Origin of the sequence: Candidimonas sp. SYP-B2681, from assembly GCF_003971065.1 — a bacterium.
In the GTDB taxonomy this organism is placed as follows: domain Bacteria; phylum Pseudomonadota; class Gammaproteobacteria; order Burkholderiales; family Burkholderiaceae_B; genus Pollutimonas.
The window spans coordinates 57,672-173,014 of sequence record NZ_RYDV01000003.1 but is presented as its reverse complement, the minus strand read 5'-3'; the positions used below and the strand labels follow the sequence as shown (position 1 = coordinate 173,014).

The window sequence follows — 115,343 nt, the reverse complement described above, 5'->3', positions numbered from 1 at the left end:
CTAACCAGGTGCCTGATCTGGTTGACTACAACCTGTATGCCACTGATATCGCTTTACAGGAGGGCGTCAAGCGCGAAGGTGGCGAATGGCACGATGAGTCGCTACTTCACTACGGTGGGCGTCTGGGTTCTGCCGAGACGATCGAGGTCGCGCACGCGGTGAATCAGCACCCTCCCGAACTTCAGGCCTTCGATCGGCAGGGTCTACGCGTTGATCGAGTCGTTTTTCACCCTGGCTGGCATCGCCTGTTGCGCCTCGAATTCCTGCAGGGAATGCATTGCAGTGGTTGGGCAGCGCCTCGTCCGGGATCCCAGGTGGCCCGCGCTGCCGCCTATCTTATGCATGGCCAGATTGAGGCAGGATCCCTGTGTCCGGTGACAATGACCTCGGCGGCTATACCTGTGCTACAGAAAGAGACCTGGTTCGATACGGTCAAGAAGCTGCTTTATTCCCAGCAATACGACGAGCGCGATGCGCCCTTAGCGCGAAAATCGTCAATGATGGTGGGCATGGGCATGACAGAGAAACAGGGTGGCTCGGACCTGCGTAGCAATACTACGCAGGCGATGCCTGTGGACGCCGGCGGGCGCGGCGCCATTTATCGGCTGGTCGGCCACAAATGGTTCTTTTCCTCACCTATGTCCGACGCCCATTTGGTGCTCGCCAGGCATGATGATGCATTTTCGTGTTTCTATCTACCGCGCTGGCTTGATGATGGCAGCAAGAATCCAATTCGCATACAGCGCATCAAAAACAAGATGGGCAATCGTTCCAATGCCAGCGTCGAGGTCGAATTTCAGGATGCGATCGGTGTTCTGGTCGGTGAAGAAGGCCGCGGGGTCGCAACTTTAGTCGAAATGGCGTCGTATACACGTCTCGATTGCGTATTGGGCAGTGCAGCGTTGCTGCGCCAGTCACTGGTACAGGCACTGCATCATGCGCGGCATCGCATCGCTTTTGGGCAAGCTCTGATCCGGCACGGTTTGATGCAAAGCGTGCTAATGGACCTTGCCCTGGAAAGCGAAGCCGCTACAGCCCTTGCTTTGCGCTTGGCGCGCGCATTTGACCCCGCCGGTGAGCTCCTGGATCAGGCGTATCGGCGGATTCTCGTTCCCGCGGCGAAGTTCTGGGTGTGCAAACGCACCATCGAGGCGGCGGCCGAATGCATGGAGGTTTGGGGGGGCAATGGCTATATTGAAGAGGCTCCCATGGCGCGGCTTCTGCGCGAGGCTCCGGTCAATTCGATATGGGAAGGTTCCGGTAACGTAATGTGCCTTGACGTTCTGCGCGCATTGAAACGTCACCCTGAGCTGGCGCAGGTCTTGAGCGACTCGATCGAACAAGATTGTGCCGACGAGCCCCGTCTGCGGCAGCGTGCGCAAGGTTTGCAGGCCTTGCTCACGTCCGCCGGACCAACCCTGGAATCTTCCGCGCGCTTAGTGGCGCAGGAGCTGGTGTTATTAATCCAGGCAAGTTTGCTGCGGCGTCATGCACCAGAGGTCTTGGCCGATGCCTTCGTGCAAAGCCGTTTCGGGGATATCGGCGGGCGAGTCTATGGCATTACCACGAGCCCATTAGCACTGTATAGTGTGCTCGAACGGGCGTGGCCGGAATGAAGCGGGGCCATTTGTTGATGCCTCATCAGGGATTAACCGTCTGTTGCAATTGACGGTGGGCTCATATAATTCAGCAGCCTGTCCCCGATGGAACGGCATGAATGATCACTGCGGCATTCTCGCCGTACTTTTTCCAGGGATCTCGTGAGTAGTGTGTTGAAGATGTTGATTCGCAATGCAGCGAACAGGTTAATTCCCCGACAACGGGGAAGAATATTGGCCCTGATCGGTACAGCCGTAATGGCTGCCTTCGGCTTGTTTGCCGCGGTGAAACCTGACGTGGCTGCAAAACAGACCCAGTATGGTTCCTCTGTCGATACGCCCTATAACTTGACGGGGCGTGTCGTGCGCATTGCCGATGGCGATACGTTCACCCTGCTGGTCGACGGCAAACAGCTGCGAGTTCGGATGGCCAGCATTGATGCGCCCGAGGTTACCAAAGACAGTGAACGGCCCGGGCAGGCCCAGTCACAAGCTTCAAAGAATGCCCTGGCTGCATTGATAGCGGGCAAGACTCTCACCCTTACCTGTCATGAACGCGATCGCTATGATCGCAATGTGTGCGAAGTTCCGTTGGGCGACGGCACGACAGCCAACCAGGTGCAGGTGGCATCTGGCATGGCGTGGGCCAATATGGAAGGACGCGGCAAGTTCATGCGCGATCCAAAAATTCCCGAACTCGAAAAGCAGGCAAGGCGTGCCGGTATCGGGATCTGGCAGCAGGGCGCTGCGGTGAGCCCATGGGTATGGCGGTATCAATGCTGGCAGCAGCAACGGTGCTAAGGAGACGCGTTGTGCCCGTTGTACTCCTGCTGCTTACTTTCTTTTTGGCCGCCTGTACGCCGGCTCCTGTCAATAGTCCGTATGCGCAAGGCGATGAAGCTGACAACGTCTTGTACACCGCTTTCGCACAGCGGTCACCCAAATATCTCGACCCCGCGAATTCATATTCAACGGACGAAACGCCGTTCACCTATTCTATCTACGAGCCCTTGTATAGCTATGACTACTTGGCTCGTCCTTACAGACTGATACCGAGAACTGCGGTCTCTATTGCGACACCGGCTTATTTCGACCAAAACGGGGGGCAGCTTCCCGAGGACGCTCCTGGCGACCAGGTTGCCGTCAGTGTTTACGATATCCAGATTAAGCCGGGCATAAAATTCCAGCCTCATCCCGCGCTAGCGATCGATGCTTCGGGCAAGCCTGCGTATTGGCCGCTTGCTGCCAACGAACTTGAAAACAAGTTCGGCGTCGATGATTTTTCTCAAACCGGCACGCGCGAGCTAAACGCAAACGATTACGTGTATGCATTCCGACGTTTGGCCAGCCCTCGAATCGCGTCGCCAATCTACGGCGTAATGGCCGAGCATATCGTAGGCCTGCGCGAATATGGCGAGCAGCTGAAAAACCAGGACCAGGCAGAACGGTCGACATTGGCACCGGGCGCGGTCCGCCCATGGCTGGACCTTCGCACGACCGGATTCGACGGCGTGCAAGCGCTGGGTTCCCATACGCTGCGTATCAAAGTAAAGGGTAAGTATCCGCAGTTTAAGTACTGGCTTGCCATGACCTTTACCGCGCCAGTACCCTGGGAAGCAGATCGCTTTTACCAGCAAGCCGGTATGGCGGAACATAATCTGTCGCTCAATACCTGGCCCTTAGGCACCGGCCCGTACATGTTAAGTGAGTCCATCCCGAATAGGCGGCACGTATTGTCACGCAATCCTAACTTTCGCGGCGAACCGTATCCATGCGAGGGCGAGGCCGGCGATGCTCAGGCAGGGTTGTTGCATGACTGCGGAAAGCTCACACCGTTCGTCGATAAGGTGGTGTTCACGCTCGAGAAGGAAAGTGTCCCCTTGATGGGTAAATTCCTTCAGGGCTATTACGACATTCCGCAAGTGGACCGCGGTGATTATGGCGTCGCCATGCGGGTGGCAGCAGGCGATTCTGCCGAAAAGGCTTCCTTGTACAAGGACCATGGAATACAGCTGCGCAGCTCGACCGAAGCGCAGGTGTCATACCTGGGTTTCAATTGGCGTGATCCCATCGTCGGCCAGGGCGATACCCCCGAACAGCAGGAAAAGAATCGCAAGCTGCGTCAGGCAATTGGTATTGCCTTCAATTGGGAACAATATGTATCCATTTTCCAGAATGACGAAGCGCAGGTTGCCTACGGCCCCGTTCCGCCTGGCATCCCGGGGTATCAAGCACTTCCGGAAGGGCTTAATCGTCAGATCTATACGCTGGACTCGGGTCGCGCAGTCCGACGGCCGATCGAGCATGCACGCCAGCTATTGAAAGATGCTGGCTATCCCGATGGTCGCGACGCCATGACAGGCCGGCCCTTGATACTGCATTTTGACTCAGCGGGTGGTATGGGCTCCAGCGCCATGCTCGACTGGATGCGTCGTCAATTGGCTTCCATCAACATCCAGTTGGAAATTCGGGCGACCGATTACAACCGTTTCCAGGACAAGATGCGTAGCGGCAGCGCGCAGATGTTCATGTGGGGATGGGTCGCCGATTACCCCGATGCCGAAAATTTTCTCTTCTTGCTTTATGGCCCTAATGCCAAAGTCGGCACTGGCGGGGAAAACGCATCGAACTATCAAAACCCTGAATTCGATCGCCTATTCGAGCAAATGCGTTTTCTGGACGATGGGCCGCAAAAAGAAGCCTTGGTTCACAAGATGGTGGCCATCGTCCAGCACGACGCTCCGTGGTTGTTCGGCTATTTTCCCAAGTCGGGTGGCGCCTACCAGGCTTGGGTAGGTAATGCCAAACCTACGCAAATGGTCCGTAATACGTTGCAGTTCTATCGCATCGACCCGATCTTGCGAGCGAAAAAAATAAAGGAGTGGAACCCGCCATACTGGTGGCCTTTATGGTTGTTGGCGGCGTTTTGTTTGGCGGGCGCCGGTTTGGCCTGGCGTACTGCCAAACGTAAGGACCGCGCAACCGCGCTGGCTCATCACGATTCGGCGAGACGCCCATGACCCGCTATGTAATCCGCCGCCTCATGTACGGAGTATTGATACTGATTGGCGTAAATTTGCTCACGTTCGTGCTGTTCTTCGCTGTCAATACGCCAGACGATATGGCGCGCCTGTCGATTGGCGGCCAGCGCGTAAGCCAGTCCGCCATCGAGAAATGGAAGACTGAACGGGGTTACGACAAGCCTCTTTTCTTTAACCAACAGGCTGCTGGTGCCGAACAATGGACCGACACCATTTTTTTTACACGCTCAGTCCCGCTATTGCGCTTTGATTTCGGTTTTTCCGACGAAGGCCGCGACATCGGTTATGAGATAAGCCAACGCATGGGTCCGAGCCTAGCGCTGGCGCTGCCTACGTTTTTTCTCGGCCTGTTCGCGTGCGTGTCGTTTGCCCTGTTGCTGGTTTTTTTCAAGGGAACGCGGCTTGATTTTGCCGGAGTCGTGGTATGCGTTGTACTGCTTTCGATTTCAGGCTTGTTCTACATAATTGCCGGACAATGGATGTTCGCCAAGGTTTTGCGCTGGATGCCGTACTCAGGATACGTCGACGGATGGGGCAGCCTGCGCTTTCTGATCATGCCTGTGCTGGTTGCCGTATTTTCACGGCTGGGTGCGGAATCCCGTTTTTACCGTACGTTGTTTCTGGAAGAAGCCGGCAAAGACTATGTTCGCACGGCGCGTGCCAAGGGCCTGTCCGAACGTGTGGTGCTGTTTCGCCATATCTTGCGCAACGCCATGTTGCCTATCCTGACCGGAACGGTTTCGGCAATACCGTTGCTTTTCATGGGCAGTCTGATTTCCGAGTCCTTTTTCGGGATCCCGGGCTTAGGCAGCTACACCATCGATGCCATCAACGCGCAAGACTTCTCCATTGTGCGGGCCATGGTGTTTCTAGGCGCTGCCCTGTATATCGTGGGACTGATCCTGGCCGATATTTCTTATACCCTGGCTGATCCCCGGGTTCGGTTCGAGTAGCCTATGCCAAAATTTGTCTTCCTATGGACCGATATTTTCGTCTTCGGCTTGGTACTGGTCGTCCTCTTCTATGCGTTTCGGGTCAGGCGCAGTGCATCATTGCAGTCGGCGTGGAAAAGTGTTGCCAGGACACCGTCGGCGATGTGCGCGGCGGTCGTTTTGGCCGGCTTCGTATTGGTCGGCGTACTCGACTCCATACACTATCGTCCCTTATTGCCACCGGTCAAGACCGCTGCGGCGAACCTTGTTGCGACGCCGCTGTATTCGCCAATACTGCGCTCGGCACTGGACGATCTGCTGTCTCTGACCCAGTTGGCCAAGCGCGAGAATACCTATTCGGCGCCGATGGCTGTGCGGCAGTTCACCAAGGAAACCGAGCTGATCGATGGCCAGCCTGTTCGCGACTATCCACGTTTGAAACATGCCGGCGTGCGTTTGCAGGCCGAGGCGGAACGGCCTCGCGATATTTACCGTCGCCTTTCATGGGGGCTTTTTATCGGAATGGCAGGGTCGTTGGCCGGCGCCATGGCCCTGACGCTATTGCATAGGCGCCGAACCGCTGGATTCGGGCAAGCATGGCGCGCCTGGTGGCAGGGGCAGTCGGGTATTCCGTGGCGTGCTATGTGGATCACCTTCAGTATCGGCTTGATTCTGGCTGCGACGGCCCTCACACTGGGCGGCAACTACCATGTGCTTGGGACCGACCGTACCGGTAACGATGTGCTGTGGCAGTGCCTGAAAAGCATACGGACGGCCCTGGTCATTGGCACGCTCACCACAGTTGCCATGCTTCCCCCAGCCCTGGCCTTTGGCATCGCGGCAGGCTATTTCAAAGGCCGTGTAGACGACGTCATACAGTACATTTATACGACGCTGACTTCCATTCCCGGCGTCCTGCTCATTGCCGCCTGCGTTCTGATGATGCAGGTGTATATCGACAATAATCCAAATATGTTCGATACGGTCGCCGCTCGCGCCGACCTGCGCTTGTTCCTGCTCTGTCTGATATTGGGTCTGACTGGCTGGGCGGGGCTTTGCCGCCTGTTGCGGGCCGAAACCCTGAAGCTGCGTGAGCTGGAATACGTGCAGGCAGCGCGCGCTTTTGGTGTAGGCCACTGGCGTATCATGCGCCGCCACTTGCTGCCTAACCTGATGCATATCGTACTCATCACTATGGTGCTGGAATTCTCCGGACTGGTCCTCTACGAGGCAATCCTATCGTATCTGGGTATTGGAGTGGACCCCAGCACTCCGTCATTTGGCACCATGATCGATATGGCGCGTCTGGAAATGTCGCGCGATCCCATGATCTGGTGGAACCTGATGGGGGCATTTGTCTTCTTGCTGGCGTTGGTGTTGTCGGCCAATATTTTCGCCGATGCGATCCAGGACGCGTTTGATCCTCGCACTCGCCGTTTTAAGCCGCGCAGGCTTGCGGTCAAGGGCACAGCATCATGACAGATCTTTCGGTACAGCAGCATTCCCCTCATTCCGAAGCCGTATTGTCCATACGTAATCTGTCAGTGCATATTGCCAGTGATGCCGGTGTTCAAGAGGCAGTAAAGTCGTTGGGGCTGGCTATTTCGCGCGGCGAGACTTTCGCACTGGTGGGTGAATCTGGCTGCGGTAAAAGCATGACTGCGCTCGCCTTGCTCAGGCTGCTGCCGGACGCCGGCTGGATCGCTTCGGGACAGATCTTTCTCGGTCAGACCGAACTCAATGGCCTTGCCGAAGAGGGAATGCGGGGCGTAAGAGGTGGGCAGGTCGGCATTATTTTTCAGGAGCCATCCACGAGTCTGAACCCGGTGATGAATATCGGCGATCAGCTTATCGAAACCTTGCGCGCACACACCTCTTACAGGGGCAAAGCCTTGAAGCAGCGGGCTGCGTGGTGGCTCAAACGTGTTGGCATTCCAGACGCCGAAAAAAGGCTTTCCGACTATCCCTTCCAATTTTCTGGCGGACAGAAACAGCGCATCATGATTGCTATTGCGCTGGCGGCCGAGCCGAGGCTTCTCATCGCAGATGAACCCACAACGGCTTTGGACGTCACGGTTCAGGCGCAAATCCTGGATCTGCTGGCCGACATCCAGAAGGAAATGGGCTTGGCGATCATGCTGATTACGCATGACCTCGCCGTGGTGAAAAACGTGGCCGACTACGTGGCGCTGATGCGCGCCGGCGAGATCGTGGAAACGCTCGACGCCGCAACCTTCTTCGCCGCCGCGAAGCATCCGTACGCCCGGCAATTGTTGGCGGCCATCCCTACTTTCGCTAAGCGAGGCAAGCCTTTGTCCGCTTTCGATCCGAATTCGGCCGTGCATGAATCGGCTGCCGGAATAACTGTTCAGACGACGGCCAGCAATTCAATGCATAAGGGCCATTCAAAGCCGGTCGATGGCCCAGTCCTGGTCGTAAAGAACCTTTCGGTTTCCTACTCCAGGAAGAGCGCTCTGTTTATGCCAACTCCAGAGCCTCTTAAGATAATCGAAGACGTATCTTTCGACTTGCGAGCGGGTGAAACGCTGGCGTTGCTCGGGGAGTCCGGCTGCGGCAAGACTACAACGGCCAAGGCCTTGTTGCGCCTGTTGGATAAACAGGCCAGGGTGGCAGGGCAAGCACACCTTCTGGGCGAAAACTTGCTGACGGCGCGAGGCGCTCAGCTCAGAAGCATGCGTCAGACCATACAGATCGTATTCCAGGATCCTTACGCTTCACTGGATCCGCGCATGTTGGTGGGTGAAATCCTGGATGAAGGGATTGCCGCCTTACGACCCGATCGGTCCCGTTCCGATCGGGCGGCGCAGGTACGCAGCCTGCTGGATCGGGTGGGCCTGCCGGTAAATACGTCCGAACGGTATCCTCACGAGTTTTCTGGGGGTCAACGCCAACGTATTGCGATTGCACGGGCACTGGCAGTCGAGCCTACTGTACTGATCTGCGACGAACCCACTTCAGCGCTGGATGTTTCCGTTCAGGCTCAAATTATTGACTTGCTACGCGCGCTTCAACTTGAGTTTGAAATTGCCTATCTGTTCATCACACATAATTTTGGCGTTGTGGAATATTTATCGGATCGGATCGCCATCATGCACCAGGGGAAAATCGTCGAGACAGGATCGACTGAAAATGTTCTCTCTTCGCCTGCCCATAGCGAAACGCAGCGATTGCTCGCTGCCGTGCCGCGCCTCTGAGGGTCAGCCCGCCTATAATGTAGCTGGCTTTTGCTTCCCATCATGGCGGCCTTCGCCTTGCATTTTGCGTAAACGCCCACATATTGCTTCTATGTCATTAAAAGTGTTCGATCTCCAATGCGACCAGGGCCATGTGTTCGAGGGCTGGTTTGCGTCCGCTGACAACTACGAGTCTCAGCAAGCCAAAGGGCTTCTAGGTTGTCCGGTCTGTAATAGTCATCGGGTTAACAAGAAGCTGTCCGCTCCGCGGCTTAATTTAGGTCATGCCAAACGTTCCGATGCTGCGATTGCGGGGTCCGCTTCCGGTGCGGCGTCGGGATCCGCGGTGGCGGCTCCTGCGGCGGGGCAGATGGCTCAGCTACAGGCAGAGGTACTGCGGCACATCCGTCAAATTGTGCGTAGTACCGAGAATGTGGGGGCGAAGTTCGCCGAGGAAGCGCGCCGTATGCACGACGGCGAGACTGAGGAGCGTGCGATTCGGGGGACGGCCACGCCGCAAGAGCGCGAACAGCTGGCAGAGGAGGGAATAGCCGTTATGCCTATACCTGATTTTCTCGACGACGACCGCTTGCAATAAGTGTGTCGTTCCAGCAAGGCGGCGCCAGGCCGCCTGCTGAATTTACATCACCCGGCTGCGGTATTCGCCAGTACGTGTGTCAATTTCGATCTTGTCGCCAATATTGCAGAACAATGGAACGTTGATCGTTAAGTCAGTGTTGGTCTTGGCTGGCTTCAGGACTTTGCCTGATGTGTCGCCTTTGACCGCAGGTTCGGTGTACATGATTTCGCGTACGACGATAGTGGGCAGTTCAACCGAAATTGCACGGCCGTCGTAAAATACGACGCCGACCGTCATGCCTTCTTCAAGATAGTTAAGGGCGTCGCCCATGCTTTCTTCTTCGACTTCATGCTGATTGTATTCTTCGTCCATAAAGACATACATGGGTTCGGCATAGTACGAATACGTGCATTCTTTGTTTTCAAGCTGGACGACTTCAAATTTTTCGTCGGCCTTCGATACCGATTCGCTGCCCGAACCGGTGAGCAGATTCTTGAATTTAAGCTTGACGACAGCCGAGTTGCGACCTGATTTGTTGTATTCTGCTTTCTGGACAACCAGGGCGTCGTTACCGACCTTGACCACGTTGCCAACGCGCAATTCCTGTGCGGTTTTCATATATTTAAAGTACTCCGGGGTGTGATTGCTCCGCCAGATGTCGCTGCCGGGCCGGAGCATGTCTTAAAAAACCAGTCATTTTAACCTGATCGCTGTTGCTGCGTGCAAAAGCTGACCAGCGACGTGGCTAAATCAGGTAGATTCGTCAGCGTCCGGCTCCATTGCGCACTATCCGACTGCCATTGCGTCCAATTTATTCCTTGTAGCGCGTCATGTATCTGCGAGGTGAAGGCTTCCTGATCGCCCGTGTTCCAGCTTTTCATCAGTTGATGGATCTGGGGCTTGTAGGGCGACCGGTCCAGCCATGCCTGCAGCTTTATCATGTGGGAATTCGCTTCTTGGGCATATATCTGCCAGACCAGTGGCTTTCCCGCCCAAAGCGCTCGCACCAGCGAATCTTCACCACGTACGAAGTTTAAGTCGCTGCTCCAAAGCAGGCGATCAAACGCTGCCTGGCTGACAAAGGGCATCTCGTGAATATGCACAATATCGCTCTGATGAGATGACAGAGAAGGATACACGCCAGACGGGACGATCAGCACGGTGGGGGTCACTTGTTGGTTCAGGCTTCGGACAAGTGCCTGGGCGGGGGCGTCTGGATAACAAAACAAGAAAATTTGCCGTCCGCCATTTTGCAGGCGCTCGACCTGGGGCGGCGGCACGCCAATAGCGCGTAACAGCTCCCATCGCAGCGCTGGATCCGCAAGCCAATTGTCGCGGGCCGGCACCACGTCCGGTTCGCGCAGCAGGCCGCCGGTTGCAGGGGTAAATCCCGGAAAGAAAAAGTATTTGCGTAAACCCGTTGCCTGGGTTGAGGGCATGGCGTGGCAGGTCTCTATCCAGCTTTCAGCACTAAGGTATTCAAGATTGATCCATAAGCTGTTGCTTGTGACCATCGCGTCGATGAAGGCTGCCGGAGGTTCACAGGCAAAGGCTTCGATGACGATATCATGGGCTTGCACCGGGTTCGGTTGTTCAGTCCAGTGCCGGATCTCTATTGCATCCACCCACTGCTGTCCGGCGCTTGTGTCAATGCGCCGTTCAATTCGCATGAAACTGTGCAGATCATCGACCCACAAGCGCACATTGTGGGTTTCGGGCATGGCGATCAGTTGCTTGGCCAACCGCCAGCAAACGCCTATGTCCCCAAAATTGTCGACGACACGGCAAAAAATATCAAAAGACAGCCTTGCCATCAATGAAAATGAACGGGCGCCATGTCGGTTTCTTCTGGCAGTTCCGGGTGCATCATTTCGCCCAGCAGATTGGGGAAATACGGAGCGCCGCAATCATCGCAGAACTCGGCGGGATGGATGCCGGGTAGCCGCCGAACGTCGGCAATGCCCTGTTCTTTGAGCAAGGCCGTAATCTCGTCTGGTACGTCGACGACTTCACCTTCAGAACTGTCTGCGGCGGCTTCTTCTTTGCTCAAAACCGGCCAAATGCAGCCGTAGACGACTTCATTGCTTTGGCGGGTGCTGAAGCCGACTCGGTATTCTTCGATCGCCGTGGCGCCGCAAGCGGCGATGACAGCGCGTAAATCGTCGCCAGGCAGGTGTGCAGCTGTCTGTAGCCAAGTAACGGCAGCTTTCAGGGCCAGAGGACGAATACGGCGATCGGCCTCGCGGCTATTCATGTAATAGGCGTCAGGCTGCAGATACTCGATATGGCAGCCTGTAAACATGGGCGTGAATACCTCGGAACTGCTGTCTTCCCATGCCTGCTGGCACGCCTGGCGGATAACGATAGCGTCGTCTTGCGGTTTCTGCCAACGAAAGACCGCCTGTCCCCTGGGTACGACGATCGTGCCCACGATAAAGCGTGCGTCGGCGAGCATGCCATCGGCATCCTCTGGCTGATTGATCTGGCAAGGTTCGGTAGCGGCCCCGAGGGCAAGCTGGGCCAGGCGTTGCGTCCAGGTGTGGGTTTCCTGAAAGGTTTGAGGCATTTGGTCGAAGTTGACCAGCGCTGGGATGAGCGCCATATTTGCGCCTTCGGCGACAATATGCTCTTGCAGATGACGAGCCAGTGTCTTTCCCTGTTCAGCCGTAAGCTGGCCGTCGGGCAACTGATAACGGGTCCATGCAACGACAGGGGCCGAAAACAGTAAGGCATCGTATTCCGTTCCCTGGTAACTGATCGTCGTAGATTCGCACAGCGTTTCCGCTTGCTCGACCAGGATCTCGTAGGCGTTTAAATCATTGGCCAGCAAGTATTCCAGTACCGACTCGATCGTCTTGTTTTTTTTGCCTCTGAGCAGCTTGTTTAGCTGAATCGCGAGCAGGTTTTCCCAGTAATTATCTTCTAGCCGGCTTCCGGAGCGCGCTAAGGCTTGTGTCAACGTAACTAAGCGTTGGGCATCACGGGATAAACGGGAAGGGGGGGTGGCAGGCATACGGGACATAAGACAGTACAAGTTGGTTAGAAGACTAGTGTAACGCTCTACCCATCTTTATGGGCTGGATCTCGCGTCAGTCGCCAGGCGTTTGCGTAGTATGTAAGGCTGGGGCGATAAAAAAACTCCCGGCGTACCACGCCGGGAGTTTCTTATGCGGACAAGACCAAGCGTTATACGCTGACGGAGTCGGCGATTTCCTGGAAGTCTTCGATTTGATCGAAGTTCATATAGCGGTAGATCTCATCGCCGTTCTGGCTCAGGACACCCATGTCGGCCATGTACTCTTCCTTGGTCGGGATGCGACCCAGGCGAGAACAAATGGCAGCCAGTTCGGCCGAACCCAGGAACACGTTCGAATTCTTTCCGAGACGGTTCGGGAAGTTTCGCGTACTGGTCGACATGACAGTGGCCCCTTCGCGTACCTGCGCCTGGTTCCCCATGCACAACGAACATCCGGGCATTTCCATACGGGCACCGGCACTGCCGAGTACGCCGTAATGGCCTTCTTCAGTAAGCTGCTTCTGGTCCATTTTGGTCGGAGGCGCTACCCACAACTTGGTGGGTATATCGCGCTTGCCTTCCAGCAATTTTGAAGCGGCGCGGAAATGACCGATATTGGTCATGCAACTGCCGATAAATACCTCGTCGATAACGGTGCCGGACACATCGGACAATGTTTTCACATCGTCAGGGTCGTTCGGGCATGCGACGATAGGTTCGTGGACATCAGCCAGATCGATCTCGATAACGGCTGCGTATTCCGCGTCGGCATCAGGGGCCAGCAACTGGGGGTTTTCCAGCCATGCTTGCATGGCCTTGATGCGCCGCCCGAGGGTGCGTTCGTCTTCGTAGCCGTTGGCGATCATCCATTTCAGTAGCGTGATATTGCTAGTGATGTATTCGATGATGGGGTCTTTGCTAAGGTGCACTGTGCAGCCAGCGGCGGAGCGTTCGGCGGAAGCGTCCGACAGTTCAAACGCCTGCTCGATTTTCAGATTGGGCAGGCCTTCGATCTCGAGGATGCGGCCCGAGAAGATATTCTTCTTGCCTTGCGTTTCGACAGTCAGCAAGCCTTGCTTGATGGCGTACAGCGGAATCGCGTTGACCAGATCTCGGAGGGTAACGCCAGGCTGCAGCGATCCTTTGAAGCGAACCAGCACCGATTCCGGCATGTCTAGCGGCATGACGCCAGTGGCTGCGGCAAAAGCTACCAGGCCAGAGCCGGCCGGAAAGCTAATACCGATAGGGAAGCGTGTATGGGAGTCGCCGCCGGTGCCGACGGTGTCGGGCAACAACATGCGGTTAAGCCACGAGTGGATGATGCCATCGCCGGGTCGCAGCGAAATGCCGCCACGAGTGCTGATGAAGGCTGGCAATTCGTGATGCGTCTTGACGTCGACTGGCTTGGGATACGCTGCAGTGTGGCAGAACGATTGCATGACCAGGTCTGCCGAGAATCCGAGGCAGGCCAGGTCTTTCAGTTCGTCGCGTGTCATCGGGCCGGTGGTGTCCTGGCTGCCGACCGACGTCATCTTCGGTTCGCAATAGGTACCGGGGCGCATGCCCTGGCCTTCCGGAAGGCCGCATGCGCGACCGACCATTTTTTGTGCCAGGGTAAAGCCCTTGCCCGTATCCGCAGGCACTTGGGGTAGACGGAACAATGTCGATACCGGCAGGCCCAGCGCTTCACGAGCTTTGGCGGTCAGGCCGCGGCCGATGATCAGGGGGATACGGCCACCCGCGCGTGCCTCGTCAAACAGTACGTCGGACTTTACTTTGAATTCTGCGATGACTTCGCCGTTCTTCAGGGCTAGTCCTTCGTATGGGCGCAGTTCAATGACGTCGCCCATATTCATTTGGGACACGTCCAGCTCGATGGGCAGGGCGCCCGCATCTTCCATGGTGTTGTAGAAAATAGGCGCAATCTTTCCGCCCAGGCACACGCCGCCAAATCGCTTGTTTGGGACGAAAGGAATGTCTTCGCCGGTATGCCACAGCACGGAATTGGTGGCGGACTTGCGCGAAGAACCGGTGCCGACCACGTCGCCTACATAAGCAATCAGGTGGCCTTTTTGCTTGAGGGTTTCGATAAACCGGATCGGACCGATTTTGCCGGCCTCTTGGGGCTCGATGCCTGGCCGGGGATTCTTGAGCATGGCAAGGGCATGCAAGGGGATGTCGGGGCGGCTCCATGCATCGGGCGCAGGCGACAGGTCGTCGGTATTGGTTTCGCCCGTTACCTTGAAAACGGTAATCGTCAGGCTTTCGGGAACTTCAGGACGGCTGGTGAACCATTCGGCGTCGGCCCAGCTTTGCAGGATGGCTTTGGCATATTGGTTGCCCTTGTCGGCCTTTTCCTTGATGTCGTGGAATGCATCGAACACCAGCAAGGTTTTCTTCAGGCCTTCGGCGGCAACCGGAGCAAGCTCAGCGCTGTCCAGCAGATCGACCAAGGGGCTAATGTTATAGCCGCCAAGCATGGTGCCCAGAAGTTCAGTGGCATGCTTGCGATCAATAAGGGTACAGGTTTCCTTGCCCAGCGCAACGGCAGCCAGGTAAGACGCTTTAACTTTAGCGGCATCATCGACACCGGCAGGGACACGGTGCGTGATTAGGTCGACCAAAAATGCTTCTTCGCCAGCGGGCGGATTCTTGAGCAGTTCGATCAAGTCGGCGGTTTGTTGTGTGGAAAGCGGAAGAGGAGGGATGCCCGACACGGCGCGTTCGGCTACGTGTTGGCGATATAAATCCAGCATTATGCGTGCCCTTTGTTCGAGAATGGTTGGGATGTGCTTCTTCGTAATTGTAGAAGGAAGCCGTGACGGAAGCAAATGTCTTATATCTTATATAAGACCTAAGACAGGTGAATGTTGCGTATTGACCGCTGGGAGCGGATGGCGCATTTTTTGCGGAGCATGGGCAGTGTGCCCGATCGCGGAACTAGGTGCGCAGGTCGGCGTATTCGTGGTGGCGGTGCAAAAACGCAGCTGCATACGAGCACACGGGCCGCACCAACCAACCATTCTCGCGCGCAGTGTCCATGGCGAATGTAGTCAGGTCTGCAGCGATGCCGCGCCCGCCTACGGCTTCCGGGACCCCGGTGTGCATGATCGTCATTACCCCATTTTGCAGCTCGTAGTCCAGCACGCTAAGAATATTGTCTTCAGTCCATTCGAAACGTTGTTGAATGGCGTTGTGGATAATGCTGCGGCTCATCGAGGCTCCTGGGGCAAGTAAGTATCACGAATTCATTGTAAGCAAGATCAGGCTCCATAGCATGAGCATCGCGATAATGCCCAGGAAGCATCCTCCCCACAAGCCGATCAGAGGCCACTTCACCCGTGACGATACGTCGGCAGGCTGTATATGAGCCAACAAGCGATTGGCGGTGCCCGCCACCCAGAATTTGCTGTTTGGAAAGCTCAGTCGCAGGAAATAGTCCAGCAGGATGGCGGCCCGGATCGAGATCGGGAGGCGTTCCCAGGGAAGCTGTTTCAGGTAGGGGTGCTGCATTACTTCATTGGTTCTTCGCAATCTGAACAGTAGCAGGACCAGGCCTGATACCAGCGCGGTCAGGGCGCAGGCCGCCAGCAGGGTGAAGGTGAAGGGCAAGGCATAAAGCACAAAGGTTTCTAGCATGATAGAGGCGGATGTACAGCGCAAAAAAAGTGGAAATAAAAGGCCCCTGCGCGTCATAGCCAGGGGCGCTTGTATTGTGGGGCAACACTCCCCTATTAAATCACACTGCTGGCACCGGCCAGGCAGGGCGGTTTTTCGCTGGCAGCCATCAGATTACATAGAGGTCTACGTATTCATGAACGGCTAGTGCTTCCAGCGATTTCTGATTCAGTGATACTTCCAGAATGCTGTTTTGTTGTTTGGGTGGAAACCGTCGCGCCAGGTTGCTGCGAAACTTTGCTTCAAGAAGAGGAAGGCCATCGGCACGCCGGCGTTTGTGCCCAATCGGGTATTCACAGACTATTTCGTCGAGTTTGCTTCCGTCGTGGAATTCAACGGTCAGGGCATTGGCAATAGAGCGTTTTTCGGGGTCGTAGTAGTCTGCCGTAAAGGCCGGATCTTCGACGCATATGATCCTGTCGCGCAGCGCGTCGATTCGCGGATCTGCCGCAATCGCATCTTCGTAATCGGCGGCGGTGAGGCGGCCGAAGATTATCGGAACCGCGACCATGTACTGTATGCAATGGTCGCGGTCCGCCGGATTAGTCAGAGGGCCTTTCTTATCGATGATACGTATGCATGCTTCGTGGGTCCGGATAGTGATTCGCCGTATATCGCTGTAAGACTTACCAACAGCTTTCAGTCGTTGATGGATATCCATCGCGCACTCGACCGCCGTCTGCGAATGAAATTCCGCCGGAAAAGCGATCTTGAATAGCACGTTTTCCATGACGTAGCTGCCGTAGGGGCGTTGAAACTTGAAGGCCTGGCCCTTAAAGAGTACGTCATAAAACCCCCAGGTTTTGGCCGACAACACCGTGGGGTAACCCATTTCTCCGGTTTTCGCCATTAGGGCGAGGCGAACCGCGCGACTGGTGGCGTCACCGGCCGCCCAGCTTTTACGGCTTCCGGTATTGGGCGCATGACGATAGGTGCGCAGGCTCTGGCCGTCGACCCAGGCAAGCGAGATCGCGTTCAAGATTTCTTCGCGGTTCAAGCCCAATAACTTTGACACCACCGCTGTAGACGCTACTTTGACCAACACGACGTGATCCAGGCCAACTCTGTTGAACGAGTTTTCCAGGGCAATGCAACCCTGGATCTCGTGCGCCTTGATCATCGCGGTGAGTACGTCTTGCATGGTCAAGGGCGCTTTGCCGCCGGCAACAGCAGTGCGTGAAAGCCAATCGGCGCAGGCCAGAATGCCACCCAGATTGTCCGATGGGTGGCCCCATTCTGCCGCAAGCCAAGTGTCGTTGAAGTCCAGCCAGCGTATCATCGCGCCGATATTGAAGGCGGCCTGAACTGGATCCAGCTGGAACTGGGTGCCTGGCACCCTGGCGCCATTGGGCACAACCGTACCGGCAACGATAGGTCCCAGTAGCTTGGTGCAGGCGGGATATTCCAGGGCCTCAAGGCCGCAGCCCAGAGTATCAATCAGGCACAGACGCGCAGTTTCATACGCGAGTTCAGACGAGATCTCGTAATTTTGGACGTAATCGACGATATCGACCAGGACGGGGTCCCACGTGGCATGCGTAACGGTTTGAGTGTGCATAGAGACTCCCCGAGCGGTCGATGACGATCTTTAGAACGCGTCGCCAGGAACGCGAACCCATCCCTCCATCAGTACACGGGCGCTACGGCTCATGATGGCCTTGGTGACTGCCCAGTCGCTGCCTTCTTGACGCGCCTCGGCGCCTACCCGCAACGTCCCGGAGGGATGGCCAAAGCGTACTGCATTGCGCTCGCCACCGCCAGCCGCCAGATTCACGAGCGTGCCGGGGATGGCCGCCGCGGCTCCGATGGCGACGGCAGCCGTTCCCATCATGGCGTGGTGCAGCTTGCCCATGGATAGGGCGCGAACGAGCAAGTCAATGTCTGTGGGTCCAACCCGCTTTCCGCTTGAGGCGATATAAGAGGCGGGCTTCGCGACGAATGCCACTTTAGGCGTGTGCTGGCGCTGTACGGCTTCATCGACATGTTTGATCAGGCCCATGCGCAGTGCACCATAAGCGCGTATCGTCTCGAACATCGCTAGCGCTTTGACGTCGCCATTAATGGCTTCCTGTAGCTCGGTGCCGGTGTAACCGAGGTCTTCAGCGTTGATGAAAATGGTCGGGATGCCGGCATTGATCATGGTCGCTTTCAGGCTGCCGAGGCCAGGCACATCAAGGTCGTCGACCAGTTTCCCCGTGGGGAACATGGATCCGCCCGCGCCTTCTTCATCGGCGGCCGGGTCCATGAATTCGAGTTGGACTTCCGCCGCGGGAAATGTGACGCCGTCCAGTTCGAAGTCGCCAGTTTCCTGCACGGCGCCATCGGTTACAGGAACATGTGCAACGATGGTCTTGCCGATATTGGCCTGCCAGATCCGCACTGTCGCCATGCCGTTTTGTGGGATTCGGTCGGCATCGATCAGCTCATTGGCAACGGCGAAAGGACCGACCGCGGCTGACAGATTGCCGCAATTTCCGCTCCAGTCGATAAACGCCTTGTCAATCGAGACCTGGCCAAATAGATAGTCGACGTCGTGATCGGGCTTACTGCTTTTAGACAGGATGACAGTCTTGCTCGTACTGGACGTGGCGCCGCCCATGCCATCCGTCTGTTTGCCATAGGGATCGGGGCTGCCGATCACACGCATCAAGAGGGCATCGCGAGCCGCGCCAGGCTTTTGAGCGGTTTCGGGCAAATCTTGCAGGCGAAAGAACACGCCTTTGCTGGTGCCGCCGCGCATATACGTCGCGGGAATTTTGATCTGAGGTGTATGAGCCATGGGATAGTTCCTGTTTCCTTAAGCGACCGCGGTTGATTCCAGGAAATCCTGGGCAAACCGCTGCAATACCCCGCCCGCCTCGTAGATCGACACTTCTTCCGCGGTATCGAGACGACAGGTGACGCGCACTTCAGTGCGCTGTCCGTTCTGGCGATTGATTACGAGAGTCAATGTGGCCAGCGGTGTGCACTCGCCGATGACATCGAAGGTTTCCGTGCCGTCGATCTCGAGTGTGTTGCGGTTTTCGCCGGGCATGAATTCAAGTGGCAATACACCCATTCCAACAAGGTTTGTGCGGTGGATGCGTTCAAATCCCTCGGCAACGATGGCCTCGACGCCGGCCAGGCGCACACCCTTGGCGGCCCAGTCGCGCGAAGATCCCTGGCCATAATCGGCGCCGGCAATAATGATCAGCGGCTGCTTGCGTTCCATGTAGGTTTCGATCGCTTCCCACATGCGGGTCACGGTGCCTTCCGGTTCGATGCGAGCCAGCGAACCCTGTTTGACTTTGCCGTTTTCCCGGACCATTTCATTCAACAGTTTCGGGTTGGCGAAAGTGGCCCTTTGGGCGGTAAGGTGATCGCCGCGGTGGGTCGCGTAAGAGTTGAAATCCTCTTCCGGCAAGCCCATTTTCGTCAGGTATTCGCCGGCGGCGCTGCTGGCCATGATGGCGTTGGAAGGCGACAGGTGGTCAGTGGTGATATTGTCGCCCAATACCGCAAGCGGACGCATGCCCTTGAGCCCGCGTTCGCCGGCCAGTGCGCCTTCCCAATACGGCGGGCGGCGGATATAGGTGCTTTCTGGCCGCCATTCGTATAGCGGACTGAGCTGCTCTTTACTACTTACGCCGATGGCAAACATTGGCTCGTAGACTTGGCGGAATTGTTCGGGCTTCACGCTGCGCGCCACGATGGCGTCAATTTCCTCGTCGGATGGCCAGATGTCCTTCAGGGTGACGGGTATGCCGTCGTTGTCGATGCCGAGTACATCTTTCTCGATATCGAAACGAATGGTGCCGGCGATGGCATAGGCGACCACCAGCGGAGGCGACGCCAGGAAGGCCTGTTTTGCGTATGGATGGATGCGCCCGTCGAAGTTGCGGTTCCCGGAAAGCACAGCCGTCGCGTAGAGGTCGCGGTCGATGATTTCTTGCTGGATTACGGGATCCAGGGCGCCGCTCATGCCGTTACAGGTGGTGCATGCAAAGCCGACGATGCCGAAGCCCAGGGTCTCGAGTTCGCCCAGCAGTTGGGCATCTTCCAGGTAAAGCTGCACTGTCTTGGAGCCGGGCGCGAGCGAGCTTTTGACCCAGGGCTTGCGCGTCAAGCCCCGTGCATTGGCGTTGCGTGCCAGCAGGCCCGCTGCAATCACGTTACGCGGGTTGCTGGTATTGGTACAGCTGGTGATCGCTGCAATGATGACCGCGCCGTCCGGCATCAGGCCCGGTTCGTTTTCCAGCTTGCCTGATATGCCGCGCGATGCCAGTTCCGAAGTCGGAACGCGGCGATGCGGGTTTGATGGCCCGGCGATATTGCGTACAACGGCCGATAGGTCGAAACTGAGAACGCGCTCGTATTCGGCATGCTCCAGGCTGTCGGCCCACAGTCCTGCCTGCCTGGCATAGGTCTCTACCAGCTTGACCTGGTCGTCGTCGCGTCCGGTGAGCTTCAGGTATTCGATGGTCTGCTGATCGATATAGAACATCGCAGCGGTGGCGCCGTATTCCGGCGTCATGTTCGAGATGGTCGCGCGGTCCCCCAGGGTCAAGCGAGATGCGCCTTCACCGTAAAACTCCAAGTACGATGAGACGACTTTCTCGTTGCGCAGAAATTCTGTCAGAGCCAGCACCAGGTCCGTCGCGGTGATCCCCGGTTGAAGCCGCCCCGTCAGTTCGACGCCGATGATGTCGGGCAGGCGCATCCAGGATGCGCGTCCAAGCATCACGCTTTCGGCTTCCAGTCCGCCCACGCCTATGGCGATTACGCCCAAAGCGTCAACGTGAGGCGTATGGCTGTCGGTCCCTACCAGGGTGTCCGGGTAGGCAACGCCGTCGCGCGCATGCACGACCGGCGACATTCGTTCCAGGTTGATCTGGTGCATGATGCCGTTGCCAGGTGGGATCACTTCAACGTTCTTGAACGTTTTTTTAGTCCAGTTGATAAAGTGAAAGCGGTCATCATTGCGCCGATCTTCAATGGCGCGGTTCTTTGCGAAAGCATCTTTCTCGAAACCGCCATGCTCGACCGCCAGCGAATGGTCGACAATTAGCTGCGTCGGCACCACCGGGTTTACTTGCGACGGATCGCCGCCTTTCGCGGCAATGGCGTCGCGCAGTCCGGCCAAGTCGACCAAGGCAGTCTGGCCCAGGATGTCATGGCAAACCACACGTGCCGGAAACCAGGGAAAGTCTAGGTCCCGTTTGCGCTCGATGAGTTGCTTAAGCGAAGCAGTAAGCGAGGCGGGGTCGCAGCGTCGCACCAGATTCTCGGCGAATACGCGCGACGTATAGGGCAGTTTGTCATAGGCGCCGGGCTGGATGGCATCGATTGCCGCTCGTGCGTCAAAGTAGTCCAGTTTGGTGCCGGGCAGCGGCTTGCGGTGTGCAGTGTTCATGGCAGCTCGAAGAAGGGGCAGGGCAGATGATGTTCAGAGGGCAGATGTTGATGCGGGAAGCGACCGAGCCTTTTTCGGATGCTTCCCATTTCGCTATCTGCGCTCGGCAAGCGGAACAAAAACTTGATCGTCAGGGCCAATGTAATTGGCGGTGGGCCTGATGATCTTGTTGTCGGCGCGCTGTTCCAGAACGTGGGCAGACCAGCCGGCAGTACGTGCGATGACAAACAGCGGAGTAAACATCGCGGTGGGTACCCCCATCATGTGGTATGACACGGCCGAAAACCAGTCCAGGTTCGGAAACATCTTCTTGGCGTCCCACATGGCTGTTTCGAGGCGCTCGGCAATGTCGAACATTTTCGTGTTGTCCTGCGCCTTGGACAAATTGCGGGCCACTTCCTTGATGACCTTATTGCGCGGATCAGACACGGTGTACACCGGGTGACCGAATCCGATGATGACCTCTTTGTTTTCGACGCGGCGGCGAATGTCAGCCTCGGCTTCATCGGGCGAGTCATAGCGTTTCTGAACTTCGAAGGCGACTTCGTTGGCGCCGCCGTGTTTCGGACCGCGCAGAGCTCCGATGCCCCCTGCGATTGCCGAGTACATGTCAGAGCCTGTTCCGGCGATCACACGGGCGGTAAAAGTGGAGGCATTGAATTCGTGCTCGGCATACAGGTTCAAAGAGATGTGCATGGCGCGTATCCATTCTTCGCTTGGCTTGGTACCGTGCAGCAAATGGAGAAAATGACCGCCTATGCTGTCATCATCGGTCTGTACATCGATGATGCGGCCGTTATGGCTGTAGTGATACCAGTATAGAAGTGCAGAGCCCAGATTCGCCATCAGGCGATCAGCAATATCGCGTGCATCGGGGACATTGTGGTCATCTTTTTCGGGAAGGAGACAGCCCAGTACCGAAACTGCCGTACGCATGACGTCCATGGGATGGCTTGCGGCGGGCAGCGTTTCGAGAGCGCTCTGCAATTGTGCGGGGAGGCCGCGCAAGCTGCGCAGTTTTTCTTTATATGCCTTCAGTTCCGGCTGTGTAGGCAGCTTGCCATGCACAAGCAGATGAGCCACTTCTTCGAATTCGCAGGTTTCCGCAATATCAAGAATATCGTAGCCACGATAGTGGAGGTCGTTGCCGCTGCGTCCTACCGTGCACAGGGCGGTGTTACCCGCGACTACGCCCGATAGGGCAACGGATTTCTTGGGCTTGGGGCCTGTTTTGTTATCTATTGCTTCGGTACTAGCCATGTCTCAACTCCTGGAAGGTTATTTCGATTTGCCTTGCTGAAAAAGCGCATCTAGGCGGGATTCAAATTCGTGATAGCCAATCCGGTCGTATAGTTCTTCGCGTGTCTGCATCGTGTCGATGACATTCTTCTGGTGCCCATCACGACGGATTGCGGTGTATACCGTTTCAGCTGCCTTATTCATGGCTCGGAATGCGGATAAGGGATACAACACCATACCGACTCCGGCGCCGGCCAGCTCGGTCACACTGAACAAAGGGGTTTGGCCGAACTCGGTAATATTGGCGAGCACGGGTACATTCAGGGCCTTGGTGAAGCGTTCGTAAGTTGCAAGGTCGTAGGAGGCTTCTGCGAAAATAGCGTCTGCGCCGGCTTCCACACATGCAACCGCCCGCTCAAGAGCGGCGTCAACCCCATCGACGGCAATTGCGTCGGTTCTTGCAATGATGAAGAAGTCGCTGTCGGTACGGGCATCGACTGCCGCTTTGACGCGGTCGGCCATTTCCTGCGTGGTGACGATTTCCTTGCCGGGGCGATGGCCGCAGCGCTTGGCGCCAACTTGGTCTTCAATGTGGCAGGCAGCAGCGCCGAATTTGATGAGGCTTTTTACACTGCGCGCAATATTGAAGGCGGATGGTCCGAATCCGGTGTCGATATCGACCAGAAGAGGCACATCGCAGACGTCGGTGATGCGACGTATGTCAGTCAGAACGTCATCAAGGTTATTGATGCCCAGATCTGGCAAGCCGAGTGACCCAGCGGCGACACCGCCACCTGAGAGGTATATGGCGCGGTAGCCAGCACGTTTGGCCAGCAAAGCATGATTGGCATTGATGGCGCCTATGATTTGCAGCGGCTGTTCTTCTTTCAAGGCCTGGCGAAAAAGAGCGCCTGGCGAGGCTGGTCGGGTCATGAAGGTCTCCGAAAATGGCTACATTGGCCGGTGTGGCGTGGATTGATGCCGAACACTGACGACGCCGCATAGGTTCTTGGCGCGAGGTGTTGGCGTGGCCAAAGTCCCGTCCGATTCTAAGGCACTGAGTGTCGTTAGAATATCTCTTTAGGGACAATGCGCCTGCTTTTATGGGTCATAAAAACAAGGCCCGCATTATCGGGCCTTGCTTAAGAGCAGTGGTTACTTCAGGAGTTCCTGTACCCCGTCGCGCTCTTCAAGAAGCTCGTTCAAGGTGAAGTCCATGCGTTCGCGCGAGAAGGCGTCAATCTCCAGTCCTTCTACGCGAGTGTATTCGCCACCGGCCGTCGTTACGGGCACGCCGTAAATGATGCCTTCGGGAATGCCATACGAGCCGTCCGAAGGAATGCCCATGGTGACCCATTTGCCGTTCGAGCCAAGTAGCCAGTCATGAATGTGATCGATGGCGGCATTGGCTGCAGAAGCGGCAGAAGATAAGCCGCGCGCTTCGATGATGGCACCGCCGCGCTTGCCAACGGTGGGAATGAATGTGTCGCGATTCCAGGCGTCGTCGTTGATCAAAGCGGGAAGGCTTTGGCCGCCTACCGTGGCAAAGCGGATGTCGGGATACATCGTGGGCGAGTGGTTGCCCCAGACAACCAGTTTTTCGATTTCTGCAACGGGCTTGCCGGATTTGGCGGCCAACTGCGACAGAGCACGGTTATGGTCCAGACGCAGCATGGCGGTGAAGTTCTTCGCTGGTAGGTCGGGTGCGGACTTCATTGCAATGTACGCGTTAGTGTTGGCCGGGTTGCCAACAACCAGAACCTTGACATCACGGCTGGCCACGTCGTTAAGCGCTTTGCCCTGCGCGGTGAAGATTTGGGCATTGACGTGCAGCAGATCTTTACGTTCCATGCCGGGGCCGCGGGGGCGTGCGCCTACCAGAAGAGCGACATCGACGTCCTTGAATGCTTCACGCGCGTCGCTGTGGGCGGTCATTCCGGCCAGTAAAGGGAATGCGCAATCGTCAAGTTCCATCATGACGCCTTTCAGCGCCTTTTGGGCTTTCTCGTCTGGGATTTCCAGCAACTGCAGGATGACGGGCTGATCTTTTCCTAGCATCTCGCCAGAGGCGATACGAAATAGCAAGGCGTAACCGATCTGGCCGGCAGCACCGGTGACGGCGACACGCATGGCGGGTTTGGACATGAAGGATCTCCCGTAGATATTAACAATGAGTGAATAGTGACAAATGACAGTGTAATTCTTTTGGCCGTCGATATACGCTGTGCACAGTGCCGAAATTCAGGCCCTCGGGCGACGTGCGCGCATGCAGCTATAGGCCGGTAGATTATCGAAAATCAACGGGCGCGTCAAACGTCTTATATCTTATATAAGACACAAGAGTGTTAGACATAAAGCCTCAGGCGTGCGAAAATGGAGGGCGTTCAACAATGCTCTTCAATACGCTTGACCCACACCGAATTCACTTTGCCCCATGTCCAATAATCCGTCTCCCGATCGGGCCTCCGACTCCGACCGCTCTGCTAGCAGTGCGGCGTTCAGTCCGCTGTATCAGCAGATCAAAAGTCTGCTGCTGCAAAGCCTTGATCGTGGTGAGTGGAAGCCGGGTGAAGCTATCCCTAGCGAGCTCGAGCTGGCCGCTCGCTTTCAAGTAAGCCAGGGTACGGTGCGCAAGGCCATCGACGAACTGGCAGCTGAAAACCTGTTGCTAAGGCGGCAGGGCAAGGGCACCTTTGTGGCAACCCACCACGAGGCCAAAGTACGGTTCCGCTTCTTGCGCCTTACGCCCGACGACGGCAAGTCGTCGATTTCCAGTAGTAAGGTTCTGGAATGTCGGCGCGTGAAAGCACCTGCCGATATCGCGGCCCTTCTCGAATTGCGCACAGGAGATACGGTGGTCAACATGCGCCGTCTGCTCTCATTCGACCAAACTCCCACTATTCTCGACGACATCTGGTTGCCTGGAGCCGTATTTAAAGGCCTCACTGCCGAATCGCTGGCACGGTACCGCGGTCCACTGTACGGGCTTTTCGAATCTGAGTTCGGCGTTAGTATGGTGCGGGCCGACGAAAAAATACGCGCTGTTTCAGCCACACCAGACCAAGCCGACACACTCCAGATTGCCAGTGGCAGTCCTTTGCTCCAGGTCGAGCGGGTCTCGTATACCTACGGAGACAGGCCCATGGAGGTTCGGCGGGGGCTGTATGTCACCGAGCGATTCTTCTACAAGAACAGCTTGAATTAGTTAGGGTTTTTAGTCCATTTGATACTCCATGCCTAAATAGGCGAAAATACTAGTCGCCCTTCGCAATACTTTTGTTATAACTCGAGGCCATCATGTCCGATTCAGCTTCAAAGCCACGTCCGCAGTTTCGCAATCTCAGCATTCCGCAGATAATGAGCTATCGCCTGCCATTGGCAGGTAAAACGTCAATTTTGCACCGCATCAGCGGCGCCTTGTTGTTTGTCTTTTTGCCGCTGGTTATTCTGCCGCTGTTTGCGCTTAGCGTGACTTCGCCGGAAAGCTATGCAAGTATTCAGGCCTGGGTCGCCAATCCTCTGTGCAAGCTGATTCTCCTGGCCCTCATCTGGGGCTACTTGCACCATTTCTGTGCGGGAATTCGTTACCTTCTTCTCGACTTGCACATCGCTAACGATAAGCATTCTGCTCAAAAAACGGCGGGTGTGGTGTTGGGTGTCAGCCTGGCGCTAACCGCGGTATTCGGTCTTAAATTATTTGGGGTGTGGTAATGGCGACTCAAGAACGTCTTGGCACGAAACGCCTGGTGGTCGGTGCCCATTACGGCACGATGGATTTCATCGTTCAACGCGTTACTGCAGTCATCATGGCTGTGTACACGCTGGTGCTTTTTTTCGGAATCATTTTTACCTCTGAAATGAACTTCGAAAACTGGCGTCGCCTGTTTACCTTTACATTCTTTGGACTGCCCGTCGGGTCATTGCTGGCAACGCTCGCATTCCTGTCGCTCGCCTGGCATGCCTGGATCGGCGTGCGCGACATCTGGATGGACTATGTCCGTTCCGCGGGCCTGCGCCTTTTCTTGCAGGTGCTGACCATCTTATGGTTGGTGGGCGCCGTCGTCTATTTTGCAAAAATTCTCTGGAGTTTATAAGCCGTGGCTGCTGTCAAAAATTCCTTACCGCGCCGCCAGTTTGATGTGGTGGTCGTAGGCGCCGGCGGTGCCGGCATGCGTTGCTCATTGCAACTGGCGCAGGCGGGCTTATCCGTCGCAGTATTAACGAAAGTATTTCCGACTCGCTCGCATACGGTCGCCGCTCAGGGCGGCGTCAGTGCATCGCTGGGCAACATGAGCGAAGACGATTGGTATTGGCATATGTACGATACCGTCAAGGGTTCCGACTGGCTCGGTGACCAGGACGCCATCGAGTTCATGTGCCGCGAAGCGCCTAATGCCGTTTACGAGCTCGAGCATTTCGGCATGCCCTTCGATCGTAATCCCGATGGCACGATCTATCAGCGTCCGTTTGGCGGCCACACGGCCAACTTCGGCGAGAAACCAGTGCAGCGCGCCTGTGCTGCGGCCGACCGCACCGGGCACGCCATGCTGCATACGCTATATCAGCGTAACGTAGCCGCACGCACGCAGTTTTTCGTCGAATGGATGGCGCTCGACCTCTTGCGTAACGACGCGGGCGATGTGCTCGGTGTTACTGCGCTCGAAATGGAAACCGGCGAAATATACGTTCTTGAAGCCAAGCAAACCGTGCTGGCTACGGGTGGAGCAGGGCGCATCTGGGCAGCTTCGACCAACGCCTTCATCAATACGGGCGACGGCCTCGGAATGGCGGCTCGGGCGGGCTTTCCTCTGCAAGACATGGAGTTCTGGCAATTCCATCCCACCGGTGTCGCCGGTGCGGGCGTACTAATTACCGAAGGTGTTCGCGGCGAAGGCGGTATTTTGCTGAACAAGGACGGCGAGCGCTTTATGGAGCGTTACGCGCCTACCCTGAAAGATCTGGCTCCGCGCGACTTTGTCTCGCGTTCCATGGACCAGGAAATCAAGGAAGGCCGAGGTTGTGGCGACGGCAGTTATGTTGTCCTGAAGCTCGACCACCTGGGTGCCGAGACTATCCAGAAACGCCTGCCATCGATCCGTGAAATCGCAATCAAATTTGCAAACGTAGATCCGATCAAGGATCCAATCCCGGTGGTACCGACCATTCACTATCAAATGGGCGGCATCCCCACCAATATCTACGGCCAGGTTGTCAGCGTTGCCGACGGCGTAACCACGCCGGTCAACGGGCTGTACGCTATTGGCGAATGTGCCGCAACGTCAGTACACGGCGCTAACCGGCTGGGCACGAACTCCTTGCTCGACTTGATCGTCTTTGGCCGTTCGGCTGGCAATCATATTGTCCAGACGCATCCCGAACGCCAGCATGCTCATCAACCGATTCCAGAATCGGCCATCGATTTCTCGCTCGACCGCATCAATAAGCTTGAATCCCGCAGCAGTGGCGAAAAAACGCAAGATGTCGGCAATGCCATCCGCGTAGCCATGCAGCATCACTGTGGTGTGTTCCGTACGATCGACCTGCTAAGCAAAGGCGTCGATGTTATTGAAAGCCTGGTGCCTCAAGTAGAAAACATCTACTTCAAAGACAAGTCTCAGGTCTTTAACACAGCTCGCATCGAAGCTCTCGAAGTGACCAACATGATCGAAGTTGCCCGCGCAACGACCAAATCGGCAGCAGCCCGCACAGAAAGCCGCGGTGCGCATGCCTTGAACGATTTTCCAGAGCGCGACGACGTGAACTGGTTGCGTCACACAATGTGGTTCTCCGAAGGCAGCCGTCTCGACTACAAGCCGGTGCAAATGAAGCCGCTAACCGTAGATAGCTTCCCGCCCAAAGCGCGGACGTTCTAAGCAGGATATCGAAATGAGTCAAAAACGCATCTTTAAATTTGAAATCTATCGCTACGATCCTGACAAGGACGAGCGCCCCTACATGCAAAAGCTCGAGGTTGAGCTTCAGCCCACTGACAAGATGCTGCTTGATGCCATCATCCGCATCAAAAACGACGTCGACGATAGCTTGGCTATCCGCCGCTCCTGCCGGGAAGGCGTATGCGGGTCCGACGCCATGAACATCAATGGCAAGAATGGTCTGGCATGCACCACGAATATGCTCGAACTGAAAGAGCCTATCGTCCTCAAGCCGCTGCCTGGCTTGCCGGTGGTGCGCGACCTGATCGTCGACATGACCCACTTTTTCAATCAGTATCATTCAATCAAGCCGTTCTTAATCAACGATCAGCCGCCGCCTGAAAAAGAACGTCTGCAAACGCCTGAAGCGCGTGACGAGCTTAACGGTCTTTACGAATGCATTCTATGTGCGTGCTGTTCCACAGCATGTCCTTCTTTCTGGTGGAATCCCGATAAGTTTGTCGGGCCTGCCGGGTTGCTGCAGGCCTACCGCTTTATTGCGGACAGCCGCGATGAAGCTACCGGCGAACGGCTCGATAACCTCGAAGATCCGTATCGTTTGTTCCGCTGCCATACCATCATGAACTGTGCCGACGTCTGTCCAAAGGGGCTGAATCCATCAGCCGCGATCGGCAAGATTAAGGAACTTCTGGTGCGCCGGACTATATAGGGTTTGGATAACCGATGAGAACGTTGTCAGAACTAGAGCGCGCCCGCCTTCGGTGGCGGGCGCGTCGGGGTTTGCTGGAAAATGATCTGATCATTACGAAATTTTTAGATCAATATGAAGCTGAACTAACCGATATCGATGTAACCGCCTTGACCTTACTGTTCGAGATGGACGACAACGAATTGCTTGATGTATTGCTTGGTCGCGAAGAATTGGGTGGCGTATATGACACGTCCGATATTCGTCGTCTGGTCACGCAAATGCAGAAGCTCTAAATTTTAAGGAAAAATGTGATGCAATTGTCAGATAAGAAAGCCACACTGTCATTTTCCGATGGCAGTGCACCGATCGAATTCCCGGTCTATGAGGGAACCGTCGGTCCTGAAGTAATCGATATTCGCAAGCTGTACGGTCAGACAGGTATGTTTACCTATGATCCGGGCTTCATGGCCACTGCTTCGTGCGAATCCGCTATTACTTACATCGATGGCGATAAAGGCGAATTGTTGTATCGCGGCTATCCTATAGACCAGCTCGCACAAAAGTGCGATTTCATGGATATCTGCTACCTGATTCTGAATGGCGATCTGCCTACCGGTACGGAAAAATCCGAATTCGATTCGCTCGTTACGCATCACACGATGGTCAACGAGCAGTTGCACTTCTTTTTACGCGGGTTCCGTCGTGATGCACATCCCATGGCGGTACTGACCGGCCTGGTCGGCGCATTGTCGGCGTTTTATCACGATTCCACTGACATCACTAACCCGTACCACCGCCATGTGTCGGCAATTCGCCTGATCGCAAAAATGCCAACCCTGGTTGCCATGGCGTACAAGTATTCGCAGGGCCAGCCGTATATTTATCCGCAGAACGACTTGTCCTACACGGGCAACTTCCTGCGCATGATGTTTGCCACGCCTTGCGAAGAGTACAAGGTCAACGAAGTGGTTGAACGCGCCCTTGATCGCATCTTCATCTTGCATGCAGATCACGAACAAAATGCGTCGACCTCTACGGTGCGTCTCTGCGGATCGTCGGGAACTAACCCTTTTGCTGCGATTGCCGCCGGTGTTGCGTGCTTGTGGGGGCCTGCTCATGGCGGTGCCAACGAAGCTTGCCTGCAAATGCTCGAAGAACTCCAGGCCAACGGCGGCATCGAGAAAGTCGGCGAGTTCATGGAGAAGGTCAAGGACAAGAATTCGGGCGTGCGCCTGATGGGTTTTGGTCACCGCGTCTACAAGAACTACGACCCGCGCGCCAAGCTCATGCAAGAAACCTGCAAAGAAGTTCTTTCAGCTTTGGGTCTGGAAAACGACCCCTTGTTCAAGCTTGCAATGGAACTGGAGCGCATCGCTCTTGAAGATCCGTATTTCGTAGAGCGCAAGCTTTACCCGAATGTCGACTTCTACTCCGGCATCGTGCAGCGCGCCATCGGCATTCCCACTTCCTTGTTTACCGCCATTTTTGCATTGGCTCGTACCGTCGGTTGGATCGCTCAATGGAATGAAATGCTTTCCGATCCTGACTACAAAATCGGCCGCCCACGCCAGTTGTACACGGGTTCGGTCACGCGTGACCTACCGGCAGATCGGGTCTAGCCTGACGGGTACAAGAAAGTAGTCGAGTAAAAAAAATGGGGCATCCAGATATCTGGATGCCCCTTTTTACTGCCCGTATGTTCTTTTAAAGCTGCTTACGTTATAGCTGTACCTGTCCTGCTTCTTGCTGGGCGTCGACAACAGCCAAGGCGGTCATGTTCACAATGCGACGCACCGTCGAGCTGGTGGTCAAAATGTGTACCGGACGTGCCGCGCCCAGCAGAACAGGGCCCATGGTCACGCCATTGCTGCCCGTCATTTTCAGCATGTTGTAGGTAATGTTCCCCGTGTCCAGGTTGGGGGTTATCAACAAGTTGGCGGGCCCCCGCAGTGTGGAGTCGGGAAATGCCTTAAGGCGTATCGTTTCCGATAAGGCAGAGTCGGCATGCATTTCGCCGTCGACTTCCAACGCAGGCGCGCGTTCGGAAATAAGTCGGCGCGCTTCGGCCATTTTGCGTGCCGATTCGGAAGGGCGGCTACCGAAATTGGAGTGCGACAACAAAGCCACCTTCGGAATCACGCCAAAACGCAGGATTTCCTCGGCAGCCTGGATGGTCATGTCGGCGATTTGCTCGGCGGTCGGATTCTCGTTTACGTGGGTATCGCAGATAAACAGGGTCTGGGTCGGAAGCATCAGGACGTTCATGGCGGCATAAGTTTCAACGCCCGGTTTCATGCCTATCACTTCTTGCACGTACTTTAGCTGGTTATCAAAACGGCTTGCAACACCGCACAGCATGGCGTCCGCATCGCCGCGCTGAAGCAATAGTGCAGCAATTAGCGAGTTATGTTTGCGAACCATTGCCTTGGCAATATCGGGAGTGACGCCGTCGCGGCCCTTCAGCTTGTAATAAGCGTTCCAGGTTTCATTGAAACGGTGGTCTTCTTCGGGATTAACGATCTCGAAATCCTGGTCGACAGTAAGGCGCAGACCGAATTTATTGATGCGCATTTCGATGACAGAAGGGCGGCCGACAAGTATGGGATACGCCAGCTTTTCGTCGACCACGGTTTGCACGGCACGCAGTACGCGTTCGTCTTCGCCATCGGCATAAATGACCCGCTTCGGGGCGCTCTTTGCCTGCATGAAAAGAGGGCGCATCAACTGGCCAGTGTGATACACCAGGCTCATCAGCTTTTGCCGGTAGGCTTCAATGTCCTCGATCGGGCGCCTTGCCACGCCCGAGTCCATCGCCGCCTGGGCCACCGCTGGCGCGATTTTGACGATCAAGCGGGGGTCGAACGGTTTCGGGATAATGTAATTGGGGCCGAAAGTGAGTTCTTGGCCCGCATAAGCCATGGCCACTTCATCGTTTTGTTCAGCCTCAGCCAGTTCCGCTATTGCCTTGACGCAGGCCAGTTTCATTTCTTCATTGATGACCGTAGCGCCGACATCCATCGCGCCGCGGAAAATGAAGGGAAAGCACAAAACGTTATTGACCTGGTTAGGATAGTCGGAACGTCCGGTGGCAACGATGCAGTCGGGGCGGGCGGCCTTCGCTACCTCAGGGCGGATTTCCGGCTCGGGGTTCGCCAGCGCCAGGATAAGCGGCTGCGGACCCATGGTTTTCATCATGTCAGGCGTCAATACACCCGGAGCCGAACAACCCAGGAAAACGTCGGCGTCGACACAGGCGTCTGCCAATGTTCGCGCATCGGTCTCTTGAGCGTAGCGCGCTTTATTGGGCTCCATGTTCTCTTCGCGGCCCTTCCAGATCACGCCACGCGAATCCACCACATAAATATTGGATAAGCGTACGCCCAGGTTAACGAGTAGATTCAGACAGGCAATTGCGGCTGCGCCTGCACCCGAGCACACCAGCTTAACGTCCTCGATTTTTTTGTTAACCACCTTCAGGCCGTTGATGATTGCTGCCGAAGAAATGATCGCGGTACCGTGCTGATCATCGTGAAACACGGGGATCTTCATGCGTTCGCGCAGTTTACGTTCGATATAAAAGCACTCAGGCGCTTTGATATCCTCGAGATTGACGCCTCCGAGGGTGGGCTCAAGCGCTGCGATAATGTCTACCAGCTTATCGGGGTCCGTTTCATCAAGTTCAATATCGAATACGTCGATTCCGGCAAATTTCTTGAACAAGCAACCTTTGCCTTCCATCACGGGCTTGGCGGCCAGGGGGCCGATATTGCCTAACCCAAGTACGGCCGTACCGTTAGTGATGACTCCGACCAGGTTGGAACGAGACGTGTATTTCGCTGCGGCGTCTTCACCTTCGGCATGGATGCTCATGCAAGCGAATGCCACACCGGGCGAATAGGCAAGCGACAGGTCGTCCTGGTTGGCCAGGGGCTTCGTGGGCATAACGGAAATCTTTCCTGGAACCGGATAAGCATGGTAGTCCAGGGCAAGCTTGGCGAGATCGTTGTTGGAATCCATTAAGGAAACTCCTGAATAGCTGAAAGAATAAAATTACGTTAATTCTGTGGTTGTGATGTCTACTTATTGTATAGACGAACGCCGTTTTTTTTGCTTGGGCAATCTCGAAGCGCTAGTGTAGTACGACTCGAAATCCCTCATGCACCCTATCTTCATAACGCAAGAAAGAAAAAGCTGCGAGAAAATTTTGTCATAAGAGCCGCTCAGACGTCGTATAAGAATTAGCTAAGTGTAAATTGTTTGTTAATGCCAACGCTTTCCGGCTTTTGGCCTGCATTTGTCCAGCTTGAGTTTGCCCCCCCTTGCTTCACGGGTATACTAGTAACAATACGGCTTATCAAGGCGTCGTACGTTGCCTTCTGCCCCGCTATCCGCTAACCGGTCTGGCCGTGTCGCGGAAGGTTGTTCCCTGCATCATAACGAGTGAGACACTCGGATAGGTGAAGCGCATATATGTCATCGGAAATAGAACTTTTAACCAATTCTTACCTGTTTGGTAGCAACGCCCCTTATGTCGAGGATTTATATGAATCCTATCTCGACAATCCAGGGTCCGTTTCAGATCAGTGGCGCGATTATTTCGATCAGCTGCAGCATCTGCCTGCCACAGACGGCCGCGAAGTAACTCGCGACCAGGCTCACGCCCCCATCATAGAATCCTTCGCACAGCGGGCAAAATCAAACGAATTTGTAGCCCGCGCACAGCAGCCCGACCTTACTGTCGCTGGCAAGCAAGTCTATGTTCAGTCGATTATTGCCGCATATCGGTCGCTAGGGTCGCGCTTCGCCGAACTCGATCCCTTGAAGCGCCAGGATCGCCCGGTCATCCCCGAGCTCGATCCCAGCTTCTATGGCTTGACCGAAGCCGATCTCGATCAGGTCTATTCGGCTACCAATACGTATTTCACCAAAGCCGACACCATGACCATGCGCGACATGCTCAAGGCCTTGCGCGATACGTATTGCCGCAGCGTCGGTGCCGAATTCATGCACATTTCCGACCCGACGGCCAAGCGTTGGATTCAGGAACGCCTGGAATCCACGCTCGGTGTGCCTTCATTTTCCACCGATCGCAAACGTCACATTCTTCAGCAAGTTACCGAGGCCGAAGGCCTAGAGCGCTTCCTGCATACCAAGTATGTGGGCCAAAAGCGCTTCTCGCTTGAAGGCGGCGAAAGTTTTATTGCATCCATGGATGAAGTCGTCGGCCATGCCGGCGACAACGGGGTCCAGGAAATCGTAGTGGGCATGGCTCACCGCGGCCGCCTGAACATGCTCGTAAACATCATGGGTAAGATGCCGGGCGATTTGTTCGCTGAATTCGAAGGTAAGCACGCTGAAGGCCTGACCGACGGGGACGTTAAATACCACAATGGCTTTTCAAGCGACTTGTCCACTCGTGGCGGTCCTGTGCATTTGTCCTTGGCATTCAATCCGTCGCACCTCGAAATCGTCAACCCGGTGGTTGAAGGCAGTGTGCGCGCTCGCCAGGACCGCCGCGGCGATAGCGTTGGTGCCCAAGTGTTACCGGTGCTGGTTCACGGCGACGCCGCCTTTGCAGGCCAGGGCGTCGTCATGGAAACCCTGAACCTTGCGCAAACGCGTGGCTATGGTACAGGCGGTACGCTGCACATCGTTATCAACAATCAGATCGGCTTTACGACTTCCGATCCGCGCGATACACGCTCCACGTTGTATTGCACCGACGTCGTCAAAATGATCGAAGCACCTGTTTTTCACGTTAACGGCGACGATCCGGAAGCTGTCGTCTACGTTACGCAGCTTGCACTCGACTATCGCATGCAGTTCCATCACGACGTTGTGGTCGATATCGTCTGCTTTCGCAAACTCGGGCACAACGAACAAGACACCCCTTCGCTTACCCAGCCGCTTATGTACAAAAGCATCGGCAAGCACCCCGGCACACGTAAAGTTTACGCCGACAAGCTGGTAACTCAGGGCGTCCTTACGGAAGCTGAATGCGACCAATTGGTAAAAGACTACCGTCAGCTCATGGAAGACGGTCAACGCACCGTTGAGCCGGTACTGACCGATTACAAGAACAAATACGCAACTGACTGGTCGTCGTTCCTGGGGGCCAAATGGACCGATCAGGCCGACACTGGCGTTCCAATCGCCGACCTTACCCGCATCGGCGAAAAGCTCACTACGGTTCCCGAAAGCTTCACCGTCCATTCGCTGGTCAACAAACTGTTGAATGACCGCCGTAATATGGCAAGGGGCGAGCAGAATGTCGATTGGGGCATGGGCGAGCATCTTGCCTTTGCTACCCTGGTCGCCAGCGGCTATGCCATTCGTATTACCGGCCAGGATTCCGGGCGCGGCACGTTTACCCACCGTCACGCCGTTCTTCATGACCAGAAACGCGAACGTTGGAACGACGGTACGTATATTCCCCTGCAGAATGTGTCGGAAAACCAAGCGCCCTTTACCGTCATCGACTCAGTCTTATCTGAAGAAGCGGTGCTGGCATTTGAATATGGCTATGCTTCGGCAGAACCTAACACCCTCACGATCTGGGAAGCGCAGTTTGGCGACTTCGTAAACGGTGCGCAGGTCGTCATCGACCAGTTCATTACCTCCGGCGAAGCCAAGTGGGGCCGTCAATGCGGCCTGACAATGATGCTTCCCCACGGTTACGAAGGTCAGGGCCCTGAGCACTCTTCCGCCCGAATCGAACGCTTCCTGCAGCTTTGCGCCGACAACAATATTCAGGTTGTCCAGCCTACCAATGGCGCGCAAATCTTCCATGTGTTGCGTCGCCAGATGATTCGTCCGTTCCGCAAGCCTCTGATTATTCTTACGCCTAAATCACTGCTGCGCAACAAAGACGCAACGTCGCCGCTGTCAGACCTTGCCAATAGTCAATTCCTACCCGTTATCGGCGAGCAAGACCAAAGCATCGATCCCGCTGCAGTCACCCGGGTTCTGGTCTGCTCGGGCAAGGTGTATTACGATATTGTGCATGCTCGCAAAGACGCGGGCCGGTCCGATGTCGCCATCCTGCGCGTTGAGCAGCTGTATCCATTCGCGCATAAGTCGTTCCAATCGGAATTGCAAAAATATACGAATGCCAAGGAAATTGTCTGGGTTCAAGACGAACCGCAGAATCAAGGCCCCTGGTTCTATATTCAGCATCATCTGTACGAGAACATGGCCGACGGTCAGCGCCTGGGCTACGCCGGACGTGCTGCTTCTGCTTCTCCGGCGGTTGGCTATCTGGCCAAGCACCAAGAGCAGCAACGAGCTCTGCTCGAGCAGGCTCTGGCGCCGAAATTCAAAAGCTTCATGCTGACCAAATAACGAATACTTTTCAAAAACGGAATACATACTATGGCTATTACTGATGTTCTCGTTCCACAGCTTTCAGAATCGATTTCCGAAGCTACTCTCCTTACCTGGAAGAAGCAGCCCGGTGAAGCGGTCGAGGCCGACGAGATTCTGATCGAAGTGGAAACAGACAAAGTGGTCCTGGAAGTTCCTGCGCCGTCGTCCGGCGTACTGAAGGAAATAGTCAAAGGCGATGGCAGTACAGTAGTCGCTGGTGAAGTTCTCGCGCGTATCGATAGCGAAGGCAAGGCAGCTGCAGCGGCGGCGCCTGCTGCCGCTGCAGCTGCGCCGGCCGCTACATCGGTCGCAGCCGCTCCTGCTGCAACGGTCGGTTCGGCGGTTACGTCTCCTGCCGCAGGCAAGATACTGGCCGAAAAAGGCGTTGATCCTGCTTCCGTCGAAGGCTCCGGACGTGCTGGCCGTATCACCAAAGGTGATGCGCTGGCCGCAAATATCGCTCCTGCCAAGAAGGCGGCTGCTCCAGTCGCTCCTGCCACCTTGTCGCTCGATGGCCGTCCTGAACAGCGCGTACCCATGAGCCGTTTGCGTGCCCGCGTTGCTGAACGTCTTCTGCAGTCGCAAGCCGACAATGCCATTCTTACGACGTTCAATGAAGTGAATATGCAGGGCATTCTCGATCTGCGCAAAAAATACAAAGACCAGTTCGAGAAAGAGCACGGCGTGAAGCTTGGATTCACATCGTTCTTTGTCAAGGCAGCTGTTGCAGCCCTGAAGAAGTACCCGGTGGTCAATGCTTCAGTAGATGGCAAGGACGTCATTTACCATGGTTACTTCGATATCGGTATTGCGGTGGGCAGCCCGCGCGGTCTCGTTGTTCCTATCTTGCGTAATGCCGACCAAATGTCGATTGCCGACATCGAGAAACAAATCGCCGATTTCGGCAACCGTGCACGCGATGGCAAGCTGACGCTTGAAGAACTCACCGGCGGCACGTTCTCGATTTCGAATGGTGGTGTGTTCGGCTCGATGTTGTCCACGCCTATCATCAATCCTCCTCAGTCGGCTATCCTGGGTATTCATGCCACCAAAGATCGCGCAGTCGTCGAAAACGGCCAGATCGTGATTCGTCCCATGAATTATCTGGCGATGTCTTACGACCATCGCATTATCGATGGCCGTGAAGCAGTATTGGCCTTGGTGGCTATCAAAGAAGCGCTCGAAGATCCACAACGCCTGCTGCTGGACGTCTAAGCATGCAGGTGACGGCGTAGAAAAACTCCCGGCAAGCGTATCTTTCAACGGGACACGCTAGCCGGGGTTTTTTTTGAGTGTCTCCTTTCGTCGTGGAAGCGGGCCTGCACCGCGCCGTCGCTTCCCCTGAGTCGCGAGCTCGTTTGCCGGGCTTGCACCAACACTATCTAGATCGAGAAAAACATGGCTAAACAATTTGACGTTGTCGTCATCGGGGCAGGTCCCGGTGGATACATTGCAGCAATCCGCGCTGCACAGCTTGGCATGAACGTGGCATGTATTGATGCCTGGAGCAATGACCAGGGCAAGCCAGCGCCCGGCGGCACCTGCACGAATGTAGGGTGCATTCCTTCCAAGGCGTTGTTGCAATCCTCGGAACACTACGACCAGGCCAACCATCACTTTGCCGAGCACGGCATCCAGATCAAAGGCATCGAGCTCAAGCTTGATACCTTGGTCGGCCGCAAGGATACCGTCGTTAAACAAAACAACGATGGCATTCTTTATCTGTTCAAGAAGAACAAAGTCACTTTCTTCCACGGCACTGGCTCTTTCGCAGCTTATGTAGACGGCGGCTGGTCCATCAAAGTATCCGGCACATCCGACGAAGACCTCGTTGCCAAACACGTGATCATCGCTACTGGGTCGTCGCCACGCGCACTGCCCGGATTGCCCTTCGATGAAACGCAGGTTCTCTCTAATGATGGTGCGCTTCGCATCCCCGCTGTGCCGAAGAAGCTTGCCGTCATCGGCGCAGGCGTTATTGGCCTTGAACTGGGCAGCGTATGGCGCCGTTTGGGCGCAGAAGTTACCATCCTGGAAGCTATGCCAGAATTCCTGGCTGTAGCGGATCAGCAAGTCGCCAAAGAGGCACAGAAGGCCTTCGCTAAACAAGGGCTGGTCATTCATACCGGCGTAAAAATCGGCGAAGTGAAGTCAACTGCCAAATCGGTGACCGTACCTTATACAGACGCTTCCGGAGCTGAGCAAAAGCTTGTGGCTGACAAGATTATTGTTTCCATTGGTCGGGTTCCGCACGTCGAAGGACTGGGCGTCGAAACGGTTGGCCTGAAGCTCGACGAACGTGGTTTCATTGCGGTCGACGACGACTGCATGACCAACCTGCCCAACGTATGGGCCGTAGGCGACGTAGTACGGGGCCCCATGCTTGCACACAAGGCTGAAGAAGAAGGGGTGGCGGTTGCCGAGCGTATTTCGGGGCAGCACAGCCATGTGAACTTCGGCACCATCCCTTCCGTCATCTACACCTCGCCGGAAATTGCCTGGGTCGGCAAGAACGAACAGCAACTTAAAACTGAAGGCCGCGACTATAAGGCGGGAAGCTTTCCCTTCATGGCGAATGGCCGGGCGCGTGCTTTGGGCGACACAACGGGTTTCGTGAAGATACTAGCCGATGCGAAAACCGACGAAGTTCTGGGGGTGCACATTATCGGACCGATGGCTTCCGAGCTCATTTCCGAAGCAGTGACCATCATGGAGTTCCGTGGTGCAGCTGAAGACATCGCACGGATCTGCCATGCACATCCCACCTTGTCCGAGGCCATGAAAGAAGCCGCCCTGGCGGTTGACAAACGCACGCTTAATTTCTAATTGTCTATTTTGCGCATAGCGTGACCTGATGAAGGGCGGGCAATGACTCGCCCTTCATCGTTATACGAGTCGGTTTATGAATGTCCTTAAGTATTACCACCATGCCTTGCAGGAACGCGGATATGAATGCGATGAAGCGCAATTGGCCGCTATCGAGCGCTTGCAAGTGTATTTTGATGAATGGATGGACTTCAAGAAGGCTCGGTCTTCGTCGCTGAAGAAGATATTCAGACGACCTGATGTCCCACGCGGCGTCTATCTTTGGGGCGGAGTCGGCCGCGGAAAAAGCTTTCTGATGGATGCTTTTTACCTGACCGTCCCCGTCAGGCGCAAGACACGCCTGCATTTTCATGAATTCATGCGCGGTGTCCACCGCGAGCTCGGCGAAGTGCGCGGACAGCAAGATCCTCTGGACGAAGTGGCTCGACGTATCTCCAAGCGCTATCGCCTGATTTGCTTCGACGAATTCCATGTCTCGGACGTTGCCGACGCCATGATACTTTACCGGCTTTTGCTCAAGTTGTTCGAGTATGGCACTTCATTTGTCATGACATCAAATTACGAACCCTCTACCTTGTATCCTGACGGACTGCACCGTGACCGTATCCTTCCGGCGATCAAGCTGATTCAGGAAAGAATGGACATACTGAACGTGGATGTCGGTGTGGATTATCGCCGGCGAGCCCTCGAACAAGTGCGTATGTACCTTACGCCCATTACTGCGGAAACCACCAAGCAACTGCAGGAGGATTTCGATCGCTTATCGGATACGGCGCCCATCAAGCCTGTATTGCTTGTCGAACACCGGGAACTAAAGGCGATTGCCCTGGCGGGCAATATTGTATGGTTCGATTTTGCGACGCTATGTGGCGGCCCGCGTTCCCAGAACGACTATCTTGATCTGGCCAGTCGCTTCCACACCGTGATACTTTCTGACGTCCCGCGCATGGGCGCTCGAGACGCATCCGAGGCGCGCCGTTTCACCTGGCTGATCGATGTGTTCTACGACCATAAGGTCAAGCTCATCATGTCGGCTGAATGCGAAGCCGATGAGCTTTATACTGAAGGCCCTATGTCCAACGAGTTTCACCGTACGGTATCCCGCATCACCGAGATGCAGTCGCGTGAATACCTCGAGTCCGAACGGCGCGAGGCGGTTACTTTGTAAGCGCCAATGCGCTCGGCAAGAGCAGTGCCTATTTTGCAACCCGTTTATTTTGGCGATCTATGAATACCCGCGTATTAACTGGTATTACCACCTCAGGAACTCCTCATTTAGGTAACTACGCCGGGGCGATCAGGCCGTCGATCCAGGCCAGCAAATTGCCTGGGGTCGATGCGTTTTATTTTATGGCCGATTATCATGCGCTGATCAAATGCGATGATCCACAGCGGATTGCCCGTTCGCGTCTGGAAATAGCCGCCACCTGGCTCGCTGCGGGCCTTGATCCCGACAAGGTGACTTTCTATCGGCAGTCTGACATTCCCGAGATTCCAGAATTGTGCTGGATGCTGACCTGTGTGACGGCCAAAGGACTGATGAATCGCGCTCATGCCTATAAGGCATCCGTCGATCAGAACGTCGCCAGGCAGGTCGATCCCGACGACGGTATCAACATGGGTTTATTTTCGTATCCCATATTGATGGCAGCCGACATCTTGATGTTCAATGCCAACAAAGTGCCAGTAGGCCGCGACCAGATTCAGCATCTGGAAATGACGCGCGACATTGCACAGCGCTTCAATCATTTATATGGCCAGGGTACGGATTTTTTTGTCTTGCCGGAAGTGCAGATCGATGACGACGTCGCGACATTGCCTGGCCTGGACGGTCGGAAAATGTCCAAGAGTTACGACAACACTATTCCTTTATTTGAAGGCGGGGCAAAGGCACTACGCTCGGCAGTCAAGCGGATTGTGACCGATTCCCGAGAGCCCGGTGAGGCCAAAGACGCTGAAGGATCGCATCTGTATACCATTTACCGCGCATTTGCTACGCCCGCCGAATCCGCAGCATTTCGTCAACGGCTGGAAGCCGGACTGGCTTGGGGCGAAGCCAAAGACGTGCTCTCGGAGCGAATCGAGCGAGATCTTGCGCCTATGCGCGAGCAGTATTCGAGCCTTATTGCGCAGCCTGACCGAATCGAAGACATCCTGCAAGCAGGTGCCGCCAAGGCGCGCAGCCTCTCACAACCATTTATAGCGCGCCTACGAGAAGCGGTCGGTCTGCGAACCGTGGTAAGTTCAGCGGCAAGCAAACATGCAGGCGCGGCTGAGCCTAAAGCGGCGGGCAAGCGTGCCCGGTTCGTCAGCTTCCGAGACGAGGCCGGCAAGTTCCGTTTCCGCCTCCTGAGCGCAGAGGGAGCCGAACTTTTATTATCGGAAGCCTTTGATAACCCCAAAGAAATCGGGGCGGTTACCAAAGCGTTGCAGGATCCACCTTTCACCAGCCTGGTTACCGAGGAAAACGGAATGGTGCTCGTCAGTGTTTCCGGCGCAACGGTAGCCCGTTTTCCATCTTCCCGGTTCGCATGCATACAGGACGCCATTGGGGAGCTGGGCCAGGCCTAAGCCTTTTTGACCAGACTCGCTACTGCTTAGGCGCGACTACCGGCAGGGTGGCGGTGGCGCCTGCTGCCGGGCTACTCGCTTGTCTTGCGCGAGACCATTCTATTGGCAGCGCTCGGCATGCAGGTCCAGTTCTTTGCACAAGGAAAGAATTTCGGCGGTTTTCTCTCGATGCACCAGGATCACCTGGAAGTCATGTGTATAGCTCTCGCCAAAGCTGATCAAGCAATATTTGGCATGATGCATCTGCAACTGCCGGTCGACCCATTCATAGTAGTCAGAAATGGTCTCGAAACTGTTGTTGTCGTACGGATACTCTGGCAGTGCGGGATGCTCGAATGCATCGATGATTTGTTCATACAGTTCGTCAACGGTATCTGCAACGGCGAAATAGTCCTCTAGCTCGACAAAAATGATGAAGGCGGTCGCGCCCTTCGGGTCGTATTGTGCGACCTTGGCAGCATCCGGGCCATAATTGTCTTTCAGTGCTTTGGCAGGATCGCTTCGTGCCTGAAGGCAGATGTTCACGATTCGGCTTGTTTCGTGCTCGTCAAGGTCGCCGCAGGAAAGCAGCCCGATAAGCGTCGCAAGCTTCAAGGAATAGGACGGTTCAGGTTCGGTAGTCATACGGCCCTATTTTCGTAGTTTGGCAAAGGCGGCGGCCATTGCACCTGGCGCTGAAGTGGCAGATTCGGCGGGACGTTTTGAAGAATTGTGACGTGACACGGCGGGACCTGAAGGGCGCCGGTCCGACGTCGAGCGACGAACAGGCGCCGCATCGTCGTTCAGGCGCAGGGTTAGACCGATACGCTTGCGCGCTGCATCGACCTCCTGAACTTTCACCTTGACAGTCTGGCCGACGCGCACGACGTCGCGCGGATCTTTAATGAAGGTGTCCGATAGGGCCGAAATATGCACGAGTCCATCCTGGTGTACGCCAATGTCTACAAAAGCTCCGAAATTCGCCACGTTAGTCACTACGCCTTCCAGAATCATTCCCGCATGCAAATCGTTAATGGTATTGACGCCTTCTTTGAATTGCGCCGTCTTGAATTCCGGACGAGGATCGCGTCCCGGCTTTTCAAGCTCGGAAAAAATGTCCTTAACTGTGGGCAGGCCGAAACGGTCGTCAGTGAATTCTGATGGGGAAATTCCTTTAAGGGCTCCTTGCTGTCCCATGATCTGGCGCGCATCTGCCTTGATTTTCGCCAGAATGCGTTCGACGACTGGATAGGCCTCGGGGTGAACCGATGAGGCATCGAGGGGATTATCGCCGTCTCGAACGCGCAGGAATCCGGCGGCCTGCTCGAATGCCTTGTCGCCGAAGCGCGGCACCTTGAGTAAGGATTTCCGGTTAGGGAAGGCGCCGTTTTCGTCACGCCAACTTACAATGTTTTTGGCCAACAACGAGCTAAGCCCCGACACGCGGGTCAGCAGTGGCGCGGATGCGGTATTTACGTCGACCCCTACGGCATTAACGCAGTCTTCGATTACGGCGTCTAGCGATCGGGCTAGTTCGCGTTGGTTAACGTCGTGTTGATATTGGCCTACACCAATCGCCTTGGGCTCGATTTTGACCAGTTCGGCGAGCGGGTCCTGAAGGCGGCGAGCAATGGAGACCGCTCCTCTCAGACTTACATCCAGGTCCGGGAATTCGTGTGCGGCAAGTTCGGAAGCCGAATACACAGATGCGCCGGCTTCCGAGACGATTACTTTAGTAAGGCTGATTCCAGGATGCTTTTCCAGCATGTCGGTGACGAGCTTTTCTGTTTCACGCGAGGCCGTACCGTTTCCAATGGCGACGAGTTCAATCTGATGCTTCACGACCATTGCGGCGAGGCTGCGGATGCTTCCATCGCGGTCCCGGCGTGGTTCGAACGGATAAATAGTTGCCGTGTCCAGCAGTTTGCCGGTCGCGTCAATCGCAGCAGCTTTGACGCCGGTGCGTATGCCCGGATCGAGCCCCAGTACCGACTTCGGGCCGGCCGGTGCTGCCAACAGCAAGTCCTTCAAATTGGCTGCAAAAACCCGGATAGCCTCTTGTTCTGCGGTTTCACGCAGGCGTCCGATAAGCTCGGATTCGAATGCAGTCAATAACTTGACTCGCCAGGTCCAGCGGCAGACTTCTCCAAGCCAGCGCGAACGAGGGGGGGCATCTGCTGAAAAAGCTGCGCCAATTTTTAGAAAATCCGCAACGCGCACCACGCAAGGATGCGGCACTTGAGCTTCCAATTCCGTTTCCAGGCCTATGCGGATGTCCAGAGAACCTTGTTGCCGGCCCCGCAATAAGGCCAGAATTCGATGAGAGGGAAGTGAGCGTAAGGGTTCGTTAAAGTCGAACCAGTCGCGGAAATTGTCACCTTCGTTTTCTTTACCTTCAACGACTTTGGAATAAAGCAGTGCGGTCTTCCAAAGGTGATCGCGCATATTCGCCAGCAAGTCGGCGTTTTCTGCATACCGCTCTGCAAGTATGTCTCGTGCTCCGTCCAAAGCGGCCTTCACGTCAGGGACGGCCGCCTCTGGATTCAGGTAGGCCTCGGCCAGGACAGCGGGGTCGCAAGCCGAATCGGCGATAATGGCGTCAGCGAGAGGCTCTAGGCCCGCTTCACGTGCAATCTGGGCACGGGTGCGCCGTTTGGGTTTATAAGGGGCGTATAAGTCTTCCAGCCGTTGCTTGGTATCGGCCGCATTGATTTCGTGGTGCAGCTCGGGGCTGAGCTTTCGCTGTTGCTCAATCGATTCAAGAATGGCGGTCCGCCTGGATTCCAGTTCGCGAATGTATAGCAAACGCACTTCGAGGTTGCGCAATACGGTATCGTCAAGGCCGCCTGTGGCCTCTTTGCGATATCGAGCAATGAATGGAACAGTTGCGCCTCCGTCCAGCAAATCTACTGTGGCAGCGACCTGCGTGGCACGTACATTAAGCTCGTTAGCCAGCAAGGCGACAATGCGGGCGGGATCCGCTCCGTGAATAGCGGAGACGGTTTTTGCTTGAACAGAGGTATCAGTCATGGGTCCATCATAAAAACGTAAATCACGCGGCGAATTTTGCCACAAGCAGACGCCGCTCTGGAATTACCCGAGTATCATCCCGTGTAGCTTCTTAATCGATTGTAAGACTCTACACCAATAGATCTATCATAATTGATCGCGCTGTAGCATCCCGCTTGCTGACCTTACTATTTTTTCTATCCCTCCTTCGGGCGGGCAACCCCGTATCCTCGTCCAATGCTTTTGCAAGAACTTTCCGATATCTTTGCCGCCGATGGTCCCATTGCGAAGGCCATGCCCGACTATCGCCCACGCCAGGCTCAACTCGAACTGGCGCAGGCCATCGAAGAAACTCTGCGCGACCATTCAACTTTGATTGCCGAGGCGGGTACCGGCACGGGCAAAACATGGGCCTATCTGGTGCCAGCATTTTTGAGTGGCAGCAAAGTATTGGTATCTACCGGAACGCGGACTCTACAGGACCAGCTCTTTCGGCGCGATCTTCCTCGCTTGCGCAAAGCCTTGGCGCTACCCATCAGCGTCGCCCTGCTGAAAGGAAGGGGCAATTACGTATGTCCTTATCACCTTGAGCGCCTGTCGGGAGATGACCGGGCTTTGAAGTCGCGCGCCGAAATCAGTCAGTTGAGGCATATTCAGATTTTTGCACAGCAATCCAAAACCGGTGACAAAAGCGATCTTGCGCAGGTTCCCGAAGATGCCGATATCTGGAACCGGGTCACTTCGACCCGGGAAAATTGCCTGGGTCAGGAATGTCCTCATGTGCGTGACTGTTTTGTACTGAAGGCACGACGCCAGGCCCAGGAGGCGGATCTGGTTGTCGTGAACCATGCCTTGTTCATGGCCGATCTGGCCCTGCGCGAAGAGGGTATTACCGATCTTTTACCGACCGTCGAATTGGTCGTTTTCGACGAGGCTCATCAGCTCCCCGACATTGCGACCCGGTTTCTTGGGTCCAGCGTGTCTTCGCACCAGTTGCTCGACCTTGCCCGCACTGCAGAAGCCGCGGGGCTAGCGTATGCCCGCGAATCGACCAACTGGAGCGAGGTCGGTAAAAAAATCGAACACGCAGCGCGCGAACTGCGCCTGACCGCGGCACCTATCGATAAATTGCCGGGGCGCAAGGCGACCTTTCAGGCTATACCGAACGCCGCGGAGTTCGATGCGGCACTGTCGGCTTTGCTGGACGTGCTTGACACCAGTTCTGCATTATTGGGCATTGTCAGCGAAAAACACCCCGACCTGGCGGCTGTGTCGAAAACGTGCCTGGATATCCGGGCCAAACTGTACCAATGGAGTCAGCCCGACAGGCAAGGCAACAATGCCCTGAAGCCGACAAAGGAAAATGCGCCATCGGCCGACAACGATGCGAGTGCCGCCGTTCGGTGGGTCGAACACAGCCTGCACCATATGCGCCTGCACAGTGCTCCGTTGTCGGTGGCTCAGATATTTTCCCGATACCGGGGCAAGGATCAGGCCTGGGTGCTTACCTCGGCCACTTTGTCAGTCCATGGCGATTTTGGACATTTCTTGCGCCAGCTCGGCCTATGGGACGCTAGGACTGAAACCTGGAGTTCGCCTTTCGATTACGCCGGGCAGGGGGTGTTATACGTACCCAAGAATATGCCCTTACCAAGCGAGCGGAACTTCAACGAGAAGTTTGTTGGAACCCTCCTGCCCTTGATCAGGGTGTCCTCCGGAGGAGTGCTGGTTCTGTGCACAACCTTACGAGCAGTCGACCGCATCGCTGAACTGTTGCAGGAACACTTTGAAGACGAGGACATTGATCGCGTACTGTTGCGGCAAGGCGAAAGTTCGCGCGGCGCGTTGCTGGAGCGCTTTCGTGCTTCGAAGAACGCCGTGCTGGTCGGCAGCGCCAGCTTCTGGGAGGGTATCGATGTCCCGGGCGATGCATTGACTCTGGTTGCTATCGACAAACTTCCTTTTGCACCGCCCGACGATCCGGTCCTCGAGGCGCGCTTGAACCTTTGCCGTAACCAAGGGGGTAATCCCTTCATGGAATACCAGGTCCCCGAGGCCGCAATCGCACTGAAGCAAGGTGCGGGACGTCTGATCCGTTCCGAACGTGACTGGGGGGTGCTGATGGTGGCCGACATGCGTATTGTCGAGAAACCCTATGGCAAGCTGTTATGGCGTGGCTTGCCACCTTTCGCCCGCACCCGGGAGCCCGAGCAGATATTGGCGTTCATTAAAAGAAAACAGGTCCCGCAGGACCTGTGTAATACCGATGCTTCAGATGGGTGACGAGGCCTGTTGCCCCGACCGATCTGTGGAGCAGCGCCTACGCCAGATTCGGGCAATGGCTTATTAGAACCAGTTGATCGGATTCCAAGGATTAACCTTCTCGGCGAGCCCCTCTTCGTAATACTTGGTATTGGGAAAATTCGTATCCAGTACGCGCTTGGTATCATCTCGAAGCTCTGTCATGCCTAGCTTGTCGTACGATAAGTAAACGATATACAGCGCCCGCTCGGCTACCGGTACTCCCTGGAAATCGGTAATAACCGTTTGGGCGCGATTGACCGCTGCAACATAGGCGCCACGCGTGAAATAGTATTCGGCCACGTGTACTTCGTTGCGGGAGATCGTGTCGACCAGCCAGGTGACGCGTTTCTTGGCATCAGCGGTGTAACGGCTGTCGGGATAGCGTTTGATCAGCTCGTTGAACGATTCGTACGATTCGCGCAGGCCCTTGGGGTCGCGTTCGCTGGGATCCTGTCGCGTAAACTTCGTAAAGGCTGCACTGGGCGGCGTGAAAGTAATCAAGCCCTTCAAGTACAGCATGTAATCGGTTCCGGGATGATTGGGATACTGCTGCTGGAATCGGTCGATAGCTGCCAGGGCCTGTTCCGGTTCTTCATCTTTCCAGTTGATATAGGCCTGATCGATCAGCGACTGCTGGGCATAGCCCCCAAAGGGGTAGCGGGCTTCAACCGCTTCAAGGCGGGTGCGGGCATCTTTCCAGTTGCCGGCGCTAATTTCGGAGCGTGCATCCTGATAAAGCCGCTCAGCGGTCCAGCCAGCGGTTGGGTCCTGTTCACCCTTCATTGTGCCGCAGCCGGCTATCAGCGCGACAGCGACGAGGGCGAGAACGGCGTGACTTAACCGCTTCACGCTGGAAAATCGAAATAGATTGAGGTCAAGACGAGTCACAAAAGCATCCTTGGTGTTAGCATTGCAGGCTGATTATATGATTTGTCGCCATGCCTGACACAGATATCGCCAAAGAAAGTTTAACGCCCATCGAACCGCTGGAATTTCAACTGCCATTCAAGGCGCTCTCCGAGCGACTTGACAAGGTGTTGGCCAGACTTATTCCGGAACACTCACGCAGCAGGTTGCAGGGCTGGATCGAAGGGGGAAATGTTCTCGTCAATGGCCAGCCTGCCCGCATCAAGCAAATGGTCAACGCCGGCGACAAGCTTACCGTCTTTGAGCAATTGCCTCCGGAATCGCTCGCCTTTACGGCAGAACCCATAGACTTCACCGTGATTGCGGAAAGTCCTGACTGGATTGTCGTCAATAAGCCGGCTGGTCTCGTGACGCATCCCGGAGCAGGGAACTGGCAGGGTACGCTACTGAATGGCTTGCTTTATCGCTTTCCGGAGCTTCATCAAGTGGCTCGAGCAGGGATTGTTCACCGCTTGGACAAGGATACTTCAGGCTTGCTTGTCGTGGCTCGTCACGAGAAGGCCCAGACTCATCTGATACGTCAGTTGCAGGCACGAACCGTGAAGCGCGAATATTCGGCCCTTGTACACGGCCGTCTGACTCGTGCGGGCACGGTCAAGGCGGAAATTGGGCGCGACCCCCGCGTGCCAGTACGGATGGCTGTTGAGAATCCTATTGCGCCTAAGGCCGCACTGACGCATTACGCCCCAGTCCGTGCGGGCCAGCTCGACGACGACCTTTCAGTTACCGAAGTCCTCTGTACGCTAGAAACGGGTCGAACTCACCAGATTCGCGTTCACATGATGAGTCTACGGCACCCGCTGGTTGGCGATGTCTTATATGGCGGCAAGCTTGCCGGCGCAGCCGCACGTCAAATGCTCCATGCGCGGGCGCTGAGCTTCGACGATTTTTCCACGGGCGAACGAGTGCATTTCGAAGCGCCGTTGCCTGACGATTTCCAACGGGTACTGGAAAAGGTTTTATGGGAAAGCTAGGCGAGTTGGCGAACTTGCCGCGCGTTTCAGGCCTGCCTTGGCATGGCGTCAATTATTTTTGCACTACCCGTAGAGGCGGTATCAGCCAAGGACCATGGTCGACCCTCAACCTCGGACTTCACACGGGCGATGAGCCCGATCACGTCCTTGAAAATCGCCGCCTTCTACAGAACCATTTGCCCGGCGAGCCTTTATGGCTGGAACAGGTTCATGGTGCAGAGGTCTTCGACGCCGACCAAGGGCCTGAATTTTTTCTTACCCACCATTCGATCGCGCCCCGGGCCGATGCCGCGATCACGACGCAAGCGAACAAAGTGCTGGCAATCATGACTGCCGATTGCTTGCCGATCGTACTGGCCTCTGCTGACGGCCTTGGGTTGGGCCTGGTTCATGCCGGGTGGCGCGGCCTCGCTGCTGGAGTACTAGAGCGAACTCTGGATGCCTTACGGACGCGGGCCGGTGTCGGCGTATCGTGGCGCGCATGGATAGGGCCGGGGATCAGCCAGCGCCATTTTGAAGTAGGTTCAGATGTGTTCGCTGCATTCGTCGACGAAGACCCGCTGGCCTCCGTTTTTTTTGTCGAGAAGGTTGCGGGCAGCAAGTGGATGGCCGATCTACCCGGCCTGGCTCGTTTCCGCCTGCATAAGGCTGGCGTCAGAAATATTGAATTAAGCGGTTACTGCACCTTTTCCGAGCCCGAAACGTTCTACTCATACCGACGGGAACCGCAAACCGGGCGCATGGTGACGCTTGCTTGGCTAAACGGTATTTCATAGGGTCCTGGAAGCGGGCAAACAGCGTAGCGAATTACCCTGATTGACAGCTTTTTAAATGGGATCCACCATTGCTCAAGGCTTTATCATCTATGTAGGTGTGGAAAACATGAGTGCTTCGTACCCAGCCCAGCTACCCGCTCCAGTAACGTTAGCACCAGACAAACTCGCCCGGATCCAGGCAGAGTTCTCGCAAGAATGGCTGCGGATTGCCAGCGGCGCTCAACTCGGCACACTCGAGAAACCGGCCGACCGTCGCTTTAGTGGAAAAGCATGGGAATCTAACACCGGCTGCTTGCTGGCAGCCCACGCTTATCTGTTGTCCGGCAAGGTCATTAATCAAATGATCGACGCGGCGCAAGCCTCCGAGCCAGTCCGTCAACGGCTTCGTTTCACCGCGATGCAGTGGCTCGAAGCTGTGTCGCCGTCTAATTTCCTGGCCACCAACCCCGACGTCCAGCGCACGCTGCTTGAAAGCAATGGCGAGTCCCTGCGTCTTGGGCTGCAGAATCTGCTGGTTGATTTCCGGAAAGGGCGAGTCTCGCAAACCGACGAAAGCCACTTCGAAATTGGGAAAAACGTAGCCAACACGGAAGGCGCCGTGGTGTTCCAGAACCCGATCATGCAATTGATCCAGTACACACCCCTTACCGACAACGTCCACCGGAAGCCGCTGCTCATCGTTCCTCCTTGCATCAACAAATATTACATCCTCGACCTCCAGCCCGAAAATTCCTTTGTACGCCACGCAATAGAGCAAGGCTTCACCGTTTTTCTGATTTCCTGGCGTAACCCCCAAGCTTCGGATGCCGACCCCATCGATACTGCCACTTGGGGCGATTACCTGCAACATGGGGTATTGCAAGCCATTGACGTCGCGGCGGATATCTCCGGCCAAGACCAAATCAATGCGCTGGGTTTTTGCGTAGGTGGCACCTTGCTCGCTTCGGCTCTGGCGCTGGCTCGCGCGCAAGGCAAAGAGCCGGTGTCAGCACTTACGCTGCTCACCACCTTACTCGACTTCGAAGATACGGGAGTGCTTGAAGTTTTCGTTGACGAACTTCATGCGCAGGTGCGCGACCGACAACTGGGCAAGGGGGGGCTGATGGCAGCTCGCGAGTTGGGTACAACCTTCTCTTTCTTGCGCCCTAACGAGCTCGTATGGAACTATGTCGTCAATAATTACCTCAAGGGCGAGGCGCCGCCGGCGTTTGATTTGTTGTTCTGGAATGCAGATGGCACCAATCTGCCGGGGCCATTCTTTACCTGGTATTTTCGAAATACCTATCTCGAAAACAATCTGAAAGTTCCCGGGCGAATAACGGTCGACGGTTACCCCTTGGACCTCGGCACCCTAGCCATGCCCACGTACATTTTCGGTTCCCGTGAAGACCACATCGTGCCTTGGCAAGCCGCCTATGCTTCCACCAAACTTTTGCGGGGGCCGATTCGCTTTTTGTTAGGCGCTTCCGGACATATTGCGGGGGTAATCAACCATCCCGCCAAAAAGAGGCGCAGCTACTGGGTACACGACGCCAATGACTCGCATAGTGCTACTCCAGCCGATCCCCAAGACTGGCTCGATGCGGCTGCCGAGCACCCTGGAAGCTGGTGGCCCGACTGGTCTGCGTGGTTGGCTTCGCATTCGGGCAATATGGTTGCCGCTCGCCGTAAACTGGGAAATGACGATTACGCTGTTTTGCAGCCGGCACCCGGAGACTACGTGAAGGTAAGAACTGTATAAGCGAATACCGGTAAGTAGAAAAGCGCAGTATATAAATCTAACCAGGAGCTAAAAAATGAGTGGCAAAGTCGCTTACGTAACAGGGGGAATGGGGGGCATAGGTACTTCAATATGCCAGCGTTTGGCTAAAGAGGGGTTTACGGTGGTTGCGGGTTGTGGGCCTAGCCGTAATTTCAATCAATGGATCGATGAGCAATCCGCACTCGGATATAAATTTCACGTTTCGGTCGGCAATGTATCTGACTGGGACTCAACGGTGGACGCTTTTCAGAAGGTCCGCGATGAAGTTGGGCCTATCGCTGTCCTGGTGAACAATGCCGGCATCACTCGCGATGGTCTTTTTCGAAAAATGAGCCAGGAAGATTGGCGTGCTGTCATCGACACCAATTTGAACAGCCTTTTCAATGTGACAAAACAAGTCATAGAAGGTATGGTTGATCAGCAATGGGGCCGTATCATTAATATCAGTTCCGTAAATGGCCAGAAAGGGCAGTTCGGGCAAACAAACTACTCAACGGCGAAGGCGGGCATTCACGGCTTTACCATGGCACTGGCCCAGGAGGTCGCTAACAAGGGTGTAACGGTCAATACGATTTCCCCCGGTTACATCGGTACCGACATGGTCCGCGCGATACGCCCCGACGTGCTTGAAAAGATCGTAGCGACGATTCCCGTAAAGCGTTTGGGAAAGCCAGAGGAAATTGGTTCGATGGTGGCATGGCTAGCGTCTGACGACTCTGGTTTCGCCACGGGCGCAGATTTCTCCCTGAACGGTGGTTTGCATATGGGTTGAGGCTAGCGCCACAATCGAAAAAAAACAGTGTTTGTCGGCTGGTCCGGCAAGCACTGTTATGTTTTTCTTTTTTCTGGTTTACTTGGTGAATCTTGTTACACGTACGGCTTGTTTCGACAGACTGGTTTGGGTGCTCTCTGGCCGCTACCATCTTCCTGCTTTATCACGTATTTGGCTACTGTTATGACGCAATCTCAAACTACTCCTTCGGCGCGGCTGATAAAAAAATATCCGAATAGGCGGTTGTACGACACGAAAACCAGCACCTACATAACGCTTTCCGATGTCAAACAGCTGGTGCTTGATAACGAACCGTTTCAGGTCATCGACGCCAAGTCGAATCAGGACCTCACGCGCGCCATCCTGTTGCAAATTATCCTCGAGGAAGAAAGCGGCGGCGTCCCCATGTTTTCCCCTGTGGCCTTGTCGCAAATCATCCGTTTCTACGGTAATGCCATGCAAGGGGTCATGGGGTCGTTTCTCGAGAAAAACATACAGGCCTTCATGGACATTCAAGACCGCATGGCTGAACAGTCCAAGGGCGTATACGGGAATCAGTTCGGGCCCGAAGCCTGGGCGCAGTTCATGAATGTACAGACTCCCGTTCTGCAAAACATGATGAGCAACTACATAGATCAAAGTAAGAATCTTTTCGTGCAAATGCAAGATCAGATGCAGGATCGGACGCGCAATATATTCACCGTATTTCCATTTGTCCCTCCGCCTCCGCCGGACGACGACAAAGAAAAATAACGCGCAGTCGACGGCCGCTCAGGCCGCCTTCATCGCCCGATGGATCAGGTTTGGGATTTTTTATACGGACTATGCTCGTGCAGCTCATTGATATAAGCGGCCACAGCAGGGGTTTCATGGGCCAGGAACTCGGTAATTGCTTGGGCATAGCGTTCGTCACGGATCCAATGCGCTGAACACGTCTGCACGGGTAGCATGCCGCGCGAAAGTTTATGCTCACCTTGTGCGCCGCCCTCGAAGGTTTGCACGTTATTCGCAATACAAAATTCAATGGCCTGCATATAGCAGGTCTCGAAATGGAGCCCTGGCACGTATTGGATGCTCCCCCAATACCTGCCATATAGCGTGTTTTTGCTGCGTATGTTCAGTGCAGAAGCAATGGGAGTGCCATGTTGTTCAGCCAAGACTACGACCATGTTTTCACACATGGTTCTTCGTAGCTGGATAAAAAACTCAAGGCTAAGATATGGCGCGTTTCCGTGTTCGATATACGTTTGGTGATAGCACCGGTAAAAAAACTGCAGGGTATCGTCGTCTATTTCCTGGCCCTCAAGCCATCGAAAGCTGATGTCAGCCTGCGTTGACTTTTTGCGATCCTGTTTGATTTTCTTCCTTTTCTGCTGGCTCAGGCTGGCAAGGAAATGATCGACATTTTCGTAATTCTGATTGAACCAGTGAAACTGGACATTTTCCCGGAACAGGAAGCCGGCTTCCTTTAACGCCTTTTGGTCGGCCTCGGATGGAAATAAAATATGCAACGATGAGACGCCGTTTTCTTGGGTGATTTCTATCGCTTTTCGCGCCAGAAGCACGCGATCTTCATGTGTGGCGGCCAGCAGGCGCGGCCCCGGAACCGGTGTGAAGGGAACCGCGGAAAGAAGCTTAGGGTAATACGCTAGACCATGACGCTCGAAAGCCTGGGCCCAGGAGTAATCGAATACGTACTCGCCGCGCGAATGAGACTTCAGATATAAGGGCATGGCGCCTTGTAAGGCGTTATGGCGATATAGCGCCAGATAATGCGGCGCCCATCCGGTTTGAGCTACGGCGCAGCCGCACTGATCCAGTGCCAGCAGGAATTCATGGCGGACCAGGGGATGATCGCCGGCTAGTTCGTTCCATTGTTCGGCGTTAATATCTTCCAGGTGCCGCACAAGCTTAAACGTTAATGACAAGGCTATGGCTTTATTGAAAATGAAACATCCGGGGGTGGACTCCAGCAGCGTGCCGGGACCCAATTGCCTTATTGTAGTAGGGCGTACGCAGCCAGATGGCCAATAGAATACCCGTCACTGTGATTTCCGGCTTTTTGGGCAGCGGAAAAACGACGTTGCTCAACCGTTTGTTGGAAGCATCTCGGCGAAGTCCAACGGATGGCGAAGCCGCTGCCGGTATCCTATTTATTGTCAATGAGCTGGGCGCAATCAGTCTGAACCATGCTCTGGTCAGGCATATCAGTGAGAGCGTCGTATTGCTGGATACTGGCTGCATTTGCTGCACAGTCCGTGGGCAACTGGTCGACACATTGCGAACGCTGTTCATGGAAGCTTTGCATCGAAAGATACCCCGCTTTTCTCGGGTAATGATAGAGACCACCGGTATCGCCGATCCAGCCCCTATTATTTTCACCTTGAAGTACGAACGTTTCTTAAGCGATCGCTATGTCTACGACGGATGTATTTCAGTGATCGACGCGGTGCACGGCACCGAGGAGCTGCAAAGGTATCCGGTGGCCATTCAGCAGGCGGTGCTTGCCGATGTGCTGGTGGTAAGTAAAACCGACCTGGCTTCAGCCGACAGAGTCCTAGAGCTTAAGCAAACGTTGCTTGCACTGAATGCAGAAGCTATCCAGTATGCGGCGCAAAACACACCTGGTCTCGATGATTTGTTGCGGCTTGGCTCTGTGCGCTCAAATATAAACAGGACGGTTCCCCAGGCTGGCTTATGGGGCCAGACGGCTAAACGTCTTTCGCCGCCTTTGCACGGCAATGTCGCGGTCCTTACTTTGGCGTGGTCGTTGCCCCTGGGGCGTTCTGTGTTCACTAGTGCGCCCGGTACTCTCCTGGAGGAGCCCCAGCTGGATCTATTGCGCGTCAAGGGCATCTTGTGGTTCGAGGGCGAAAAAACGGCAACAGCAATACACGCTGTGCACCGGCAGATTTATCCTCTGGAAGCTCTTGACTGCGGTTTTCCCGACAAAGACTCGGTGCTGGTGCTAATTTTTCGCGGCATGGAAAGGGATACGGTCCTGCAAAGGGTCGAACAGCTGTTACCGGGCGCGCGGGAAGCACTGTCGTCTGGCCGCAACTTTATCCAGTGAAGTATTGCATTGGCTCGTCTGCGGTGGTGTAATGAGTGCGTTACTGCCACACCAGGTTGGCTGCGCTGCTCATAAACATCGCTGTCTGCTGTCTGCAAAGGTTTTTAACTAGACAAGACGCAGTCCGACAAGCACCTGCTGGGCCACGGTCCGTGATGATCTATTCTCCGGCCACCGCAATATAACTTGAATAATTTTTAGCAGGCACCTGTATGCACGTCAGGTAGTCGCCCAAGTGTCGGCGAACTTACCCCTAATGCATAGCAGGTGCTTGAACCACAATATTTCACAGTAGCCTGTTGTAGTCCCTTGGGGAAATCCGTGCCACGTTCGCAGAACGGGGGCGGGCGGGGCGCAATCGCTACGTTATGAAATAGGAACGATGGCTACTATTCCGCATTACCGTTGTCAATCAGACTCTGTTGTAAAACCGAGTTGCGCTCCCGCGCCCATAGCCGGCCGGGGCATAGCGGTGTTTGTTGCTATTTTTATGACTTTCGCAGTTTTCACGCTGACTGTCGTGTCGGCCGCCGTAGTCGGAACGCTACGTTTTCGTACTGGCGCCGCTGCGGCCATCTGCTATGCAAGCCGTGAAACGCATGTCGCGCATATTGTTGCTGTACTTCGTACTGCGATATGGTCGCATCCAACAAAAAATGGCCAATTGCTTGTTAGCAATCGGCCATTTCAGAATCTGGTTGCGGGGACAGGATTTGAACCTGTGACCTTCGGGTTATGAGCCCGACGAGCTGCCAGACTGCTCCACCCCGCGTCTGGAAATAGAATATTAACCCATACCCTGATTTAATGCAAACGAATAGGCAAAAGCCCCTTAATTGATGACTGAGACTGACATCATCCGCGTATTGGAAACTGCACTTTTATGTGCCGAGCAGCCCATGTCTGTCGCGGAATTGCGTAAACTGTTTGCCACGGAAGATTTTTCCAACGACGATTTGCGTCGTTATCTGGCAATATTGCAGCTCGACTGGAATGAAAAAGGCCTGGAGCTGGTCAATTTGGCCAGTGGCTGGCGCTTCCAGAGCCGACCTGAAATGCAGCGTTTTCTTGCTCGCCTCGACCCGGAAAAACCACCTAAATATTCTCGTGCGGTTCTAGAAACGCTGGCGATCATTGCCTGGCGCCAGCCGGTCACCCGCGGCGATATTGAAGATATTCGCGGTGTCTCAGTTTCGTCCCAGATCGTGCGCACGCTTGAGGACCGCGGCTGGATCGAAGTGCTGGGTCACAGAGACGCGCCCGGGCGTCCCGCTTTGCTGGGAACGACGCGCCAGTTTCTTGATGATTTGGGCTTGCGTGCCCTTGACGAGCTTCCCGAGCTGGAATCGCAGGAAGCCGTTGTGGCGCTGGCGGGGCTCGAGCTCGAGGTCGTGCCCGAAGGCCGGAGCGACGGCCAGACGCTTATGGTCGCCGAATCACAGCTCGCAAATATAGATCAACCGATTACTGAAGAAATTAACAACACTGGCGGCGATGAAATATCGTCAGACGAACAAATACATATGGAGTACCTAAAACAAAATGACTGATACCAATGAAAATGGATCGTCTGTAGATAGTGCAGCCAGTGCGACGCCGGACGGCGCAGGCTCAGACGAGAAGTTGGCGGCGCCGCGCGGTCGTGGACGCAAATTACGAACACCTTTTCGCCGCCGGCGGGGCGACGCGCAAGTCGATACCACCGAAACTGGCGCAACGGCTGAGCCGGTCCCGGTAGCGGCAGCAACGGAAGCCAATGTTGCGCCAGTGGCGGTCAAGCCACCCAGGGCGCCACGCCGCAGCAAAACGGTTGACGCGGAAACGGCTGACGCTCCCGCAGCGCGCGCTCCGCGACGCAGCAAGGCGATGGCTGCCGAGGTCGTTTCCGCTGCTGAGCCTGCGGTGGCTGCTGACCCTCCTGCACCTGCGGCCAAGCGTGCTCCGCGCCGCAGCAAAACGGTTGCCCCGGAAGCGTCGACTGCGGCACCCGCAGCCCGGGCGCCACGTCGTACCAAGCCTTCTGCCGCCGTTCTGGCTGCGGCAGTAGAAATCGGCACCGAGGTTCCGGTTTCGAAATCTAAGCCTCCCGCTGGCAACCCGCCAACGCGAGGCGCTCGCCACGGTAGTAACGCAGAAAGCGAAAAGGAAGCCGATCAGGCCTTGTCCTACCTGGATAACGCAGCAAAAATCAATCAGCGTTTGGGCAAATACCTAAGCAGCGATGCATTGATGCCCAAGCTGCACAAAGTGCTTGCTGATGCGGGTGTAGGGTCGCGTCGCGAGATGGAAGAGCTGATAATTGCCGGCCGTGTGTCGGTCAATGGAGAACCGGCCCATATAGGGCAGCGGGTCGCAGCAAATGATCAGGTGCGCGTCAATGGTCGGCCGGTTACAAGGCCCAACGCCTTGAAACCGCCCCGGGTCATCCTGTATCACAAGCCGGCTGGCGAAATTGTCAGCCACGACGATCCGGAAGGCCGGGCGACCGTTTTCGCTCGTCTGCCGAAAATGAAAGTGGGAAAGTGGTTGTCGGTGGGCCGGCTCGATCTCAATACCGAAGGGTTGCTGATTCTGACCACTTCTGGCGACCTGGCCAATCGTTTGACACATCCGCGCTATGGCGCAGAGCGTGAATACGCCGTCAGGGTCCTGGGTGAGCTTGGTGAAGAGCAGCAGGCCAGCCTTTTGAAGGGTATTCAGCTCGAAGACGGCATTGCCCAATTCGGTATGCTCGAATACCTTGGCGGCGAAGGTAGCAATCGCTGGTATCGGGTTACCTTGAAAGAGGGACGCAATCGCGAAGTGCGCCGAATGTTCGAGGCCGCAGGTGTGACAGTCAGCCGGCTCATCCGCACGCGTTTCGGCGAAGTCGTTCTGCCGCGCAATTTACGTCGGGGTCGCTGGGAAGAGCTCGACGCTTCTATTGTTACCGCTTTGATGTTGCAATTGGGCTTGCTGCGTGACGACGACTCCGAGAGCCGGCCCGGCGCTGGAGGACGTGGCGAACGGCAGCCTGTATCGCACGACAGCGCTTTGCCTCCTGGGTATGGCACGATGGAGCGCAATGGCATGAATGGTGCGAAAGTGGGCAGAGGCGGAAAGCTTTCCGGCGGCCGCCCGCAGCGGGCCTCTACCAATCAAGCGTATCCTTCCGACCCTTACGGAACGGGCCTTTCATTCAGTGGTGGCTTAGCCAACGGACACCCCAGTGCCGGTGGCGGTCGTGCCAAAAGTGGCGGCAGGGGCAAAAAGCCGGCCGGCCCGGGCCGTGCACCGCGAGCCGAGAGTCCGGCTGGCGCCGCGGATACCCGCCGGCGTGGGCCCGGAGCACGAGCGGGCTCTGCGGCAGGTCCTCGTCCTGCTCGCGGCGATGCCAACAAGCCCAAATCGGCGCCGGCGGAAAAAGGGTCCCGTGGTGCAGGCAAGCCGTCCGGCGGACGTGCACGCCCAGCGGCGACATCGCGGGGTGATGATTGGCAACCGCGCGGTGCTTCCGCGCATGAGTCACACTTGGGCAAAGTGGGCGGGCGGGGCCGTTAGTATCATCGGCCTGCCTTATTTATCCACGGCCTTTGGCCTGCAGGGCCCGTATTCCCTTGATGCGCGGGAGAGTGCGGGCGAAAGTGTTGCTTTTTCAGTGTAAGTTCTAGTGATAGCAGGAAAAATTCTTATTTTCTGTTAGAATATAGGGCTTTACAGCTACATTGTTTTTGTCCGGCGGGCGGCTCGTGTTACAGCAGCGCCCGTGGCAAGTGAATGTTTCGCGCGGCCTTCAGTGTTACCGGTCGCTGCCAACATCGGCATTGTGGCGGCACATTTTCAAATGCGTTCATGGGTAGTTTCGGTCTTGTATGAGCCAAATGCGATCTAAAATGCGGTTGTAGCAGCGCTTTGAAATTAATTTTTAAGCCGCTTTTTCTGCCGCTGGCATTGGGGCTTTACAGATCACGGGGCCGGCTTGGGGCGTGGTAACAGTGGGCTTGTGCAGACAGCCCATTTTTTTTGGATTTTATGGCAGATATATTCGCTTTATCACAAGAGGCTCTGGCCGGTATGGATATCGAGCTTGTCGATGTGGAACGCGCCCCTCTGGGGCTTTTGCGCGTTACTATCGATCGCCCTGAAGGTGTGCGAATCGAAGACTGCGAGCAGGTTTCAAAGCAGTTGTCGCGTGTGTTTGAAGTGGAAAACATCGACTACGCGCGTCTTGAAGTTGGCTCGCCTGGCATTGATCGTCCGTTAAAACGGGTTGCTGACTTTGTTCGGTTTGCCAATGAGCGGGTCGAAATCAAATTGCGCACCCCGATTGACAACCGCAAGGTCTTCGCAGGTGTACTGCGCGTACCTGAAGATACCGTTATCGACGCGTCTGCTGCTCCTGTGTTCGGTCTCGAACTCGAGACCAAGTCCGGTGAGGCTCAAGTTCTAAGCTTCACTTTCGACGACGTTGACCGAGCCAAGCTGGATCCCATTATTGATTTCAAGGGTAAAAAGCGATGAGTCGCGAAATTCTTTTATTGGTCGACGCCTTAGCGCGTGAAAAAAATGTAGCGCGTGAAGTGGTTTTTGAAGCGCTCGAGAACGCTCTGGCGTCCGCCATGAAAAAGCGCTTCAAGGAAGACGCGGACATCCGTGTGTCTATCGACCGTGCAACGGGCGAACACGAAGGCTTTCGCCGCTGGCTTGTTGTGCCCGACGACGCCGGCCTTCAAGAGCCGGATCAGCAAGAGCTTTATTCCGAAGCCCAGGAGATCGTTCCGGGAATCGACGTTGGCGACTATATTGAAGATGCCCTCGAACCGATCGAATTCGGCCGCATTGGTGCTCAGGCTGCCAAGCAGGCTATCTTGCAAAAAATCCGGGATGCCGAGCGCGAACAGGTTCTGAACGATTTCCTCGAGCGCGGTGAGAACATCGTCTCAGGCACCGTCAAGCGCATGGACAAGGGCGACGCCATCATCGAAACGGGCAAGATAGAAGCCCGCTTGCCGCGCGTCGAGATGATTCCGAAAGAAAATATCCGGGTTGGCGATCGGATCCGTGCCTGGGTACTTAAGGTAGACCATACCGCCCGTGGCCAACAAGTTATTCTGTCACGAACGGCAGCGGAATTTATCCGTCAACTGTTTGAGAACGAAGTTCCTGAAATCGAACAGGGTCTTCTGGAAATCAAGGCGGCCGCCCGCGATGCCGGCGTACGCGCTAAAATTGCAGTTGTCGCTTACGACAAGCGTATCGATCCCATTGGTACATGCGTGGGCATGCGCGGTTCGCGTGTCACAGCAGTGCGCAACGAACTGGGCGGCGAGCAGGTTGATATTGTGTTGTGGGCCGAAGATCCTGCCGAATTTGTTATTGGTGCGCTGGCGCCTGCGCATGTCGAATCGATCGTCGTTGACGAAGATAAACACGCGATGGACGTCGTCGTCGATGCCGAGAATCTTCCGAAGGCGATCGGAGCACGCGGCCAGAACGTTCGTCTGGCATCCGAGCTCACTGGCTGGCAGATCAACATCATGACGCCGGAAGAAAACCAGAACCGCCAGGAAGAAGAACGTAGCGGCCTGCGCGAAACATTTACCCGCCGCCTGGATGTCGACGAAGAAGTTGCCGACATCCTGATCGACGAGGGCTTTACCGGTCTTGAAGAGATCGCCTACGTACCTTTGCAGGAATTGCTCGAAATCGAAGCATTTGACGAAGATACGATTAACGAACTTCGTACCCGTGCCCGTAATGCGCTACTGACTGAGGCGATTGCCCAGGAAGAACGTGTACAAACGGCGCAAAATCTGTTGGAAGTACAAGGGATTACCCCCGAACTGGTTGCCAAGCTGGCCGAAAAAGAGGTTCTCACCCTCGACGATCTGGCTGAATTGTCCACCGATGAGCTGTCCGATATTACCGGTATGACCGACGAAGAAGCTAGTCAGATGATTATGCGCGCTCGGGCTCACTGGTTTGACGACGAAGCCTGATACCCAGGCTGAATGAGTCAGGGTGTATTTATTGAAAAATAGTTGTAGTAAAGCAAGAGAGAGTCGAATGCTGAGTAACACCGTCGCCCAGTTCGCTGTTGAACTGAAAATGCCTGCTAACATACTGCTGGATCAGTTGCGTTCGGCAGGTGTTGAACTCAAGTCGGTTGACGATGCCGTCACCGACGCGGATAAGGCGAAACTTCTCGAGTCGTTGCGCCGCGCCCATGGTGGATCCGAGGGTAAGAAGATTACGCTGACTCGCCGTCAAACCTCCGAAATCCGCCAGGCTGACGGGTCCGGTCGTTCGCGCACCATTCAGGTCGAGGTGCGCAAGAAACGTGTATTCGTCAAACGCGATCCATCCGAAGCCGCCGTCGAAGGCATCAAGGCCGAAGACGTCGAACTGCCTATCGAGTCCGTAACTGACGCCGATATCTCTCTGGCCGCCCCGGCAACTGTCGAGACGCCTGCTGCAACGCCAGCCGATGATGCCGCCGTTATAGATAGCCCGCGGGCCGACGTGCAGGAAGCTTCGATAACGCCCGAAACGGCGCCAGCGGAAGTTGCCGCGGCCGAGCCTGCTCCTGTAGAGTCCGAGACTGTGGCTAAAGAGACAGCGCCTGTAGCAGAGCCGGTCACGGCCGACGCCGTTCAATCCGAGCCTGCAATCGCCGAGCCATCCGCGAGCAAGCCGCCTGTTGCGGAAGCGTTAGCAGATAAGGCTCCCGCAGCGCAGGAAAGGTCCGCAACGCCTGAAGAAACGCAACCCGAGCAAGCGACGGCCGACGCCGACGCATCTGCCAAGGCGCCAATGGTTGACGCCAAGGCCGAAAAGTCGAGCGAATCGAAAGCCGCTGAGCAGCCTGTTCCAGCTGCCGCCGACAAGGCCGCCGTTAAAACCGGTGCTCCTGTCGCGGCACGTCCCGGCAAGACCGCGTTCAAGCGTGTTCCGCCACCCGCGCCCGTCGTTGACGAAGATCGTGAACGAGCTCGCCGTGCCTCCGAGGCCGAAGCCGCCGCCCTGCGCGAGATGCTTAGTCGTCCACGCAAGGTATTGAAGGCGCCCGAGCCCGAAGCCGGCACTATTTCCGGTACTTTGCACAAACCAGCGGGTGCCAAAGGCGCCAAGAAAGACGGCAAGCCGGTACCAGGCGAAGTCAAGAAAGTCGTCAAGGCTACTGAAGTTTCCACGTCGTGGACCGACGATAGCGGCCGCAAGAAGCCTGCCGCCAAAGTCGATGCACCACCAGCAAGCCCAAGCCGCGATGGTTGGCGTGCGGGCGGGAAGGCCGGCAAGGGCGGGAACGCCCGTGGTGGCCGTAACCGCAACGCTCAGCCAGAACGGAAAGAGCCTCAAGCCATTGAATTCATCGCTCGTGAAGTGCACGTGCCTGAAACCATCTCGGTCGCAGACCTCGCACATAAGATGTCTGTGAAGGCCGCCGAGGTCATCAAGCATCTGATGAAGCTTGGCCAGATGGTCACCATCAACCAGGTGCTGGATCAGGAAACGGCAATGATTGTGGTCGAGGAACTCGGTCACGTTGCGATCGCTGCCAAGCTCGACGATCCTGAAGCCTTCCTGGAAATCAGTGAAGTGGCTGAAGGCGACGCCGTGCCGCGCGCTCCGGTGGTTACCGTCATGGGGCACGTCGATCATGGCAAGACCTCGCTGCTCGATCATATTCGCCGCGCCAAGGTGGCAACGGGCGAGGCCGGCGGCATTACGCAACATATCGGTGCCTACAACGTCAAGACCGATCGCGGTATGGTCACCTTCCTTGATACTCCGGGACACGAGGCCTTTACGGCCATGCGTGCTCGTGGCGCCAAGGCTACCGATATCGTAATCCTTGTCGTTGCGGCCGACGATGGCGTTATGCCACAAACGAAGGAAGCAATCCACCATGCCCGAGCGGCTGGTGTTCCATTGGTCGTGGCGATCACCAAAATCGATAAGCCTGACGGCAATCCGGAACGCGTCAAGCAAGAACTCGTGGCCGAACAGGTTGTGCCTGAAGAATATGGTGGCGACGTTCCCTTTATCGGTGTTTCGGCCAAGACCGGCCAGGGCATCGACGAATTATTGGAAAACGTATTGCTGCAAGCGGAAATCCTTGAGCTCAAGGCGCCAGTCGACGCGCCAGCCAAGGGTATCGTTATTGAAGCGCGCCTCGACAAGGGCCGCGGTCCGGTTGCAACCATTTTGGTATTAAGCGGTACCCTGAATCGGGGCGACGCGGTGCTGGCTGGCGCAAGCTTTGGCCGCGTACGCGCCATGCTGAACGAGAACGGCAAGCCAGTTACCAGTGCCGGTCCGTCGGTTCCCGTAGAAGTCCAGGGTCTGACAGAAGTGCCTGCTGCGGGTGACGAGGTCATTGCAATGGGCGACGAGCGCAAGGCGCGCGAAATCGCGCTATTCCGGCAAGGTAAGTTCCGCGACGTCAAGCTTGCTCGCCAACAGGCATCCAAGCTCGAATCAATGTTTGACAATATTGGCGAAGGCACGCAAACGCTGGCCCTTATCGTCAAGACTGATGTACAGGGATCGCAAGAAGCGCTGGTCTCGTCCCTTACCAAGCTTTCTACAGACGAAGTCCGTGTCCAGGTCGTGCATGCGGCGGTCGGCGGTATTTCCGAAAGCGACGTCAACTTGGCGATCGCATCGCGGGCAGTGGTCATCGGCTTCAACGTGCGGGCCGAGGCCAGCGCCAAAAAGCTTGCTGAGCACAACGGCATCGACTTGCGTTACTACAACATCATTTATGATGCGATCGACGACGTACGTAACGCCATGTCGGGCATGTTGACTCCCGAGAAACGCGAAGAAGTCATTGGTATGGTCGAAATCCGCGAGGTCTACAGTATTTCGCGTATTGGCAATATTGCCGGCTGTATGGTCACCGATGGCATTGTTCGTCGCGACTCCCAGGTTCGCTTGCTGCGCAACCACGTGGTTCACTGGACTGGCTGGCTCGAATCATTGCGTCGCTTCAAAGACGATGTCAAGGAAGTCAAGTCAGGCTTCGATTGCGGTATTACCCTGAAGGGCAATAACGATATCGAAGTCGGCGACCAACTTGAAATCTTCGAAATCAAAGAAGTGGCCCGGACCCTATAATGAGTCGTCATAAGTCTAAACCTAACCCGGGTCGCAATACCCGGTTGGCGGACCAGATCCAGCAGGATCTGGCCGGCCTGATTCAGCGCGAATTCGAAGTGTCGCGCGTGGGTCTGATTACGCTCACCGGTGTCGATCTTTCAGCTGACTACGCTCATGCAAAAGTTTGGTTCAGCGTCCTGGGCGCCGAGGCCGATGTGGCCACCGCTGCCCTGAACGAAAAGGCTGGCTGGCTGCATTCGCTGCTGTTCAAGTTACTGCATATCCACACCGTTCCCACCTTACATTTTGTCCACGACGACCAGCTTGCTCGTGGTCTTGAACTATCTCTGCTTATCGACGAGGCCAACCGGCCACGCACCGAATCTGCCAATTCCTCGGAACCCGAGGACCCCGACGAGCAGCCCTGAGGGGGCTGTCGTTTTTGCATGGAAATATAAACGATGGCTTCCCGACGCGGGCAGTTGCTCGACGGTGTCCTGTTGCTGGACAAACCAGAAGGTTTGTCCAGTAATCACGCCCTGCAACGCGCCAAGCGGGCGCTAGATGCTCGCAAAGCCGGACACACCGGAACGCTGGATCCTTTCGCAACAGGACTGCTTGTATGTTGCCTGGGGCGTGCCACTAAAATTGCCGGAAGTATGCTCAATGCCGACAAGGGCTATGTGGCGACGGTGCGATTCGGAGAAGAAACCGATTCCGGCGATCTTACCGGCAATATTGTTTTTACCGCCGAGTCCGGTTTTAATGGGACGACGCAAAGTCAGCTAGAAGACGTGCTTAAGGATTTTCGTGGCGAAATCCAGCAGATCCCGCCTATGTACTCGGCACTTAAGCGCGACGGAAAGCCGTTGTATGAATACGCCCGTCAGGGTATAGAACTCGACAGGCCCCCCAGGCCTGTCACGATTTACAAACTGGAACTCTTGAGCTTTACCGGGCTTGAGGCGCAAATTGTGGTTCAGTGCAGCAAAGGCACCTATATCCGTACTCTTGCGCAAGACATAGGTCGCCAGCTTGGCTGTGGCGCCCATCTGACGGCTTTGCGCCGCATCAGCGTGGGGCCTTTCAATCTCGACGATGCTGTCGAACTGGAAGCCCTGCAAGCTATGTCTGCACCTCAAACTACCTTAATCGCACTAGATGCCTTGCCCGCTGGCTTATTGCCAGCACCCCTTAAACAGAAGGATGAATTATGAATCGTGCTTTGCGAAATGTGGCGATTATCGCCCACGTCGATCATGGCAAAACCACACTCGTAGACCAATTGCTGCGTCAGTCCGGAACGTTCCGTGACAACGAGCACTTGACGGAACGAGTCATGGACTCTGGCGACATCGAGAAAGAGCGCGGAATCACTATTTTGGCCAAGAACTGCTCGGCCGAGTATGAAGGTACGCATATCAATATTATTGATACCCCGGGACACGCCGACTTCGGCGGTGAAGTAGAACGGGTGCTGTCGATGGTTGACGGTGTTTTGCTATTGGTGGACGCAGTCGAAGGTCCAATGCCTCAAACGCGTTTCGTGACGCGCAAGGCTTTGGCTTTAGGCCTGAAACCTATCGTCGTTGTCAATAAAGTCGACCGGCATGGTGCGCGCCCCGATTTTGTCATCAATGCGACGTTCGATCTTTTCGACAAGCTGGGTGCAACCGAAGCCCAGCTCGACTTTCCAGTTATTTATGCATCGGGATTGGCCGGCTATGCGGGTCTTACAGAAGACGTCCGCGAAGGCGACATGCGCCCGTTGTTTGATGCCATCCTGAAATATGTGCCCCAGCGTGAAGATGACGCTGAAGGTCCATTGCAAATGCAGATCATCACTCTGGATTACAGCACTTACGTCGGTAAAATTGGTGTTGGCCGTATTAATCGCGGGCGTATTCGCGCAGGCCAAGAGGTGGTTGTTAAGTTCGGCCCCGATGGCGCGGCGATGAAAGGCCGTATCAACCAGGTTCTAAAGTTCAAGGGTCTTGAGCGGGTGCTGGTTGACGAAGGCGAAGCTGGCGACATTGTGATGATCAACGGTATCGATGAAATCGGTATTGGTTGCACTATCACTGATCCGGCGAATCCCGAAGCCTTGCCTATGCTGCGCATCGACGAGCCGACCCTAACGATGAATTTCATGGTTAACACGTCGCCTCTGGCAGGTCGCGAGGGAAAATTTGTTACCAGCCGCCAGTTGCGCGAGCGCCTGGATCGTGAACTCAAGTCCAATGTGGCCTTGCGTGTTAATGAGACCGACGACGATACCGTTTTCGAAGTCTGTGGCCGTGGTGAACTTCACCTGACCATCTTGCTCGAGAATATGCGCCGGGAAGGCTACGAGCTGGCCGTGTCGCGGCCACGAGTCGTGTACAAAGAAATCGACGGCGTGCGCTGCGAGCCATACGAGCTGCTGACCGTAGATATCGAGGATCCGCATCAAGGCGGGGTCATGGAAGAGCTGGGCCGTCGCAAGGGCGATCTGCTTGATATGGTAGCTGATGGTCGTGGCCGTACGCGTCTGGAATACCGTATTCCTGCTCGCGGCCTGATCGGACTGCAGGGCGAGTTCCTTACCCTTACCCGCGGCACCGGCTTGATGAGCCACATTTTTGACGACTACGGTCCTCTGCGTGAAGGTGGTGTCGGCGAGCGTCGCAATGGTGTGCTGATCAGTCAAGATGATGGCACAGCGGTTGCCTATGCCATATGGAAACTGCAAGAGCGCGGCCGCATGTTCGTCTCACCGCAGGATCCCGTCTACGAAGGCATGGTTATCGGTATCCACAGTCGCGATAATGACTTGGTGGTTAATCCAATCAAGGAAAAGAAGCTGACCAACGTACGCTCTTCGGGTAAGGACGAGCATATCGATCTGGTTCCGCCCATTCAAATGTCACTGGAATATGCGGTGGAATTCATTACAGACGACGAACTCGTTGAAGTGACGCCAAAATCCATACGTTTGCGCAAGCGCTTCTTGCTAGAACACGAACGTCGTCGCAGTTCGCGCGATAGTGCTTAATCGCACTTAGCAAGAAACCGCTACATCATTGCAAGATGAGTAGCGGTTTTTTTTATGTTTTTTTACAGCACCAGGGTTTCGGACAAGTGCCTGAATACCGTGGACACTCGCCGAAGGTGCCGCGACTCGGGATGGGTAAGAAGCCAAAGTTCGGTTTGGCATTCTTCAATGATGTCGGTCAGCTGAATCAAATCGGTACGCGCTTGCGCCAGGAAGATGGGCAGCACGCCAACGCCCAGCCCAGCCGCCACCAGTTCCATCACCGTCAGGATGCTGCCCACGCGGTAGCGCACAGAGGCTTTGGGAAAGCGCCGCCCTCGCCACACCACGGAGGGATGCTCCGGCAGCGCATCGTCGGGTGCAATCCACGGAGCATTACCGGCCTCCACATCCTGGTAGCAATGCACCGGGCCACTTGTTGCGGCGAATAACGCCACCCGAATCGGACCGACATGTTTGCCCACGAGATGCGGAGGAGGGCGTTTGGTGGCGCGCACCGCGATGTCGGCGTCACGCCGGGTCAGGCTGGTGAGTTCATTGCCAGTATGGAGCTCGTACGTTAGCAGAGGGTGGAGCGCTTCCAGTTCCTTGAGGGCAGGTGCGATCAGGCCGTGCAGAATCGTATCCGTGGTGGTGATGCGCACCGTGCCGGATACCAGCTCCGGGGCGACTTGTGCCGCCGACCGTGCTCTTTCCAATTGTGTTTCCATTTTTTCAGCGTGCTCGGCGAGGAATTGCCCGAGTTCCGAGGCCGCATAGCCCGCACGCGATCGTGTGAACAGCCGCTGCCCTAGGCCGCGCTCTACACGTCGGATCGAGCGGAAAACCGTCGAGGCATCGATCCCTAGGCGTTCCGCGGCACCGGCCAAGTGTCTCGAGCGTAGCACCGCCAGGATGACATCAAGATCTGCCGCGCTGAGCTTAAATTGCGTTTTTGCAATCATTCGATGTACTGATGCCTATTTCTATTGCGTAGTTGCAATATTACATTATTGGTACTTCAACTGAATCTTGGAAATGCAATGAATCAGCCACACACCTATGTCGCCGCAACTGACAACGACGCACGCCTTATCAACCCCAGTGGCCGCCTCGCGCGTGCAGCTTCAGGAGACGGGGTGACCGTACAACTGACTACGCCAATCACGCTGATCAGTCATATCCTGTGCCCCTACGTGCAGCGCGCCGCCATCGTACTTAGCGAAAAAGGAGTTCCGTTCGAGCGCCGGGATGTAGATCTGGCTCACAAGCCGGAGTGGTTCCTTGACTATTCGCCGCTGGGGAAGACGCCGGTGCTATTGGTGCATGGCGAAGCGATTTTCGAATCGGCGGTCATCTGCGAGTATCTCGATGAGACCTTTGGTCCCCGTTTGCACCCAGACGCGCCCATGGCGCGTGCAAAGCATCGTGCATGGATGGAGTTCAGTTCGTCTCTGCTCAACACCATTGGTTCCTTCTACAACGCCAAAGAGGCTGACGGCATGGCGATTCAGGGACGGCAGATCCGGCATCGCCTAGAACAACTTGAAGCGGCGCTTGGCACAGGCCCCTTCTTCGATGGAAGCAACTTCAGCTTGGTCGACGCCGTATTTGGCCCGGTATTCCGGTATTTCGATGTGTTCGATGCGGTCAAAGACTTTCGGTTTTTCGATGCGCTACCTAAGGTCGGTGCATGGCGCGCGCAACTCGCCAAGCGCCCGTCCGTGCGCGAGGCAGTCCATGAACAGTACCCGGAGCAATTACGTGATTTCTTGCGTGCCCGAAATTCGGCGTTGTCGCGGCTTGTTTAGACTGAGGTTGTCGTGAAGGGCACCCGATTGTAGTAAGCCGGAACGCTTATTCACTGACTTATTCCGGAAGAGCCGGGGCATACGTAAGTTGGTCCGCAAACTGAACGCAAAACGCTTCAATGTGCTGCATGACGACATCGGGATCGTCGGTGATCGTAAGCAATTCAAGGTCGTGTGGTCCGATCAGTTTGTTGGCCAGTAAGTTGTGCTCGACCCATTCAATAAGCCCTGCCCAGAATGATTTTCCGATAAGGATAATCGGAGCCGGGGGAACTTTACGTGTCTGGACCAGGGTAAGCACTTCAAACAATTCGTCCAACGTGCCGAACCCGCCGGGTAAAGCAATGTAAGCAGCGCTATGCATGAAAAAAGTCGCCTTTCGAGAATAGAAATAATCGAAGGCCAAGCTGTGAGTCTGGTATTGATTGTTCGAGGTTTCGTGGGGTAGATTGATATTAAGTCCCACGCTTTTGCCGCCGGCCTCGAATGCCCCTTTGTTCGCGGCCTCCATGATGCCCGGGCCGCCGCCGGCAATCACCGTCAGCCCGGCTTTCGCCAAACGCGCGCCCACTGCTTCGCTTAATGCATAATAGGGTGAATCCGGCTTAATGCGGGCGCTGCCGAAAATGCTTACGCCCCAACCAATTTCTTCCAGAGTATCAGCAGCTTTCTGCATCTCTGACATAATCCCGGGAATCTGCTGTGCAGCCGGCATACGTACTACTTTATTGTTTAACATGAAAAAAACCTTGTTACTCGTTGATGGGTCCAGTTATTTGTATCGAGCCTATCACGCAATGCCAGACCTTAGGAATGCCAAGGGTGAACCCACTGGCGCGCTCTATGGCGTCATCTCCATGTTAAGGAGACTCGTGCTTGATTACAAGGCCGACTACGCAGCCTGCGTGTTCGACGCAAAAGGCAAAACGTTCCGGGACGACATTTATCCCCTATACAAAGGGCATAGGCCCTCTATGCCTGACGAGCTAGCAGCACAAATCGAGCCTATCCATCAGGCTGTAATCGCGCTGGGATGGCCTGTGCTGGCCGTGCCCGGGGTCGAAGCCGACGATATCATCGGCACACTGGCCTTGCGTGCGACCCTGGAAGGCGTCCACACTATTATCTCCACAGGCGACAAAGATCTGGCGCAGCTAGTGAACGACGATGTTGAACTTGTCAACACCATGACCAATGAACGGCAGGATGTCGCCGGTGTTATTGCCAAATTCGGGGTAGGCCCCGATCAAATCGTCGATCTGCTTATGCTGACTGGCGATGCGGTCGATAACATCCCCGGGGTACCGAAAGTGGGTCCGAAGACTGCCGTCAAATGGCTTACTGAATATAAAACGATCGACGCACTGGTACAGAATGCGGCGGCCATTAAGGGGGTGGTTGGCGATAACTTGCGTACAGCGTTGCCAAATTTCGACATGACCCGGCGGTTACTTACCGTTAAGACAGACTGTGAAATCCCCACGCTGGCGCATGGGCTTGCCGATCTTATGCCCAAACCTCTGGACCGTGATGTCCTGCTTAAGCTGTACGACAATTATGGCTTTCGCAATTGGCTCCGCGAACTTAGCGGCGAGAGCGACCGCATCCCGACTCAAGACAGCCGGCAGGCCGCCCATGTGCCAGAGGCTCCGCTAGAGACGCGTTATGAAACCATTCTGGACTGGGATCACTTTGATCGCTGGATGGCACAGATCGAAGCGGCTGACCTGGTAGCGCTTGATACCGAAACGACTTCGATCGACCCAATGTTGGCCAGGCTCGTTGGCGTTTCACTTTCTATTGTACCGGGTTTGGCCTGCTATATCCCGGTGGGCCACCGCGGGCCCGATCGGGTTCTGCAACTGCCTAAGCTCGAAGTCCTCGCCCGGCTGCGGCCTTGGCTGGAAAATTCTTCGGCTGCCAAACTGCTGCACAACGCTAAATATGACAGCCATGTTTTTGCCAACGAGGGCATCATTCTGGCCGGCATCACTGAAGACACCATGCTTCAGGCGTATGTGCTCGAATCGCATAAACGGGTCAATATGCAGGAATTGGGCCAGCGCTGGCTGGGCCGTACCGGCACTACGTTCGAAGACCTATGTGGTAAAGGCGCCAAGCAGATTTGTTTTGACGAGGTCGACGTTGACAAGGCGTCTTACTATGCCAGCGAGGACGCTGATTTCACGCTGCAACTGCATCACGTGTTGCGTCCACAGGTCGCTAAAGACCCCGGTCTTGAATCGATATACCAGTTGGAAATCAAGGCATCTCGAGTACTTACCGTCATAGAGCGGAACGGGGTGGGTATCGATGCCCATGTGCTTGCCATGCAAAGCCACGAAATAGGCCAGCAACTTATTGCTCTCGAGAACAAAGCGTATGAACTCGCCGGTCAGCCCTTTAACTTGAATTCACCCAAGCAGCTGGGGGAAATCCTGTTTCAGCAAATGAAGTTGCCGGTGATTCGTAAAACCGCCAGTGGCGCACCGTCGACTGACGAAGATGTATTAAGCAAACTGGCGCGTGACTATCCTCTGCCCGAATTGCTGCTGGAATATCGCGGCTTGGCCAAGCTCAAGTCGACGTACACCGATAAACTCCCCAAGATGATCAATCCGGCCACAGGTCGTGTTCATACTCGGTATTCCCAGGCCGCTGTCATTACGGGGCGCCTGGCATCTTCGGATCCGAACCTGCAGAACATACCGGTCCGCAATCCCGAAGGGCGACGAGTACGCACCGCCTTCGTTGCGACCAAGGGGCAAATTATCTCGGCCGATTATTCGCAAATCGAACTGCGCGTCATGGCGCACGTTTCCGATGACGAGAATCTATGCCGCGCGTTCGAGCTTGGAGAAGATATCCATCGGGCGACGGCTGCAGAGGTTTTTGGGGTAGCGCTGGCCGATGTCGCGCCAGAGCAGCGCAGGGCGGCCAAGGCGATTAATTTTGGCTTGATCTATGGCATGGGGGAATTCGGCCTGGCGTCTAGCCTGGGCATAACGCGCGATGCTGCCAAAGCCTATATTGATCGGTATTTCACTCGCTACCCCGGGGTCGCCGCTTACATGGAACAAACGCGGCGCATGGCTCGGGAACTGGGCTATGTGGAAACCGTATTCGGGCGGCGCTTGTGGTTGCCAGAAATACGTGGGGCCAAGGGGCCGAGGCTGGCTGCCGCGGAACGTGCGGCGATCAATGCTCCCATGCAGGGGACCGCAGCTGATCTGATAAAAATGGCCATGGTCGCCTCACAGGAATGGATCGAGGCTCAAGGGCTGGGCACGCTTATGGTTATGCAGGTACACGATGAACTGGTATTCGATGTGCCGACCGACGAAGTTGAAATCGTAGTGCAGCACCTGCCCGACCTGATGTGCAAGGTCGCTACCCTTAGCGTTCCACTGGTGGCCGAAGTCGGTGTCGGCCCCAATTGGGAACAGGCCCACTAATTGGTATCCAAAGCCGCCCAATAATTAAGGAGATTTCATGTCCTATTCTTCGATCACCGGAAGTGCCGAAACTGCGATACATACCACCACCGAGGGGTTGCGCCACGGGGTGGTCGATATGCCTACCTTCGATGGCACCATCCCCGCGTATTTTGCCGCGCCTGCCGACAAGGCGCGGCCTGCGCTCATCCTGGTTATCCAAGAGATATTTGGTCTGCACGAGCACATTCGGGATGTCTGCAGGCGCTTTGCCCGGCAAGGATATATGGCCGTTGCGGTTGATTTGTATCACCGTCAGGGCGATGCCGCTCAGTACAGTGACATGTCAATGCTGATCAATGACATCGTATCGAAGGTGCCGGACGAACAGGTGCTCGCCGATTTGGATGCGAGCGTCAAGTGGGCCGAAACACAGGGCGCCGACAGCGCCCGCATCGGGGTCACGGGATTTTGTTGGGGTGGCCGACTAACGTGGATGTATGCGGCTCATAATGCTGACTGCAAAGCAGGCGTCGCATGGTACGGAAAACTGGCGGTGGGTCATGGGCCCCTACAGCGTAGAAACCCAATTGATATCGCCAACGAGCTAAAGGCGCCGGTACTTGGCTTGTACGGCGGCCAGGATGCCAGTATTCCGCTTACCGACGTCCGGCGCATGCAAGACGCACTCAAGACGGGAAGTGCCGCCGCTCGGGCTTCAGAAGTCGTTGTCTATCCAGAATCGGGTCACGCATTCTATGCTGATTACCGTCCTAGCTATAACGCTGGCGATGCGCAGGATGCGTGGTTAAAGGCCCTTTCCTGGTTCAAGAAGTATTTGGTCTGATCGAGGGTAAGGCGATCTCGCGCTTTGGTTTACGCCAATTCCGGGGCATCGCCATTATCGCGCAGGCGATTGGGCAGTAGTTCGTTGTTTTTCGCGAGGATAGGATACGCTGAGGCTTCCACCATGTACGAATTGATGGTTTTTACATCGCGCAAAATGTCCAGATAAAACGAGCCGACTTCTGCCTGGTCGAGACGTCCGGACTTTATGTCTCGAAGGTGCTGATCTGCGGCACTGCTTTCCAGCTCCCGGAAGTGGTCCTTTTCAAACGCAAGGTATCTTGCGCTTTTGATGTCTTCAGATACGAACAGTGCGGCTGTCTGGCGCTGGTTGCGTATTAGTCTGTCAAGCACCTCGGTAAGTTCTTCCCGTTGTTGATTCGTGAACGACCACCCCTTTTTGTAAAGTGCGGCAGCGTGCCCGAGCAGACCGCTCGTGGTCATGCTGGCAGCGTGAGCGATATTGGCAGAGAATGCCAGAATTTCATCGCGCCGACGATGATCTTCTTTATTCATGGCATCCTGATCCAGCGTTGCCAAGTAGGTCGTGATCAGTCGGTCGAGTCGATCGATGGCGCTGTTAAGGTAGCGCGCCTGGGCCAGCCGATGGCGATTATCGCGTAAGAAGGCGGCGCGTGCCATGCCAAGCAGGCCCTGCAGCATATCGGCCAGGCGTAACGCTTCCCTCGCGGCGTTGCCCAGCGCTATGCCCGGCACCTCGTGTGCCAGCTCATCGAGGTACAAAGGACGCGATTGATCGTTCGGGTCGGCCCGCTTTGGCAGCAGCCGTATCATCAGCCGCGAATAGGGGGTGAGCAACGGCAGGAAGATCAGCGCGATGACAATATTGAAAAGGGTATGGAAATTTGCCACTGCACGCGCCGAATCGTGTGTCAGCATGCTCATCATGGAAGGCAGCCACGGTAATATCATCAAGGCCAGCACGCAGCCGGCCACCCGGGTGCCTAGATTGCCCAGTGGTAATCGGCGCGTAGCAGGATCTTCGGCACTGCCGCCCTCAAGAATGGGATTGATCGCTGTGCCCAGATTTGCGCCCAATACCAGGGCAAACGCCAAGGGCGCATCTACCAGATGGTGGGTGCTAAGGGACATGATCAGCACCACGACTGCCACGCTGGAATGCGCCGCCCACGTCAGCACAGCAGCCAATAGCAATGCGATAACGGGTTGATCGCTTAACGCGTCAAGCAGAATCTTAAGCAGCTCGGCATCTTTTAAGGGGCTAAATAGCAGAACGAGTTCATGCAGGGCCAGCAGCAGCAGGCCCAGTCCGATGAAGACGCGCCCTAAATCGCGTCGGCGGCTTGGTTGATGTCGGCGAAACAACCATACACCCACCAGTATGAAGGCCGGGGCCAACGCTGTGAGGTTGAATGACAATAACTGGACAATGATGGTGGTTCCGACATTGGCGCCCAGCATGGCGGCCAGTGCTGGTGCCAAGGCAACCATGCCGCCCGCAGCAAAGCTCGTGATCATCAGGCCTGTAGCCGTGCTGCTTTGTATAGCCGAAGTAATGGCCAAACCAGTGAATAAGGCACGCATGCGCGTGCCTAATGCCCGTCCCATCCATACGCCCAGTGCCGTACCAAATGCTCGCTGAACTCCGGTTTGTACCATGTGCACGCCCCATAGCAATAATGCTATGTAGCCGCCGAAGTTCAGGATAGCAAATAGTTCTTTCATGGCTGCATCATAAACCAGCCATTAGAACTTAAACGTGCGGTGCTACTTGCAAGGCATGAATTCGTGCTTCGATGGGTGGATGCGAAGCAAACATTGCGCTGATCGAGCGATTTCCCGAGATGCCTGATGCCTGAAAGGCCTTTGGCAATTCACCGGCTTGGACGCCGCCCAAGCGAGCTAGAGCACGGATCATGGGTTCTCGCGAACCAAGCAAGCTGGCCGATCCGGCATCCGCGCGGTATTCACGATGGCGCGAAAACCAGGCAACGATGATCGAAGCCAGCACCCCAAATACTATTTCACAGACGATTACCGTGATGTAGTACCCGGCGCCAACACCTCGGTCGTTTTTGAAAATTGCCCGGTCCACGAAGTAACCGACGATGCGCGCGAAGAAAACGACAAAGGTATTGACCACACCCTGGATCAAGGTAAGCGTAATCATGTCGCCATTGGCGACGTGAGCGATCTCATGGCCCAGTACGGCGGCGACTTCCTCTTCAGTCATGCTGCTGAGCAAGCCAGTAGAGACGGCGACAAGCGCATCGTTCTTGAAGGCGCCGGTGGCGAACGCGTTGGGGGCTCCGTCGTAAATCGCTACCTCGGGGCGGCCTATGCCGGCGCGGTCGGCTAATTGGTGTACTGTGTCAACGAGCCAGGCTTCCTGAGGGGTGGCGGGTGCCTGGGGGTCGATGACCCGTGCGCCCGTACTTTGTTTTGCCATCCATTTGCTGATCAACAGCGAGATGATGGAGCCGGTGAATCCAATGAGTGCTGAAAAAATCAGCAATTGGGTGAGGTCCAGGCCGTTGGCAGTAAGGTAGCGGCCTACGCCAAGTACATTCATGGACGCACTAAGTACCACCATGACGGCGACGTTGGTAAGCAAGAATAAGAAGATTCGTTTCATATATATATGGTTTCCGCGAGCAAGCAATGGGCTTTGACTATCTATATGGAGGCCAGTTCCCATATTTAAAGCATACCCAACCGTAAATTTGGAAAAGTGCAGAGTATAGTATCGACTTTGGTTTAAAACTCAACTTCGGTCGATTGCATGCAGTCTCTGTGGATGTTACTGGCGAGTATCATGTTTGCTGGCATGGGGGCCTGCGTGAAAGTCGCCTCTGATTATGGGGCCACTCTGCCGCATGTGGTGTTGTTTCGTGGCATACCTTCGGTGCTGCTTATTGTTTTCTGGGCCCGGGTCACTCGCCGAAGCCTAAGGCCCCCCAGCTGGAAGTTGCATTTTTGGCGTAACGCTTCTGGCGTTACATCCATGTGGCTCAGCTTCTATGCCATCGCTCATTTGCCGCTGTCGACGGCGATTAGTCTTAATTACACGGCTCCCTTATTCATTGCGGGTTGGATGCTGGCGCGTGGCGGATCGCAACGCGACCCTGTCCGTATTATCGCCGTATTGCTTGGCTTTCTAGGTGTCGTTGCCGTACTGCGCCCCAGCATAGGGGCGGATCACTGGGTGGCAGCGGGCGTTGGCCTCGCAGCGGGAGCCTTATCGGCCATTGCCATGATGCAGATACGCGAATTGGGGCGCGTTGGCGAACCAGAGTGGCGCACCGTATTGATTTTTTCGTGCTGTGTGTGCTTGTCCAGTGTGATCGGCCTGGCTGCCGAAGGTTGGCATAACATTGATATCGCCGCCTGGCTGGCCTTGGGCGGGGTCGGTGTCTTGGGGCTGGTTGGACAGCTCGCCATGACGCGTGCTTTCGGACTGGGTTCCGCCTTACTGACCGCGGCACTCCAATATACAACCATTATTTTTGCCGCCATGCTGGGACTGGTATTTTGGGACGATTTGCCAGATGTGATCGCCTGGAGCGGAATGGCATTAATCATCGCATCCGGAATATTATCCATCTGGCGAACTTATAGTGAAGATCGCGTCATGCGCGGTCAAAATACGGCAGCTGTTCAGGCCGCCACCCTGCAAACCGAAGAACCGGAGGTCAGACGTGTCTGATTTATTGATTGAAGCCCACGAACTACGCGAAAAAATATCCTGCCCAGGCTGGCTGATTTTCGACGTAAGACATGATCTGATCAACCATCAGGCCGGTCGGCAAGCCTACGAGCAAGGGCATATCCCTGGGGCTCTTTACCTCGATCACGAACGTCAATTATCGGCGCCTAAAACAGGCAGGAATGGTCGCCATCCCTTGCCGGCTCGCACCGACTTTGCTGCATTCATGCGTACGCAAGGGCTCAGCCCCCAATCCCAGGTCGTTATTTACGATGGGGGAAATAGTATGTTCGCGGCACATCTTTGGTGGATGCTACGCTGGCTCGGACATGAAAAAATTCTGGTCCTTGATGGCGGCTGGTCAGCATGGGTCGGGGCGGCTGGCCCCATTGAAAAAGGTATCAACCTGCCCAAAGCGTTCGAGGCGCAGGCACTGCCCGACGCCTCTTACCCCGATCAGGCTGCCATGCCGACGGTTGATGCCCAGGCAGTGCTCGAGAACATCGATAAGCCGCGGTTCACGGTGATCGATGCCCGTGCCACCGAACGATTCAGGGGTGAAGTCGAACCCATGGACCCGGTAGCGGGGCACATACCAGCAGCGCTGAATTACCCCAGTAGTCTCAATTTACAAGAAAATGGGCGTTTCAGATCGCCCATGGAACTGCGCCGCCATTTCGAGACCTTGCTGCATGGCGTTGCGCCTGAACGTGTCGTGCATCAGTGCGGCTCTGGTATTACAGCGTGCCACAATCTTTTCGCTATGGAGCTTGCAGGTTTGTCAGGCTCGGCGTTGTATCCGGGTTCCTGGAGCGAGTGGTGCAGCGACCCAGCGCGCCCGGTGGCGCGCTCTTAGGGGTGGCCGCCGCCCATTTGGCGTCGGTACCATTCGTGGAAGTGCTGCATGCCGTCTTCCATTGGTGACTGATAGGGTCCGACTTCGTTGGTGCCGCGCTGTAATAAAGCCTTTCGGCCGGCATCCATCCGTTCGGCGATTTCGTCATCTTCGATAGCGGTTTCCATATATGCCGCGCGCTGAGCCTGTACGAATTCGCGCTCGAAGGCCACGATGTCTTCGGGATAATAAAACTCGACGATATTGACCGTTTCCTGCGGCCCAACCGGGTGCAAGGTAGACAACACAAGCACATGCGGATAAAGCTCTATCATGTGCGTTGGGAAATAAGTTACCCATACCGCCCCGAAATTTGGCGATTCGCCGCCGCGATAGTCCATGAGGCGATCGTGCCATTCGCGATAGGTTTCGGTGCCGGGCTGGCTCAATGATTTATGCACCCCGACCTTTTGCAAACTGTACCAGTCGGAAAATTTCCAGCTTAAATCATCACAGGTAACGAATTTCCCGAGCCCCGGGTGAAAAGGACCTACATGGTAATCTTCAAGATAAACCTCGATGAAGGTCTTCCAGTTGTAATGACACCGATGAATTTCTATGTGGTCCAGCACGTAATCCGAAAAATCGAATTCAGGCTGGTTGAACAACGCCGCCATGTCGTGGGCAGGGTCGCGAGGCCCTTCGAATAGCAGTCCGTGACAATTTTTCAGTGTGAATTTTTGCAGGTTCATGCAGGGTGTTTCGGGAAACTGTGGAGCCCCTAAAAGTTGTCCCTGCTTGCTGTAAGTCCAGCGATGAACCGGACACACGATATTTCCACCCGTGTCGCGCAGATTTCCGCTAGATATCGTGTTCTTCGAGGCGTCGCCCGCCAGGTCTCCCAGCATTATGGCCTGCCGGTGACGACATACATTTGAAAGTAGTTCGACACCCTGTGGGCCGCGTACCAGTGCTCGACCGGCATTTTCATGTAAAAGTGTGCGCCAGTCACCCACCTCGGGTACGAGTTTCTCATGTCCTATATATAGGGCAGAGTTCTTGAAAATGAGTTCTTTTTCCCGGGCAAATATGGTGTCGTCAAAATAGCTGCTAACTGACAATTGCGTTTGCGCCGGCGCGATATGTGCTTCTCGACCGATGTCGGTCATAGTTCCCCCCCCGCGGTGATGAAACCAGGAGGAGTGATCCTGGTGCGAAGAAAAAAAAGGCCTGGCCGATGAAATTCGAGCAGCAGAAATTGTACCCGACTTGAATGTTGCAAAACAATGGCAAGGGTCCCGCCTCAGCAATTTTCCGCGCTTCTCGTACAATTTGACGTGGATTCAAAGAAAAGTGCGGCATTACGGCACGCTTATATTCTGGAACAAGATCATGGTTGAAAAGAATTTGGACGAAACGCCTTCAACGGGTATGCCTTCCGTCGGCAACGCGGCATTACCCCAAGATTTCGAAACTGCCCTGGCGCAGCTCGAGGCATTGGTAGCTCAAATGGAAAATGGTTCATTGGCCCTGGACCAGTCCTTGGCTGCTTATGAGAAGGGGGTCGAACTGGCCAAAATTTGTCAGAAGCGGCTGGATCAGGCAGAGCAGCAAGTGAAGGTGTTGCAAGGCAATTTGCTGAAACCCTTGGCCGACACTCCTGCAGGCGACGAGGAATAAGGATGCCGCAACACTCGCTTGATTTTTCTATCTGGCTTCCAGAGCGCGCCCAGCATATCGAAAGCGTACTCGAGCAGTTTTTACCGCCTGCCTCGATCGTGCCGGAAAGATTGCACGAGGCGATGCGTTATGCTGTCTTAGGCGGCGGAAAACGAGTCCGTGCTCTGCTGGTTTATGCAGCCGGCGAGGCATCGCTGCAACCGGGCTCTGAAACTTCAGCGCAACGCATTGCACTCGACCATGCTGCCGCGGCGGTTGAGCTGATCCATGCCTATTCTCTTGTGCACGACGACCTACCCTGCATGGACGATGACTCCTTACGTCGCGGACGGCCAACGGTGCATGTGCAGTTCGATGAAGCGACCGCTATGCTGGCCGGAGACGCTTTGCAGCCTTTGGCTTTTGAATTGCTTGGAATGATGCCTATCGCGCCCGCGTTGATTGTTCAGGCTACCCAATTGATGGCACGTTCTACCGGTAGTCTCGGGATGGTAGGGGGGCAGGCTATCGACTGCGATAGCGTCGGCCAGATTCTTGTCAGTGAGCAACTGCAGCAGATGCACAGGATGAAAACCGGAGCCCTGCTCGAGGCGAGCGTTTTGCTGGGGGGCATCGTTGCTGGAGCTGGATCCGCGACGCGCACGGGGCTGGAAAGTTACGCTGCAGCCATGGGTTTGGCTTTTCAGGTCGTCGATGATATTTTGGACGTGACCTCTGACACGGTTACTCTGGGCAAAACCGCCGGAAAAGACGCGGCGGAAAACAAGCCGACTTATGTTTCCATCATGGGGCTTGATGGTTCGCGCCAATTGCTTCAATCGCTGCGCGACCAGGCACACGCTGCCTTGCTGCCGTTAGGCCCTTCCGCAGGGCGTTTGGCAGGCATCGCCGACTATATTGTGGGGCGCGACCGCTGATCCCGGTATCGTCCTGCTCCGCTTGCTGTTATTGTTGACAGTCTAAACTGCTCTTTGCACACGACTCTATAACTTGTATGACCAACGTCTCTCTTGAAAAAATTCAATTTCCGGCCGATCTGCGCCAGCTTGATCGACGCGAGCTCAAAGAGATCGCTACACAATTGCGCGAGTTCGTTCTGCAGTCCGTCTCGAAAACCGGTGGTCATCTTTCATCGAATCTTGGTACGGTAGAGTTGACTATTGCCTTGCATTATGTATTTGATACTCCAGATGATCGCATCGTCTGGGATGTCGGGCATCAATCATATCCCCACAAAATACTGACTGGCAGGCGCGATCAAATGGCGCACTTGCGCCAAAAAGAAGGCATCTCCGGCTTTCCAAAACGTAGCGAATCCGAATACGACGCTTTCGGAACGGCACATTCGTCGACGTCAATTTCGGCCGTACTGGGTATGGCAGTGGCGTCGCGCAATGCTGGTCTGGACCGGCGTCAGCATATTGCGGTGATCGGCGATGGCGCCATGACAGCAGGTATGGCCTTTGAGGCCTTGAATAATGCGGGCGTCATGCCGGACGTCAATGTGCTGGTAGTGCTGAACGATAACGATATGTCGATATCGCCGCCCGTCGGCGCGCTAAATCATTATCTGGCCCGGTTACTGTCGGGTAAGTTCTATGCTGCCGCCAAGAATGTCGGGCGCGCGGTACTTCAGCATGTGCCTCCGGTGCTCGAACTGGCACGACGTTTCGAGGGACATGCGAAAGGCATGGTCTCGTCGGCGACCTTATTCGAAGAGCTTGGCTTCAATTACGTTGGCCCCATCGATGGTCACGATCTTGATGCCTTGGTACCCACGCTGGAAAACTTGCGTGAACTGGGGGGCTTGCAGTTTATTCATGTGGTCACCAAAAAGGGGCAGGGCTATAAGTTGGCGGAAGCCGATCCCGTTCTGTATCACGGCCCCGGTAAGTTCGATCCCAGCATCGGTATTCAGAAGTCGAAGGCGCCTGCGCGGCAAACGTTTACGCAAGTGTTCGGGCGCTGGCTGTGCGATATGGCGCAAGCCGATACCCGCCTGTTCGGTATTACTCCGGCCATGCGCGAAGGCAGCGGCATGGTCGAGTTCGAGCAACGCTTTCCAATGCGTTATGTTGATGCAGGCATCGCCGAGCAGCATGCGGTAACGTTCGCCGCCGGCTTGGCGTGCGAAGGCCAGAAGCCTGTGGTCGCCATCTATTCGACATTTTTGCAACGGGGCTACGACCAGTTGATTCACGACGTGGCATTGCAGAATCTCGACGTAACGTTTGCCCTCGACAGAGCGGGCATCGTGGGCGCCGATGGCGCTACACATGCCGGCAACTACGACATTGCATTTCTGCGCTGCGTTCCCAATATGGTGGTCGCAACGCCGTCTGACGAAAACGAAGCCCGTTTATTGCTCAGCACTTGTTATCAGCACCCGGGCCCGGCGTCGGTCCGATATCCTCGTGGCGCTGGCTGTGGCGCCGAAGTGCACTCCGGCCTTGATACGATAGAGATCGGCAAGGCCATCGTAAGGCGTCAAGGCAAGAGCATCGCCATTTTGGCGTTCGGCACATTGTTGGGTGCGGCTTTGCAAGCGGGCGCCGAACTTGATGCCACCGTTGTCGACATGCGCTTCGTCAAGCCGCTCGACCAAGCTCTTTTGGCAAGCCTGGCAGAAACTCACCAGGGCTTTGTCACGATCGAGGAGGCCGCTATCATGGGCGGGGCAGGCAGCGCAGTGCTGGAATTCTTCAGTTCCCAAGGAATCGACCGGCCAGTTCAGCTGCTAGGCCTTCCGGACCAGTTTATTGATCATGGCGAGCAAGCGGTCATTCTTAGCGAACTGGGGCTAGATGGGCCAGGCGTGATGCGTTCGATCCGGCAACGGTTTTCATCTCTGCTTCCACCGCGCCTAACGTCGGTCGCCAGTTAAAATACCTAATATCATTAGGGTTAATAGGGTTATGCGGCCGTTATGTGTCGCATAATGCAGTGTTAACCGCAAACGCGTGTTCGTCGTCCGACGACCGCCATACAGGCTTTTATAATGAATATTCTGATTGATTCTGCTGTTGCCATGCCCGACGTGCAGAGCAGCGTCGATACCCGTCACATTGCCATCGAGCGCGTGGGGGTCCGTGGCGTGCGCCACCCTATGATGATCGCCGCAGCCGCTGGCGATGCGCTCCCGACCGTTGCAACTTGGGAGCTTACGGTCGCTTTGCCGGCGCACGAGAAGGGGACGCATATGTCGCGTTTTGTCGCCTTGCTGGAACGCTACCGGCAAACGCCCATGACGCCCGCGCTATTTTGCGAGATGGGCGATGCAATGCTTACGCTTTTGAATGCCGAGAAAGGCGACATGGCTGCATCGTTTCCTTATTTCATGATGAAAGTCGCTCCGGTGTCAGGCGTTGCCAGCCTGATGGACTATGAAGTCAAATGGACAGCACGGGTGCAGAACGGCGACGCTACCCAGCCGGACGTTGGCAGTCTGGTTTCGGACGGACTGATGTCCCCCGAAATGGGCCAGCCTGCTGTCGAGTTCCAGCTTTCCGTACTGGTGCCCGTTACCAGTTTATGCCCATGTTCCAAAGCGATTTCCGAATACGGCGCGCATAATCAGCGTTCGCATATTACCGTCGACGTGGTCTTTAACGACCCCTCGTGTGTGGACGTCGATTCCTTGATACGCTCAATTGAACAGCAGGCCTCGTGCGAGCTATGGGGCTTGCTAAAGCGCGGTGACGAAAAGTTCGTAACGGAACGGGCTTATGAAAACCCCAAATTTGTTGAAGATCTCGTGCGCGACGTCGCAGTGCAGCTAAAAAAGCTGCCTGGTATGCAGCGCTTCAAGATCGAGGCTGAAAACTTTGAATCCATACATAACCATTCTGCGTATGCAGTGGTTGAAGGCTGATTCAGACATTTCCAGCGGTCAGCGTAATGATATTGCGGCGCATGGGGCCGCGTGCTAAAATGCTTGGTTGTTTCTTGCTCGACTCTCTTTGTCGCGGTTATAACGACATAAGGGCGGGCTGTTCCTTTTGGCTGATCCCCGTTATTTGGGTCTTGGTTAAAAGATATCCACAAGGAGTGTAGTTTATGCGTCACTACGAAGTAGTGTTTATCGTGCATCCCGATCAAAGCGAGCAAGTGCCTGCCATGATCGAACGCTATTCGGCTGTGGTCACCAGCAATGGTGGCCAGATTCATCGTCTCGAAGACTGGGGTCGCCGCCAGTTGGCTTATCCCATTCAGAAGCTTGTAAAAGCGCATTACGTTTGCTTCAACATCGAATGCGGCCAGACAGTGCTCGACGAACTCGATCACTCGTTCCGGTACAACGACGCCATTTTGCGCCACCTGCTTATCAAGACCAAGAAAGCGCATACAGCGCCTTCGTTGATGATGAAGTCGGTCGAGCGCGAAGAGGCCCGTAAGGCAAGCACAGAAGCCGCACCGGCAACACAATCGGAATAAGGGCCTGTGTCTCGAGCTACAGCGTGAATCAGATTTTTTTGACTGCTACAGCCCTGGAGGTCAAGCCGTTACGGTATACCCCAGCGGGCTTGCCCGCAGTTGAAATGATGCTCACTCACGAATCAGAAGTCCAGGAAGCCGGTCATATGCGCCGGATCGAATTGGTACTTTCTGCCGTTGCTCTGGGAGACATCGCTTTGTTGTTGGCCGATACCCCCTTGGGTGCGTCCATGTCGATAGAGGGTTTTTTAGCCCCCGTTCGCAAGGGCTCAAATAAGTTGGTGTTGCATATACAACAGGCGAATCGGGTTTTTGCCGGCGGCGCAAGCGCCGTTGTGTAGCAGGAATTCATGGCAAATTACTGCGCGAGCGAATAAACGCTCGATGCATGGACCATACAGCTTGGGCTAAGCCCAAACATTAAAGAGGCACATTATGGCTTTCTTCAAAAAAGGCAAAGAAAAACGCAAGTTCACGCAACAAAACCCGCTGTTCAAACGTCGCAAATTCTGCCGTTTCACAGCCGCCAATGTTGACGAAATCGATTACAAAGATCTCGATACCTTGCGTGATTTCATCCAGGAAAATGGCAAGATCATTCCTGCCCGCTTAACCGGTACCAAGGCACATTACCAACGTCAGTTGGACACAGCTATCAAGCGTTCGCGCTTCCTGGCTCTGTTGCCTTACACCGATAACCACAACTAATCCGGGGCCTATCGTCATGCAAGTTATTCTGCTCGAAAAAGTCGTTAATCTGGGTAACCTCGGTGAGGTTGTCCGTGTACGCGACGGTTACGCTCGCAACTTTCTGATTCCCCAGAGAATTGCCCGCCGTGCTACCGAAACCGCATTGAAAGAATTCGAAGCCCGCCGTGCGGAACTCGAAAAGATCCAGGCTGACAAGCTTGCTGTTGCACAGGCTACTGGTGAAAAGCTGGCTAACCTGGTGCTTACTGTTTCCCAGAAGGCCGGTGTTGATGGCCGCCTGTTCGGTTCGGTAACCAGCATGGACATCACTGCGGCCCTGAGCCGTGAAGGTTTCACTACCGTCGAAAAATCGCAAGTGCGTTTGCCCGACGGCGCGCTCAAAGCAGTTGGCGAATTCCCCGTCTCCATTGCTTTACACGCCGATGTCGTAGTGGATATCACGGTACGTGTACAAGGCGAAATGGCCTGATTCACATCAGCCACGTGGTACATTCCTTGGTTCTGGAATGTACACCTCGCCCGCATGAAACAGAAAGCCGGTGTATACCGGCTTTCTGCATTTTTTGATCAGGTTTGTTCCGGAGTATGGATTTGGACAGCAAGAAGAAAAGCAGCGACGCGCAGTTAGACTATTTGCGCGTTCCCCCACATTCGGTCGAGGCCGAACAATCCGTGTTGGGCGGTCTGTTGCTGGATAATGCTGCCTGGGACCGTATCACCGATGTGCTCAACGAAGACGATTTCTATCGCTTCGACCATAAAATCATATGGCAACATATTACCCGCCTGATCGGATTGGCGCGGCCAGCCGATGTGGTGACGGTCAACGAATCCCTGGCTAGTGCTGGAAAATCGGACGAAGTAGGCGGGCTGGCCTATTTGAATGCCCTGGCGCATAACACGCCATCGGCCGCAAACATCCGACGCTATGCCGAAATTGTTCGCGAACGGTCCATGTTGCGTAAACTGGTGTCGGTGGCCGACGAAATTTCCGCTGCGGCCTTCAACCCGCAAGGCAAGGAAGCTCGTCAGTTGCTTGACGAAGCCGAGTCCCGCGTTTTTCAGATTTCTCAAGAAGGGTCACGCGGCACGACAGGGTTCCAGGATATCCAGCCCTTGCTCACCCAGGTCGTCGAGAAAATCGACGAGCTTTATCATCGCGAGGGTGATTCCGATATCACAGGTGTGCCCACTGGCTTTACCGATCTCGATCGCATGACTTCTGGTCTGCAAGCGGGTGATCTGGTTATTGTGGCCGGGCGGCCTTCCATGGGCAAAACCTCGTTTTCGATGAATATCGGCGAGCACGTTGCGATCGAGCAGGGCTTGCCCGTGGCGGTGTTCTCGATGGAAATGGGTGCAGTGCAATTGGCAATGCGTATGGTCGGTTCGGTCGGAATGCTGGACCAGCACCGCATGCGCACCGGCAAGCTAACGGCCGATGACTGGCCTAAGTTAACCCATGCCGTCCAGCAAGTACAAGAAGCACAGATATACATTGACGAGACGCCGGCTTTAACTTCGATGGAAGTGCGGGCCCGGTCTCGGCGGCTGGCGCGCCAATGCGGCCAGCTGGGCCTGATCATTATTGATTACATGCAATTGATGTCGGCCAATTCCTCTGGGGAAAACCGTGCGACCGAAATATCGGAAATCAGTCGTTCGCTTAAGGGGCTCGCAAAGGAACTTCAGTGTCCGCTAATCGCCTTGTCGCAGCTGAACCGCAGTCTTGAACAACGTCCTAACAAGCGCCCCGTAATGAGCGACTTGCGGGAATCTGGTGCTATCGAGCAGGATGCCGACCTGATTCTGTTTATCTACCGGGACGAGGTCTATAACCCCGATTCTCCGGATAAAGGTACGGCCGAGATCATCGTAGGCAAGCAACGTAACGGTCCAATCGGAAGCGTGCGCCTTACCTTCCAGGGCGCCAGCACCAGGTTCTTGAACTTCACCTCAGGAATGGGATAAGCGCCGTGCAAACGCCCCGGCAATCATTGCGCAGACAATAAGCTGTATCTGGTGAAAAATCATCACCGGCAACACCACGGCACCCACTGCACTGCTGGCAAACAAAATGTTGGCAATCGGGATGCCGCTAGTCAGGCTTTTCTTGGATCCGCAAAAGATCAGGGTGATACGGTCTTCAAGGGCAAACTTGAACAGGCGCCCGAGTATCAAAGCCATCGCCAGCACCAGTCCCAGCAAGATCAAAGAAATAATAACCAGCGCTATCAGTGACGACAAGGGCGTATTTGACCAGAGTCCGCCGATAACGGCTGCGGAAAATGCGGTGTACACCACCAGTAGAATGGATCCCTGGTCGACGACTTTGAGCATCCGATTGCGTTTGATGACCCATGCGCCTATCCATGGTCTGGCAAGCTGCCCCAGCACGAAAGGCAGGAGCAATTGCAGCATGACCTTACCGATCGAGTTGAAAGAAAAGGGCAGATTCGCCGCATTGCTTCCCGCCAGAACAAGTCCAACTAATATCGGGGTGATGAATACGCCAAGAAGACTTGATGCCGAAGCACTGCAAACGGCAGCGGGAACATTGCCGCGCGCGATCGACGTGAAGGCGATGGCTGATTGCACCGTTGCGGGCAGGCAGCACAGGAACAAAATGCCGGTGTAAAGATCGGCGGTGACATAGGGCCTGAATAGCGGTCCTGCCAGAAGGCCCAATGCCGGAAAAACGAGAAAGGTCACCGCAAATATCGTACTGTGCAGGCGCCAATGTGAGGCCCCGGCAATGATGGCCTCTCGCGACAGGCGTGCGCCATGAAGGAAAAACAACAATGCAATCGCCAGGTTCGTCGCCCAGCCGAAAATAGGTTTTCCTATGCCGTGGGCAGGAATAAAACTGGCCAACAGGATGGCGAGAAATAATTTTACAAGGAAGGGGTCAATTGAAAAGCGTGGCTTCATTCGATCAAATTCGGGTTGTTAGGGGGCTTAGAGCTGAAGAACTGCAGTCTTCGTTCACAGGCAAGCGCCTTTGTCAGGCGTCATGACTAGCGCCAAGTCGTACGCCGTGCGTAAGGAAGTGGCATCTGCGATGCCTTGGCCGGCAATGTCGAAAGCGGTGCCGTGATCGACACTGGTACGTACGAACGGCAACCCAACGGTCACGTTGACCCCATGATCCACTCCCAGGTATTTGACCGGTATCAGCCCCTGATCATGGTATTGAGCCACCACGATATCAAACTCGTTGTTACGGGCGCGCATAAATATGGTGTCGCCCGGCCACGGCCCACTTGCATTGATTCCTTCGGAGCGGGCCTGGTCGATGGCGGGAGTGATCACGTGCAATTCCTCTTTCCCAAAACGTCCGTCTTCGCCAGCGTGAGGATTAAGGCCCGCTACGGCTACGCGCGGGCTCGCGATCCCGGCTTGCTGACAAGCCTGATGTGCCAAGCGTATGGTATTGAGTTCAGTCTCGAAAGTAATGAGCGACGAGACATTGGCAAGCGGTTCGTGAATGGTGGCCAGAATGACTCGCAGTTCGGGATTGGCCAGCATCATGGCATAGTGCGACGTTCCGGTGCGTTCAGCCAGAATCTCAGTGTGGCCTGGGTAATCGGCGCCGCCAGCCTGCATGGCTTTCTTGTTGAGCGGAGCAGTCACGATGGCGCGTAATCGGCCGGCCTGGGCGTCATCAATGGCGTGGCACAGGTATTCGTAGGCGGCCCGGCCTGCCGCCGCGCTTAGCTGGCCTGGTGGTAAATCGGCAGGCAAGGCTTGCCAGCGATTCAGTACCGGAATGACCCCGGCCCGATTCACGGTCAGTTCGGCGTCACTTACCGTCTCGACCCGCATCGTCTCAGACCAGCCTAATTTTCTGATTGCCGCGTCCAGAATAGCGGCATCGCCATAGACCAGGGCAGGATGGGGCAAGCCGGCAGCGAAGACTTTCACGATGATCTCGGGTCCAATGCCGGCCGCATCGCCCATGGTGAATCCTATCGGTAATGACGTAGTAAGGCTCATGCTGGCAGTGTAAAGAAAACCCGGGCGTTTTGCCCGGGCTGTTGAAGCGGATGAACGAATGCCTTGGCCTTTAGAGGGCTTCGCTGGCGTAGTCGGCCAGCCGTGAACGCTCGCCGCGCTGCAGTGTAATGTGACCGGCATGCGGCCAACCCTTGAAACGATCGACGACGTAAGTCAGCCCGGAGCTGCCTTCGGTGAGATACGGAGTGTCAATCTGGGCAATATTGCCCAGGCAGACGATCTTTGTTCCAGGCCCAGCACGCGTGACCAAGGTTTTCATCTGTTTGGGTGTGAGGTTTTGTGCCTCGTCAATAATCAGCATCTTGTTCAAGAACGTGCGCCCGCGCATGAAATTCAAGGACTTTACCTTGATTCGCGACCGGATGAGTTCCATGGTCGAGCTTTTAGTCCAGTCTTGGCCGCCAGTGTTAGGAGCAAATTCGCCCGTGCCGGCACCCAGGTGCAGGACTTCGAGGTTGTCTTCCAGGGCCCCCATCCAGGGCAGCATCTTTTCTTCTTCGGTGCCGGGCAAGAAGCCGATATCGTCGCCAACCGGAACCGTCGCCCGGGTGATGATGATTTCGTTATATCGCTTGGTTTCCAAGGTCTGTGTCAGCGCTGCGGCAAGGGCAAGCAATGTTTTTCCGGTTCCAGCCTGTCCCAATAATGATACGAAATCGCAGTCAGGGTTCATCAGTAAGTTCAAGGCAAAGTTTTGCTCGCGATTGCGCGCCGTAATGCCCCATACGTTGTTTTTTCCATGACTGTAGTCGCGTAGGGTGGCCAATACCGCGCTTGTGCCGCTGACCTCTTTTACCTGTGCCTGAAGTGGAAGCTCACCGTCGAAATACACGAATTCATTGACAATGAACTCGGAGCACAAAGGCCCTTTTATTCGATAGTAAGTTGTGCCGCCCTGTAGCCAGGACTCAACGTCTTTGCCATGCTTTGCCCAAAAATTCTCGGGCAAGGGCATCACGCCGTCATAAAGCAGATCGGAGTCATCCAGGACGTGATCGTTCAGGTAGTCTTCGGCGGGCAGGCCCAAAGCACGTGCCTTGAGTCGCATATTGATATCTTTCGATACCAGGACAACCTGGCGTTTCGAATATACCGCCTGCAGGGCGTGGACTACATTCAGGATGATGTTGTCGGCCTTGCCCGGTGGCAATTCTATGGGCAAGGTCGAGTACAGGGCCGTGGTCTGAAAATGGAGCTTGCCCAATGCTTCCACATTGCCCACGGCGTCTAACGATACGCCCTTATCGAGCTCGTTGGAATTTGCCACCAGACCGTCCAGAAAACGGCTGACCTGACGGGCATTACGCGCAACTTCGGACATACCTTTCTTCTGATGATCGAGTTCTTCCAATACGATCATGGGCAGGAAAATGTCATGTTCCTCGAACTTGAATAGGGAGTTCGAATCATGCAGCAACACGTTGGTGTCCAGCACAAACATCTTGCGCTTGGCCACGGGCAGGCGAGTCTTCTTGGCCGGCCGGGAAGTGACTACCGCCAACGTGGGCGGCTCCGGTACCGGAGGGGCGATTGGAAGTGATGTTGCCTTGGCTTGTGCTTCACGTTTGGCCTGCGGCTCACGCGTGATGGCAGCTGCGGGAGCCTCTGCAACTTCTGACGCGTCGGCCGCCTCGCGGTAGGCGTCAGCAGTGACCATGGCTCCCATACGGGTTGGCAACTTAGGTAGCGGCATAAAGTGTGTGCTCCTGGACGGACTTGAAAGTGAATGCGGAAAACGGTCTTGGTTGCCAGGCAGTCTGGGAAAGAAGTGCTTCAGGCCTGCTCTTGGGCGGCCTGCAATACCTCGTCAACATGGCCAGCAACTCGCAGGCCACGCCATTCCTTTACCAAAACCCCTTGCTTGTTAACCAGGAATGTACTGCGTTCTATTCCTCGTACCTGTTTACCGTACATATTTTTCAGTTTCATGACGTTGAACAACTGGCAGAGGGTCTCGTCAGGGTCGGAAATCAACGGAAAAGGCAGGTTTTGTTTTTCGGTGAAGTTCGCATGTGATTTAAGCGAATCACGAGATATTCCTACGATCTCGCACCCTGCAGCAGCAAAGTTCGGGTACAGGTCTCTGAATCCTTGCGCTTGGCTAGTACAACCGGGGGTACTGTCCTTGGGATAAAAATACAGAACGACTGAACGGCCATGCAAGGATTCTGTACTGAGCTCACCGTGTGTACTGACGGCCGTAAAGGATGGTACAGCCTGGCCAACTGCGACTTCGCTCATGCGTTTTCCTGAAGGGGTAGAAGGGCGGCAATTACGCGGCGTCCCTCGGACATTAGAATATTATAGGTACGCGCCGCTGCCTGGGTGCTCATCGCTTCCACGCCTATACCGATTGCCAGTAAAGGGCCGGTAATATGGGCAGGCAGCATGTGCTGCTTTAGCCCCGTACCTATCAGCAGTACCTCGGGGGCGTCTTCGGGTTTTTGCGCTGCAACATTCCCATGCAAGAAAGCCATAGGATCAGGGGTGGTGTCGCTGAGTCCGGCCAGGGCACGCAGCACATCGGCGCTTATGTCTTGAACAGTCTTGACTGACCAGGCATGAATTTCGCCTTCAGGCGCGAAATGCACGGCATGCCCATACGAAATCTGATTGATCTCGATATAGTCCTCTCCGTACGCGGTTACCGTGTTCAGCGCCGGATTAGATTCGCTTTGTAATTGCACGCAGAAACTCCAGAATTCTAGGGATCGCCAGGTTGCGGCTGATCGTGCGAGAGGGCGGACCTATGCACTAGCGCCTCTCGCAACGGTGCCTATCGATAAAGATCATAGCGCAAAGCCGGACCGACTTTAGCGATTTCCGGTTTTTTTCGGATCGTTTAAACTGTGAGGACGGCTTGAGCATGTCCATGCAGGCTGTGTGATATCTGTTCGCATCCATCTCCACGCTATTTGCCGCGCGAGCCTACTTAGGCTAGATTACTGGATTTATTGCGCTGCACACATCAATACTAATTCCCCGTTTTGTCACCCAAGGACCATCATGACGAGTTTTCCGCGTATAGAGCGCTTACCGCCCTATGTATTCAACATTACCGGCGAATTGAAAATGGCGGCGCGACGACGGGGCGAAGATATTATTGATATGTCCATGGGCAATCCGGATGGTCCCACTCCGCAGCATATCGTCGACAAATTAGTGGAAGCAGCTTCTCGGCCTGACACTCATGGTTATTCAGTTTCCAAGGGCATACCACGGCTGCGCAAAGCGATCTCGGGCTGGTACGAGCGGCGCTATGGTGTTCAAATCGACCCGGATTCAGAAGCTATCGTAACGATAGGTTCAAAAGAAGGACTGGCCCACCTGATGCTGGCCACGCTGGATCGCGGCGATACCGTTTTGGTGCCCAACCCAAGTTATCCGATTCACATTTACGGCGCGGTCATCGCGGGCGCTAATATTCGGTCTGTCCCTATGACCCCGGGCCTTGATTTCTTCGAAGAAATCGACAGGGCTGTGCGCGAATGCATACCCAAGCCCAAGATGATGATTTTGGGGTTTCCCAGTAATCCTACCGCTCAGTGTGTGGATCTTTCTTTTTTCGAGCGCGTCATTGCACTAGCCAAGGAACACAACATTCTAGTTGTTCATGATCTGGCCTATGCCGACATCACGTTCGACGGCTATGTCGCGCCGTCCATCATGCAAGTTGAAGGCGCCCGCGATGTCGCCGTCGAGTTTTTTACCATGAGTAAAAGCTACAATATGGCCGGTTGGCGCGTGGGCTTCATGGTGGGTAACCAAGAACTCGTCAATGCTCTGGCTCGCATAAAAAGTTATCACGACTACGGCACCTTTACACCTATACAGGTGGCGTCGATCGCTGCCCTTGAAGGTCCTCAAGAGTGTGTCGCTCAGGTGGTCGAACAATACCGCAATCGTCGCGATGTATTGTGCAAGGGCTTGCATGAGGCTGGCTGGATGGTCGAAGTGCCCAAGGCGTCGATGTATATCTGGGCAAAGATACCCGAGCCTTATCAACAAATAGGCTCTCTGGAGTTCTCGAAACGTCTGTTGGCCGACGCCAAAGTGGCCGTGTCACCCGGTGTGGGATTTGGCGAGTACGGCGACGAGTATGTCCGGTTCGCCCTGATCGAAAACGAGCAGCGCACGCGTCAAGCGGTGCGCGGTATTAAAGAAATGTTCCGCAAGGACGGATTAGGTAAGTAAATGAGTCCTATCAAAGTTGGTATATTGGGTCTAGGTGTAGTGGGTGGCGGCACATGGAAAGTATTAACGCGTAACGCTGAGGAAATCGCACGCCGTGCCGGACGCCGCATCGAAGTCGCTGCGGTGGCCGTGCGCGATATAGAAAAGGCGAAGCGTCTGGTCGGCGATCAGGTACTGGTAACCGAAGATGGCATGGAGGTCGTACGCCATCCTGAAATCGATATCGTTGTCGAGCTCATTGGCGGCGACACTCTGGCGCGTGAGCTCATCATGGAAGCCATCCGTCAGGGCAAGCATGTCGTCACTGCGAACAAGGCGCTACTGGCCAAGCACGGCAACGAGATCTTTGCGGCAGCCAGCGCCAAAGGCGTAATGGTTGCTTTCGAAGCCGCTGTGGCCGGCGGCATTCCTATTATCAAGGCCATACGCGAAGGCCTTACCGCCAATCGCATCCATTGGGTGGCCGGCATTATCAACGGCACGACCAATTTCATTCTGTCGGAAATGCGTTCCCGTGGGCTGGCTTTCAATGAAGTGTTGGCTGAAGCGCAACGCCTGGGCTATGCCGAGGCCGATCCCACATTTGACATCGAAGGCGTCGATGCTGCACACAAGCTGACCCTGCTCGCGTCGCTGGCTTTCGGCATACCGGTGCAATTCGACAAGGCGTACATCGAAGGGATTTCTTCGCTGGCGCAAGAAGATATCAGCCATGCTGAACGGCTCGGTTATCGCATAAAGCTACTGGGCATTACGCGCCGCCGCGATGAAGGTATCGAGTTGCGAGTGCATCCAACGCTGGTGCCTACCGAATGCCTGCTGGCCAATGTCGAAGGCGCCATGAACGCCGTCTTGGTACAGGGCGACATGGTTGGCGCCACCTTATATTATGGACAGGGCGCGGGCGAGCTTCCCACCGCTTCCGCGGTGGTCGCCGACCTGATAGACGTGACACGGCTCGAGGCAGCCGATCCGGAACACCGGGTACCGCATCTGGCTTTTCAGCCCGATGCGATGGACGATATTTCGATTCTGCCTATCGCCGAAGTTCAGTCTTCTTATTACTTGCGCTTGCGTGTGGAAGACCGTCCAGGTGTCCTGGCCGACATCGCACGCATTCTGGCTGAAGCTGGAATCTCCATCGGTTCCATGTTCCAGGAGCCGCACGGAATCTCCGAAGCGGATATCATTTTCCTGTCGCATCGCGCGCGCGAAGGCGATATCGATTCCGCGCTTGAGCGTATCCATGGCTTGCCATTCGTTCGATCTAAAGTAACCCGTTTGCGTGTAGAGGATCTGGTATGAAGTATCGGTCGACTCGTGGCGCCATGGCGCCCCTCTCTTTTTCAGATATCCTGCTCGAGGGCCTGGCGCCCGATGGCGGACTGGCATTGCCAGAACATCTGCCCACGGTGACGGCTGCGACGCTGGAGTCATGGCGCAGCCTCGACTATGCAGACCTGGCTACCGAGATCTTGAGCCTGTTTATTGACGACATTCCAAAAGCGGATTTGTCTCGGTTGACTCACGCGGCGTATAGCGCTGATGTGTTTCCAGGCCCCGGGATGGTGCCTCTTAAACCTTTGAAGAAGGGCCTGAGTCTGCTGGGGTTGTCTGAAGGCCCGACACTGGCTTTCAAAGACATGGCCATGCAGTTTTTGGGACAGGTATTCGAATATGTACTGGAAAAGCGGAATACCACGCTGAATATTCTGGGTGCGACCTCGGGCGATACGGGCTCGGCTGCCGAGTATGCCCTGCGCGGCAAGCGTGGTGTCGCCGTTTTCATGCTCTCGCCCCATGGTCGCATGAGCGAGTTTCAGCGAGCGCAGATGTATTCGCTGGCGGACGCGAACATTCACAACATTGCCATCAAAGGCGTGTTCGATGAGTGCCAGGACATCGTCAAGGAGTTAGCCGGCGATCTGGAATTCAAGTCGCAGTATCATCTGGGCGCCGTCAACTCGATCAACTGGGCGCGAATTGCAGCCCAGGTCGTCTACTATTTTTGGGGCTGGTTGCGAGCGACATCGGCGCCAGGACAACAGGTATCGTTTGCCGTGCCTTCCGGCAACTTCGGCAACATCCTCGCGGGTCATATTGCACGACAGATGGGGCTGCCAATTCGTCGCTTGGTTCTCGCTACGAATGAAAACAACGTCTTGGAAGAGTTTTTTCGCACCGGTATTTACCGACCCCGTTCCGCGGATCGAACTCACGCCACGTCGAGTCCGTCCATGGACATTTCAAGGGCTTCGAACTTCGAGCGTTTCGTATTTGATTTGCTTGATCAAGATCCTGCAAAGTTGCGGGCATGCTGGGAGCAGTTGGAGCATAGCGGCGAATTCGATCTAAGCCATCTATTGCCTCAGTTTGAGTCGCGCTACGGTTTTGTGTCCGGCGTCAGCGGTCATAGCGACCGCGTGGCGACGATCAAGTCCATATACGAAGAAACCGGACTGTTGATCGACCCGCACACTGCCGATGGCGTCAAAGTGGCAGCGACCTTCCTTGAGGATGGCATTCCGATGCTCGTACTCGAGACCGCTTTGCCGGCCAAGTTCAGTGAGACCATACAAGAGGCGATCGGCGAGCCCGCACCAGTGCCTGAACACTTGCGTGAACTGGCTGCCTTGCCCCAGCGGGTCCAGATCATGGAATGCGACGCGAAAGCTGTTGAAGAATACATCAGGCAGCATGCGCCGGTATAAGGCATCACTCGCATAATGATGATGCGGCAGTGTCCGCCTGAAATGTTTCGAACCAGGTTTGCTACACTTGAACAGCAGATTTCAAGGAGCTTGAAATGCCAAAACAGAACCACGCAGAAACGGACATTGTCGAAATCCACCAGAACGGACGCCATGCTGTCGTTCGTGTGCGCGCTGGCGGCAAGACTTACTTTCAGGCCTTTGGGCCTGACGGCCTGTCGATTGGCGTTTACGACCTCAGCGACGAGGCGGTATCGGCCGCACATTGGGCATGGGACTTCCTGCAAGAAGATTCTGCGCTAAGGCGCCTGACGCTAATGCAGCTGATCAACGACAAGCTCGTCCTTCAATATCCGCTGGATGCCGCCAGCGTTACGCTGGCTCCCAAGGCTTAAACAGCACGCCATACACATCACTTACTTAACAGATGCTGACATTTGGGCATTTTATTGCCATCGGGTTTGGCGCGGCAGCAGGGGCAATCAGCCGCTGGTTGTTAGGTCTGTGGTTGAATCATTCAGGTGTGTTGCTGCCTTGGGGAACATTGGCTGCTAATTTAACCGGTGGGTACCTGGTCGGTGTAATGCTGGGGATTCTCGCCTTGTATCCCGAAACCCCCGCATGGATCAAATTGATGCTGGTCACCGGATTCTTGGGCGGTCTGACCACGTTTTCCACCTTCTCCGGAGAAACCGTGGGCCTGCTCGAGCGGGGTGATTATTTCCCGGCATTCGGATACATTGTGCTTAGCCTTGTTGGCAGTCTAGCTTTGACCTTTCTTGGTTTGGCAACCGTCAACGCCTGGCGTTAAATTGATCTGACGACGTTGCGCAGTGAAGAACTGCTCAGGGCGCGTTGAACGGCATTAGCGGCATTCCGGCCGCTGCGCACTGCGCCTTCTAGCACGGCGGGGTAGCCAGTATCGGTCCAGTCACCGGCCACCCATATGCGCGGCCAAGGTGTGTCGTTCGATGGCCGCTTCAGTCCGGGAAGCGCGGCAAACGTGGCGCGCTTCTCCACAATGACCTCATGACCTACTACAGCCGGCATAGGGCCCAGGCGCCGGGTTTGCTGCTGAAGCTGCGCGGTGATCGCCGCGACAACATCGCCCAGGGGATGCCTCATCATCGACCGTGCGTCACTGATCACAATATTGATCTGGCACGCCGCGTAATCCTGGTGGTCCGTCAGTTCAGCTTGCTGCAATTCCGATGCGGTCATTAGTGAGCTGCGGTCGAAAAGCCATTGCCCGAATTGCAATTGCTCGGGCTTGTCCGTCAGCAGGAGCATGGGCGCTGGCAAGTGCCAGGGGCGTTCCAACTGCAGGGTCAGCGTGGCGATGGGTATGTATGTGAATCGGGCCAGCGACTCGAGATAAAGGTCGCCGCTTTGAGTAGGCGCTAACTGCTGAAGAAGCCGATGGGCCGATGGTGCGTTTGCGGCGACGACGACAGCATCGAAGCCCATGCCATCAAGTTCGACTTGGGTTGATGTTGCCGCCAAGTGTCTTACCGCCTTCCCGCGACGTACCGACAAGCTCGCCGGTCCGCCCGGTGCGTAGTGCTCAACGTGCTCGGGCCAAAGCTGCGATAAGTCTACTCGTGGGATCAGTACGTCGCATGCTTCCTTGGATCCACCAAGGCTATCTTGCAAGACACGAGCAAAAAGTTGGGCACAGGCATCCTGCACGGGTGTATTAAGGGCGGCAAGGCATAACGGTTCCCAAAACCTGCAAATCACTTGCGCAGACTGCCCGCCCTGATGCAGCCATTGTGAAACAGTAAGGCCGGCCTTTACCTTCCAGTTACGTCGCTGCAGGCTCCGTGTAAGCGTGATGATGCGTATCCGTTCCACGATGCTCAAACCACGCGCCGTCATAATTGCACTGATCAGGTGCAAGGGAGCCGGCAGGGATCCCACATGCAAAGCGAAGCTGCCGTCCGTGGATTCGAGCGACAACGGAGCGCGGTGCAGCAGGGCAGCGCTATCCAGGCCCAACGTCGTCATAAGGGCGAGCGTCTCGCTGTAGGCTCCCAGCAATATGTGCTGGCCGTTGTCAATGCGCGAATTGAGTGTGCGCGAATGGACATGCCTTGCCCGACCCCCCAGGGCGCGTGAGGCTTCGAACACCACCACAGAGTAGCCTTTTTGCCGTAGGCGCACGGCGGCGCTCAGGCCAGCCCAACCTGCACCGACAACGGCAATATTCATTGGCTCAGGCGTTTAATCAGACTCCGGCCGCCGCCGACCCAGATCTTCCAGGCCAACCAGAATTTTCGGATTGGGGTCAAAGAGATGCGTTGATCCAGCACCTGCCAGTTGTCGCGTTCGATTTCGTGTAGTAGCGCATGGTAGATAGCAGCCATCATCAGCCCCGGGCGTTGTGCTCGACGGTCGGCTTCCGGCAGCGCCTGCATGGCTTCGCGGTAGCATTGCCTGGCTCTTTCAGTTTGAAAGCGCATTAATTCGACGAAGCGATCAGAATGCTGGCGGTCGATAATTTCCGATGCTTTGACATTGAATTTCTGCATGTCGTCGACTGGCAGGTAAATCCGGCCGCGTCGCGCATCATCGCCGACATCGCGGATGATGTTGGTAAGCTGGAATGCAAGCCCCAGTTTTTCAGCGTAGACCAGAGTTTCCGGCTGTGTATAGCCGAAAATGCTGGCGGATAACTCGCCCACCACTCCAGCGGCGTGCCAACAATACTTACGCAAACCGGGCCAGTCCAGATAGCGCGTCTGATCCAAATCCATTTCCATGCCCTCAACGATGGCATGCAGGCGTTCGGCACGTAGATCATAGGTTTTGATATGCGGCGCAAGGGCCTGCATGACCGGATGTTCGGCATGGCCTTCATACAGTCGTTCGATTTGCGTGCGCCACCATGCCAGTTTCATTCGCGCGACTGACGGTTCGTTGCATTCGTCGACAACGTCGTCGACCTCGCGGCAAAATGCATACAAGGCGGTGATCGCCCTGCGCCGTTCAGGAGGCAAGAACAGGAAGGCGTAATAAAAACTGGAGCCGCTTTGGGCGGCTTTACTCTGGCAATATTCGTCGGGAGTCATGCGTTGTAGCGGGGCTCGGGTAAGGCGTTGCTGTTGGTCGGTGTTCGAAAAAACCTAGCGTAGTGCGCGCCAGAACAGCAAAATCCAATCGCTTTTGTGCAGCGTTGGGCGATGAAAGAACATGTCATAGTGTAATTGGTCAAGGCGGTCAAGGATACGCAAACCCCCGTGGACCACAAGTTTTAATTCAAAGCCGATTCGCCCCGGTAGTCGTTTGGTCAAAGGAAGGCCGGCATTGAGCAGTTCACGAGCCTGTTGCCCCTGAGCCTGCATCAATTTGCGCCAAGCGGAGCTGGTGTGCCGTTGCCCCGCAATATCCCCTTCTGTCACCCCATACCGGTCCAGCTTTTCTTGCGGAATATAAATGCGCTCTTTTTGCCAGTCGATGGCGACATCCTGCCAGAAATTGGTCAATTGCAAGCCGGTACAAATGGCATCGGCGTCGGACAAATCCTGAGGCGAGGTACGCTGGTATAAATGCAGCATTAAACGGCCCACGGGGTTTGCGGAGCGTCGGCAATAATCCAGCAGTTCGGCGTCGTCGGTATAGCGCGTGGTCGTGATGTCTTGCTCGAAGGCCGATATCAAGTCGAAAAAGGGTTGAATCGGAAGCGAGTATTGCCCGATGGATCGGCTCAAGGGTTCAAAGACTGGTGTTCTAGGATCGTCTGGCGCCAGCGTAAGGCGGCCTGTGTGGATTTGCTGCAATGCGGCCCGATAGCCCGCCAACTGTTCAAGACGCTGTTCAACTGAGGCGAACCCTTCGTCCGCGATGTCGTCTGCGCTGCGTGCGTAGCGGTATATGTCCCTTACAGGCGTACGCAACCGGCGCGGCAGCAGCAACGATGCTACGGGAAAATTTTCATAATGATCAACGGCCATAGGCGGTGAGTATAAGACATGCATACAGGGTTGAATCGAACTGGCCAATCGCAGGGAGTGGACTAATTGGTCAGCGTAGCGGCATTAACTGGTTTAGACTTCGTTTTCTATTGGGGAGAGTCATGCCACGTCCGATCTCGGCGACCATATCGTTGTCGTCATTAAGTCATAACCTACGTATCGTTGCCCAGCAATTGACCGACGGCGGCGTGTCCGCTGGCCGCCAGCGGCCCAGCATTTGGGCCGTCATCAAGGCGAACGCTTATGGGCATGGAATCGAAAACGCCATCAGCGGTTTTGGCCAGGCCGAAGGTCTCGCTATGTTAGACCTCGACGAAGCCGTGCGCTGCCGCGAGGCAGGCTGGACCAAGCCTATATTGCTGCTCGAGGGATTCTTTGAGCCCGCCGATGTCGAGACCTTGGTACGTCATCGCCTGACGACGACAGTGCACTGCCAAGAGCAGCTCGATATGTTGTCCGCATCGCGCGTTCCGGAACCGATTGACGCCTTTATAAAGCTTAATACGGGCATGAACCGTCTGGGATTTTCAACCAATGATTACCTTGCTGCTTACGGCCAGGCGCAGGCGCTTCAGGCGCGCGGCATCCTGGGCACCCTTGGGAAGATGACGCATTTCGCGCGCGCCGATGACGACGCCATTGTTACGCAGCAGCAGTTGCGTATGTTCAATCAGATCACACAGGGCCTGCCGGGCGAAGTCAGTCTTTGTAATTCTGCCGCCACCTTGGCTCCGGGTTTATGGGCCTCCGTGCCCGACCGGCAGGATCAATGGGTCAGACCCGGTATATGTCTGTACGGCTCCTCGCCTTTTGCCGAGAAATCCGCCGCCGAGTTTGGCTTGCTTCCCGCCATGACGCTGGCTGCCAAGCTAATCAGTGTGCGCAGCATTTCAACCGGCGAGGCCATTGGCTACGGCTGCACCTTTGTTTCATCGAGGTCCATGCGCATTGGCGTAGTGGCTTGCGGCTATGCCGACGGCTACCCGCGTCATGCGGTCACTGGCACTCCGATTACGGTGGAGGGTGTGTGCACGCGTTTGCTCGGACGCGTATCGATGGATATGTTAGCGGTGGATCTGACCCCTGTGCCGCAGGCACGCGTTGGGTCGTCAGCGGTACTTTGGGGCGACGGCGGTCCTTCGGTTGACGAAGTTGCCGCGGCGGCAGGCACCATAGGTTATGAGTTGTTGTGTGCAGTCGCCGCGCGCATACCTAAAATTATCTCGTAATTGCGGCATCCGGCATTAATTTAGAGTTTAATCGCTGGATTCGGGCCATTGTCGTCCGATTCACCGGGAAAGCTGTTTCGACGGACCCTCAAAAGGAAATCGAGTGAAGAACAAATGTGTACTGGTAACGGGCGCTACAAAGGGAATTGGCTGGGCGATCAGCAGGCGACTGGCCGATCTGGGCTGCCATGTGGTCGGGCTGGCCCGTCATACTCAGGAAATTGATTTCCCAGGGTACCTTTATTCATGTGACTTGAATAACGCGGGGGAGACCGAAGACGTCTTGCGCGTGATCCGCGAAAAGTATCCTGTCGACGCGGTAGTAAATAATGTCGGGCTCGTTCTGCCTGAACCGTTAGGCGAGGTTGATCTTGCTTCTCTTTATCAAGTGTTCGACCTGAACGTAAGGGTTGCCGTGCAGGTCACTCAAGCTTTTATCCCGTCGATGAAGGCGCGCAAAGAAGGGCGCATTGTCAATATATGCAGCCGGGTCACCCATGGGGCTGTCAATCGTACAAGTTACTCTGCGGCGAAAAGTGCGCTCGTCGGCTGCACCAAGACGTGGGCGCTTGAACTGGCTCCTTATGGCATTACCGTTAATGCGGTATCGCCCGGTCCCATTGATACTGAACTTTTTCGTGCTGCGCATCCGGCCGGTGGCGACAATGAAAAAAAAGCGCTTGCGTCGATCCCCATGGGCCGTTTGGGTCAGCCGGGCGATGTGGCCGCGGCGGTCACTTTTCTGCTCGGGGACGAGGCCGGCTTTATAACCGGACAGGTTCTTGGGGTGGACGGCGGCGGCAGTCTTGGCGGCCGATAGAAACACCGTGGCCGGTTAAACTCGCTGCATGGCCAAATCCAAAACCCTATTTATTTGCACCGATTGCGGCGGTACTTGCCCGAAATGGGAGGGCAAGTGTCCCCATTGCAACGCCTGGAATACTCTGCAGGAATCCCGCGACCCCGGGATCGCGACGCATCGTTTCGCACCGCTGGCCGGAGCCAGCCCCATACAGAGCCTTGCTGAAATCGAGGCGCGCGAGCTGCCGCGTCAGCCCACCGGAATTACAGAATTCGATCGGGTATTAGGCGGCGGCCTGGTCACCGGGGCGGTGGTGCTGATTGGGGGCGATCCGGGTATTGGTAAATCGACCCTGCTTCTGCAGGCCCTGGTGTCGCTCTCGCATGCCGTTAAAGTGCTGTACGTCACCGGCGAGGAATCTGCCGAGCAGATCGCACTTCGCGCGCGGCGCCTCGAACTCGCAACAGGCGACGTCAATCTGCTTGCTGAAATCCGCCTCGAAGCCATCATAACGGCTCTGATGGAGCAGCGTCCCAGTGTGGCGGTCATTGATTCGATACAAACGCTTTATTCCAGCGAGCTTAGCGCTGCGCCAGGGTCGGTGTCGCAAGTGCGCGAATGCGCCGCTCAACTGACACGGTTGGCCAAGCAAACCGGCATCACCATTGTCTTGATTGGGCATGTGACCAAAGACGGTACCTTGGCAGGCCCTCGGGTGCTAGAGCATATTGTCGATACGGTCTTGTATTTCGAGGGTGACACTCACTCGTCGTTCCGCCTCATACGGGCCTTCAAAAACCGGTTTGGTGCCGTCAACGAACTTGGCGTTTTTGCCATGACGGATCGCGGTTTGCGCGGGGTGGCCAATCCGTCCGCTCTGTTCCTGTCGCAACATGAGCAAAATGTGGCCGGCTCCTGTGTCATGGCGACCCAGGAAGGTACGCGGCCTTTGCTGGTCGAGATACAAGCCCTGGTCGATAGCGCTCATGTGCCCAACCCGCGCCGCTTGTCAGTAGGTTTGGAAGGAACCCGACTGGCCATGTTATTGGCCGTCCTCCATAGGCATGCAGGTGTCGTCACGTTTGATCAGGATGTTTTTGTCAATGCCGTGGGCGGTGTGAAGATTACCGAGCCCGCAGCCGATCTGGCCGTCTTGCTGGCGATCATGTCCTCGTTGCGCGACAAGCCTCTGCCCAAAGGTCTTATCGTTTTTGGGGAAGTGGGTCTCGCGGGCGAAATCCGGCCAGCGCCCAGAGGTCAGGAACGCCTTAAAGAGGCGGCCAAACTGGGCTTCAGTGTGGCTCTTATCCCGAAAGCGAATGCGCCAAGGCAGGCCATAGAGGGACTGGAAATCTGGGCGGTTGATCGTGTTGAATCAGCCATCGAACGCTTAAGATAGGGGTACGGCTTGGTCTGGTATGTAGTAGTGGTCGGGTGTCTGTTGTCGGGCGCCTTGATCGGCTTCGCAGGTGGTGTGTTGGGTATAGGGGGCGGGCTGCTGGCTATTCCCTTGTTAGGTCTGATGCTCAATATGGATCAACAGGCAGCGCAGGGTACCGCCCTGATCATGGTGCTGCCTGCCGTGCTTTTAACGGTACGCCAGTACAACCAGAAGGCGAAAATCAATCTACGGGCAGCTGGCGCGGGGGCCGCAGGCTCAATCCTATTCACCTGGATAGGAGCGCAATTTGCCCTGGGCATCGATCCTGTTCTGTTGCGCCAAATATATGCGGGCTTCGTTCTGTGTATTGCGCTGTTTTACTTTTACCAAAGCCAACGCTCAAGTCAAAAGAACCGGCCGCAAAAGCCTCGTCGGCAAGTAGAAGACTTTCACAAGGGATGGTTTTCACTCATTGGAAGCATTGCAGGCTTGGCGGGTGGGATATTCGGCGTTGGCGGGTCTGTGTTGGTAGTGCCGCTATTGACCACGGTCTTTCGATTGACTCAGACCGGAGCGCAAGCTCTCGCCTTGACCATGGTCATCCCGGGAACGTTTGTTGCGCTGTTTACGTATGCCGCACATGGGCAGGCCGATTGGCAAGTGGGGATCCCCATGGCGCTGGGCAGCATTTTCTTTGTACCGTATGGCGTGAAACTCGCCTACTCTTTGCCTGAGCCTCGGCTGAAGCTGGCCTTTGCCTGTATGCTGCTGATTATCATGGTTTTGTTGCTGATAAAGGCCTAACACTATGCGTTTTAGCGGATTTTCCAACATGTGGCTCGGGGTCCGCGCGCTTGCCCGCGATTGGCAGTCGGGCGAGATTCGTCTCCTGGTGCTGGCACTGGTGATAGCAGTTGCCGCGGTCACTAGCGTGGGTTTCCTGGCCGATCGCGTTGGCCGAGCCTTAGAGCGCGACTCGGCGCAGATGCTGGGCGGCGATCTCGCCCTTCAATCCGATGCACCCATTCCCGCCAATTTCATCGAGCGCGCTCACACTTTGGGGTTGGATACGGCTCAAACCTTGCAGTTTCCCTCCATGGTCAGTGGCGGTGATCAAGCCCAACTGGTTTCCCTGAAGGCGGTGTCCCAAGGCTACCCCTTGCGCGGGCAACTCCGTTTGTCAGATACCCCTGCCGGCAAAGGGGTGTCGCAGGGGCAAGTGCCCGAGCCGGGCACCGCATGGGTCGACGCACAGGTATTGGGCATGCTACGGATCTCGCTGGGTGACAGCGTTGCCGTTGGCGATTTTTCCATGAAGGTCACGCGGGTCATTACTTATGAACCCGACCGCGGCATGCAGTTTGTGAACGTCGCGCCGCGTGTAATGATCGGGCTTCCCGACTTGCCAGCGACGGGCTTGATTGCCCCGGGTAGCCGCGTCAGCCATCAGTTACTGGTCGCCGGCGAGCCGGCGGCGATCAAGTCGTACCAAGGCTGGCTTGATACGCATATGAAGCGCGGTCAGAAGCTCAGCTCGCTGGAAAGCAACCGGCCAGAGGTGCAGCGCGCTTTGAACCGGGCGCATCAGTTTCTAATTTTGGTGGCTTTGCTTACTGTGATGATTGCCGCGGTTGCCGTTGCGTTGGCCGCGCGTCGATTCAGCCTGCGTCATCAGGACGGGATAGCAATCATGCGTTGCCTGGGCGCCAGCAAGTCGCAATTGACCATGATGCTGTGGGTACAGTTCGTAGTGTTGGCGCTGATCGCTTCGACGATAGGTGCGCTGGCAGGATACGTCGTGCATCAAGCATTAGTGGTCATGGCAGCCTCATGGCTCGATACCAGTTTGCCCAATGCGTCGTGGCGGCCTTTGTTCCAGGGTCAGGTCACGGGTCTGTTATTGCTTCTGGGATTCGCTCTGCCGCCGCTGTCTGCCCTGCGTCAGGTTCCGCCCGCGCGCGTATTGCGGCGGGATGCATCGATTGGGGTAGCGCGGCGATGGTCGGCTTATGGTCTGGGACTGGCCGCCTTCTTTCTGCTGATCATATGGATTTCCGGGGATATTCGGCTTAGCCTGGTTGTTGCTGCTGGCTTCCTGGTGGCCTTTTTTCTTTTTTCCGCCCTCGCTTACGTAATGGTACGGGGCCTTGGTTTCATGCGCTATCGCGTCAATGGTCACGCCGCCTTACGCTTCGCATTGGCAGGCATGGCGCGGCGGCGGGCTCTCACAGTTACCCAGCTTTGCTCGCTATCAATGGGGCTGATGATTCTTCTGCTGCTGGCAATAACTCGTACCGATCTATTGCATGGTTGGCAAAGCACGCTGCCCCCCGATGCGCCAAACACGTTTCTTATCAATATTCAGCCCGATCAACGCCTCGCGGTATCTGCCCGCTTAAAGCAGGCGGGCGTTGCCGAGTCCGGCTTGTCGCCTATGGTTCGCGGGCGCTTGCTGTCCATTAACGACCAGTCTGTTAATCCCGACCACTATACCGACGATCGGGCCAAGCGCCTCGTTGACCGGGAGTTCAATCTTTCGTACGCTGACACTTTGCCCGCCAGTAACAAGATCTTGCGCGGCCGATGGCTCGACCCTGAAAAGCTCGAAGTGTCGCTCGAAAGCGGTCTGGCCAAGACGCTAAACATACAATTGAACGACCGGCTCACATTCGACGTAGCGGGGCGTCCCGTGGTTGTCCAGGTAAGCGGGATTCGCGAGGTGAAATGGGACTCTTTCCAAGCCAATTTTTTCGCCATCATGAGCCCTGCAGCGTTGAAAGATGCTCCAGCCACCTTTATGACCTCAATTCACGTCAACGATTCGAATACGACGCTTACGCAAGAGTTGGTTCACGCCTTCCCTAACTTGACGATTTTTGATGTCGGATCGATATTGGGCCAGGTGCAACACGTACTGGACCAGGTGGTGCAGGCAGTGCAGTTCCTGTTCCTGTTCACCGTACTAGCGGGGGTTCTGGTCTTAGGAGCCGCCTTGTTTTCTACTCGCGACGAACGCATGCACGAGGTCGCTGTTTTACGAGCGTTGGGTGCGAGCGGCAAACAATTAGTGGCCGCCATGCGTATCGAATTACTGGTGCTCGGAGCCATGGCGGGCTTGCTGGCTTCGTTTGGTGCAGTGGCCATAGCGTGGGTGCTGGCTGAGCAGGTTTTTGACTTCACCCTGACATTATCGTGGTGGCCGTGGGCCGCCGGCATGGGTTTCGGCATGCTCGCATCGTCAATTGGCGGAAGTGTCGCCTTGGCTGGCGTATTGCGCACGCCGCCGCTGGTGTCCTTGCGGGAGGTCGCGTGACGACACCAATTTATCCGGCGAATTTGCCGATAGGCGGGGGCGTCATGCGTTACGATGCCAATCGTATTTCCGCCCCAGGCATGTACCTGTTTGATCCTGTATCGCCTCAATTGCAGGTAGCTGCAGTGAGCCATGGTGGCCGCCGGGCTGCCTGGTTCGTGAAAGGCGAATTCGGCGATGGCGTGCTGCGCCATTACCGGCGCGGAGGCCTGATGGCCAGGCTGAGTTCCGATCGTTATATCTGGACAGGGCCCGCGCGAACCCGCTCATTCGCAGAGTTCGATCTTTTACACTTCATGCACGACCGAGGCTTACCCGTCCCGCGTCCAATCGCCGCAGCATACTGGCGTCATGGCTTTACCTATCGTGCGGCAATCGTCGTCGAAAGAATCTTCGATGTGCAGCCCTTGGCGAATATGCTTGATGCGGGGAACCACGAAAAAGTAGCGAATGCCATTTATGCCATGCACGAGGCGGGAGTGTGGCATTCGGATTTGAATGCGTACAATATTCTGCTCGATAAGGAAGGAAAAGCCTGGTTGATCGATTTTGATAAGTGCAAGAGGCTGACGTTGTCCCTTGAGCGCCGAAGCGCCAACCTGCTGCGCTTACGGCGTTCACTGGTAAAGGTTGCCGGAACGGCGGGGCTATCGTGGTGGGGTGAACTCAATCATGCCTACGCGCTTCTTACACGCGTTAAAGGTCTACTTTAGTCAGAAAAAGCATTATCATCACGCCTTTTGGCTTTTTGTAATGTCTGGGGGGCTCGCAATGAAAATCAGCATGGCGAAACGACTGATGCTGGGCACGGCGCTCATGGCTGCGATGTCGTCGATTTGGGCGCAAGGCAAAGTCGTGAATGTCTACAATTGGGCGGAATATACCGCTCCTGACACGATATCCGGCTTTCAGCAAGCAACGGGAATCAAGATCCGCTACGACGTTTACGACAGTAACGATACTCTTCAGGCTAAATTGCTGACAGGCAAATCTGGCTACGACGTGGTGGTGCCGTCTACCCACTATGCGGCTCGCCAGATCGAAGGCGGCTTGTTTCAGAAGCTCGACAAGACAAAGATTCCCAATTGGAAGTACCTGGATCCTGCCATCATGGATCTGGTCGCAACGGTCGATCCGGGCAACCAGTACTTGGTGCCATGGGGATATGGCACCAATGGACTGGGTTATAACGTCAATAAAGTCCAAGAGCTTATGGGCCAGGATGCGCCCCTAGGAAGCTGGGACATGCTCTTCAAGCCCGAGAATGCCGCAAAGCTGAAAGCCTGCGGTATTTCCGTGCTCGACGAGGCGGCGCAAGTGTTTCCTGCGGCTCTTCATTACCTTGGTAAGGATCCCAACAGTAGCCGGCCCGAAGACTACAAAGAAGCGCTTCAGCTGTTGAAGACAATAAGGCCGTATATCCGGCAGTTCAGTTCGTCTGGATATATCGATGAATTGGCGGGTGGCGATTTATGTATGGTGTATGGCTTTTCTGGTGACGTAATGATTGCGCGCCATCGTGCCCGCGAAGCGAACAAGGCCTACGCTATCGATTACTACATCCCGAAGAACGGTGCTCCGGCCTGGTTCGATACGATGGCGATACCTAAAGGTGCCGCCAATGTCGAAGAAGCGCATGCTTTCATCAATTACATCGAGACTCCGCAGGTGCATGCTGCCATCACCAACACGATGTTCTATCCGAATGCGAACAAAGAAGCGCGCAAGTATGTGATCAAAGATGTCGCCGATAATCCCATGATCTACCCACCGCCCGAGGTCGCAAAGTCGCTGTACGTGATCAAGCCTCAACCATTGCCTGTTCAGCGCCTGCAAACGCGCATGTGGGCCGAACTCAAATCGGGACGCTAGCCATGTCGGATTTGCGCCCTGTTGCGCCTTCCTGGTCGGGAGCCGCTGACGAGTTCGTTCGCATCGAAGAAGTCGTCAAGATTTTCGGCGACACTGTCGCGGTAAATTCAGTCAACCTTTCGGTGCGCCGACACGAGGTATTTGCCTTGCTGGGCAGTTCTGGTTGCGGCAAATCCACCTTGCTGCGTATGCTGGCCGGCTTCGAGGAAGTGACGTCGGGTCGGATATTTCTCGACAACGAAGACATCACGAGCCTACCGCCATATCGGCGTCCAGTGAATATGATGTTTCAGTCATATGCGCTTTTTCCGCACATGACAGTCGAGGCCAATGTGGCGTTTGGCCTCAAACAAGAAGGTGTGCCCAAGAATGAAATCCATGAGCGCGTCTTCGAGGCGCTGGATCTCGTCCAGATGGGCGGTTATGCACGCCGCAAACCCCAACAGCTTTCAGGCGGGCAGCAGCAACGCGTGGCTCTGGCACGCAGTCTCGTGAAGAAACCCAAGCTGCTGCTTCTTGATGAGCCCATGTCGGCCCTCGATAAGCAAATACGCCAGAAAACACAGATCGAACTGGCCAGAATCCTGGATCAGGTGGGCGTCACTTGCATTATGGTCACCCACGACCAGGAAGAGGCCATGACTATGGCGCATCGCCTGGCGGTCATGTCGGAAGGCCAGATCGTTCAGTGCGGCACGCCTCACGACGTTTATACTTTCCCCAACTCACGTTTCGTGGCGGGCTTTATCGGGTCCACCAACCTCTTTACTGGAACCATAGTGGTCGATGAGGCGGATCATGTGTTGATCGAGAGCACTGACCTTGCGCGCCCGCTGTATGTTAGTCATGGCGTCAGCGAACCATTGGGAATGGAGGTGCATGTATCGGTCAGGCCCGAGCACATCCGGGTATTGCGAGATCAACCTGAATCGGACGCTAACTGGGGCCGCGGCATGGTCAGTCACGTGGCGTGGATGGGAAGTTATGCACGCTATCAGGTCCGCCTCGATTCGGGCGCGCTAGTCGAGGCCACCGTCCCCAGCTTGGTGCTGGCGCAGACTGAATCTCCGGCGCTGGACGAGGAAGTGTTTATCAGCTGGTCGAACGACAGCGCCACCGTTCTGCCATCATGAATCGGCTTACATGGCAGCGTGCTCTGCCTCGCACAAAGACGCTGGCGATAATCCCGCCTTTTCTGTGGTTGGCACTGTTTCTACTGGTTCCGTTCATTCTGGTCCTGAAAATCAGTTTCGCAGATTTGAAGTTCGGGATTCCACCGTACACACCACTGGCTGAAATAAAGGATCAAACCCTTTCGCTGGCATTGAATCTGCGCGGCTACGCCTTGCTATTCAGCGATAGCCTTTACATTGCCACCTATCTGAATTCCATTAAGATCGCAGCGATCACGACGATATGCTGCATCCTGATCGGATATCCGATGGCCTACTATATTGCCCGCTCGCGGCCCTCGATACGCAATATTCTTCTGCTGGGCGTCATCCTGCCATTCTGGACATCTTTATTGTTGCGAGTGTATGCCTGGGTCGGCATTTTGCGTAACGATGGATTGTTGAACCAGCTTCTGCAGTGGCTGGGATTAATCGATGCTCCCTTAGAAATCTACCGGACCGATATGGCGGTGTATATCGGGCTCGTGTATGCCTATTTGCCTTTCTTCGTATTACCGTTGTATGCCAGTCTGGTCAAATTTGACCTTCGCTTGCTTGAAGCCGCCTACGATTTAGGCGCGCGCCCCTGGCGCGCCTTTCTTAGCGTAACCCTGCCTATGTCGATGCCCGGGGTAATTGCCGGAGCAATGTTGGTGTTTATTCCTTCAGTGGGGGAATACGTGATCCCCGAAATGCTCGGCGGCGCAAATACCTTGATGATGGGCCGTGTCATGTGGACCGAATTCTTCAATAATGCAGATTGGCCAATGGCCGCTGCTGTCACCTGCGTCATGGTTCTCATGCTCTTGATACCGCTGGTTTTGTTCCAGTACAACCAGGCGAAGCAACTAGACGCGCAAGACAGGGGGAAGCGATGACACGCCCGAACGCCACGTTACGCGCCCTTGTGCTGGCGCTAGGCTACGCGTTTTTGTATGTGCCTATCCTATGCCTGATGGCATTCTCGTTTAACGAGTCCGCCATGATGACTTCCTGGTCGGGCTTTTCGTTCAGATGGTACGCCGAGCTCTTCAATGATCAGGCGTTGCTGTCGGCGGCAAGATTGTCCTTCCTGATAGCGGCGCTTACGGCTACGGCAGCTGTAATTATTGGGACTTGGGCCGGGTATGTATTGGTACGAATGGGACGCTTCCGTGGCTTTGCCCTATATATCGGCATGCTGAGTGCGCCTTTGGTCATTCCGGAGGTGGTCCTTGGTATTTCGCTGTTACTCATGTTTGTTGAGCTCAGTGAGATCTTCGGCTGGCCGGCGGGCAATGGCATTTTCACGATTTGGGTAGGGCACGTCACCCTTTGCATGGCGTATGTTGCCGTCATCATTCAGGCCCGTATCCGCGACTTGGATCGTTCTTTGGAAGAAGCAGCGCTAGACTTGGGGGCGACCCCATTAAAGGTATTTTTCACCATTACGCTGCCTTTGATTGCCCCGGCTCTGCTTGCCGCCTGGCTGCTTGCCTTTACACTGTCCTTGGACGATGTGGTCATCGCTTCATTCCTTTCCGGCCCGGGCTACACTACACTTCCTCTGGAAGTTTTCTCCAGGGTACGGCTAGGTTTGAAGCCTGAAATCAACGCTCTGGCGACCTTGTTCATGCTTGCCGTCGGCATAATTGTCGTCGTCGTCAACCATCTGCAATGGCGCAGGCAGTCTCAGTAAAGGAAGCTTGTTCAATGGAAGAAGTGCGGCTGTATGGTTTGAAAAAATGCAGTACATGTCTAAAGGCCAGGAACTGGCTCGAACAGCGTGGCGTCGAATTTTCCTTTACCGATTACCGTGACCACCCGATAGCTGGCATGCAGCTAGCCGCGTGGGCAGAAAAGCTGGGCGGTTGGGAAAAATTGGTCAACAGGGCCTCTATGACCTGGCGCCAGCTTCCTGACATTCGAAAATCCCCGTCAGACGACGGTCAGTGGCAGACACTGATCGCAGAGTTTCCCGCATTGATTCGACGTCCCCTCGCCGTCACCGGCGACGGCGACGTCAGTGTGGGGTTCTCCGAGAAGAAATACAGCGAACTCTTCGCTTAGCTAAAAAGACTTTAGGATCGACTACATGCTTACACAGGCAGAACTCAAACAGAATGTGGCCGACGCGGCCGTCGAATATGTACTTCCTTTTCTTGAGTCGGACACCATTCTCGGCGTCGGTACGGGCTCTACGGTAGATATTTTTATCGATGCCATTGCTCCGTATAAAGATCGCTTTCTTGGCGCTGCGTCAAGTTCAGAGCGCAGCTCCGCACGTATGAAAGCACACGGAATTAACGTATTCGATCTAAATCAAGTAGCGGAAATGCCCTTGTACGTCGACGGCGCCGACGAAATTGATCATGAATTAAACATGATCAAGGGCGGGGGAGGGGCTCTGACCAGGGAAAAAATCGTGGCGTCCGTGGCGAATCAGTTTGTTTGCATCGTCGATGAATCCAAGCTCGTTGACTGTCTAGGGAAATTCCCGCTTCCCGTAGAGGTCATCCCCATGGCGCGTGCGGTCGTCGCTAGACGGCTCGCATCGCTGGGGGGCAGGCCTGTTCTACGCGATGGCTTCATCACTGATAACGCCTGCGAGATCCTTGACGTATCGGATTTTTCCATTACCAAACCGGCCGAACTAGAGTCCTTGATCAACGATATCCCCGGCGTAGTAAGTTGCGGGCTTTTTGCAATCGCCGGCGCCGATGTCGCTCTTGTTTCGACTCAGGATGGCGTGCGCCGTCTTGGCAAAGCATCGTCATAATCGCGTCATATTAGACGTGTACTCTTCCAGCTTGCGATCATGGCCCTGATCGTGGCTTTGCGCTGCAACACCGCCGATCCATAGTAATTACACATTATCGAACTATGGTGCTACCCTATTCTTTTATCGACTTTTGCCATGACTGAGGGCTGATATGTCCGAGCACACGAACAAGCAATTTACATCCGACCTCGAGACCACTCGTTCCCTTTTTCTGCAAATGGGCGGATTGGTCGAAGCTATGGTCAAAGAGGGTATGGAAGCCCTCGCCACCGGCGATCTCAGCCTGGTCGACAAGGTTCGCGAACGCGAGAAAGAGGTTAACCGTCTCGAGGTCGAAATCGATGAACGGATCGGCCTGCTTATCGCCCGCAATCAACCTACTGCCGGCGATTTGCGCTTGCTGCTTTCCGTTTCCAAAATGCTTACCGATATGGAGCGCTGTGGCGACGAGGCTGAAAAAATCGCCAAGATGGCACGGCGTCTGCATGAGTCTGAAGTCCATTACGAACCGGTGGTCGAATTGCGACATATGTCGAATTTCGTTACTGCCATGATTCGCGATTCTCTCGACGCATTCGCGCGCCACGATCCTGTGCACGCAGCCCAGGTCGTACGTAACGACAAGGAAGTCGACAAAGAATGGAAGGGCTCATTGCGCCATATCATCACTTACATGATCGAAGATCCGCGGACAATTTCACGCTCGATCGATTTGATCTTTATCGCGCGCGCGCTGGAACGCATTGGGGATCATGCCAAAAATATGTCGGAACGCGTCATCTACATGGTGCGCGGCGACGACGTTCGACATACGGGTATCAAGCACACTGAACGCATGGCGCGCGGTGAGGTCGAAGACCAGGAAAGCGAAGTGTAAGAACAGCCCGTAATGGCGCCTGAAGTGTTTCTCGCATTGGGCGCGGTACCAACCCAAATCTAACGGACGGTGCAGGCGCGCAGCGCGCAGGCACCGTCCGTTTAGCCGTGATGCAGGGCCTGATTTTTGCGTGCTGCGTTATTCCGACGGCGGTACGTAGCCCTGGGCTTCAACATTGGCGTCTTCGAACAGAAAGCTTTCCATTTGTTGCGCCAGGTACTTGCGAGCCCTGGCATCGGCCAGATTCAAGCGATTTTCGTTTACCAGGCGAGTTTGTGTGTCCATCCACTGGGCCCAGGCCTCTTTCGAAACGCTTTGCCAAATACGCACGCCCAGGTCTCCGGGATACGGTGGGTATTCCAGGCCTTCGGCCTCGCGCTTGAGCTTCACACATTGAACCATACGTGCCATGACAGTCTTGCCTCTTTAACAGGTTATCTAACAGGCCCATTGTACCTAGTCCGGCTTGGCTTGGCTGCGCCGACAATAGCTTAGGTCAGCCCTTCAGTGGTCCAATGATAGGCTTTTGAAAGTTGCGTGCTGGTTTATATTTCACGTAGAACAGAATGTTATGGATGGTTCTTTTTATGGCGTCTTTCAGATTGGCATATTCGCGCCGAGCCCTATCGCACACTGTTCTTTCCAGTCGGGCTGCTTGTTCGTTGATCGTGGATTCAAAGTCGTCGTTATGCACCACACACACCGGGTCCAAACCGATGGCTTCGATTTTGTGATGAAAAAAGCGTGCCATTGTGTCGTCAACTGCGTAAATCCACTGAGAACAGTAGCCCATCATGGCGCGTGCGCAGTCTGGGCTGATCAGGTAGCCCGCTGTGCCTGAATGGCCATGCACAAGCTTTTTCAGGGTAAACGCACCAATGCGCTCAAGCGGCCAGCCTTGTTTATGCTTGGGCTTGGTGCTGGCATGCATCCATATCAGGCCGTGTTTGCGCAACATTTGCGGAGACGCTTCATAGAAATTCATGAAGTTAGGCATCAGGATGGCATCGTCTTCCAGGATAATAATGGGCTGGCCGGACTGGACACATTTCTCCCACAACAGGTAATGGCTCGCAAAGCATCCTAATTGCGATAACTTCAGCGCATTGCCCTTGCCTTTGATACGGGCACGCTCGACGGCGTCGTATTTTTGGAATAGATAATGATCGGGCTGCGCCTTCCCATGAATAGCATCGAAGAATTTATAGTGCACGATGCCTAATTTATCGAGCTGGTCTTGCATGAAATGCCGACGCTCGGGAAGACCCGGCAAGCTGACAACGTGAATGGCGGGGAGTTCGCTCGGCATAGGGGTACGTGCTTCAGGTAGATTTAATTTTACATTTTACGGAATAAAATGTTAAAAGTGAATCCAAATGATACGGCGCGGGTTACTGCTTACCGACGCGTGCGAGAACCTCTGCCCCAGGCGCTGTTCCGTATTACAGTTTTTTTATAAATACCAGGCTATTGCGGGAACGGTTGTAATGCGCTTGTCGCTCTTTAGGGAGGTCGGAAATTCCCCCCTGGACGAAACCTCGCTTCATGAACCAGTGCGATGTACGCGTCGTTAGCACGAATAAGCGTTTCGCCCCCATTGTCCGCGCCTTTGATTCGGCATGGCGCAGGAGCATGTCGCCTTCGCCAGATCCTTGCCATTCGGGCTGGACAATCAGGCATGCCATCTCGGCCATGTGTTCTGAAAGATAAGGGATCAGTGCCACGCAGCCGTATATGACACCGTCATGTTCCAGGACGGTGAATTTTTCAACGTCTCGCTCGATAACCGAACGCCCGCGCGGCACAAGCGTGCCGTCGGCCTCAAGCGGTTCGATCAATTGCACGATTGCCCCTACGTCGTCGACCGTGGCCGCCCGTAAGTCGTCAAGGGTATCTTCTACCACCATCGTG

At 55.4% G+C, this 115,343-nt stretch carries 98 protein-coding genes, 1 tRNA gene and 1 pseudogene (2 of these 100 cut by a window edge); 66 read left to right on the top strand and 34 right to left on the bottom strand.

Annotated features, from left to right (window positions below):
- The 7 genes from EKL30_RS08065 to EKL30_RS08035 all read left to right on the top strand — a co-directional run.
- Window positions 1-1,616 carry the 3' portion of an isovaleryl-CoA dehydrogenase gene (locus EKL30_RS08065; RefSeq protein WP_126706714.1) on the top strand. Its footprint begins 25 nt before the window's first position, so the window shows 1,616 of its 1,641 coding nt (coding positions 26-1,641); the start codon falls outside the window, past its left edge; its stop codon occupies window positions 1,614-1,616.
- A gap of 144 nt (window positions 1,617-1,760) precedes the next feature.
- On the top strand, window positions 1,761-2,399 hold the full coding sequence (locus tag EKL30_RS08060; RefSeq protein ID WP_233582910.1) for a thermonuclease family protein: 639 nt from the start codon (window positions 1,761-1,763) through the stop codon (window positions 2,397-2,399).
- Complete coding sequence (locus EKL30_RS08055; protein WP_126706713.1) at window positions 2,375-4,618, top strand: ABC transporter substrate-binding protein; 2,244 nt, start codon at window positions 2,375-2,377, stop codon at window positions 4,616-4,618. The genes EKL30_RS08060 and EKL30_RS08055 overlap by 25 nt, the downstream gene beginning before the upstream one ends.
- Window positions 4,615-5,592, top strand: coding sequence for an ABC transporter permease (locus EKL30_RS08050; protein ID WP_126706712.1), 978 nt, complete (start codon window positions 4,615-4,617; stop codon window positions 5,590-5,592). The genes EKL30_RS08055 and EKL30_RS08050 overlap by 4 nt, the downstream gene beginning before the upstream one ends.
- Before the next feature lie 3 nt (window positions 5,593-5,595).
- Window positions 5,596-7,050, top strand: a complete 1,455-nt coding sequence (locus EKL30_RS08045) for an ABC transporter permease (protein ID WP_126706711.1) — start codon at window positions 5,596-5,598, stop codon at window positions 7,048-7,050.
- The gene (locus EKL30_RS08040; protein ID WP_126706710.1) at window positions 7,047-8,786 is read left to right on the top strand and encodes an ABC transporter ATP-binding protein; all 1,740 of its coding nucleotides are present in this window, start codon (window positions 7,047-7,049) and stop codon (window positions 8,784-8,786) included. Before EKL30_RS08045 ends, EKL30_RS08040 begins: the two co-directional genes overlap by 4 nt.
- 91 nt (window positions 8,787-8,877) lie before the next feature.
- Window positions 8,878-9,363, top strand: a complete 486-nt coding sequence (locus EKL30_RS08035; RefSeq protein WP_126706709.1) for a DUF1178 family protein — start codon at window positions 8,878-8,880, stop codon at window positions 9,361-9,363.
- A gap of 42 nt (window positions 9,364-9,405) precedes the next feature.
- Here the strand turns inward: EKL30_RS08035 and efp are convergent, their stop codons facing one another.
- From efp to EKL30_RS07975, 12 genes are all read right to left on the bottom strand, one after another.
- Window positions 9,406-9,963: an elongation factor P gene (gene efp, locus EKL30_RS08030; RefSeq protein ID WP_126706708.1), complete on the bottom strand. Its 558-nt coding sequence runs from the start codon at window positions 9,961-9,963 to the stop codon at window positions 9,406-9,408.
- 80 nt (window positions 9,964-10,043) lie between these two features.
- Window positions 10,044-11,159, bottom strand: a complete 1,116-nt coding sequence (gene earP / locus EKL30_RS08025) for an elongation factor P maturation arginine rhamnosyltransferase EarP (RefSeq protein ID WP_126706707.1) — start codon at window positions 11,157-11,159, stop codon at window positions 10,044-10,046.
- On the bottom strand, window positions 11,159-12,367 hold the full coding sequence (locus EKL30_RS08020) for a DUF2863 family protein (RefSeq protein WP_233582908.1): 1,209 nt from the start codon (window positions 12,365-12,367) through the stop codon (window positions 11,159-11,161). Before EKL30_RS08020 ends, earP begins: the two co-directional genes overlap by 1 nt.
- A 164-nt stretch (window positions 12,368-12,531) precedes the next feature.
- On the bottom strand, window positions 12,532-15,117 hold the full coding sequence (gene acnB / locus EKL30_RS08015) for a bifunctional aconitate hydratase 2/2-methylisocitrate dehydratase (RefSeq protein WP_126706706.1): 2,586 nt from the start codon (window positions 15,115-15,117) through the stop codon (window positions 12,532-12,534).
- 184 nt (window positions 15,118-15,301) lie between these two features.
- Window positions 15,302-15,577 carry a GNAT family N-acetyltransferase gene (locus tag EKL30_RS08010; protein WP_126706705.1) on the bottom strand — a complete coding sequence of 92 codons (276 nt, stop codon included), beginning with the start codon at window positions 15,575-15,577 and terminating at the stop codon, window positions 15,302-15,304.
- Window positions 15,578-15,601: 24 nt separating this feature from the next.
- Window positions 15,602-16,000 (bottom strand): hypothetical protein, encoded by a 399-nt coding sequence (locus EKL30_RS08005; protein ID WP_126706704.1) that lies wholly within the window; start codon window positions 15,998-16,000, stop codon window positions 15,602-15,604.
- 148 nt (window positions 16,001-16,148) lie between these two features.
- Complete coding sequence (locus EKL30_RS08000; RefSeq protein ID WP_126706703.1) at window positions 16,149-17,597, bottom strand: bifunctional 2-methylcitrate dehydratase/aconitate hydratase; 1,449 nt, start codon at window positions 17,595-17,597, stop codon at window positions 16,149-16,151.
- A gap of 30 nt (window positions 17,598-17,627) precedes the next feature.
- On the bottom strand, window positions 17,628-18,818 hold the full coding sequence (gene prpF / locus EKL30_RS07995; protein ID WP_126706702.1) for a 2-methylaconitate cis-trans isomerase PrpF: 1,191 nt from the start codon (window positions 18,816-18,818) through the stop codon (window positions 17,628-17,630).
- A gap of 18 nt (window positions 18,819-18,836) precedes the next feature.
- Window positions 18,837-21,431, bottom strand: coding sequence for a Fe/S-dependent 2-methylisocitrate dehydratase AcnD (gene acnD / locus EKL30_RS07990; RefSeq protein ID WP_126706701.1), 2,595 nt, complete (start codon window positions 21,429-21,431; stop codon window positions 18,837-18,839).
- Between the two features lie 93 nt (window positions 21,432-21,524).
- Window positions 21,525-22,691 carry a 2-methylcitrate synthase gene (prpC, locus tag EKL30_RS07985; protein WP_126706700.1) on the bottom strand — a complete coding sequence of 389 codons (1,167 nt, stop codon included), beginning with the start codon at window positions 22,689-22,691 and terminating at the stop codon, window positions 21,525-21,527.
- An 18-nt stretch (window positions 22,692-22,709) separates the two neighbouring features.
- Entirely contained in the window at window positions 22,710-23,603 is an 894-nt protein-coding gene (prpB, locus tag EKL30_RS07980) for a methylisocitrate lyase (RefSeq protein ID WP_126706699.1), read from the bottom strand.
- A 222-nt stretch (window positions 23,604-23,825) separates the two neighbouring features.
- Window positions 23,826-24,815, bottom strand: a complete 990-nt coding sequence (locus EKL30_RS07975) for a malate dehydrogenase (RefSeq protein WP_126706698.1) — start codon at window positions 24,813-24,815, stop codon at window positions 23,826-23,828.
- A gap of 289 nt (window positions 24,816-25,104) precedes the next feature.
- On the opposite strand from EKL30_RS07975, the gene EKL30_RS07970 reads away from it, so the two are divergent.
- From EKL30_RS07970 to gltA, 7 genes are all read left to right on the top strand, one after another.
- Complete coding sequence (locus tag EKL30_RS07970) at window positions 25,105-25,875, top strand: GntR family transcriptional regulator (RefSeq protein WP_126706697.1); 771 nt, start codon at window positions 25,105-25,107, stop codon at window positions 25,873-25,875.
- Between the two features lie 92 nt (window positions 25,876-25,967).
- Entirely contained in the window at window positions 25,968-26,381 is a 414-nt protein-coding gene (sdhC, locus tag EKL30_RS07965) for a succinate dehydrogenase, cytochrome b556 subunit (protein ID WP_126706696.1), read from the top strand.
- Window positions 26,381-26,764 carry a succinate dehydrogenase, hydrophobic membrane anchor protein gene (sdhD, locus tag EKL30_RS07960; RefSeq protein WP_126706695.1) on the top strand — a complete coding sequence of 128 codons (384 nt, stop codon included), beginning with the start codon at window positions 26,381-26,383 and terminating at the stop codon, window positions 26,762-26,764. The genes sdhC and sdhD overlap by 1 nt, the downstream gene beginning before the upstream one ends.
- 3 nt (window positions 26,765-26,767) lie before the next feature.
- Window positions 26,768-28,543 carry a succinate dehydrogenase flavoprotein subunit gene (sdhA, locus tag EKL30_RS07955; RefSeq protein ID WP_126706694.1) on the top strand — a complete coding sequence of 592 codons (1,776 nt, stop codon included), beginning with the start codon at window positions 26,768-26,770 and terminating at the stop codon, window positions 28,541-28,543.
- 13 nt (window positions 28,544-28,556) lie between these two features.
- Window positions 28,557-29,273 (top strand): succinate dehydrogenase iron-sulfur subunit, encoded by a 717-nt coding sequence (locus EKL30_RS07950; RefSeq protein ID WP_126706693.1) that lies wholly within the window; start codon window positions 28,557-28,559, stop codon window positions 29,271-29,273.
- Between the two features lie 14 nt (window positions 29,274-29,287).
- A complete protein-coding gene (locus EKL30_RS07945) occupies window positions 29,288-29,548 on the top strand; it encodes a succinate dehydrogenase assembly factor 2 (RefSeq protein ID WP_126706692.1) in 261 nt (86 codons plus the stop codon).
- A gap of 18 nt (window positions 29,549-29,566) precedes the next feature.
- Entirely contained in the window at window positions 29,567-30,874 is a 1,308-nt protein-coding gene (gene gltA / locus EKL30_RS07940) for a citrate synthase (RefSeq protein ID WP_126706691.1), read from the top strand.
- Window positions 30,875-30,974: 100 nt separating this feature from the next.
- On the opposite strand, the gene EKL30_RS07935 is transcribed toward gltA, so the two are convergent.
- Window positions 30,975-33,272, bottom strand: a complete 2,298-nt coding sequence (locus tag EKL30_RS07935) for an NADP-dependent malic enzyme (RefSeq protein WP_126706690.1) — start codon at window positions 33,270-33,272, stop codon at window positions 30,975-30,977.
- 453 nt (window positions 33,273-33,725) lie between these two features.
- Between EKL30_RS07935 and EKL30_RS07930 the strand changes: the two genes are divergently transcribed.
- From EKL30_RS07930 to EKL30_RS07910, 5 genes are all read left to right on the top strand, one after another.
- On the top strand, window positions 33,726-36,596 hold the full coding sequence (locus EKL30_RS07930; protein ID WP_126706689.1) for a 2-oxoglutarate dehydrogenase E1 component: 2,871 nt from the start codon (window positions 33,726-33,728) through the stop codon (window positions 36,594-36,596).
- Between the two features lie 30 nt (window positions 36,597-36,626).
- Window positions 36,627-37,835: a 2-oxoglutarate dehydrogenase complex dihydrolipoyllysine-residue succinyltransferase gene (gene odhB, locus EKL30_RS07925; RefSeq protein ID WP_126706688.1), complete on the top strand. Its 1,209-nt coding sequence runs from the start codon at window positions 36,627-36,629 to the stop codon at window positions 37,833-37,835.
- A 183-nt stretch (window positions 37,836-38,018) separates the two neighbouring features.
- Window positions 38,019-39,446, top strand: a complete 1,428-nt coding sequence (lpdA, locus tag EKL30_RS07920) for a dihydrolipoyl dehydrogenase (protein ID WP_126706687.1) — start codon at window positions 38,019-38,021, stop codon at window positions 39,444-39,446.
- Window positions 39,447-39,522: 76 nt separating this feature from the next.
- Window positions 39,523-40,614 carry a cell division protein ZapE gene (zapE, locus tag EKL30_RS07915; RefSeq protein WP_126706686.1) on the top strand — a complete coding sequence of 364 codons (1,092 nt, stop codon included), beginning with the start codon at window positions 39,523-39,525 and terminating at the stop codon, window positions 40,612-40,614.
- A gap of 59 nt (window positions 40,615-40,673) precedes the next feature.
- Window positions 40,674-42,017 carry a tryptophan--tRNA ligase gene (locus EKL30_RS07910; RefSeq protein ID WP_126706685.1) on the top strand — a complete coding sequence of 448 codons (1,344 nt, stop codon included), beginning with the start codon at window positions 40,674-40,676 and terminating at the stop codon, window positions 42,015-42,017.
- A 99-nt stretch (window positions 42,018-42,116) separates the two neighbouring features.
- On the opposite strand, the gene EKL30_RS07905 is transcribed toward EKL30_RS07910, so the two are convergent.
- Both EKL30_RS07905 and EKL30_RS07900 read right to left on the bottom strand, forming a co-directional pair.
- Complete coding sequence (locus EKL30_RS07905; RefSeq protein WP_126706684.1) at window positions 42,117-42,641, bottom strand: hypothetical protein; 525 nt, start codon at window positions 42,639-42,641, stop codon at window positions 42,117-42,119.
- A gap of 6 nt (window positions 42,642-42,647) precedes the next feature.
- Window positions 42,648-45,026, bottom strand: a complete 2,379-nt coding sequence (locus EKL30_RS07900; protein WP_126706683.1) for a Tex family protein — start codon at window positions 45,024-45,026, stop codon at window positions 42,648-42,650.
- Window positions 45,027-45,242: 216 nt separating this feature from the next.
- Between EKL30_RS07900 and EKL30_RS07895 the strand changes: the two genes are divergently transcribed.
- A complete protein-coding gene (locus EKL30_RS07895; protein ID WP_126706682.1) occupies window positions 45,243-47,288 on the top strand; it encodes an ATP-dependent DNA helicase in 2,046 nt (681 codons plus the stop codon).
- A gap of 63 nt (window positions 47,289-47,351) precedes the next feature.
- Here the strand turns inward: EKL30_RS07895 and EKL30_RS07890 are convergent, their stop codons facing one another.
- Entirely contained in the window at window positions 47,352-48,197 is an 846-nt protein-coding gene (locus EKL30_RS07890) for an outer membrane protein assembly factor BamD (protein ID WP_126706681.1), read from the bottom strand.
- Between the two features lie 50 nt (window positions 48,198-48,247).
- Between EKL30_RS07890 and EKL30_RS07885 the strand changes: the two genes are divergently transcribed.
- The 5 genes from EKL30_RS07885 (at window position 48,248) to phaR (ending at window position 53,273) form a co-directional block, all read left to right on the top strand.
- Window positions 48,248-49,210 carry an RluA family pseudouridine synthase gene (locus EKL30_RS07885; RefSeq protein ID WP_126706680.1) on the top strand — a complete coding sequence of 321 codons (963 nt, stop codon included), beginning with the start codon at window positions 48,248-48,250 and terminating at the stop codon, window positions 49,208-49,210.
- Window positions 49,198-49,986 (top strand): peptidoglycan editing factor PgeF, encoded by a 789-nt coding sequence (gene pgeF / locus EKL30_RS07880; RefSeq protein WP_126706679.1) that lies wholly within the window; start codon window positions 49,198-49,200, stop codon window positions 49,984-49,986. Before EKL30_RS07885 ends, pgeF begins: the two co-directional genes overlap by 13 nt.
- Window positions 49,987-50,092: 106 nt before the next feature.
- On the top strand, window positions 50,093-51,727 hold the full coding sequence (gene phaC, locus EKL30_RS07875) for a class I poly(R)-hydroxyalkanoic acid synthase (RefSeq protein WP_126706678.1): 1,635 nt from the start codon (window positions 50,093-50,095) through the stop codon (window positions 51,725-51,727).
- A 55-nt stretch (window positions 51,728-51,782) separates the two neighbouring features.
- Window positions 51,783-52,520 (top strand): acetoacetyl-CoA reductase, encoded by a 738-nt coding sequence (gene phbB, locus EKL30_RS07870; RefSeq protein ID WP_126706677.1) that lies wholly within the window; start codon window positions 51,783-51,785, stop codon window positions 52,518-52,520.
- A gap of 183 nt (window positions 52,521-52,703) precedes the next feature.
- Window positions 52,704-53,273 carry a polyhydroxyalkanoate synthesis repressor PhaR gene (phaR, locus tag EKL30_RS07865; RefSeq protein WP_126706676.1) on the top strand — a complete coding sequence of 190 codons (570 nt, stop codon included), beginning with the start codon at window positions 52,704-52,706 and terminating at the stop codon, window positions 53,271-53,273.
- A gap of 44 nt (window positions 53,274-53,317) precedes the next feature.
- Here phaR and EKL30_RS07860 read toward each other — a convergent pair whose 3' ends face one another.
- On the bottom strand, window positions 53,318-54,454 hold the full coding sequence (locus EKL30_RS07860; protein WP_370246249.1) for a GNAT family N-acetyltransferase: 1,137 nt from the start codon (window positions 54,452-54,454) through the stop codon (window positions 53,318-53,320).
- A gap of 89 nt (window positions 54,455-54,543) precedes the next feature.
- Here EKL30_RS07860 and EKL30_RS07855 point away from each other — a divergent pair, with 89 nt between their 5' ends.
- Window positions 54,544-55,593, top strand: coding sequence for a GTP-binding protein (locus tag EKL30_RS07855; RefSeq protein WP_126706674.1), 1,050 nt, complete (start codon window positions 54,544-54,546; stop codon window positions 55,591-55,593).
- Window positions 55,594-56,288: 695 nt separating this feature from the next.
- Here the strand turns inward: EKL30_RS07855 and EKL30_RS07850 are convergent.
- Window positions 56,289-56,365: transfer RNA gene (locus EKL30_RS07850), tRNA-Met, on the bottom strand.
- Between the two features lie 67 nt (window positions 56,366-56,432).
- On the opposite strand from EKL30_RS07850, the pseudogene scpB reads away from it, so the two are divergent.
- The 8 genes and pseudogenes from scpB to typA form a co-directional block, all read left to right on the top strand.
- Window positions 56,433-56,978, top strand: a pseudogene (scpB, locus tag EKL30_RS07845) (SMC-Scp complex subunit ScpB); the annotation flags it as partial.
- 481 nt (window positions 56,979-57,459) lie between these two features.
- Window positions 57,460-59,133, top strand: coding sequence for a pseudouridine synthase (locus EKL30_RS07840; protein WP_370246248.1), 1,674 nt, complete (start codon window positions 57,460-57,462; stop codon window positions 59,131-59,133).
- 471 nt (window positions 59,134-59,604) lie between these two features.
- Window positions 59,605-60,093: a ribosome maturation factor RimP gene (gene rimP, locus EKL30_RS07835; protein WP_126706671.1), complete on the top strand. Its 489-nt coding sequence runs from the start codon at window positions 59,605-59,607 to the stop codon at window positions 60,091-60,093.
- Window positions 60,090-61,571, top strand: coding sequence for a transcription termination factor NusA (gene nusA / locus EKL30_RS07830; protein ID WP_126706670.1), 1,482 nt, complete (start codon window positions 60,090-60,092; stop codon window positions 61,569-61,571). The genes rimP and nusA overlap by 4 nt, the downstream gene beginning before the upstream one ends.
- 67 nt (window positions 61,572-61,638) lie before the next feature.
- Complete coding sequence (infB, locus tag EKL30_RS07825; RefSeq protein ID WP_126706669.1) at window positions 61,639-64,695, top strand: translation initiation factor IF-2; 3,057 nt, start codon at window positions 61,639-61,641, stop codon at window positions 64,693-64,695.
- Window positions 64,695-65,105, top strand: a complete 411-nt coding sequence (gene rbfA / locus EKL30_RS07820) for a 30S ribosome-binding factor RbfA (RefSeq protein ID WP_126706668.1) — start codon at window positions 64,695-64,697, stop codon at window positions 65,103-65,105. Before infB ends, rbfA begins: the two co-directional genes overlap by 1 nt.
- A 33-nt stretch (window positions 65,106-65,138) precedes the next feature.
- A complete protein-coding gene (truB, locus tag EKL30_RS07815) occupies window positions 65,139-65,894 on the top strand; it encodes a tRNA pseudouridine(55) synthase TruB (RefSeq protein WP_126706667.1) in 756 nt (251 codons plus the stop codon).
- The gene (gene typA / locus EKL30_RS07810) at window positions 65,891-67,711 is read left to right on the top strand and encodes a translational GTPase TypA (protein WP_126706666.1); all 1,821 of its coding nucleotides are present in this window, start codon (window positions 65,891-65,893) and stop codon (window positions 67,709-67,711) included. The genes truB and typA overlap by 4 nt, the downstream gene beginning before the upstream one ends.
- A 62-nt stretch (window positions 67,712-67,773) precedes the next feature.
- On the opposite strand, the gene EKL30_RS07805 is transcribed toward typA, so the two are convergent.
- Window positions 67,774-68,655: a LysR family transcriptional regulator gene (locus EKL30_RS07805; protein WP_126706665.1), complete on the bottom strand. Its 882-nt coding sequence runs from the start codon at window positions 68,653-68,655 to the stop codon at window positions 67,774-67,776.
- Window positions 68,656-68,733: 78 nt separating this feature from the next.
- Here EKL30_RS07805 and EKL30_RS07800 point away from each other — a divergent pair, with 78 nt between their 5' ends.
- The gene (locus EKL30_RS07800) at window positions 68,734-69,501 is read left to right on the top strand and encodes a glutathione S-transferase family protein (protein ID WP_126706664.1); all 768 of its coding nucleotides are present in this window, start codon (window positions 68,734-68,736) and stop codon (window positions 69,499-69,501) included.
- 58 nt (window positions 69,502-69,559) lie between these two features.
- Here the strand turns inward: EKL30_RS07800 and EKL30_RS07795 are convergent, their stop codons facing one another.
- Window positions 69,560-70,186, bottom strand: coding sequence for a TIGR00730 family Rossman fold protein (locus EKL30_RS07795; protein WP_199748519.1), 627 nt, complete (start codon window positions 70,184-70,186; stop codon window positions 69,560-69,562).
- 52 nt (window positions 70,187-70,238) lie between these two features.
- Between EKL30_RS07795 and polA the strand changes: the two genes are divergently transcribed.
- Both polA and EKL30_RS07785 read left to right on the top strand, forming a co-directional pair.
- Window positions 70,239-72,956, top strand: a complete 2,718-nt coding sequence (polA, locus tag EKL30_RS07790) for a DNA polymerase I (RefSeq protein WP_126706662.1) — start codon at window positions 70,239-70,241, stop codon at window positions 72,954-72,956.
- 37 nt (window positions 72,957-72,993) lie between these two features.
- On the top strand, window positions 72,994-73,782 hold the full coding sequence (locus tag EKL30_RS07785; RefSeq protein ID WP_126706661.1) for a dienelactone hydrolase family protein: 789 nt from the start codon (window positions 72,994-72,996) through the stop codon (window positions 73,780-73,782).
- A gap of 29 nt (window positions 73,783-73,811) precedes the next feature.
- On the opposite strand, the gene EKL30_RS07780 is transcribed toward EKL30_RS07785, so the two are convergent.
- Together EKL30_RS07780 and htpX are read right to left on the bottom strand one after the other, a co-directional pair.
- Complete coding sequence (locus tag EKL30_RS07780; protein ID WP_126706660.1) at window positions 73,812-75,488, bottom strand: Na/Pi cotransporter family protein; 1,677 nt, start codon at window positions 75,486-75,488, stop codon at window positions 73,812-73,814.
- Window positions 75,489-75,516: 28 nt separating this feature from the next.
- Window positions 75,517-76,398, bottom strand: coding sequence for a protease HtpX (gene htpX / locus EKL30_RS07775; protein ID WP_126706659.1), 882 nt, complete (start codon window positions 76,396-76,398; stop codon window positions 75,517-75,519).
- A 147-nt stretch (window positions 76,399-76,545) separates the two neighbouring features.
- Between htpX and EKL30_RS07770 the strand changes: the two genes are divergently transcribed.
- Window positions 76,546-77,469, top strand: coding sequence for a DMT family transporter (locus EKL30_RS07770; protein ID WP_126706658.1), 924 nt, complete (start codon window positions 76,546-76,548; stop codon window positions 77,467-77,469).
- Entirely contained in the window at window positions 77,462-78,325 is an 864-nt protein-coding gene (locus EKL30_RS07765) for a sulfurtransferase (RefSeq protein WP_126706657.1), read from the top strand. The genes EKL30_RS07770 and EKL30_RS07765 overlap by 8 nt, the downstream gene beginning before the upstream one ends.
- Here the strand turns inward: EKL30_RS07765 and EKL30_RS07760 are convergent.
- Window positions 78,322-79,473 carry an aromatic ring-hydroxylating dioxygenase subunit alpha gene (locus EKL30_RS07760; protein ID WP_126706656.1) on the bottom strand — a complete coding sequence of 384 codons (1,152 nt, stop codon included), beginning with the start codon at window positions 79,471-79,473 and terminating at the stop codon, window positions 78,322-78,324. The genes EKL30_RS07765 and EKL30_RS07760 overlap by 4 nt on opposite strands.
- Before the next feature lie 223 nt (window positions 79,474-79,696).
- On the opposite strand from EKL30_RS07760, the gene EKL30_RS07755 reads away from it, so the two are divergent.
- The 9 genes from EKL30_RS07755 to EKL30_RS07715 all read left to right on the top strand — a co-directional run bounded on the left by EKL30_RS07755 (window position 79,697) and on the right by EKL30_RS07715 (window position 87,100).
- Window positions 79,697-79,984, top strand: coding sequence for an exodeoxyribonuclease VII small subunit (locus EKL30_RS07755; RefSeq protein WP_370246243.1), 288 nt, complete (start codon window positions 79,697-79,699; stop codon window positions 79,982-79,984).
- 2 nt (window positions 79,985-79,986) lie between these two features.
- The gene (locus tag EKL30_RS07750) at window positions 79,987-80,901 is read left to right on the top strand and encodes a polyprenyl synthetase family protein (protein ID WP_126706655.1); all 915 of its coding nucleotides are present in this window, start codon (window positions 79,987-79,989) and stop codon (window positions 80,899-80,901) included.
- A 77-nt stretch (window positions 80,902-80,978) separates the two neighbouring features.
- Window positions 80,979-82,868: a 1-deoxy-D-xylulose-5-phosphate synthase gene (gene dxs, locus EKL30_RS07745; protein WP_126706654.1), complete on the top strand. Its 1,890-nt coding sequence runs from the start codon at window positions 80,979-80,981 to the stop codon at window positions 82,866-82,868.
- A gap of 114 nt (window positions 82,869-82,982) precedes the next feature.
- On the top strand, window positions 82,983-83,855 hold the full coding sequence (folE2, locus tag EKL30_RS07740) for a GTP cyclohydrolase FolE2 (protein WP_126706653.1): 873 nt from the start codon (window positions 82,983-82,985) through the stop codon (window positions 83,853-83,855).
- 185 nt (window positions 83,856-84,040) lie between these two features.
- Window positions 84,041-84,418, top strand: coding sequence for a 30S ribosomal protein S6 (gene rpsF / locus EKL30_RS07735; RefSeq protein ID WP_126706652.1), 378 nt, complete (start codon window positions 84,041-84,043; stop codon window positions 84,416-84,418).
- Window positions 84,419-84,441: 23 nt separating this feature from the next.
- Window positions 84,442-84,759 (top strand): primosomal replication protein N, encoded by a 318-nt coding sequence (gene priB, locus EKL30_RS07730; protein WP_126706651.1) that lies wholly within the window; start codon window positions 84,442-84,444, stop codon window positions 84,757-84,759.
- A 94-nt stretch (window positions 84,760-84,853) separates the two neighbouring features.
- Window positions 84,854-85,126 (top strand): 30S ribosomal protein S18, encoded by a 273-nt coding sequence (gene rpsR / locus EKL30_RS07725; RefSeq protein WP_073108404.1) that lies wholly within the window; start codon window positions 84,854-84,856, stop codon window positions 85,124-85,126.
- Window positions 85,127-85,142: 16 nt separating this feature from the next.
- On the top strand, window positions 85,143-85,598 hold the full coding sequence (rplI, locus tag EKL30_RS07720; RefSeq protein WP_126706650.1) for a 50S ribosomal protein L9: 456 nt from the start codon (window positions 85,143-85,145) through the stop codon (window positions 85,596-85,598).
- A gap of 122 nt (window positions 85,599-85,720) precedes the next feature.
- Window positions 85,721-87,100 (top strand): replicative DNA helicase, encoded by a 1,380-nt coding sequence (locus tag EKL30_RS07715; RefSeq protein ID WP_370246242.1) that lies wholly within the window; start codon window positions 85,721-85,723, stop codon window positions 87,098-87,100.
- On the opposite strand, the gene EKL30_RS07710 is transcribed toward EKL30_RS07715, so the two are convergent.
- From EKL30_RS07710 to EKL30_RS07690, 5 genes are all read right to left on the bottom strand, one after another.
- Complete coding sequence (locus tag EKL30_RS07710) at window positions 87,086-88,060, bottom strand: bile acid:sodium symporter family protein (protein ID WP_126706648.1); 975 nt, start codon at window positions 88,058-88,060, stop codon at window positions 87,086-87,088. The two genes, EKL30_RS07715 and EKL30_RS07710, sit on opposite strands and share 15 nt — an antisense overlap.
- Before the next feature lie 54 nt (window positions 88,061-88,114).
- On the bottom strand, window positions 88,115-89,125 hold the full coding sequence (gene pdxA, locus EKL30_RS07705; RefSeq protein WP_126706647.1) for a 4-hydroxythreonine-4-phosphate dehydrogenase PdxA: 1,011 nt from the start codon (window positions 89,123-89,125) through the stop codon (window positions 88,115-88,117).
- Between the two features lie 70 nt (window positions 89,126-89,195).
- A complete protein-coding gene (locus EKL30_RS07700; RefSeq protein WP_126706646.1) occupies window positions 89,196-90,839 on the bottom strand; it encodes a PhoH family protein in 1,644 nt (547 codons plus the stop codon).
- Between the two features lie 80 nt (window positions 90,840-90,919).
- Complete coding sequence (locus EKL30_RS07695; protein WP_126706645.1) at window positions 90,920-91,387, bottom strand: peroxiredoxin; 468 nt, start codon at window positions 91,385-91,387, stop codon at window positions 90,920-90,922.
- Window positions 91,384-91,833 (bottom strand): Mth938-like domain-containing protein, encoded by a 450-nt coding sequence (locus EKL30_RS07690; protein WP_126706644.1) that lies wholly within the window; start codon window positions 91,831-91,833, stop codon window positions 91,384-91,386. The genes EKL30_RS07695 and EKL30_RS07690 overlap by 4 nt, the downstream gene beginning before the upstream one ends.
- Window positions 91,834-92,152: 319 nt before the next feature.
- Here EKL30_RS07690 and alaC point away from each other — a divergent pair, with 319 nt between their 5' ends.
- The 5 genes from alaC (at window position 92,153) to crcB (ending at window position 96,862) form a co-directional block, all read left to right on the top strand.
- A complete protein-coding gene (alaC, locus tag EKL30_RS07685; RefSeq protein ID WP_126706643.1) occupies window positions 92,153-93,340 on the top strand; it encodes an alanine transaminase in 1,188 nt (395 codons plus the stop codon).
- On the top strand, window positions 93,341-94,645 hold the full coding sequence (locus EKL30_RS07680) for a homoserine dehydrogenase (RefSeq protein WP_126706642.1): 1,305 nt from the start codon (window positions 93,341-93,343) through the stop codon (window positions 94,643-94,645).
- Window positions 94,642-96,051: a threonine synthase gene (thrC, locus tag EKL30_RS07675; protein WP_126706641.1), complete on the top strand. Its 1,410-nt coding sequence runs from the start codon at window positions 94,642-94,644 to the stop codon at window positions 96,049-96,051. Before EKL30_RS07680 ends, thrC begins: the two co-directional genes overlap by 4 nt.
- Before the next feature lie 95 nt (window positions 96,052-96,146).
- Entirely contained in the window at window positions 96,147-96,446 is a 300-nt protein-coding gene (locus EKL30_RS07670; RefSeq protein WP_126706640.1) for a hypothetical protein, read from the top strand.
- A 32-nt stretch (window positions 96,447-96,478) separates the two neighbouring features.
- Window positions 96,479-96,862, top strand: a complete 384-nt coding sequence (gene crcB, locus EKL30_RS07665) for a fluoride efflux transporter CrcB (protein ID WP_126706639.1) — start codon at window positions 96,479-96,481, stop codon at window positions 96,860-96,862.
- Here the strand turns inward: crcB and hpnE are convergent.
- The 3 genes from hpnE to hpnC are packed head-to-tail and all read right to left on the bottom strand — an operon-like array spanning window position 96,859 to window position 100,004.
- A complete protein-coding gene (gene hpnE, locus EKL30_RS07660) occupies window positions 96,859-98,262 on the bottom strand; it encodes a hydroxysqualene dehydroxylase HpnE (protein WP_126706638.1) in 1,404 nt (467 codons plus the stop codon). The two genes, crcB and hpnE, sit on opposite strands and share 4 nt — an antisense overlap.
- Window positions 98,259-99,122, bottom strand: a complete 864-nt coding sequence (gene hpnD / locus EKL30_RS07655; protein ID WP_126706637.1) for a presqualene diphosphate synthase HpnD — start codon at window positions 99,120-99,122, stop codon at window positions 98,259-98,261. Before hpnD ends, hpnE begins: the two co-directional genes overlap by 4 nt.
- A gap of 54 nt (window positions 99,123-99,176) precedes the next feature.
- Window positions 99,177-100,004, bottom strand: a complete 828-nt coding sequence (hpnC, locus tag EKL30_RS07650; protein ID WP_126706967.1) for a squalene synthase HpnC — start codon at window positions 100,002-100,004, stop codon at window positions 99,177-99,179.
- 122 nt (window positions 100,005-100,126) lie between these two features.
- Between hpnC and alr the strand changes: the two genes are divergently transcribed.
- The 13 genes from alr (at window position 100,127) to phoU (ending at window position 113,432) form a co-directional block, all read left to right on the top strand.
- Complete coding sequence (gene alr / locus EKL30_RS07645) at window positions 100,127-101,254, top strand: alanine racemase (RefSeq protein WP_126706636.1); 1,128 nt, start codon at window positions 100,127-100,129, stop codon at window positions 101,252-101,254.
- Window positions 101,255-101,357: 103 nt separating this feature from the next.
- Window positions 101,358-102,074 (top strand): SDR family oxidoreductase, encoded by a 717-nt coding sequence (locus EKL30_RS07640; protein ID WP_126706635.1) that lies wholly within the window; start codon window positions 101,358-101,360, stop codon window positions 102,072-102,074.
- Between the two features lie 28 nt (window positions 102,075-102,102).
- Window positions 102,103-103,455 (top strand): DNA repair protein RadA, encoded by a 1,353-nt coding sequence (radA, locus tag EKL30_RS07635; protein WP_126706634.1) that lies wholly within the window; start codon window positions 102,103-102,105, stop codon window positions 103,453-103,455.
- 9 nt (window positions 103,456-103,464) lie between these two features.
- Window positions 103,465-104,241 carry a sulfite exporter TauE/SafE family protein gene (locus EKL30_RS07630; protein ID WP_126706633.1) on the top strand — a complete coding sequence of 259 codons (777 nt, stop codon included), beginning with the start codon at window positions 103,465-103,467 and terminating at the stop codon, window positions 104,239-104,241.
- A 4-nt stretch (window positions 104,242-104,245) separates the two neighbouring features.
- Window positions 104,246-106,750 carry an ABC transporter permease gene (locus tag EKL30_RS07625; RefSeq protein ID WP_126706632.1) on the top strand — a complete coding sequence of 835 codons (2,505 nt, stop codon included), beginning with the start codon at window positions 104,246-104,248 and terminating at the stop codon, window positions 106,748-106,750.
- Window positions 106,751-106,794: 44 nt separating this feature from the next.
- A complete protein-coding gene (locus EKL30_RS07620; RefSeq protein ID WP_126706966.1) occupies window positions 106,795-107,463 on the top strand; it encodes a 3-deoxy-D-manno-octulosonic acid kinase in 669 nt (222 codons plus the stop codon).
- Window positions 107,464-107,533: 70 nt separating this feature from the next.
- Window positions 107,534-108,622 carry a polyamine ABC transporter substrate-binding protein gene (locus EKL30_RS07615; RefSeq protein ID WP_370246240.1) on the top strand — a complete coding sequence of 363 codons (1,089 nt, stop codon included), beginning with the start codon at window positions 107,534-107,536 and terminating at the stop codon, window positions 108,620-108,622.
- A gap of 2 nt (window positions 108,623-108,624) precedes the next feature.
- Window positions 108,625-109,755, top strand: coding sequence for an ABC transporter ATP-binding protein (locus tag EKL30_RS07610; protein ID WP_126706630.1), 1,131 nt, complete (start codon window positions 108,625-108,627; stop codon window positions 109,753-109,755).
- Entirely contained in the window at window positions 109,752-110,672 is a 921-nt protein-coding gene (locus tag EKL30_RS07605; protein ID WP_126706629.1) for an ABC transporter permease subunit, read from the top strand. The genes EKL30_RS07610 and EKL30_RS07605 overlap by 4 nt, the downstream gene beginning before the upstream one ends.
- Window positions 110,669-111,472 carry an ABC transporter permease subunit gene (locus EKL30_RS07600; protein ID WP_126706628.1) on the top strand — a complete coding sequence of 268 codons (804 nt, stop codon included), beginning with the start codon at window positions 110,669-110,671 and terminating at the stop codon, window positions 111,470-111,472. Before EKL30_RS07605 ends, EKL30_RS07600 begins: the two co-directional genes overlap by 4 nt.
- A gap of 14 nt (window positions 111,473-111,486) precedes the next feature.
- The gene (locus tag EKL30_RS07595) at window positions 111,487-111,843 is read left to right on the top strand and encodes a Spx/MgsR family RNA polymerase-binding regulatory protein (protein ID WP_126706627.1); all 357 of its coding nucleotides are present in this window, start codon (window positions 111,487-111,489) and stop codon (window positions 111,841-111,843) included.
- 25 nt (window positions 111,844-111,868) lie between these two features.
- Window positions 111,869-112,552 (top strand): ribose-5-phosphate isomerase RpiA, encoded by a 684-nt coding sequence (rpiA, locus tag EKL30_RS07590; protein ID WP_126706626.1) that lies wholly within the window; start codon window positions 111,869-111,871, stop codon window positions 112,550-112,552.
- 154 nt (window positions 112,553-112,706) lie between these two features.
- Complete coding sequence (phoU, locus tag EKL30_RS07585; RefSeq protein ID WP_126706625.1) at window positions 112,707-113,432, top strand: phosphate signaling complex protein PhoU; 726 nt, start codon at window positions 112,707-112,709, stop codon at window positions 113,430-113,432.
- Between the two features lie 138 nt (window positions 113,433-113,570).
- Here the strand turns inward: phoU and EKL30_RS07580 are convergent, their stop codons facing one another.
- The 3 genes from EKL30_RS07580 to argA form a co-directional block, all read right to left on the bottom strand.
- Entirely contained in the window at window positions 113,571-113,843 is a 273-nt protein-coding gene (locus EKL30_RS07580; RefSeq protein WP_126706624.1) for an oxidative damage protection protein, read from the bottom strand.
- Window positions 113,844-113,928: 85 nt separating this feature from the next.
- Complete coding sequence (locus EKL30_RS07575; protein WP_126706623.1) at window positions 113,929-114,741, bottom strand: glycosyltransferase family 25 protein; 813 nt, start codon at window positions 114,739-114,741, stop codon at window positions 113,929-113,931.
- Window positions 114,742-114,874: 133 nt separating this feature from the next.
- Window positions 114,875-115,343, bottom strand: partial view of an amino-acid N-acetyltransferase gene (argA, locus tag EKL30_RS07570; protein WP_126706622.1) — the 3' end only. It continues 890 nt past the right edge of the window; 469 of the gene's 1,359 nt are visible here — the last part of the coding sequence; the start codon falls outside the window, past its right edge; its stop codon occupies window positions 114,875-114,877.

Excerpts from the sequence above, each read along its gene's own strand:
- EKL30_RS08055 (WP_126706713.1), top strand. The coding sequence starts at position 2,375 with ATGCTGGCAGCAGCAACGGTGCTAAGGAGACGCGTTGTGCCCGTTGTA.
- EKL30_RS08050 (WP_126706712.1), top strand. The coding sequence starts at position 4,615 with ATGACCCGCTATGTAATCCGCCGCCTCATGTACGGAGTATTGATACTG.
- EKL30_RS08045 (WP_126706711.1), top strand. The coding sequence starts at position 5,596 with ATGCCAAAATTTGTCTTCCTATGGACCGATATTTTCGTCTTCGGCTTG.
- EKL30_RS08040 (WP_126706710.1), top strand. The coding sequence starts at position 7,047 with ATGACAGATCTTTCGGTACAGCAGCATTCCCCTCATTCCGAAGCCGTA.
- EKL30_RS08035 (WP_126706709.1), top strand. The coding sequence starts at position 8,878 with ATGTCATTAAAAGTGTTCGATCTCCAATGCGACCAGGGCCATGTGTTC.
- efp (WP_126706708.1), bottom strand. The coding sequence starts at position 9,963 with ATGAAAACCGCACAGGAATTGCGCGTTGGCAACGTGGTCAAGGTCGGT.
- earP (WP_126706707.1), bottom strand. The coding sequence starts at position 11,159 with ATGGCAAGGCTGTCTTTTGATATTTTTTGCCGTGTCGTCGACAATTTT.
- EKL30_RS08020 (WP_233582908.1), bottom strand. The coding sequence starts at position 12,367 with ATGTCCCGTATGCCTGCCACCCCCCCTTCCCGTTTATCCCGTGATGCC.
- acnB (WP_126706706.1), bottom strand. The coding sequence starts at position 15,117 with ATGCTGGATTTATATCGCCAACACGTAGCCGAACGCGCCGTGTCGGGC.
- EKL30_RS08010 (WP_126706705.1), bottom strand. The coding sequence starts at position 15,577 with ATGAGCCGCAGCATTATCCACAACGCCATTCAACAACGTTTCGAATGG.
- EKL30_RS08005 (WP_126706704.1), bottom strand. The coding sequence starts at position 16,000 with ATGCTAGAAACCTTTGTGCTTTATGCCTTGCCCTTCACCTTCACCCTG.
- EKL30_RS08000 (WP_126706703.1), bottom strand. The coding sequence starts at position 17,597 with ATGCACACTCAAACCGTTACGCATGCCACGTGGGACCCCGTCCTGGTC.
- prpF (WP_126706702.1), bottom strand. The coding sequence starts at position 18,818 with ATGGCTCATACACCTCAGATCAAAATTCCCGCGACGTATATGCGCGGC.
- acnD (WP_126706701.1), bottom strand. The coding sequence starts at position 21,431 with ATGAACACTGCACACCGCAAGCCGCTGCCCGGCACCAAACTGGACTAC.
- prpC (WP_126706700.1), bottom strand. The coding sequence starts at position 22,691 with ATGGCTAGTACCGAAGCAATAGATAACAAAACAGGCCCCAAGCCCAAG.
- prpB (WP_126706699.1), bottom strand. The coding sequence starts at position 23,603 with ATGACCCGACCAGCCTCGCCAGGCGCTCTTTTTCGCCAGGCCTTGAAA.
- EKL30_RS07975 (WP_126706698.1), bottom strand. The coding sequence starts at position 24,815 with ATGTCCAAACCCGCCATGCGTGTCGCCGTCACCGGTGCTGCCGGCCAG.
- EKL30_RS07970 (WP_126706697.1), top strand. The coding sequence starts at position 25,105 with ATGTCCAATAATCCGTCTCCCGATCGGGCCTCCGACTCCGACCGCTCT.
- sdhC (WP_126706696.1), top strand. The coding sequence starts at position 25,968 with ATGTCCGATTCAGCTTCAAAGCCACGTCCGCAGTTTCGCAATCTCAGC.
- sdhD (WP_126706695.1), top strand. The coding sequence starts at position 26,381 with ATGGCGACTCAAGAACGTCTTGGCACGAAACGCCTGGTGGTCGGTGCC.
- EKL30_RS07950 (WP_126706693.1), top strand. The coding sequence starts at position 28,557 with ATGAGTCAAAAACGCATCTTTAAATTTGAAATCTATCGCTACGATCCT.
- EKL30_RS07945 (WP_126706692.1), top strand. The coding sequence starts at position 29,288 with ATGAGAACGTTGTCAGAACTAGAGCGCGCCCGCCTTCGGTGGCGGGCG.
- gltA (WP_126706691.1), top strand. The coding sequence starts at position 29,567 with ATGCAATTGTCAGATAAGAAAGCCACACTGTCATTTTCCGATGGCAGT.
- EKL30_RS07935 (WP_126706690.1), bottom strand. The coding sequence starts at position 33,272 with ATGGATTCCAACAACGATCTCGCCAAGCTTGCCCTGGACTACCATGCT.
- EKL30_RS07930 (WP_126706689.1), top strand. The coding sequence starts at position 33,726 with ATGTCATCGGAAATAGAACTTTTAACCAATTCTTACCTGTTTGGTAGC.
- odhB (WP_126706688.1), top strand. The coding sequence starts at position 36,627 with ATGGCTATTACTGATGTTCTCGTTCCACAGCTTTCAGAATCGATTTCC.
- lpdA (WP_126706687.1), top strand. The coding sequence starts at position 38,019 with ATGGCTAAACAATTTGACGTTGTCGTCATCGGGGCAGGTCCCGGTGGA.
- zapE (WP_126706686.1), top strand. The coding sequence starts at position 39,523 with ATGAATGTCCTTAAGTATTACCACCATGCCTTGCAGGAACGCGGATAT.
- EKL30_RS07910 (WP_126706685.1), top strand. The coding sequence starts at position 40,674 with ATGAATACCCGCGTATTAACTGGTATTACCACCTCAGGAACTCCTCAT.
- EKL30_RS07905 (WP_126706684.1), bottom strand. The coding sequence starts at position 42,641 with ATGACTACCGAACCTGAACCGTCCTATTCCTTGAAGCTTGCGACGCTT.
- EKL30_RS07900 (WP_126706683.1), bottom strand. The coding sequence starts at position 45,026 with ATGACTGATACCTCTGTTCAAGCAAAAACCGTCTCCGCTATTCACGGA.
- EKL30_RS07895 (WP_126706682.1), top strand. The coding sequence starts at position 45,243 with ATGCTTTTGCAAGAACTTTCCGATATCTTTGCCGCCGATGGTCCCATT.
- EKL30_RS07885 (WP_126706680.1), top strand. The coding sequence starts at position 48,248 with ATGCCTGACACAGATATCGCCAAAGAAAGTTTAACGCCCATCGAACCG.
- pgeF (WP_126706679.1), top strand. The coding sequence starts at position 49,198 with ATGGGAAAGCTAGGCGAGTTGGCGAACTTGCCGCGCGTTTCAGGCCTG.
- phaC (WP_126706678.1), top strand. The coding sequence starts at position 50,093 with ATGAGTGCTTCGTACCCAGCCCAGCTACCCGCTCCAGTAACGTTAGCA.
- phbB (WP_126706677.1), top strand. The coding sequence starts at position 51,783 with ATGAGTGGCAAAGTCGCTTACGTAACAGGGGGAATGGGGGGCATAGGT.
- phaR (WP_126706676.1), top strand. The coding sequence starts at position 52,704 with ATGACGCAATCTCAAACTACTCCTTCGGCGCGGCTGATAAAAAAATAT.
- EKL30_RS07855 (WP_126706674.1), top strand. The coding sequence starts at position 54,544 with ATGGCCAATAGAATACCCGTCACTGTGATTTCCGGCTTTTTGGGCAGC.
- EKL30_RS07840 (WP_370246248.1), top strand. The coding sequence starts at position 57,460 with ATGGCTGCCGAGGTCGTTTCCGCTGCTGAGCCTGCGGTGGCTGCTGAC.
- rimP (WP_126706671.1), top strand. The coding sequence starts at position 59,605 with ATGGCAGATATATTCGCTTTATCACAAGAGGCTCTGGCCGGTATGGAT.
- nusA (WP_126706670.1), top strand. The coding sequence starts at position 60,090 with ATGAGTCGCGAAATTCTTTTATTGGTCGACGCCTTAGCGCGTGAAAAA.
- infB (WP_126706669.1), top strand. The coding sequence starts at position 61,639 with ATGCTGAGTAACACCGTCGCCCAGTTCGCTGTTGAACTGAAAATGCCT.
- rbfA (WP_126706668.1), top strand. The coding sequence starts at position 64,695 with ATGAGTCGTCATAAGTCTAAACCTAACCCGGGTCGCAATACCCGGTTG.
- truB (WP_126706667.1), top strand. The coding sequence starts at position 65,139 with ATGGCTTCCCGACGCGGGCAGTTGCTCGACGGTGTCCTGTTGCTGGAC.
- typA (WP_126706666.1), top strand. The coding sequence starts at position 65,891 with ATGAATCGTGCTTTGCGAAATGTGGCGATTATCGCCCACGTCGATCAT.
- EKL30_RS07805 (WP_126706665.1), bottom strand. The coding sequence starts at position 68,655 with ATGATTGCAAAAACGCAATTTAAGCTCAGCGCGGCAGATCTTGATGTC.
- EKL30_RS07800 (WP_126706664.1), top strand. The coding sequence starts at position 68,734 with ATGAATCAGCCACACACCTATGTCGCCGCAACTGACAACGACGCACGC.
- EKL30_RS07795 (WP_199748519.1), bottom strand. The coding sequence starts at position 70,186 with ATGTCAGAGATGCAGAAAGCTGCTGATACTCTGGAAGAAATTGGTTGG.
- polA (WP_126706662.1), top strand. The coding sequence starts at position 70,239 with ATGAAAAAAACCTTGTTACTCGTTGATGGGTCCAGTTATTTGTATCGA.
- EKL30_RS07785 (WP_126706661.1), top strand. The coding sequence starts at position 72,994 with ATGTCCTATTCTTCGATCACCGGAAGTGCCGAAACTGCGATACATACC.
- EKL30_RS07780 (WP_126706660.1), bottom strand. The coding sequence starts at position 75,488 with ATGAAAGAACTATTTGCTATCCTGAACTTCGGCGGCTACATAGCATTA.
- htpX (WP_126706659.1), bottom strand. The coding sequence starts at position 76,398 with ATGAAACGAATCTTCTTATTCTTGCTTACCAACGTCGCCGTCATGGTG.
- EKL30_RS07770 (WP_126706658.1), top strand. The coding sequence starts at position 76,546 with ATGCAGTCTCTGTGGATGTTACTGGCGAGTATCATGTTTGCTGGCATG.
- EKL30_RS07760 (WP_126706656.1), bottom strand. The coding sequence starts at position 79,473 with ATGACCGACATCGGTCGAGAAGCACATATCGCGCCGGCGCAAACGCAA.
- EKL30_RS07755 (WP_370246243.1), top strand. The coding sequence starts at position 79,697 with ATGGTTGAAAAGAATTTGGACGAAACGCCTTCAACGGGTATGCCTTCC.
- EKL30_RS07750 (WP_126706655.1), top strand. The coding sequence starts at position 79,987 with ATGCCGCAACACTCGCTTGATTTTTCTATCTGGCTTCCAGAGCGCGCC.
- dxs (WP_126706654.1), top strand. The coding sequence starts at position 80,979 with ATGACCAACGTCTCTCTTGAAAAAATTCAATTTCCGGCCGATCTGCGC.
- folE2 (WP_126706653.1), top strand. The coding sequence starts at position 82,983 with ATGAATATTCTGATTGATTCTGCTGTTGCCATGCCCGACGTGCAGAGC.
- rpsF (WP_126706652.1), top strand. The coding sequence starts at position 84,041 with ATGCGTCACTACGAAGTAGTGTTTATCGTGCATCCCGATCAAAGCGAG.
- rpsR (WP_073108404.1), top strand. The coding sequence starts at position 84,854 with ATGGCTTTCTTCAAAAAAGGCAAAGAAAAACGCAAGTTCACGCAACAA.
- rplI (WP_126706650.1), top strand. The coding sequence starts at position 85,143 with ATGCAAGTTATTCTGCTCGAAAAAGTCGTTAATCTGGGTAACCTCGGT.
- EKL30_RS07710 (WP_126706648.1), bottom strand. The coding sequence starts at position 88,060 with ATGAAGCCACGCTTTTCAATTGACCCCTTCCTTGTAAAATTATTTCTC.
- pdxA (WP_126706647.1), bottom strand. The coding sequence starts at position 89,125 with ATGAGCCTTACTACGTCATTACCGATAGGATTCACCATGGGCGATGCG.
- EKL30_RS07700 (WP_126706646.1), bottom strand. The coding sequence starts at position 90,839 with ATGCCGCTACCTAAGTTGCCAACCCGTATGGGAGCCATGGTCACTGCT.
- EKL30_RS07695 (WP_126706645.1), bottom strand. The coding sequence starts at position 91,387 with ATGAGCGAAGTCGCAGTTGGCCAGGCTGTACCATCCTTTACGGCCGTC.
- alaC (WP_126706643.1), top strand. The coding sequence starts at position 92,153 with ATGACGAGTTTTCCGCGTATAGAGCGCTTACCGCCCTATGTATTCAAC.
- EKL30_RS07680 (WP_126706642.1), top strand. The coding sequence starts at position 93,341 with ATGAGTCCTATCAAAGTTGGTATATTGGGTCTAGGTGTAGTGGGTGGC.
- thrC (WP_126706641.1), top strand. The coding sequence starts at position 94,642 with ATGAAGTATCGGTCGACTCGTGGCGCCATGGCGCCCCTCTCTTTTTCA.
- EKL30_RS07670 (WP_126706640.1), top strand. The coding sequence starts at position 96,147 with ATGCCAAAACAGAACCACGCAGAAACGGACATTGTCGAAATCCACCAG.
- crcB (WP_126706639.1), top strand. The coding sequence starts at position 96,479 with ATGCTGACATTTGGGCATTTTATTGCCATCGGGTTTGGCGCGGCAGCA.
- hpnE (WP_126706638.1), bottom strand. The coding sequence starts at position 98,262 with ATGAATATTGCCGTTGTCGGTGCAGGTTGGGCTGGCCTGAGCGCCGCC.
- hpnD (WP_126706637.1), bottom strand. The coding sequence starts at position 99,122 with ATGACTCCCGACGAATATTGCCAGAGTAAAGCCGCCCAAAGCGGCTCC.
- hpnC (WP_126706967.1), bottom strand. The coding sequence starts at position 100,004 with ATGGCCGTTGATCATTATGAAAATTTTCCCGTAGCATCGTTGCTGCTG.
- alr (WP_126706636.1), top strand. The coding sequence starts at position 100,127 with ATGCCACGTCCGATCTCGGCGACCATATCGTTGTCGTCATTAAGTCAT.
- radA (WP_126706634.1), top strand. The coding sequence starts at position 102,103 with ATGGCCAAATCCAAAACCCTATTTATTTGCACCGATTGCGGCGGTACT.
- EKL30_RS07625 (WP_126706632.1), top strand. The coding sequence starts at position 104,246 with ATGCGTTTTAGCGGATTTTCCAACATGTGGCTCGGGGTCCGCGCGCTT.
- EKL30_RS07620 (WP_126706966.1), top strand. The coding sequence starts at position 106,795 with ATGCGTTACGATGCCAATCGTATTTCCGCCCCAGGCATGTACCTGTTT.
- EKL30_RS07615 (WP_370246240.1), top strand. The coding sequence starts at position 107,534 with ATGGCGAAACGACTGATGCTGGGCACGGCGCTCATGGCTGCGATGTCG.
- EKL30_RS07610 (WP_126706630.1), top strand. The coding sequence starts at position 108,625 with ATGTCGGATTTGCGCCCTGTTGCGCCTTCCTGGTCGGGAGCCGCTGAC.
- EKL30_RS07605 (WP_126706629.1), top strand. The coding sequence starts at position 109,752 with ATGAATCGGCTTACATGGCAGCGTGCTCTGCCTCGCACAAAGACGCTG.
- EKL30_RS07600 (WP_126706628.1), top strand. The coding sequence starts at position 110,669 with ATGACACGCCCGAACGCCACGTTACGCGCCCTTGTGCTGGCGCTAGGC.
- EKL30_RS07595 (WP_126706627.1), top strand. The coding sequence starts at position 111,487 with ATGGAAGAAGTGCGGCTGTATGGTTTGAAAAAATGCAGTACATGTCTA.
- rpiA (WP_126706626.1), top strand. The coding sequence starts at position 111,869 with ATGCTTACACAGGCAGAACTCAAACAGAATGTGGCCGACGCGGCCGTC.
- phoU (WP_126706625.1), top strand. The coding sequence starts at position 112,707 with ATGTCCGAGCACACGAACAAGCAATTTACATCCGACCTCGAGACCACT.
- EKL30_RS07580 (WP_126706624.1), bottom strand. The coding sequence starts at position 113,843 with ATGGCACGTATGGTTCAATGTGTGAAGCTCAAGCGCGAGGCCGAAGGC.
- EKL30_RS07575 (WP_126706623.1), bottom strand. The coding sequence starts at position 114,741 with ATGCCGAGCGAACTCCCCGCCATTCACGTTGTCAGCTTGCCGGGTCTT.